This is a genomic window from Amycolatopsis sp. NPDC000009, assembly GCF_055563465.1.
Map to the genome: position 1 here is coordinate 613,467 of NZ_JBVHDI010000002.1, position 111,284 is coordinate 724,750.

General features: G+C 68.5%; 103 protein-coding genes and 2 pseudogenes (1 of these 105 only partly in view). 49 read left to right on the top strand and 56 right to left on the bottom strand.

Annotation, left to right across the window (positions count from 1 at the left end; genetic code table 11):
* Both ACZ3HL_RS09075 and ACZ3HL_RS09080 read left to right on the top strand, forming a co-directional pair.
* Window positions 1-23: the final stretch of a TIGR03084 family metal-binding protein gene (locus ACZ3HL_RS09075; RefSeq protein WP_465411064.1), read on the top strand. It extends 775 nt beyond the left edge of the window; only the last 23 of its 798 coding nucleotides appear in the window; its start codon lies off the left edge, out of view; the stop codon is at window positions 21-23.
* Window positions 24-120: 97 nt separating this feature from the next.
* On the top strand, window positions 121-762 hold the full coding sequence (locus ACZ3HL_RS09080; RefSeq protein ID WP_465411065.1) for a histidine phosphatase family protein: 642 nt from the start codon (window positions 121-123) through the stop codon (window positions 760-762).
* Here ACZ3HL_RS09080 and ACZ3HL_RS09085 read toward each other — a convergent pair.
* The 4 genes from ACZ3HL_RS09085 to ACZ3HL_RS09100 all read right to left on the bottom strand — a co-directional run bounded on the left by ACZ3HL_RS09085 (window position 759) and on the right by ACZ3HL_RS09100 (window position 5,112).
* Entirely contained in the window at window positions 759-1,964 is a 1,206-nt protein-coding gene (locus ACZ3HL_RS09085) for a cytochrome P450 (protein ID WP_465529830.1), read from the bottom strand. The genes ACZ3HL_RS09080 and ACZ3HL_RS09085 overlap by 4 nt on opposite strands.
* Before the next feature lie 35 nt (window positions 1,965-1,999).
* Window positions 2,000-2,704 (bottom strand): TetR/AcrR family transcriptional regulator, encoded by a 705-nt coding sequence (locus tag ACZ3HL_RS09090; protein WP_465529832.1) that lies wholly within the window; start codon window positions 2,702-2,704, stop codon window positions 2,000-2,002.
* A gap of 108 nt (window positions 2,705-2,812) precedes the next feature.
* Window positions 2,813-3,760 carry a CE1 family esterase gene (locus tag ACZ3HL_RS09095; RefSeq protein WP_465411068.1) on the bottom strand — a complete coding sequence of 316 codons (948 nt, stop codon included), beginning with the start codon at window positions 3,758-3,760 and terminating at the stop codon, window positions 2,813-2,815.
* 116 nt (window positions 3,761-3,876) lie between these two features.
* Window positions 3,877-5,112 (bottom strand): glycoside hydrolase family 3 N-terminal domain-containing protein, encoded by a 1,236-nt coding sequence (locus tag ACZ3HL_RS09100; protein WP_465529834.1) that lies wholly within the window; start codon window positions 5,110-5,112, stop codon window positions 3,877-3,879.
* A gap of 257 nt (window positions 5,113-5,369) precedes the next feature.
* Here ACZ3HL_RS09100 and ACZ3HL_RS09105 point away from each other — a divergent pair, with 257 nt between their 5' ends.
* Genes ACZ3HL_RS09105 through ACZ3HL_RS09115 form a run of 3 tightly spaced genes read left to right on the top strand, consistent with a single transcriptional unit; the run spans window position 5,370 to window position 6,816 of the window.
* The gene (locus ACZ3HL_RS09105) at window positions 5,370-5,720 is read left to right on the top strand and encodes an ArsR/SmtB family transcription factor (protein ID WP_465411070.1); all 351 of its coding nucleotides are present in this window, start codon (window positions 5,370-5,372) and stop codon (window positions 5,718-5,720) included.
* A 29-nt stretch (window positions 5,721-5,749) separates the two neighbouring features.
* The gene (locus ACZ3HL_RS09110; protein ID WP_465411071.1) at window positions 5,750-6,235 is read left to right on the top strand and encodes an SRPBCC family protein; all 486 of its coding nucleotides are present in this window, start codon (window positions 5,750-5,752) and stop codon (window positions 6,233-6,235) included.
* 5 nt (window positions 6,236-6,240) lie between these two features.
* A complete protein-coding gene (locus ACZ3HL_RS09115; RefSeq protein ID WP_465530028.1) occupies window positions 6,241-6,816 on the top strand; it encodes a TIGR03086 family metal-binding protein in 576 nt (191 codons plus the stop codon).
* A gap of 6 nt (window positions 6,817-6,822) precedes the next feature.
* On the opposite strand, the gene ACZ3HL_RS09120 is transcribed toward ACZ3HL_RS09115, so the two are convergent.
* Window positions 6,823-7,236 carry a MerR family transcriptional regulator gene (locus ACZ3HL_RS09120; RefSeq protein WP_465411072.1) on the bottom strand — a complete coding sequence of 138 codons (414 nt, stop codon included), beginning with the start codon at window positions 7,234-7,236 and terminating at the stop codon, window positions 6,823-6,825.
* Between the two features lie 67 nt (window positions 7,237-7,303).
* Between ACZ3HL_RS09120 and ACZ3HL_RS09125 the strand changes: the two genes are divergently transcribed.
* Complete coding sequence (locus ACZ3HL_RS09125) at window positions 7,304-8,398, top strand: alkene reductase (protein WP_465529836.1); 1,095 nt, start codon at window positions 7,304-7,306, stop codon at window positions 8,396-8,398.
* A 28-nt stretch (window positions 8,399-8,426) separates the two neighbouring features.
* Entirely contained in the window at window positions 8,427-9,752 is a 1,326-nt protein-coding gene (locus ACZ3HL_RS09130) for an amidase (protein WP_465411074.1), read from the top strand.
* Window positions 9,753-9,836: 84 nt separating this feature from the next.
* On the opposite strand, the gene ACZ3HL_RS09135 is transcribed toward ACZ3HL_RS09130, so the two are convergent.
* The 4 genes from ACZ3HL_RS09135 to ACZ3HL_RS09150 form a co-directional block, all read right to left on the bottom strand.
* On the bottom strand, window positions 9,837-10,958 hold the full coding sequence (locus tag ACZ3HL_RS09135; protein ID WP_465529838.1) for a cell division protein DivIVA: 1,122 nt from the start codon (window positions 10,956-10,958) through the stop codon (window positions 9,837-9,839).
* Window positions 10,959-11,076: 118 nt separating this feature from the next.
* On the bottom strand, window positions 11,077-13,068 hold the full coding sequence (locus ACZ3HL_RS09140) for an SDR family oxidoreductase (RefSeq protein WP_465411076.1): 1,992 nt from the start codon (window positions 13,066-13,068) through the stop codon (window positions 11,077-11,079).
* Window positions 13,069-13,167: 99 nt separating this feature from the next.
* Entirely contained in the window at window positions 13,168-13,857 is a 690-nt protein-coding gene (locus ACZ3HL_RS09145) for a class F sortase (protein WP_465411077.1), read from the bottom strand.
* An 11-nt stretch (window positions 13,858-13,868) separates the two neighbouring features.
* Window positions 13,869-15,338 (bottom strand): SpaA isopeptide-forming pilin-related protein, encoded by a 1,470-nt coding sequence (locus tag ACZ3HL_RS09150; protein ID WP_465529840.1) that lies wholly within the window; start codon window positions 15,336-15,338, stop codon window positions 13,869-13,871.
* Window positions 15,339-15,652: 314 nt separating this feature from the next.
* Between ACZ3HL_RS09150 and ACZ3HL_RS09155 the strand changes: the two genes are divergently transcribed.
* The 4 genes from ACZ3HL_RS09155 (at window position 15,653) to ACZ3HL_RS09170 (ending at window position 20,253) form a co-directional block, all read left to right on the top strand.
* Entirely contained in the window at window positions 15,653-16,489 is an 837-nt protein-coding gene (locus ACZ3HL_RS09155; protein ID WP_465529842.1) for a Bax inhibitor-1/YccA family protein, read from the top strand.
* Between the two features lie 72 nt (window positions 16,490-16,561).
* Window positions 16,562-17,095, top strand: a complete 534-nt coding sequence (locus tag ACZ3HL_RS09160) for an LppU/SCO3897 family protein (protein ID WP_465529844.1) — start codon at window positions 16,562-16,564, stop codon at window positions 17,093-17,095.
* A 138-nt stretch (window positions 17,096-17,233) separates the two neighbouring features.
* Window positions 17,234-18,502 carry a YeeE/YedE family protein gene (locus ACZ3HL_RS09165; RefSeq protein ID WP_465529846.1) on the top strand — a complete coding sequence of 423 codons (1,269 nt, stop codon included), beginning with the start codon at window positions 17,234-17,236 and terminating at the stop codon, window positions 18,500-18,502.
* A 218-nt stretch (window positions 18,503-18,720) separates the two neighbouring features.
* Window positions 18,721-20,253 (top strand): DHA2 family efflux MFS transporter permease subunit, encoded by a 1,533-nt coding sequence (locus tag ACZ3HL_RS09170; RefSeq protein WP_465411082.1) that lies wholly within the window; start codon window positions 18,721-18,723, stop codon window positions 20,251-20,253.
* A gap of 99 nt (window positions 20,254-20,352) precedes the next feature.
* Here the strand turns inward: ACZ3HL_RS09170 and ACZ3HL_RS09175 are convergent, their stop codons facing one another.
* Window positions 20,353-21,573 carry an acetyl-CoA C-acetyltransferase gene (locus ACZ3HL_RS09175; RefSeq protein WP_465411083.1) on the bottom strand — a complete coding sequence of 407 codons (1,221 nt, stop codon included), beginning with the start codon at window positions 21,571-21,573 and terminating at the stop codon, window positions 20,353-20,355.
* Between the two features lie 178 nt (window positions 21,574-21,751).
* Between ACZ3HL_RS09175 and ACZ3HL_RS09180 the strand changes: the two genes are divergently transcribed.
* The 5 genes from ACZ3HL_RS09180 (at window position 21,752) to ACZ3HL_RS09200 (ending at window position 27,325) form a co-directional block, all read left to right on the top strand.
* A complete protein-coding gene (locus ACZ3HL_RS09180; RefSeq protein WP_465411084.1) occupies window positions 21,752-23,122 on the top strand; it encodes a cystathionine beta-synthase in 1,371 nt (456 codons plus the stop codon).
* Between the two features lie 233 nt (window positions 23,123-23,355).
* On the top strand, window positions 23,356-24,759 hold the full coding sequence (locus tag ACZ3HL_RS09185) for a hypothetical protein (protein ID WP_465411085.1): 1,404 nt from the start codon (window positions 23,356-23,358) through the stop codon (window positions 24,757-24,759).
* A 153-nt stretch (window positions 24,760-24,912) separates the two neighbouring features.
* Entirely contained in the window at window positions 24,913-25,473 is a 561-nt protein-coding gene (locus ACZ3HL_RS09190) for a hypothetical protein (RefSeq protein ID WP_465411086.1), read from the top strand.
* Between the two features lie 43 nt (window positions 25,474-25,516).
* On the top strand, window positions 25,517-26,116 hold the full coding sequence (locus ACZ3HL_RS09195) for a hypothetical protein (protein ID WP_465411087.1): 600 nt from the start codon (window positions 25,517-25,519) through the stop codon (window positions 26,114-26,116).
* A gap of 51 nt (window positions 26,117-26,167) precedes the next feature.
* On the top strand, window positions 26,168-27,325 hold the full coding sequence (locus ACZ3HL_RS09200) for a cystathionine gamma-synthase (protein ID WP_465529848.1): 1,158 nt from the start codon (window positions 26,168-26,170) through the stop codon (window positions 27,323-27,325).
* A 130-nt stretch (window positions 27,326-27,455) separates the two neighbouring features.
* Here ACZ3HL_RS09200 and ACZ3HL_RS09205 read toward each other — a convergent pair whose 3' ends face one another.
* From ACZ3HL_RS09205 to hppD, 8 genes are all read right to left on the bottom strand, one after another.
* Window positions 27,456-27,734, bottom strand: coding sequence for a hypothetical protein (locus ACZ3HL_RS09205; protein ID WP_126736407.1), 279 nt, complete (start codon window positions 27,732-27,734; stop codon window positions 27,456-27,458).
* Window positions 27,735-27,853: 119 nt separating this feature from the next.
* Window positions 27,854-28,720: a ferredoxin gene (locus ACZ3HL_RS09210; protein WP_465529850.1), complete on the bottom strand. Its 867-nt coding sequence runs from the start codon at window positions 28,718-28,720 to the stop codon at window positions 27,854-27,856.
* Window positions 28,721-28,747: 27 nt separating this feature from the next.
* Window positions 28,748-29,203, bottom strand: a complete 456-nt coding sequence (locus ACZ3HL_RS09215; protein ID WP_350576659.1) for a hypothetical protein — start codon at window positions 29,201-29,203, stop codon at window positions 28,748-28,750.
* A 63-nt stretch (window positions 29,204-29,266) separates the two neighbouring features.
* Window positions 29,267-29,707, bottom strand: coding sequence for a hypothetical protein (locus ACZ3HL_RS09220; RefSeq protein WP_465411090.1), 441 nt, complete (start codon window positions 29,705-29,707; stop codon window positions 29,267-29,269).
* Window positions 29,707-33,780 (bottom strand): WXG100 family type VII secretion target, encoded by a 4,074-nt coding sequence (locus ACZ3HL_RS09225; RefSeq protein WP_465529852.1) that lies wholly within the window; start codon window positions 33,778-33,780, stop codon window positions 29,707-29,709. Before ACZ3HL_RS09225 ends, ACZ3HL_RS09220 begins: the two co-directional genes overlap by 1 nt.
* Window positions 33,780-34,094 carry a type VII secretion target gene (locus ACZ3HL_RS09230; protein ID WP_126737519.1) on the bottom strand — a complete coding sequence of 105 codons (315 nt, stop codon included), beginning with the start codon at window positions 34,092-34,094 and terminating at the stop codon, window positions 33,780-33,782. The genes ACZ3HL_RS09225 and ACZ3HL_RS09230 overlap by 1 nt, the downstream gene beginning before the upstream one ends.
* Window positions 34,095-34,126: 32 nt before the next feature.
* Complete coding sequence (locus tag ACZ3HL_RS09235) at window positions 34,127-34,684, bottom strand: YbaB/EbfC family nucleoid-associated protein (protein WP_465411093.1); 558 nt, start codon at window positions 34,682-34,684, stop codon at window positions 34,127-34,129.
* 254 nt (window positions 34,685-34,938) lie between these two features.
* A complete protein-coding gene (hppD, locus tag ACZ3HL_RS09240) occupies window positions 34,939-36,138 on the bottom strand; it encodes a 4-hydroxyphenylpyruvate dioxygenase (RefSeq protein ID WP_465529854.1) in 1,200 nt (399 codons plus the stop codon).
* Window positions 36,139-36,260: 122 nt separating this feature from the next.
* Here hppD and ACZ3HL_RS09245 point away from each other — a divergent pair, with 122 nt between their 5' ends.
* Window positions 36,261-36,734, top strand: coding sequence for an Lrp/AsnC family transcriptional regulator (locus tag ACZ3HL_RS09245; RefSeq protein WP_034305441.1), 474 nt, complete (start codon window positions 36,261-36,263; stop codon window positions 36,732-36,734).
* On the opposite strand, the gene ACZ3HL_RS09250 is transcribed toward ACZ3HL_RS09245, so the two are convergent.
* The 3 genes from ACZ3HL_RS09250 to ACZ3HL_RS09260 form a co-directional block, all read right to left on the bottom strand.
* Window positions 36,731-37,534 carry an MBL fold metallo-hydrolase gene (locus tag ACZ3HL_RS09250; protein ID WP_465529856.1) on the bottom strand — a complete coding sequence of 268 codons (804 nt, stop codon included), beginning with the start codon at window positions 37,532-37,534 and terminating at the stop codon, window positions 36,731-36,733. The genes ACZ3HL_RS09245 and ACZ3HL_RS09250 overlap by 4 nt on opposite strands.
* Before the next feature lie 80 nt (window positions 37,535-37,614).
* Window positions 37,615-38,115, bottom strand: coding sequence for a transcription elongation factor GreA (greA, locus tag ACZ3HL_RS09255; protein ID WP_016337198.1), 501 nt, complete (start codon window positions 38,113-38,115; stop codon window positions 37,615-37,617).
* Between the two features lie 199 nt (window positions 38,116-38,314).
* Complete coding sequence (locus ACZ3HL_RS09260; RefSeq protein WP_034305436.1) at window positions 38,315-38,770, bottom strand: DUF4307 domain-containing protein; 456 nt, start codon at window positions 38,768-38,770, stop codon at window positions 38,315-38,317.
* Between the two features lie 145 nt (window positions 38,771-38,915).
* Here ACZ3HL_RS09260 and mca point away from each other — a divergent pair, with 145 nt between their 5' ends.
* Window positions 38,916-39,809 carry a mycothiol conjugate amidase Mca gene (gene mca, locus ACZ3HL_RS09265; RefSeq protein ID WP_465529858.1) on the top strand — a complete coding sequence of 298 codons (894 nt, stop codon included), beginning with the start codon at window positions 38,916-38,918 and terminating at the stop codon, window positions 39,807-39,809.
* 34 nt (window positions 39,810-39,843) lie between these two features.
* Entirely contained in the window at window positions 39,844-40,170 is a 327-nt protein-coding gene (locus ACZ3HL_RS09270; RefSeq protein ID WP_465529860.1) for a hypothetical protein, read from the top strand.
* 58 nt (window positions 40,171-40,228) lie between these two features.
* On the opposite strand, the gene ACZ3HL_RS09275 is transcribed toward ACZ3HL_RS09270, so the two are convergent.
* Entirely contained in the window at window positions 40,229-42,721 is a 2,493-nt protein-coding gene (locus ACZ3HL_RS09275; RefSeq protein WP_465529862.1) for a polynucleotide kinase-phosphatase, read from the bottom strand.
* Window positions 42,718-44,085, bottom strand: a complete 1,368-nt coding sequence (locus ACZ3HL_RS09280; protein WP_465529864.1) for a 3' terminal RNA ribose 2'-O-methyltransferase Hen1 — start codon at window positions 44,083-44,085, stop codon at window positions 42,718-42,720. Before ACZ3HL_RS09280 ends, ACZ3HL_RS09275 begins: the two co-directional genes overlap by 4 nt.
* A gap of 63 nt (window positions 44,086-44,148) precedes the next feature.
* On the opposite strand from ACZ3HL_RS09280, the gene ACZ3HL_RS09285 reads away from it, so the two are divergent.
* Window positions 44,149-46,167, top strand: coding sequence for a thioredoxin domain-containing protein (locus tag ACZ3HL_RS09285; protein ID WP_465529866.1), 2,019 nt, complete (start codon window positions 44,149-44,151; stop codon window positions 46,165-46,167).
* On the opposite strand, the gene ACZ3HL_RS09290 is transcribed toward ACZ3HL_RS09285, so the two are convergent.
* On the bottom strand, window positions 46,148-46,654 hold the full coding sequence (locus ACZ3HL_RS09290; RefSeq protein ID WP_465529868.1) for a hypothetical protein: 507 nt from the start codon (window positions 46,652-46,654) through the stop codon (window positions 46,148-46,150). The genes ACZ3HL_RS09285 and ACZ3HL_RS09290 overlap by 20 nt on opposite strands.
* Window positions 46,655-46,785: 131 nt before the next feature.
* Here ACZ3HL_RS09290 and ACZ3HL_RS09295 point away from each other — a divergent pair, with 131 nt between their 5' ends.
* Window positions 46,786-47,346 (top strand): hypothetical protein, encoded by a 561-nt coding sequence (locus ACZ3HL_RS09295; protein WP_465530030.1) that lies wholly within the window; start codon window positions 46,786-46,788, stop codon window positions 47,344-47,346.
* Between the two features lie 78 nt (window positions 47,347-47,424).
* Complete coding sequence (locus ACZ3HL_RS09300; protein ID WP_465529869.1) at window positions 47,425-49,320, top strand: acyl-CoA dehydrogenase family protein; 1,896 nt, start codon at window positions 47,425-47,427, stop codon at window positions 49,318-49,320.
* 5 nt (window positions 49,321-49,325) lie between these two features.
* Here ACZ3HL_RS09300 and ACZ3HL_RS09305 read toward each other — a convergent pair whose 3' ends face one another.
* Together ACZ3HL_RS09305 and trhA are read right to left on the bottom strand one after the other, a co-directional pair.
* Window positions 49,326-49,775, bottom strand: coding sequence for a pyridoxamine 5'-phosphate oxidase family protein (locus tag ACZ3HL_RS09305; RefSeq protein WP_465529871.1), 450 nt, complete (start codon window positions 49,773-49,775; stop codon window positions 49,326-49,328).
* A gap of 167 nt (window positions 49,776-49,942) precedes the next feature.
* Window positions 49,943-50,584 (bottom strand): PAQR family membrane homeostasis protein TrhA, encoded by a 642-nt coding sequence (trhA, locus tag ACZ3HL_RS09310; RefSeq protein WP_037342457.1) that lies wholly within the window; start codon window positions 50,582-50,584, stop codon window positions 49,943-49,945.
* Between the two features lie 131 nt (window positions 50,585-50,715).
* On the opposite strand from trhA, the gene ACZ3HL_RS09315 reads away from it, so the two are divergent.
* Window positions 50,716-51,492 carry an isoprenyl transferase gene (locus tag ACZ3HL_RS09315; RefSeq protein WP_061986121.1) on the top strand — a complete coding sequence of 259 codons (777 nt, stop codon included), beginning with the start codon at window positions 50,716-50,718 and terminating at the stop codon, window positions 51,490-51,492.
* Between the two features lie 60 nt (window positions 51,493-51,552).
* Here the strand turns inward: ACZ3HL_RS09315 and ACZ3HL_RS09320 are convergent, their stop codons facing one another.
* On the bottom strand, window positions 51,553-51,801 hold the full coding sequence (locus ACZ3HL_RS09320; protein ID WP_465411104.1) for a hypothetical protein: 249 nt from the start codon (window positions 51,799-51,801) through the stop codon (window positions 51,553-51,555).
* A gap of 725 nt (window positions 51,802-52,526) precedes the next feature.
* Here ACZ3HL_RS09320 and ACZ3HL_RS09325 point away from each other — a divergent pair.
* Window positions 52,527-53,813: a PhoH family protein gene (locus tag ACZ3HL_RS09325; protein ID WP_465530032.1), complete on the top strand. Its 1,287-nt coding sequence runs from the start codon at window positions 52,527-52,529 to the stop codon at window positions 53,811-53,813.
* Window positions 53,814-53,866: 53 nt separating this feature from the next.
* Here the strand turns inward: ACZ3HL_RS09325 and guaB1 are convergent, their stop codons facing one another.
* Window positions 53,867-55,306: a GMP reductase gene (guaB1, locus tag ACZ3HL_RS09330; protein WP_465529873.1), complete on the bottom strand. Its 1,440-nt coding sequence runs from the start codon at window positions 55,304-55,306 to the stop codon at window positions 53,867-53,869.
* 35 nt (window positions 55,307-55,341) lie between these two features.
* On the opposite strand from guaB1, the gene ACZ3HL_RS09335 reads away from it, so the two are divergent.
* Together ACZ3HL_RS09335 and ACZ3HL_RS09340 are read left to right on the top strand one after the other, a co-directional pair.
* Window positions 55,342-55,812, top strand: a complete 471-nt coding sequence (locus ACZ3HL_RS09335; RefSeq protein ID WP_465411229.1) for a DUF309 domain-containing protein — start codon at window positions 55,342-55,344, stop codon at window positions 55,810-55,812.
* A gap of 435 nt (window positions 55,813-56,247) precedes the next feature.
* Window positions 56,248-57,477: an NADH:flavin oxidoreductase/NADH oxidase family protein gene (locus tag ACZ3HL_RS09340; protein ID WP_465411105.1), complete on the top strand. Its 1,230-nt coding sequence runs from the start codon at window positions 56,248-56,250 to the stop codon at window positions 57,475-57,477.
* On the opposite strand, the gene ACZ3HL_RS09345 is transcribed toward ACZ3HL_RS09340, so the two are convergent.
* Window positions 57,421-58,122 carry a Pr6Pr family membrane protein gene (locus ACZ3HL_RS09345; protein WP_465529875.1) on the bottom strand — a complete coding sequence of 234 codons (702 nt, stop codon included), beginning with the start codon at window positions 58,120-58,122 and terminating at the stop codon, window positions 57,421-57,423. The two genes, ACZ3HL_RS09340 and ACZ3HL_RS09345, sit on opposite strands and share 57 nt — an antisense overlap.
* 117 nt (window positions 58,123-58,239) lie before the next feature.
* Here ACZ3HL_RS09345 and ACZ3HL_RS09350 point away from each other — a divergent pair, with 117 nt between their 5' ends.
* The 3 genes from ACZ3HL_RS09350 (at window position 58,240) to ACZ3HL_RS09360 (ending at window position 59,945) form a co-directional block, all read left to right on the top strand.
* Complete coding sequence (locus tag ACZ3HL_RS09350) at window positions 58,240-59,049, top strand: NBR1-Ig-like domain-containing protein (RefSeq protein ID WP_465529877.1); 810 nt, start codon at window positions 58,240-58,242, stop codon at window positions 59,047-59,049.
* A 180-nt stretch (window positions 59,050-59,229) separates the two neighbouring features.
* A complete protein-coding gene (locus tag ACZ3HL_RS09355) occupies window positions 59,230-59,571 on the top strand; it encodes a hypothetical protein (protein WP_465411108.1) in 342 nt (113 codons plus the stop codon).
* Window positions 59,568-59,945: a hypothetical protein gene (locus ACZ3HL_RS09360; RefSeq protein WP_125791894.1), complete on the top strand. Its 378-nt coding sequence runs from the start codon at window positions 59,568-59,570 to the stop codon at window positions 59,943-59,945. The genes ACZ3HL_RS09355 and ACZ3HL_RS09360 overlap by 4 nt, the downstream gene beginning before the upstream one ends.
* A 71-nt stretch (window positions 59,946-60,016) precedes the next feature.
* Here the strand turns inward: ACZ3HL_RS09360 and ACZ3HL_RS09365 are convergent, their stop codons facing one another.
* The gene (locus tag ACZ3HL_RS09365; protein ID WP_465529879.1) at window positions 60,017-61,528 is read right to left on the bottom strand and encodes an ATP-dependent DNA ligase; all 1,512 of its coding nucleotides are present in this window, start codon (window positions 61,526-61,528) and stop codon (window positions 60,017-60,019) included.
* A 46-nt stretch (window positions 61,529-61,574) separates the two neighbouring features.
* Window positions 61,575-62,417: a helix-turn-helix transcriptional regulator gene (locus ACZ3HL_RS09370; RefSeq protein WP_465529881.1), complete on the bottom strand. Its 843-nt coding sequence runs from the start codon at window positions 62,415-62,417 to the stop codon at window positions 61,575-61,577.
* A 197-nt stretch (window positions 62,418-62,614) separates the two neighbouring features.
* On the opposite strand from ACZ3HL_RS09370, the pseudogene ACZ3HL_RS09375 reads away from it, so the two are divergent.
* Window positions 62,615-63,445: pseudogene (locus tag ACZ3HL_RS09375) on the top strand (DMT family transporter); the annotation flags it as partial.
* Here ACZ3HL_RS09375 and ACZ3HL_RS09380 read toward each other — a convergent pair.
* On the bottom strand, window positions 63,443-63,943 hold the full coding sequence (locus ACZ3HL_RS09380; protein WP_465529883.1) for an SRPBCC family protein: 501 nt from the start codon (window positions 63,941-63,943) through the stop codon (window positions 63,443-63,445). The pseudogene ACZ3HL_RS09375 and the gene ACZ3HL_RS09380 sit on opposite strands and share 3 nt — an antisense overlap.
* Between ACZ3HL_RS09380 and ACZ3HL_RS09385 the strand changes: the two genes are divergently transcribed.
* The gene (locus tag ACZ3HL_RS09385) at window positions 63,942-64,523 is read left to right on the top strand and encodes a TetR/AcrR family transcriptional regulator (RefSeq protein WP_465529885.1); all 582 of its coding nucleotides are present in this window, start codon (window positions 63,942-63,944) and stop codon (window positions 64,521-64,523) included. The genes ACZ3HL_RS09380 and ACZ3HL_RS09385 overlap by 2 nt on opposite strands.
* Here ACZ3HL_RS09385 and ACZ3HL_RS09390 read toward each other — a convergent pair.
* Window positions 64,520-65,917 (bottom strand): class II fumarate hydratase, encoded by a 1,398-nt coding sequence (locus tag ACZ3HL_RS09390; RefSeq protein WP_465529887.1) that lies wholly within the window; start codon window positions 65,915-65,917, stop codon window positions 64,520-64,522. The genes ACZ3HL_RS09385 and ACZ3HL_RS09390 overlap by 4 nt on opposite strands.
* Window positions 65,918-66,030: 113 nt before the next feature.
* Here ACZ3HL_RS09390 and ACZ3HL_RS09395 point away from each other — a divergent pair, with 113 nt between their 5' ends.
* The gene (locus tag ACZ3HL_RS09395; RefSeq protein ID WP_465529889.1) at window positions 66,031-67,020 is read left to right on the top strand and encodes an NAD(P)/FAD-dependent oxidoreductase; all 990 of its coding nucleotides are present in this window, start codon (window positions 66,031-66,033) and stop codon (window positions 67,018-67,020) included.
* Window positions 67,021-67,024: 4 nt separating this feature from the next.
* Here ACZ3HL_RS09395 and ACZ3HL_RS09400 read toward each other — a convergent pair whose 3' ends face one another.
* The 6 genes from ACZ3HL_RS09400 to ACZ3HL_RS09425 form a co-directional block, all read right to left on the bottom strand.
* Window positions 67,025-67,789 (bottom strand): S1 family peptidase, encoded by a 765-nt coding sequence (locus ACZ3HL_RS09400; RefSeq protein ID WP_465529891.1) that lies wholly within the window; start codon window positions 67,787-67,789, stop codon window positions 67,025-67,027.
* 9 nt (window positions 67,790-67,798) lie between these two features.
* Window positions 67,799-68,869: a class II fructose-bisphosphatase gene (gene glpX / locus ACZ3HL_RS09405; protein ID WP_034305363.1), complete on the bottom strand. Its 1,071-nt coding sequence runs from the start codon at window positions 68,867-68,869 to the stop codon at window positions 67,799-67,801.
* An 84-nt stretch (window positions 68,870-68,953) separates the two neighbouring features.
* Complete coding sequence (locus ACZ3HL_RS09410) at window positions 68,954-69,187, bottom strand: exodeoxyribonuclease VII small subunit (protein WP_192743439.1); 234 nt, start codon at window positions 69,185-69,187, stop codon at window positions 68,954-68,956.
* Complete coding sequence (locus ACZ3HL_RS09415; protein WP_465529893.1) at window positions 69,184-69,624, bottom strand: hypothetical protein; 441 nt, start codon at window positions 69,622-69,624, stop codon at window positions 69,184-69,186. Before ACZ3HL_RS09415 ends, ACZ3HL_RS09410 begins: the two co-directional genes overlap by 4 nt.
* The gene (gene xseA / locus ACZ3HL_RS09420; RefSeq protein WP_465411117.1) at window positions 69,621-70,886 is read right to left on the bottom strand and encodes an exodeoxyribonuclease VII large subunit; all 1,266 of its coding nucleotides are present in this window, start codon (window positions 70,884-70,886) and stop codon (window positions 69,621-69,623) included. Before xseA ends, ACZ3HL_RS09415 begins: the two co-directional genes overlap by 4 nt.
* Complete coding sequence (locus ACZ3HL_RS09425) at window positions 70,883-71,539, bottom strand: lipid droplet-associated protein (protein ID WP_465411118.1); 657 nt, start codon at window positions 71,537-71,539, stop codon at window positions 70,883-70,885. The genes xseA and ACZ3HL_RS09425 overlap by 4 nt, the downstream gene beginning before the upstream one ends.
* Window positions 71,540-71,690: 151 nt before the next feature.
* Here ACZ3HL_RS09425 and ACZ3HL_RS09430 point away from each other — a divergent pair, with 151 nt between their 5' ends.
* Entirely contained in the window at window positions 71,691-72,704 is a 1,014-nt protein-coding gene (locus tag ACZ3HL_RS09430; RefSeq protein ID WP_465411119.1) for a 4-hydroxy-3-methylbut-2-enyl diphosphate reductase, read from the top strand.
* A gap of 88 nt (window positions 72,705-72,792) precedes the next feature.
* Here ACZ3HL_RS09430 and ACZ3HL_RS09435 read toward each other — a convergent pair whose 3' ends face one another.
* Both ACZ3HL_RS09435 and rmuC read right to left on the bottom strand, forming a co-directional pair.
* Window positions 72,793-73,686 (bottom strand): DUF6542 domain-containing protein, encoded by an 894-nt coding sequence (locus ACZ3HL_RS09435; protein ID WP_465411120.1) that lies wholly within the window; start codon window positions 73,684-73,686, stop codon window positions 72,793-72,795.
* A gap of 452 nt (window positions 73,687-74,138) precedes the next feature.
* Entirely contained in the window at window positions 74,139-75,053 is a 915-nt protein-coding gene (rmuC, locus tag ACZ3HL_RS09440) for a DNA recombination protein RmuC (protein ID WP_016337155.1), read from the bottom strand.
* Window positions 75,054-75,232: 179 nt separating this feature from the next.
* On the opposite strand from rmuC, the gene ACZ3HL_RS09445 reads away from it, so the two are divergent.
* Both ACZ3HL_RS09445 and ACZ3HL_RS09450 read left to right on the top strand, forming a co-directional pair.
* Window positions 75,233-76,384: an exonuclease SbcCD subunit D gene (locus ACZ3HL_RS09445; protein WP_465411121.1), complete on the top strand. Its 1,152-nt coding sequence runs from the start codon at window positions 75,233-75,235 to the stop codon at window positions 76,382-76,384.
* Window positions 76,381-79,332 (top strand): AAA family ATPase, encoded by a 2,952-nt coding sequence (locus tag ACZ3HL_RS09450; protein WP_465529895.1) that lies wholly within the window; start codon window positions 76,381-76,383, stop codon window positions 79,330-79,332. Before ACZ3HL_RS09445 ends, ACZ3HL_RS09450 begins: the two co-directional genes overlap by 4 nt.
* 67 nt (window positions 79,333-79,399) lie before the next feature.
* Here the strand turns inward: ACZ3HL_RS09450 and ACZ3HL_RS09455 are convergent, their stop codons facing one another.
* Both ACZ3HL_RS09455 and ACZ3HL_RS09460 read right to left on the bottom strand, forming a co-directional pair.
* Window positions 79,400-79,900, bottom strand: a complete 501-nt coding sequence (locus ACZ3HL_RS09455; RefSeq protein ID WP_465529897.1) for a methylated-DNA--[protein]-cysteine S-methyltransferase — start codon at window positions 79,898-79,900, stop codon at window positions 79,400-79,402.
* Entirely contained in the window at window positions 79,900-81,357 is a 1,458-nt protein-coding gene (locus tag ACZ3HL_RS09460) for a DNA-3-methyladenine glycosylase 2 family protein (protein WP_465529899.1), read from the bottom strand. Before ACZ3HL_RS09460 ends, ACZ3HL_RS09455 begins: the two co-directional genes overlap by 1 nt.
* 105 nt (window positions 81,358-81,462) lie before the next feature.
* On the opposite strand from ACZ3HL_RS09460, the gene ychF reads away from it, so the two are divergent.
* The 3 genes from ychF (at window position 81,463) to ACZ3HL_RS09475 (ending at window position 83,850) form a co-directional block, all read left to right on the top strand.
* A complete protein-coding gene (gene ychF, locus ACZ3HL_RS09465; protein ID WP_465411125.1) occupies window positions 81,463-82,545 on the top strand; it encodes a redox-regulated ATPase YchF in 1,083 nt (360 codons plus the stop codon).
* 172 nt (window positions 82,546-82,717) lie between these two features.
* Window positions 82,718-83,191, top strand: a complete 474-nt coding sequence (locus tag ACZ3HL_RS09470) for a hypothetical protein (RefSeq protein WP_465529901.1) — start codon at window positions 82,718-82,720, stop codon at window positions 83,189-83,191.
* Window positions 83,188-83,850 (top strand): hypothetical protein, encoded by a 663-nt coding sequence (locus ACZ3HL_RS09475; protein WP_465529903.1) that lies wholly within the window; start codon window positions 83,188-83,190, stop codon window positions 83,848-83,850. Before ACZ3HL_RS09470 ends, ACZ3HL_RS09475 begins: the two co-directional genes overlap by 4 nt.
* Before the next feature lie 239 nt (window positions 83,851-84,089).
* Here the strand turns inward: ACZ3HL_RS09475 and ACZ3HL_RS09480 are convergent, their stop codons facing one another.
* The 9 genes from ACZ3HL_RS09480 to ACZ3HL_RS09520 form a co-directional block, all read right to left on the bottom strand.
* The gene (locus ACZ3HL_RS09480) at window positions 84,090-84,782 is read right to left on the bottom strand and encodes a M48 family metallopeptidase (RefSeq protein ID WP_465530034.1); all 693 of its coding nucleotides are present in this window, start codon (window positions 84,780-84,782) and stop codon (window positions 84,090-84,092) included.
* Window positions 84,783-84,877: 95 nt separating this feature from the next.
* A complete protein-coding gene (locus ACZ3HL_RS09485) occupies window positions 84,878-88,477 on the bottom strand; it encodes a type I restriction endonuclease subunit R (protein ID WP_465529905.1) in 3,600 nt (1,199 codons plus the stop codon).
* Window positions 88,478-88,702: 225 nt separating this feature from the next.
* Window positions 88,703-89,620 (bottom strand): restriction endonuclease subunit S domain-containing protein, encoded by a 918-nt coding sequence (locus ACZ3HL_RS09490; RefSeq protein ID WP_465529907.1) that lies wholly within the window; start codon window positions 89,618-89,620, stop codon window positions 88,703-88,705.
* A gap of 295 nt (window positions 89,621-89,915) precedes the next feature.
* Window positions 89,916-92,525, bottom strand: a complete 2,610-nt coding sequence (locus tag ACZ3HL_RS09495; RefSeq protein WP_465529909.1) for a type I restriction-modification system subunit M — start codon at window positions 92,523-92,525, stop codon at window positions 89,916-89,918.
* A gap of 104 nt (window positions 92,526-92,629) precedes the next feature.
* The gene (locus ACZ3HL_RS09500) at window positions 92,630-93,469 is read right to left on the bottom strand and encodes an RloB family protein (RefSeq protein WP_465529911.1); all 840 of its coding nucleotides are present in this window, start codon (window positions 93,467-93,469) and stop codon (window positions 92,630-92,632) included.
* Window positions 93,466-94,767, bottom strand: coding sequence for an AAA family ATPase (locus tag ACZ3HL_RS09505; RefSeq protein ID WP_465529913.1), 1,302 nt, complete (start codon window positions 94,765-94,767; stop codon window positions 93,466-93,468). The genes ACZ3HL_RS09500 and ACZ3HL_RS09505 overlap by 4 nt, the downstream gene beginning before the upstream one ends.
* A gap of 466 nt (window positions 94,768-95,233) precedes the next feature.
* Window positions 95,234-96,283: a 5-methylcytosine-specific restriction endonuclease system specificity protein McrC gene (mcrC, locus tag ACZ3HL_RS09510; protein ID WP_465529915.1), complete on the bottom strand. Its 1,050-nt coding sequence runs from the start codon at window positions 96,281-96,283 to the stop codon at window positions 95,234-95,236.
* Window positions 96,280-98,520: an AAA family ATPase gene (locus ACZ3HL_RS09515; protein ID WP_465529917.1), complete on the bottom strand. Its 2,241-nt coding sequence runs from the start codon at window positions 98,518-98,520 to the stop codon at window positions 96,280-96,282. Before ACZ3HL_RS09515 ends, mcrC begins: the two co-directional genes overlap by 4 nt.
* A 92-nt stretch (window positions 98,521-98,612) precedes the next feature.
* The gene (locus ACZ3HL_RS09520) at window positions 98,613-99,173 is read right to left on the bottom strand and encodes a DUF4303 domain-containing protein (protein WP_465529919.1); all 561 of its coding nucleotides are present in this window, start codon (window positions 99,171-99,173) and stop codon (window positions 98,613-98,615) included.
* A gap of 471 nt (window positions 99,174-99,644) precedes the next feature.
* Here ACZ3HL_RS09520 and ACZ3HL_RS09525 point away from each other — a divergent pair, with 471 nt between their 5' ends.
* Window positions 99,645-99,848 carry a CopG family transcriptional regulator gene (locus tag ACZ3HL_RS09525; protein WP_465529921.1) on the top strand — a complete coding sequence of 68 codons (204 nt, stop codon included), beginning with the start codon at window positions 99,645-99,647 and terminating at the stop codon, window positions 99,846-99,848.
* Entirely contained in the window at window positions 99,845-100,225 is a 381-nt protein-coding gene (locus ACZ3HL_RS09530) for a type II toxin-antitoxin system death-on-curing family toxin (protein ID WP_465529923.1), read from the top strand. The genes ACZ3HL_RS09525 and ACZ3HL_RS09530 overlap by 4 nt, the downstream gene beginning before the upstream one ends.
* 18 nt (window positions 100,226-100,243) lie before the next feature.
* Here the strand turns inward: ACZ3HL_RS09530 and ACZ3HL_RS09535 are convergent, their stop codons facing one another.
* Window positions 100,244-100,594: a hypothetical protein gene (locus tag ACZ3HL_RS09535; protein WP_465529925.1), complete on the bottom strand. Its 351-nt coding sequence runs from the start codon at window positions 100,592-100,594 to the stop codon at window positions 100,244-100,246.
* A gap of 42 nt (window positions 100,595-100,636) precedes the next feature.
* Between ACZ3HL_RS09535 and ACZ3HL_RS09540 the strand changes: the two genes are divergently transcribed.
* The 5 genes and pseudogenes from ACZ3HL_RS09540 (at window position 100,637) to ACZ3HL_RS09560 (ending at window position 104,497) form a co-directional block, all read left to right on the top strand.
* Complete coding sequence (locus tag ACZ3HL_RS09540; RefSeq protein WP_465529927.1) at window positions 100,637-101,167, top strand: hypothetical protein; 531 nt, start codon at window positions 100,637-100,639, stop codon at window positions 101,165-101,167.
* Window positions 101,164-101,727, top strand: coding sequence for a DUF6357 family protein (locus ACZ3HL_RS09545; RefSeq protein ID WP_465529929.1), 564 nt, complete (start codon window positions 101,164-101,166; stop codon window positions 101,725-101,727). Before ACZ3HL_RS09540 ends, ACZ3HL_RS09545 begins: the two co-directional genes overlap by 4 nt.
* Window positions 101,696-103,068, top strand: a pseudogene (locus ACZ3HL_RS09550) (DUF6357 family protein). The gene ACZ3HL_RS09545 and the pseudogene ACZ3HL_RS09550 overlap by 32 nt, the downstream one beginning before the upstream one ends.
* Window positions 103,065-103,424 (top strand): hypothetical protein, encoded by a 360-nt coding sequence (locus tag ACZ3HL_RS09555; RefSeq protein WP_465529931.1) that lies wholly within the window; start codon window positions 103,065-103,067, stop codon window positions 103,422-103,424. Before ACZ3HL_RS09550 ends, ACZ3HL_RS09555 begins: the two are co-directional and overlap by 4 nt.
* Window positions 103,425-103,435: 11 nt before the next feature.
* Window positions 103,436-104,497: an ankyrin repeat domain-containing protein gene (locus ACZ3HL_RS09560; protein WP_465529933.1), complete on the top strand. Its 1,062-nt coding sequence runs from the start codon at window positions 103,436-103,438 to the stop codon at window positions 104,495-104,497.
* A 46-nt stretch (window positions 104,498-104,543) separates the two neighbouring features.
* On the opposite strand, the gene ACZ3HL_RS09565 is transcribed toward ACZ3HL_RS09560, so the two are convergent.
* Both ACZ3HL_RS09565 and ACZ3HL_RS09570 read right to left on the bottom strand, forming a co-directional pair.
* Window positions 104,544-105,905, bottom strand: coding sequence for a M20/M25/M40 family metallo-hydrolase (locus tag ACZ3HL_RS09565; RefSeq protein ID WP_465411129.1), 1,362 nt, complete (start codon window positions 105,903-105,905; stop codon window positions 104,544-104,546).
* Between the two features lie 104 nt (window positions 105,906-106,009).
* Window positions 106,010-106,642 carry a TetR/AcrR family transcriptional regulator gene (locus ACZ3HL_RS09570; protein ID WP_192743415.1) on the bottom strand — a complete coding sequence of 211 codons (633 nt, stop codon included), beginning with the start codon at window positions 106,640-106,642 and terminating at the stop codon, window positions 106,010-106,012.
* A 121-nt stretch (window positions 106,643-106,763) separates the two neighbouring features.
* Between ACZ3HL_RS09570 and ACZ3HL_RS09575 the strand changes: the two genes are divergently transcribed.
* Genes ACZ3HL_RS09575 through ACZ3HL_RS09585 form a run of 3 tightly spaced genes read left to right on the top strand, consistent with a single transcriptional unit; the run spans window position 106,764 to window position 109,325 of the window.
* Complete coding sequence (locus ACZ3HL_RS09575) at window positions 106,764-108,140, top strand: DHA2 family efflux MFS transporter permease subunit (protein ID WP_465529935.1); 1,377 nt, start codon at window positions 106,764-106,766, stop codon at window positions 108,138-108,140.
* A complete protein-coding gene (locus ACZ3HL_RS09580; protein WP_465529937.1) occupies window positions 108,137-108,931 on the top strand; it encodes an SDR family NAD(P)-dependent oxidoreductase in 795 nt (264 codons plus the stop codon). The genes ACZ3HL_RS09575 and ACZ3HL_RS09580 overlap by 4 nt, the downstream gene beginning before the upstream one ends.
* Before the next feature lie 55 nt (window positions 108,932-108,986).
* On the top strand, window positions 108,987-109,325 hold the full coding sequence (locus ACZ3HL_RS09585; protein WP_063277672.1) for a winged helix-turn-helix transcriptional regulator: 339 nt from the start codon (window positions 108,987-108,989) through the stop codon (window positions 109,323-109,325).
* A 384-nt stretch (window positions 109,326-109,709) separates the two neighbouring features.
* On the opposite strand, the gene ACZ3HL_RS09590 is transcribed toward ACZ3HL_RS09585, so the two are convergent.
* Window positions 109,710-110,000: a 4a-hydroxytetrahydrobiopterin dehydratase gene (locus ACZ3HL_RS09590; protein ID WP_465529939.1), complete on the bottom strand. Its 291-nt coding sequence runs from the start codon at window positions 109,998-110,000 to the stop codon at window positions 109,710-109,712.
* Window positions 110,001-110,075: 75 nt separating this feature from the next.
* On the opposite strand from ACZ3HL_RS09590, the gene ACZ3HL_RS09595 reads away from it, so the two are divergent.
* Window positions 110,076-111,128: a thiamine ABC transporter substrate-binding protein gene (locus ACZ3HL_RS09595; protein ID WP_465529941.1), complete on the top strand. Its 1,053-nt coding sequence runs from the start codon at window positions 110,076-110,078 to the stop codon at window positions 111,126-111,128.
* Window positions 111,129-111,284: the final 156 nt, after the last annotated feature.

Sequence of the window (111,284 nt, forward strand, 5' to 3'; positions counted from 1 at the left end):
CGCCGGGGCAGTTCGGCCGTTGAGAGTCCCGTCATTTCCGCGGTGATGGGGCATCCTGGAAGTCGCGATCAACTCGCACTCGGTGCGATCGTCGACGCACGCGGGGTCTAGGAGGCGATCGTGACACGAGTGTGGCTGATCAGGCATGGGGAAAGCGAGTCCAACGCGGGACTTCCCGGCGGGGAGCCGGGGACTTCGGCGCTGACCGAACTCGGCAGACGGCAAGCCCTCGAAATCGCGGAATCGCTGGCCGAACCGCCTCGGTTGATCGTGACGTCGCCGTTCCTGCGGGCGCGGCAGACCGCCGAGCCGACGATCGAGCGGTTCCCCGGCGCGGAGCGTGAGGAGTGGCCTGTCCAGGAGTTCACCTTCCTCGGCGAACTCCATGGACAGGTCACCACCACCGCGACCCGTAAGCCGTACACGGAGGCCTACTGGTCCCGTGCCGATCCGCACCACGCGGTGAACGGTGCGGAATCCTTCGCGGCGCTCTTCACCCGGACCCAGGAATTCCTGGCGCGGCTGGGAGAACGCGAACCCGGGCCGATCGCGGTCTTCACGCACGGGCTCTTCATCCGCGCGGTCATGTGGTCATTGCTGACCGGGATCACCACGCCGGACAGCGAGGCCATGCGCGGATTCCGCACGTTCGCCGACACCTACCTCGTGCCGAACGGCAACGTCACCGAACTGCGGTACACACCCGGGAAGCGAGCTCCGCGAGTGGTTGTCCCGCTCGCCTCCCGGTACGCGGACCGCTAGGGCTTCAGCAGCAGCTGGAGCTTGTCCACCCCGGTCATGTGCGGGCTCGGGATGAACGATGGCGGAGCTGCCGGATCGGTGCGCAGATCCGGGAAGCGTTCCAGCAGGACGTTGAGCGCCGTCTTGCCTTCCAGCCTGGCGAGCGGTGCGCCGATGCAGAAATGGATCCCGCGTCCGAAGGCCAGGTGAGGGTTGTGCGCCCTCGCCGGGTCGAAGGTGCCGGGGTCCGCGAAGGCACGCGGATCCCGGTTCGCCGCCGCGACCCAGATACCGAGCATGCTGTCCGGCGGGATCGTCCGGCCGCCCAGTTCGACCTCGGTCGTCGTGGCGCGGGCGACGAGTGCGAACGGGCTGAGGAAACGCAGCGATTCCTCGATGGCGGCGGGCAGCAGTGCCCGGTCCTCGCGGACGCGCCGGTACTCGTCCGGGTGCGAATCCAGGCACAGCACCGTGTTCCCGAGCAGCATCGTGGTGGTGATGTGCCCGGCGAGCAGCAGCACGTTCGCGAAGTTGACGACCTCGTTCTGCGTGAGTTTCGCGCCGTCGACCTCGGCTTCGACGAGTTTGGTCAGCAGGTCCTCGCGCGGGTTCTTCCGCCGGTCGTCGACATGCTCGGCGAGGTAGTTCACCAGGTTCTTCACCTGTGCGGCCGTTTCCGCGGCGGCTTTCTTGTCCTCCTCGGTCTGCTTGATCAGCGACCGCTGCTGGCTGTTCCGCAGCAACGTGTCGACCCATTCCTTGAACACGTCGCGATCGCTCGCCGGGATGCCGAGCAGTTCGGCGATGACGATCACCGGCAGCGGGTAGGCCAGATGGGTCACCAGTTCCATCGAGTCCGCGCCGTCGACGGCGTCGAGGAGTTCGTTCGTCAGCGAGGCGATCCGCGGCTCGAGATCCGCGACGACCTTCGGGGTGAAGGCGTGGCTCACCAGCGTGCGCAGTTTCTTGTGGTCCGGCGGGTCCATCTGGAGCAGGTTGCCCTCGACGAACAGGTCTTTGTCCGGTGAGAGCTCCTCAGGGATCAGCCGGGCGGTGTCGGAGGAGAACACCTTGGGGTCGCTCAGGGTCTTCAGTGCCTCGGCGTGGCCGTAGACGTTCCACATGCCCGTCTCGGAGTCGAAACGGACCGGGTCGGCCGGGAATTCGCCCCTGAGCCAGAACTGTCCTTCGTGGACGTTCCAGTTTTCGGCGATAGTGGTCATGGCTTGCCCCCTTCTTCAGTGGTGGAGAGCCCGGATCAAGCGGGCTCCTCGGGGCCGTCCTTCCGGTAGATCCAGGCCCGATAGGACGCGATCAGATCCTGGAACGCCTGGATCACTTCGGCCGCGGTGGCGGCCACGTTCGCCGGGGACGGCGGCTCCGGCGGCTCGAACGCCGTCCGGATGACGTGCGCGAGAGCATCGGCCTTTTCTTCGGGTCCGAGGTCGGCGCCGTCGGTGGTGAAGCTGTCCATCAGGTAGAACCCCGCCGCCGAGGCGCGGAGGGAAAAGAGCAGGTTCGGGATGTCGTCACGCAGCAGGCCCCGGTCCGTCATCGTCTTCAGGTACCGCTCGGTCACGGCCGCGTCCTGATCCTGCAAAGGATGTTTCTTCAACCGGCCCAGCAGTTCGGTGTTGCCGGTGATGAGCGCTCCGAGCAACGGGTTCTGCTGGGTATGGAGGAAAGCCGCCCGCTGGAACCGATGCGGGACGACTTCCGCCGGATCTTCGTCCAGCCGGGCAAGGAGATTCTCGGCGGCCCGGAGGGACTCACGCAGGAGCAACGCGTGGAAGAGGGTTTCCTTGGTGGGCCAGTGCAGGTAGATCGTGCCTTTCCCGATGCCGGCCTGACTCGCGATGTCCTCGATGGTCACCTTGCGATAGCCCAGCCGCGTCAGCAGGACGCCGGCCGCGTCGAGGATGCGATCGGCGCGGCCGGCGGTGCGGTCCGGACGTTCTGCCACGTGCGCTCCCAGATCTCTGACTTTGTGACCAGATTTGCTTATCTGGTCATCCGGTCAGTTCGACGGTAGCGCCGGGCGTACCTGTCCGGCAAGGAAATCGACGAGTTCTTAACGCAGACGGTGGGCGAGCAGGAACTTCCAGATGACCGGAGTCGCGTCGATGACGGTCGGGGTGGCGGAGTCGTTGTTCGGTGCGGTGCTCGGCCAGACGTGCCCGGCGCCTTCGATCCGGTAGTGCTGCAGCGAGCAACCGAGCCAGCGCTGAACGGTGACGTCGGTTTGCGGCGAATACCGGATCGGGTGCGGGAAGCAGCCGTTCCGGTCCGCCCACGCGGCGAGCCAGTCCGGCAGCGCGGGGAGGCCCTTGGCGGGATTCCCGGTGTAGGGGATCGTCGCGTCGGCCGTGCCGTGGAAATCGAGAATCGGAGCGGGACGCGACGGGTGGCATTCGCCGCCTTGCGGGTAGAACGCGCCGGCGACGGGGGCGAACGCCGCGATCCGGCCCGGCATCCGGCAAGCGAGGACGCCGACGAACCCGCCACCGTTCGACTTGCCCGTCGCGTAGATCCGGCGGGAGTCGACGCACAGTTCACGCTGGAGCGTGTTCAGCAGATCGCTGGTGAAGAGCACATCGTCGGCGGCCGCCGAATACGGCGCGCCGGTCCATGCCGATTTGCCGTCCGTGCCCGGAAGTCCTTGTGGATAGACGGAAATCGCGTCATAGGCGGAAAAACCGGATAACTCCTCCTGATATTTCGACGTGCGTTTGTGGCCGTGGAACGACAACACCAGCGGGTACGCCCGCGACGGCCGGTACCGAGCCGGAACGTGCACCGTGTACTCGCGGACCAGGCCGCCGGACGTCAGCGTCCGCAGTGTCGTCGTCCCCGCGGGAACCGGGGACGGACGCTGGCAGCCGGTCGTCCGCACCGGATGATCGATCGCCGACGGCCCGGCCGGCACCGCCGACGCCGCAGGGGCGGCGAACAGGCTCAGCCCGGCAGCGGCGGTGGCCGTCAGCGCGAGACGACGTAGGTACTTCGTGGGACCAGGCACGCGATCCTCCTTGATCGAGCGACGGGGCGGTGATCAGGGTCACTCCTGCCGCGGGCCTGGTCAGCATTGTGTTCATTGAGTTTTCGGACCGCTTTTCACGTCACCTTGGCGGCCGGTCAGCCGCAGGCGCGTTTCGCCGCGAGTACCCGCGTCAAGGCCTCGTCGACCCGGGCGGCCGGGAGGTCGCCGGAAGCGAGCGCTTGCTCCAGCGTGGTCAGCACCGTCCCGACGTTGCCGCCGGAGGACCACAACGCTTGATCCGCTCCCGCTTGCAGGGCCTTGAGCACGGCCGTCTGGAGCGGGTACTGCGCCGTGATCGCCTTCATCGCCCCGAGATCGTCCGTGATCACCGGGCCGTCGAAGGCGTAGTCCTCCCGCAGCAGCCGGTACGCCGGTGCCGACAGGGTCGACGGGGTGCCACCGGTCAGATCGGGCACGTCCAGGTGCCCGACCATGACGCCGATCTCTCCGTACTCGCCGATGTCGCGGTACGGCACCAGGTCGACCTTGCGCAGCGAGGCCAGCGGCGGCGTTCGCACCAATCCCTTGTGGGAGTCCCCGTTGGCGTGCCCGTGCCCGGGGAAGTGCTTCAACACCGGTTGCACTCCGGCGTCCCGCAGGCCTTGCGCGAACGCCAGGACGTACTTACGCGCGACCTCCGGGTTCGCACCGAACGATCGGTCGCCGACGATGTCGCGATCCGGCTGGTCGGTGATGTCGGCGTCGGGCGCGTAGTCGACGGTGACGCCGCGGGCTCGCATCTGTCGTCCTCGCTCGGCCGCCTTCGCCCGCACCTGCGCCGGCGTCAGCGTCGAGGCCATCTTCCGGGCGCTCGGCATTTCGCCGTCGAGGGCGTCGATCCGCTGAACGCGGCCGCCTTCTTCGTCGATCGCGACCGACACCGGGACCTTCGCGGCGCGCTGCACCTCGTCCAGTGCGTGGTTCCGCAGCAGGGCCGTCTCGTTGCCGCCGAGGAAGATTCCGCCGACCTGCTGGTCGCGCACCAGTTTCACCGCCGCCTGCGGGTCACCGGCGTTCACGCCGACCACCACCAGCTGGGCCAGCCGCTGCCGGGGGCTCATCCCGGCGATGACGGATTCGCAGCCTGGAGTGGGCGCCTGCTCCGCCCTCGGTGACGGCGCGGGTGTGCTGGTGCTGGGCCGGCTTGAGGCGGCGCTGCTCTGAGGTGGAGGTACGGATCCCGCCGGTTGCGCGGATCCGGCCCCGTCGTTCGCCGTGCCGCACTGCACGCTGGTGGCCAGGACAGCGGCGGCTCCCAGGATGACGGCCGCCCATCGCTTCGTCGTCTTCGGTCGCCCGGAGTTCATCGGCTCGTTTCGTTCGTCGTCCATGCCGGTGTCGACGGTAACCCCAGTTGCCCTTTCGTACGCGTTCGCGTGCCCCTTTGGCGCGTGACCGCGGTGGGCCGGACCTCCGGCCAAGCCTCCTTCCGGATCGCGTTCTCTCTGGTCAAGCGGTGTTCGCGCTTGACAACTCGATCTGCTCCGCCGTAGATTACCACATGGTTATGGAACCGCAAGGTTATCGATCGTGAGAACTCGAACTCGTGAGAAACGGCTCGAACCCTGGAACGGAAAGGCGGGCGACCGTGGCACAGGATCTGCTCGATGTCACCTTCGCGGCGCTCGCCGATCCCACCCGCCGCGCGATCCTCGCGCGGCTCGCGCGCGGCGAGGCCACGGTGACGGAGCTGGCCGAACCCTTCGCGATGAGCCAGCCCGCCATCTCCAAGCACCTGAAGGTGCTGGAGCGGGCAGGGCTGGTGGCAAGGGGGCGTGATGCCCAGCGTCGCCCCTGCCGGCTGGTGGCCCAGCCCCTGAAGAACGCGAACGAATGGCTCGGCGGCTACCGCCGCTACTGGGACGAGGCCTTCACTGAGCTGGACCTCGTCCTGGACGAAGAGATGAAGCACCCCGAGCGCCGGGACGAGACCGATTGACCACCGCACGAGCGGAAAGGAACAACACGATGGGACGCACTCTCAGCGTGACGAAATCCGGCGATCTGGAGATCGTCATGACAAGGTCCTTCGACGCGCCGAGGGCGCTGGTGTTCGACGCGTGGACCAAACCGGAGCTGGTGCGCCGCTGGTTCGGCCCGCGCGACTGGGAGGTCGTCGAATGCGAGATCGACCTGCGGGTCGGCGGAATGTGGCACTACCGGCTGCGTCACGGCGACGGGAAGGAGATGCTGTTGCAAGGCGTCTACCAGGAGATCGACCGTCCGGAAAGGCTCGTCTCCCTCGAAACGAACGAGGACTGTGAGGCGTCGGAAGGCCAGGCCTTGGCGACTCTGACCTTGGTCGAACTCGAAGGAGTCACCGCTCTGACCCAGGTGGTGCGGTACGGCTCGAAGCGGATCCGGGACGCCGTGCTCGAATCCGGGATGGAGCGGGGTGTCGGCGAGGGCTTCGGCAAGCTGGCCGAGTTCCTGGCCGCTCCGGTGGGGGCGTGAGCAGGATGACCGCCATCGCGGACCGGTATCGCGTCCGGGCCGACGCCTTCGAGAGCAAGGTCGCCGCCGTCCGAGCCGGGCAGTGGGAGAGCGGATCTCCGTGTGCGGAGTGGAACGCCAGGGACGTCGTCGGGCACATCGTCGACATGCACGGCGCGATGCTGCGCCCCTTCGGGCGTGACCTCGGGCCGGCGCCCTCGCTCGTGGAAGACCCGCTGGGCGCCTTCCGTGCCGCGCGGGCCGATGTCGAAGCCATCCTCGCCGATCCCGTGCTAGCGGCCACGGAACACGAGACACCGATGGGGAAGATGACCGCGGAACAGCACATCGACGAGGTCGTCAGTGCCGACATGGTGATCCACGGCTGGGATCTGGCCAGGGCCACTGGGCAGGACGACACGATCGATCCGGAGGAGGTCGCCCGGATGTGGCCGGCGGCGCAGGCGATCCCCGATCAGATGAGGATTCCCGGAGCGTTCGGGCCCGGCATCGTCGTCTTCGGACCAGAAGTGAAAGTGCCCGAAGACGCACCTTTGCAGGACAGGCTGCTCGGACTGATGGGCCGAGACCCGAACGCCTGACACGGGTCAGACATGGATCCCGCGGTGTCGCCGGACAGGCCGGGGAGGAACCGGTACTTCGGCGGTATCGGTTCCCTTGGCCGCGGCCAGGACACGTTCCAGAACCGACAGAGAGGTGGTGAGCAAAGAGATCTGGTTCTGGATCCGAGTCTTGGCGATCTCCAGTTCGCCGGTCATCTCCGGCGAGGGCACCAAATGCGTGTGGTCCCCGGAAACACAGGGAAGGAGTTCCGCGATTTTGCCGCTGCACAACCCGGCCGAATAGAAGAGCTGGATCTGCAGGACCCTGGCGATGTCGTCTTCGGAGAAGGTCCGGTAGCCGTTGCCGCATCGAGCGGGACTCAGCAGGCCTTCCGTTTCGTAGTACCGCAACGAGCGGACGCTCACACCGGTTCGCTTCGCCAGTTCGCCGATCCGCATGACTCCACAGTAGCCGCGTGAACCGAGGTTGACCGTGACGTCGGTGTCAGGGTTTAGCTTCGCGTTCATGAGGTTGCTCGAAGCATTCCGCGGTACCGCGATCCAGCTGCCGAACCGGATGGCGATGGCCCCGATGACCAGGGGACGCGCGGACGATGTCACCGGCGTGCCGCATCCGCGGACGGCCGAGTACTACGCGCAACGCGCGAGTGCCGGTTTGATCGTGAGTGAAGGCGTCTGGGTGAACCGGACAGGCAAGAGCGGCCCGGGCATTCCGGGGCTCGCGACCGAGGAACAGGCCGAGGCATGGCGTGCGGTGACGGCGGCAGTGCACGAGGAAGGCGGCCGCATCTTCGCGCAGCTCTGGCACGCCGGCCGGGTCTCGCACCCCGGTGTGACGGGCCGGACGCCGGTGGCGCCGTCGGCGGTCCGGCAGGCCGGGCGGATCTTCTCGGCCGAAGGCTGGACGGACACCGTCGAACCTCGTGCGCTCGGTGAGGGGGAGATCGGCGAGGTGGTCCAGGACTTCGCCGCGGCGGCCCGGCGGGCCATCGAGGCGGGATTCGACGGTGTGGAGCTCCACGGTGCCAACGGCTATCTCATCCAGGAATTCCTCGCTGGCAACACCAACCGCCGAGAGGACCGGTACGGCGGTTCGGCCGCCGCCCGGCTTCGTTTCCCGCTCGAGGTGGTGACGGCCGTGGTCCGGCAGATCGGCGCGGCCAGGGTCGCCCTGCGGATCTCGCCCGGAAACCCGGAGAACGACATCTCGGAAGACGATTGGAAGGAGGTGTACGCACTACTGGTCGCGGAACTACGCCGGTACGAGCTCGCATACCTGCACGTCATCGACACTCCCGACGTCGAGGCGCTGTCGCACCTGCGGCCCTTGTGGCCGGGAACGCTCGTCGCGAATCTGCGGTCCGAGGAGCCGACCACCCAGGACGAGGGCGAGTCCTTGATCGAATCCGGGCTGGCCGACGTGGTCGCTTTCGGCAGGTTGTTCATCGCGAACCCGGATCTGCCCGCCCGTTTCGCTCTCCGTGCCCCACTGGCTCAGGCGGATCGTGACGTGTACTACGGCGCCAGGCTCGACGGCTATACCGACTTTCCGGCGCTCGAACCGGACTCGGCGAAGTTCGCCTGTTCGGCGCGCAGCTGATCTTCGCCGCCCGCTCTACAGTGCTGGGATGGTCAAGACGGCAGTGGAAATCGCGGCGGCTGTGCGTGCCAAGGAACTCGATCCGGTGCAGGTAACGCGTGAGGCGCTGGCCCGGATCGCGGCGGCGGACGGGGTGGTCGGCGCGTTCCGCCGGGTGAGGACCGAGGAGGCGCTCGCCGAGGCGGCCGCTGTCGCCGAACGCGCGGACCTGGCAGACCTGCCCTTGGCCGGGGTGCCGGTCGCGGTCAAGGACGTCGCGCCGGTCGAGGGTGAGTACGCCTCGTGGGGGTCGCGTGCGGGTTCGTCGACGTTGTCCACAGAGGACGGTGAGATAGCTCGGCGGCTACGCGCGGCCGGAGCGGTGATCGTCGGCTTGACCCGGGTGCCGGAGTTGTGCATCTGGCCGTCGAGTGACGATCCGGACGGGATGGCGCGCAATCCGCGCAATCCGTCCTATGCCGCCGGCGGTTCGTCGGGCGGGAGCGCCGCGGCCGTCGCGGCCGGGCTTGTGCCCATCGCGCACGGCACGGACGGGCTGGGGTCGATCCGGCTGCCGTCCGCGATGTGCGGGATCGTCGGTCTCAAACCGGGTAAGGGCGTGGTCCGGGTACCGGGGGAGAACGGCTGGTTCGGCCTGTCCACGCACGGTCCGATGACGACCACCGTGGCCGACGCGGCCGTGCTGATGTCGGTCCTCGCCGAAGAGCCCGCGCTGGCGGACCTAGCCGTCCCGAAGCCGTCTCGTATCGCCCTGTCGACTCAGGTCCCGTTGACGAGGGCGCCGCTGCCGCGCGCGTTCAGCCAGGCCGTCACGCGAGCCGGAGAGCTGTTCCGCGCGGCCGGGCACACCGTCGCGCCCGGCACGCCCCGGTACAGCGCGGGAGCGATCGGTGGTCTCCTGGCGCGCTGGGTCGCGGGCCCGGCCGAACAGGCGGCCGAGTTCGATCTCGCCGCGCTCCAGCCCCGGACACGTACCCACGTCCGGCTCGGGCGGCTGATGGCCGAACGCGTCCGGGAGAGCACCCGCGAGCGCTGGCTGGAGCGTGCCGAAGAGTTCTTCGCCGACCACGACGTTCTGGTCACACCCATGATCGCGACGCTCCCCCTGAAGGCCCGGACTTGGCATGACAGCCGGTGGGCCGCCAACGTGCTGCCGTCCGTGCGTGTGGCGGGTTTCGCGGGCCTGTGGAATCTCGCGGGCTATCCGGCGATGTCCGTTCCGGTCGGGGTGCATCGTTCGGGTATTCCGGCCTGCGTCCAGCTCGTCGCCGCGCCCGGCGGGGAAGCCCTCCTCCTGGGGCTGGCCGCCCAACTCGAAGCGGCCAATCCCTGGCCGCGCACGACTGCCTCCTGACACCTCCCGGAAGAGAGCAAGGGACCTTTGCTATCACTCTCCAAAAGAGAGTGATAGCAAAGGTCCCTTGCTACTTCGTGCTGGTCAGGAGCCGGTTTTGGCCGGTGAAGGCTTCTGCCCGTTCGCCTTCGGGCCGTTCTGCTCGCCCTGTCCGGTCTTCGGCGCAGCGGCGGCAGGCGCCGGAGAAGCGGGCTTGGCGGGAGAAGGTTTGGCGGCGGCCGGAGCGGCGGCCTTCGAGGCGGGCGGCTCGGCGGGCTTACCCGCCGGCTTCTTCTCGTCGGCCTTGCTGTCGCCACCGACGAGCTTCGAAGCGTGCGGAATCACCGATTCCTCGGGCAGCGCCGCGAGCATCGCCTCGCTGCCCTTCAGGACCTCGTCGGCCTGCATCAGGCTCTTGCGGGCCTGCTCACGGATCTCCGCCAGCCGCTCGACCTTACGCTGGGCGGCGGTCGTGCGCTGGGCGGCCGTCGTCGTGGCCTCGTCGAGCCGGCGCTTGGCCTCGGCCGTGGCCTCGTCGATGCGGCGCTTCGCCTCCGCGGTGGCCTCGGCGATCCGGCGCTCGGCCTGGTTCTTGCTGGCCGTCTGCTGGTCGGCGATGTGCTTCTCGTGCGACGCGCGCTGAGCCGCGATCGTCTGCTCGAACTCGCGCTCGATCTTCCGGCGCTTGCGCTCGGCCTCGTTGTCCAGCAGTTCCCGGCGCTGGGCGGCCTCGACGGTCAGCCGCTGGACCTCGGCCCGCGTCTCGGCGAGCGCGGACTCGTGCTCCGAGTGCAGCGCGTCCGCCTGCTTGTCCAGCTCGGCGACGAGCCGCGTGTAGCGCTCACGGAGCTTCTTCGAAGCCTCACTCGACGACGCCCAGTGCTTCTCGGCGGCGACCTCGGCACGCTTCGTGATCTCTTCCGCACGCGCCTGCGCGAGCGTGACGGTGCGCTGCATCCGCTCGTCGAGGTCTTCGAGCCGCTCCGGCGGTTTCTTCAGTTCCTCGATCCTGGCGTTCAGCTTCGCCACCTCGTGGCGGACGGTTTCGAGTTCGCGCGTGGCCGACGTCGCCTGCGCGATCGCGGCGTCGCGGTCGGTGATCACGCGATGCAGCTGGGCTTCGAGATGATCCAGATACTGGCGCACTTCGTTCCGGTCGAAGCCGTGCCAGGCCTGGGTGTACTCGCGCCGCAGGGGCAACAGGCCGTTGTCTCGCTCGGGAACCATGGCCACGACGGTACCTGCGTACCCGGTGTCGCCGTTGTCAGGCTTCGTGATTCACCGACGTGTGTCGGCTCTCAGCTGCGTTCCCTCACCTGAACGGCCGCCACCCGTGTGCGCAGTGTCACCAATGGAAGCCGCGGCTGAGCCGGGCGAGCGCCATCGCCGCCCGGGACAGATGCTGCTCGCCCTTCCCGATCTTGAGCCCGCCTTCGCCGCCCGCGGCCGCGGAATCCGGGAACACCCGGAATCCTTGGTAGGCCACGGCATCCGTGAGTCCCGGCGTGAGCGTGTACGCGAGCCCGATCGCCTGCCCGGCGGGCGTGCCGATGTGTTTCGGGCGCTCCCTCAGCGCCTTCAGCACCATATCCGCGGCCTGATCCGGGGATTTGGTCGGAAACGCGTCGTAGATCTTCGTCGGCCGGATCATCGGCGTGCGCACGAGTGGCATGTGGATGGTCGTGAAGGTGATTCCGTCGCCGTGGGTCTCGGTCGCGGCGATCCGGGAGAAATAGTCCAAAGCGGCCTTCGATGCCGCGTACGCCGAAAAGCGCGGCGCGATTCCCTGAACGCCGATCGACGAGACGTTGACGATATGCCCGAACTTCCGCTCGGACATATGCGGCAGCACCGCGAGGATCAGCCGCACCGCGCCGAAGTAGTTGATCGCCATCGCGCGTTCGTAGTCGTGGAACCGGTCGTACGACAGTTTGATCGACCGCCGGATCGACCGGCCGGCGTTGTTCACGAGCATGTCGATCCGGCCGTGCTCGGCGAGCATCGCGTCGACGGCCTTGTGCACCGATTCCTCGTCGGTCAGGTCTGCCGGGTACACCGACGCGGTGCCGCCCGCGGCGATGATCTCGTCCCGTACCTCTTCGAGCTCGTGCTGCCGCCGCGCCACGAGCAGCGGCACCCCGCCCGCGGCCGCGACCTTGATCGCGGTCGCGCGGCCGATACCCGAGGACGCGCCGGTGATGATCACGCGGCGGCCGTCCAGCTCGCCGCGAGGACCGTGCTTGCGGGCGCGGAACGGGTCCAGGTGTTCCCGCCAGTAGCGCCACAGGGTGGGCGCGTAGTCCTCGATCCGGGGCACCTCGACGCCCGAACCGATGAGTGCCTTGCGCGTCGACGCCGACGAGAACACCGACGGGAACGCCATGGTCTCCAGCAGCACCGGCGGAATCCCGAGCCGCTCCAGCACGGCGTCACGCGCGATCGTGAAACCGGGGATGTGCTCGCTCAGTTTCACCAGGTTGACGATGCCCTTGGACAGGCGGTCGTTGAGCTGCACGGAGATCGTCGGCGCGCCCGCCGCCTTCGCGAAGGCGTTGTAGACCGAAACGACCGGCTGCGGTTCCGGGTTGACCAGATGGAACGCGCGCCCGTCGAGCCCCTTCGTGGTGATCAGGGCGTTCAGCGACTCGGCGACGTAGTCGACCGGGACGACGTTGGTGTCGCCGAGGTCCGGGCCGACGATCGGCACGTCGGGCAGCCCGGCGAGCCTGCTGATCGCGGGGAACAGGTAGTAAGGGCCGTCGATCTTGTCCATTTCGCCGGTCTCGGAGTCCCCGACGACGACCGCGGGCCGGTACACCCGCCACGGCACGTCCTGCTGCTCGCGCACGAGGCGCTCCGCCTCGAACTTCGTGCGGTGGTACGGCGTGACGAGCCGCTGGCCGACGTCGAACATCTCCTCGGTGAACATGCCCTCGTGGTCACCGGCGACGGCGACCGAGGACACGTGGTGCAGGCAGCCCGCGTTCAGATCGGCGGCGAGCGCGATCACCTGCGCGGTGCCTTCGACGTTGGCCTTGATGCTGGCCTCGTCGTCGGCAGTGAGGTCGTACAGGGCGGCGAGGTGCACGACGTGATCGACGCCGCGAAGCAGCTCTCGGTCCTCCTGCGCGACGCCGAGCAGCGGCTCGCCGAGGTCGCCGGTGACGAGGGTGACGCGTTCCGGATGCGGCCAGGCGTTCACGAGTTTCGCGAGTTTGTCCCGCGAGGACGCCCGGACGACGAGCGCGACCTTGTCGACGTCGTCCCTGGTGAGCAGCAGCCGGGTGAATTGGCGCCCGATCAGTCCGGTCGCCCCGGTCACCAGAAAAGTCGCCATTCGCCTCACCCTTCACCGTGCTCGCCCGCGTCCCCCGGCATTCTGCTGCATCAGCACGGCGAGGACCACCACGGCACCGGTGAAGTTACTCACGGGTAACTAGACGGGGTCGGCGATGACGACCCGGTTCTCGGCGTATCCGGTCTCCCCGCCGACCCATCGGCCGCCGCAGGTGACCAGGACTATCCGATGGGGGCCGGACTGGCCGAACAGCTCGTCCGCGCGCTGTGGCAGTTCGTTCTTCTTCAGCGTGATCAGCTGGGAGACCTTGTACTGCCAGGACTTGCCCGCCTTGTCGACCACGGTGACGGTGCCGCCGATCCGCTCGGTCCACAGCTCCGCGAACGGACCCGTCGCGCCCTTCCAGTTCACGTGGCCCGCGAACACGCTCGCGCCGGTGGCCGCGCTCAGCTCGGCGCCCCACCAGGTCACCTCGCCGAGGTTCTCGGGCACCGGGAGCTCCGCACCCGGCCCGAGTTCCTTGCGCACGAGTTTCGCCGCGCCGCCCGCGGGCAGCCGGATCGTCCCCGGGCCCTGCGGTTGCGGTGCTTCGGGCGCCTTCGACGACGACGGAGGTGGGGCGGCCGTCGGAGTCGTGGGGACGATGTCCGGCGGAGGCGGGGCCTCCTGCTGCGCGGGAGCGGCAGGCGCGCCGCCCGCGACCGTGACGGAGACGGCCTGGGCCGTCCCCGTCACCACTGTCGTCGGCGGCCAGATGAGCAGGGCCGCGACGAGGTCCGCGCACAGGACCGTGACGGCTCCCAGCGCGAACCCGCGTCGTACTGACATTCCAGAACCTCTTAGCGTCGCGAAGACCGCCGCGCGGCCACGCCCACCATCAGCGAACCGAGGAGCGCGAGCGCGCCGACACCGAGGATGCCGGCGGTCGACGCCGAGTTCTCGACGGTGCCCTGCATCATCGCCACCGGCCGGTCGCCGGCGGGAATGGTGCGCGGTACCTCGTTGGGCGTGTTGGCGACCTTGAGCGCCAGCGTCTCACCCGGCTTGACCTCTCCGCAGGCGGACGGCGGATTCTTCGGATCGAAGGCGTTGGTATAGCCCGGCGGCGCGCTGACCTCGACCACGCAGATCTCCTGCGGGGTCCGCAGGTTCTCCACGGTGACGGTGCCGTTCTCGCCTTCGGTGGTGACGACGGCGGGTTTGCCGTCGGCGCCGTTGAGGGGTTTGCCGTCGTGCCCGACCGCGGCCGTCGTCTTGTCCTTCGCGGTGATCCGCAGCACGGCGCCCGCGACGCCCTTGTCGGTCTTCGCGTCGACCTTCGTCACCTGGACCTTGCCCGGTTTGGAAACGACCGCGACACCCTGGGCCTTCAGTTCCTTCTCGCCGCCTGTCGAGACGACGTTCTGCACCCCGGTCTTGACCGGGAACTGCACATACGGCCGGTCCGCCGGGGCGGACAGCGAGCTGGACAGCTTCGGCTGGTCACCGGTCGGCGTCACCTTGACCGTGACGGTGCCGTCCTCGCCGGTCTTCACCGTGGTGGCTTTCTGGGCCTTCGCGTTCGAGGTCGACGCGGGTTTGGTGCTCTCGCCGCTGTCGACGGTCGCGTTCGACGGCGTGAGCGCCACGGGTACGCCGGAGACGCCCTTGCCCTTGGCGTTCTTGACGCTGATCGTCCACTCGCCGGCGGTGCCGATGTGCTGGTCTTCCTTCGGAGGCGTGATCGCGGTGGTCCACGGGCCGCGGTTGGCTTCGGCGTCCTTGGTCAGCTTTTCGACGGCCGCGGCGCCTTCGGGGAACTGCGTCTTCAGCTTGTCGAGGTGACCTTGGATGTCGTAGCCGATCGCATCCGGGCCGAGCTCTGGGTCGAGGTCCGCTTCGGAGCGTGGCTTCGAAGTCCACGAGTGCAGCAGGTGCGCGAGCGCCGCCGCTTCGGCACTGTCCTGGGTGCCGCCGTAGCGCAGCAGCAGGTAGGAGATGTTGGCAGCGGTGTCTTCGGGGAGCTTCGCGCCCCACTTGTCGCGGAGTTCGTCGCCGGGCTCGTACTTCTCTTCCGTGCCCGGCGCCTTCTTCTGGAAGCTGACACAGAACACGTGTTTGCCGTTGACGATGTAGGAACCGAGCCAGTCCTTCTTCGGTTTCACGTCCTTGTAGGGCTGGCCGGGCGTGACCCCGAAGCCGATGCCCTCGTTATCGGCGGCCGAGGCCGGTGTCACCGCGACGGTGGCGGACAAGGCGCCGAGCAGGCACGTCGCGATCAGGCTGGTCAAGGCGCGCGAACGCACGCTCGGGCGTGTGATCCACCCCATGGTGTGTTGACTCCTTTGGCCGTGCTCTGCCCCGGCGCATTTACGTCGGCGCAGGTCACACGATCGATAGGTTCCCCGACACGCCTTCGGTGATTATCCGAACACGCAACGTGGAGGGTGGCGTGTGATCAGCGCTTTTGGCAATACGGCATCAGGTGGGGTATCGGTGAACGGTCGGTGATCTGCGCCGCATACGGTGTGGGGGATGGGCGTCGCGCCGTTTGTGAGTAAAGTCGTCTTTACTTCGACGGGAACCGGGCGGCCCCCGCGGTCGTTGAACCCGATGCAGGTGCCAGTAGATCCAGGAGGATCAGGTGCGATCCAGTAGCAACCCGGCGTTCCGGAACCTGCCGCGTGGCGCGGCGCAGTACGGACCCAACGTAGGCTTCAACCAACCCCAGGGCGGCGTGCCCGGCTACGGCCCTCCGCAGACCTCCGCCGGCGCCGGCGACCGTCCGATGACCGTCGACGACGTCGTCATCAAGACGGCCCTGAGCCTTGGCACCGCGCTGGTGACCGGTGTGCTCACCGCGATCTGGGCGATCAGCCAGCTGCCCGTGGACGCCGCGGGCCGGATCACCGGTATCAGCGGCGGCGTGATCGGCGCCCTCGTCGGCGGCATGATCGTCGGCCTCGTGATCTCGCTCGTGATCATCTTCAAGCAGAAGCCGAGCGGTCCGCTCACGCTGGCGTACTCGGCTGCCGAGGGTGTCTTTCTCGGTGCGATCAGCGGTCTTTTCGAGGCGTTGTACCCCGGTATCGCGCTGCAGGCGATCATCGGCACGGCGGGTGTCTTCGTCGCGATGCTGGTCGTCTACAAGACCGGCGCGGTCAAGGTCACCCCGAAGCTGACCAAGTGGATCATCGGTGCCGTCGTCGGTGTCGCGATCCTGATGCTGGTCAACCTCGTCACCAGCTTCTTCGGCTTCAACCCGCTGCGTGACGGCGGGCCGATCGCGATCATCTTCAGCCTCGTGGTGATCGGTGTCGCGGCGTTCAGCTTCCTGCTCGACTTCGACCAGGCCGACCGGATGATCCGCGAAGGCATGCCGTCGAAGTGGGCGTGGTTCGCCGCCTTCGGTCTCATGACCACCCTGGTCTGGCTGTACCTCGAGATCCTGCGGCTGCTGTCGTACTTCCAAAACGACTGACGCCGATTCTCCGGGAAGGGCGCTCCGAGCGATCGGGGCGCCCTTTTTCGTCGCCGCGAATACGCTGACCCCATGACCGAGCACAGTGGCGAACCCGCCAGGCCGAAGCGTTCCAAGTGGTTCTGGGTCGGCCTCCTGGTACCGGTCGCGATCGTGGTGCTGAGCGCTTCCTCGTGGATCGTCGGCTACCTCTCGAACACCGACGACGTCCGGGTGGGGGACTGCTACGCGGTCACCACTTTCGGCGACGTCGGCGAGGATCCGGTCAAGGCGGACTGCGGCTCGGCGGAGGCCAACGCGAAGGCCGGTGCGAAGACCGACGCGGGCGGGGCTTGCCCCGTGGGCGAGTACGACCAGCTCACCGTCGACAAGACGTTCGCCTCGTACAAGCTCTGCATGATGATCAACGCCAAGCAGGGCGACTGTCTCGAGAACTTCCTGGCCGACAGCGTGGCCTATCAGAAGGTGCCCTGTTCGGATCCGGCGCGGGACGCGGAGGTCGTGAAGGTGGTCGACAGCGTCGCGACCTGTGACGACACGGACGCGACCCACCTCAAGAGCTACTCGACGCCGCCTTCGACGGTTTGCGTGAAGAGCACCAGGTAGCAAGGGACCTTTGCTACCACCGCCATCCGGCCGTGCGCGCGCCGCCGTTCGTCGCACAGTGTGGGACGGGCTGCGACCGCGCGGTCACCGGTCTTAACGTTGCTCGTCCCCCACCCCGCCGATCGACCTGGAGTCCTGGTGGCGACGACCGAAACCCGAGCCGGCGAGACGAAACTCCTCGACTTCCCGACCTCCTGCGCCGCCCCGGTGCCGCAACCGGAGGAGCCGGTCAAGGTCGCGCCCCTGGCGGTCGCGGGTGCCCTCGCGGTCGGGCTGACCTGGTACGTCTGGGCCGCGCACGGGGCGAAGTTCGGTGTCCTGCTCATCCTCGGCCTGCTGCTCGGCCTCGCGCTCTTCCACTCCCGTTTCGGGTTCACTTCGGCCTGGCGTCAGCTGATCGCGGTCGGGAACGGCCAAGGCCTGCGGGCGCACACGCTGCTGCTCGGCACGGCGGCGACGTTGATCGCGCTGATCGTGGGCACCGGCTCCGGGCTGTTCGGCAGCACGCCGAATCCGACCGCGGGAGGGCTGGGGCTCGCGCTGTTCGTCGGCGCGACGATCTTCGCGATCGGCATGCAACTGGGTGGCGCGTGCGCTTCGGGAACGCTGTTCGCGGTCGGCTCCGGGCAGTCGACGATCGTGCTGACCCTCGGCGGTTTCATCACCGGGTCGGTCCTCTACACGTGGGCGTATCCGCTGCTGTCGGGCTGGCCCGAGTTCAAGGGCGTCCTGCTCGCCGACCATGTCGGCTGGTTCGGTTCGTGGGTGATCACCGTCGCCGTTCTCGCCGCGATCGTGCTGGGGACCCGGTTCGTGCAGAAGCGCCGCAACCCGCCACCCGTCGACGTCGTGCCGACCGCGCGCGGTTTCGCCCGGATCTACCGCGGCTCCTGGCCGATCCTCGTCGGCGCCGTCGTGCTCGGGGTGCTGGCGGGCGCGGTCTTCCTGGTCTCCGGCGGGATCTGGGGTGTCACGAGCGCGTTCAGCCTGTGGGGCGCCAAGATCCTGCAGGTGTTCGGCCTGCACCCGGAGACTTGGGAGTTCTGGCGCATCAAGGCGAACGCGGCGTCGCTGGCCGGGCCGATCTGGAAGGACAAGAACAGCCTCACCGACATCGGCATCATGATCGGCGCTGGGGTCGCGGCCGCGGCGGCGGGCGCGTGGAAGATCCACAGTTCGATCCCGTGGCGGACCGCCGTCGCCGCGGTGCTCGGCGGGATCCTGATGGGCGTCGGCGCGCGGATGGCGGGCGGCTGCAACATCGGCGCCTACCTCGGCGGCATCTCGGTCGGCAGCCTGCACGGCTGGCTGTGGGGCGTCTTCGCGCTCGGCGGCACCTGGATCGGGCTCAAGCTGCGCCCGCTGTTCGGGCTGGGTAACCCGGCGCCGACGGACAGCGTCTGCTGACGCTCCGTACGCGGTTCTGCCCATTAGGCCCGCATACGAGGAAAAAGCTGGCAGGTAAAACCTGTGTTCGGCTACCCTCGGCTACGTACTGAGCTTGCGCATTAATGCACAAGCTCGATTGGGGAAGGCTCGGCGCGAGGCCGGGCGTCGATTCCGAAGTCGCGACCACGGGGGTTGTCGCGTCCGGGGGACACCGAACATCAGGGGACGGATTTCTCATGTCAACGCAAAGCCCGACTGCCCCGGGCGGCGACAAACTCGACGCCGGCGTGCTCAAGATCGCCGGCGTCGTCATCCTCGGCGCGATCATGGCGATCCTCGACACGACGGTCGTCAACGTCGCGCTCCAGAAACTGACCATCGAGTTCCAGACCTCGTTCGACACCATCCAGTGGATCGCGACCGGCTACATGCTCGCCCTGGCGACGGTCATCCCGATCACCGGCTGGGCTTCGGACCGGTTCGGCACCAAACGGCTTTACATGACCGCGATCGGGCTGTTCCTGATCGGGTCGATGCTCGCCGGTATGGCCTGGGACGTCGAATCGCTGATCGTCTTCCGGGTCCTGCAGGGCTTCGGCGGCGGCATGCTGATGCCCGCCGGCATGACGATCCTGACCAGGGCCGCCGGACCGCACCGGATCGGGCGAGTGATGGGCGTGCTCGGGGTGCCGATGCTGCTCGGCCCGATCGGCGGCCCGATCCTCGGCGGCTGGCTGGTCGACGCGGTGAGCTGGCGCTGGATCTTCTACATCAACGTGCCGATCGGCCTGATCACCATGGTCATGGCGTGGCGTCTGCTGCCGAAGGACCGTCCGGAGCCCAGCGAGCGGTTCGATTTCCTCGGCATGCTGATGGTCTCGCCCGGTCTGGCGGCGCTGATCTTCGGTGTTTCGAACATCCCGGCGGCCGGCGGTGTCGGCGCGGTGGACGTCTGGCTGCCCGCGCTGGCCGGGGTCGCGTTGCTGGTGGCGTTCGTGATCCGGGCGAACCGGGTGGCGAACCCGCTGCTCGATCTGAAACTGTTCAAGAACCGGTCGTTCTCCGTCGCCATGGTGACGATGACCTTCTTCTGCGTCGCGTTCTTCGGCGCGATGCTGCTCCTGCCGACGTATTTCGTGCTGGCGCGCGGTGAATCGGCGATGAACGCCGGTCTGCTGCTCGCCCCGCAGGGTGTCGGCGCGATGCTGACCATGCCGATCGCGGGCCGGTTCGCGGACAAGATCGGCGCGCGGAAGATCGTGCTGCCCGGACTCGTGCTGATGCTCGCCGGCCTGATCGCCTTCACCCAGATCACCGCGGCGACGCCGTACTGGCTGCTGCTTTCGGCGCTGTTCGTGATGGGCCTCGGCATGGGCGCGACGATGATGCCGATCACCTCGGCCGCGTTGCAGACGCTCAAGTCGGAGGACATGGCGAAGGCGTCGACGGCGACGAACATCCTGCAGCAGACCGCCGGGGCGATCGGTTCGGCGGTGCTGTCGATCATCCTGGCGGCGCTGCTGGCCGGGAAGTTCGGCGTGCCGACCGCGCAGGGGCAGTTGGCCGCGACGGCCGCGGTGATGAACCCGGCGACGCGCGAAGCGGCTTCGGGGCTGACCGCGGACGCGTTCTCGACGACGTTCCTGTGGTCGATGATCCTGCTCGCGCTGTGCCTGATCCCGGCGGCGTTCCTGCCGAAGACCAAGCCCGCGCTGCCGGAGGGCGCGGACGGCGAGGTCGCCACGGCCCCGCCGATCATGACCCACTAGGCGCCGGAAAGGGAGCAAGGGACCTTTGCTGTCACTCGCTTAGCCTGGCTAAGTAAGCGGTAGCAAAGGTCCCTTGCTCTCTTTTCGCAGGTCAGCGGGTCAGGAGAGGCGCTCCAGCACCATCGCCATGCCCTGGCCGCCACCGACGCACATCGTCTCGAGGCCGAACTGCTTGTCGTGGTGACGCAGCGAGTTGATCAGGGTCGAGGTGATCCGTGCGCCGGTCATGCCGAACGGGTGGCCGACGGCGATCGCGCCGCCGTTGACGTTCAGCTTGTCGAGGTCGATCCCGAGGTCCTTGTACGACGGGATGACCTGCGCGGCGAACGCCTCGTTGATCTCGACGAGGTCGATGTCGCCGACCGACATCCCGGCGCGCGCGAGCGCCTGCTTCGACGCCTCGACCGGGCCGTAGCCCATGATCTCCGGCGACAGACCGGAAACGCCGGTGGAGACGACGCGGGCGAGCGGCGTCAGCCCCAGCTCGCGAGCCTTGGTGTCGGACATGATGATCACCGCGGCCGCGCCGTCGTTGAGCGGGCAGCAGTTGCCCGCGGTGATCCGGCCGTCGGGGCGGAAGACCGGCTTGAGACCGGAGACGCCTTCGAGGGTGACGCCGGCGCGCGGACCGTCGTCCTTCGAGACCACGGTGCCGTCCGGCAGGGTCACCGGCGTGATGTCCTTCGCCCAGAAGCCGTCCGCGATGGCCTTCTCGGCGAGGTTCTGCGAGCGGACGCCGAACTCGTCCATCTCCTCCCGCGAAACGTTCTTCAGCCGCGCCAGGTTCTCGGCGGTCTGACCCATCGCGATGTAGACGTCCGGCAGGGCGCCGTTTTCGCGCGGGTCGGTCCAGCTGTCGGCGCCTTCGGCCGCCACCTGCGCGGTGCGGGCCTCGGCGTCGGCGAACAGCGGGTTGTGCGTGTTCGGCCAGGAGTCCGAGCTTCCGTTGGCGAAGCGGGAAACCGTCTCGACACCGGCGGAGATGAACACGTCGCCTTCGCCCGCCTTGATCGCGTGCAGCGCCATGCGGGTGGTCTGGAGGCTGGAGGAGCAGTACCGCGTGATCGTGCAGCCGGGCAGGTGGTCGTAGCCGAGTTCGACGGCGACCGCGCGGCCCATGTTGAAGCCCTGCTCGCCGCCGGGGAGACCACAGCCCAGCATGAGGTCTTCGATCTGCGTCGGGTCGAGTTCGGGGACCTTGTCGAGCGCGGCGCGGACCATCTGCGCGGCGAGATCGTCCGGGCGGATGCTCACCAGCGATCCCTTGCCGGCGCGGCCGATCGGGGATCGGGCGGTGGAGACGATGACGGCTTCGGGCATGGAACGACACTCCCTTGTTTTCGATCCAGACGCGCTAAGCGGTTGCTCACCTCGCATCCTCCACCGGAGGGAGGTGCGGGTCAAAGGCGAACGCGATCCACGCCACTCTTTCGACGACGCGGATCCTCCTCCGGAGTTGAGTGGGCACATCGCGACCTGCGGCGTTTAGGCTGTGGGAGTGGAATACGTCGAGCACATCGTGGACCTCGTGGGCAACACCCCTCTGGTCAAGCTGAACGCACTGGCCGAGGGGCTCCAGCCGCTCATCCTGGCCAAGGTCGAGTACGTCAACCCCGGCGGCAGCGTCAAGGACCGCATCGCGCTGCGGATGATCGAAGCCGCGGAGCGTTCCGGCGAGCTGAAGCCCGGCGGCACCATCGTCGAACCGACCTCCGGCAACACCGGCGTCGGGCTGGCCATGGTGGCGCAGCGCAAGGGATACAAGTGCGTGTTCGTCTGCCCGGACAAGGTCAGCGAGGACAAGCGCAACGTGCTCAAGGCCTACGGTGCCCGCGTCGTGGTCTGCCCGACCGCGGTGGCCCCGGAGCACCCGGACTCCTACTACAACGTCTCCGACCGACTCGTGCGTGAGATCGAGGGCGCCTGGAAGCCGAACCAGTACGCGAACCCGGAGAACCCCGCCAGCCACTACCACTCGACCGGTCCGGAACTCTGGCGCCAGACCGAGGGCAAGATCACGCACTTCGTCGCGGGCGTCGGCACCGGCGGCACGATCTCGGGCACCGGCAAGTACCTCAAGGAGGTCAGCGACGGCCGTGTCCAGGTCATCGGCGCGGACCCCGAAGGCTCGGTGTACTCCGGCGGATCCGGGCGGCCGTACCTGGTCGAAGGCGTCGGCGAGGACTTCTGGCCGGACACCTACGACCGGAACATCGCCGACCGCATCATCGCGGTGTCGGACGCGGACTCCTTCGACATCACCCGCCGCCTCGCGCTCGAAGAGGGGCTGCTCGTCGGCGGTTCCTGCGGCATGGCCGTCGCCGCCGCGCTCAAGCTCGCCGAGGGCCTCGGCCCGGACGACGTCGTCGTCGTGCTCCTGCCCGACGGCGGCCGCGGCTACCTCACCAAGGTGTTCAACGACAGCTGGATGTCCTCCTACGGTTTCCTGCCGCCGGATTCCAGCGGCAGGACCGTCGGCGACGTCCTGACGAAGAAGAGCGGCTCGCTGCCCAGCCTGGTGCACAGCCACCCGAACGAGACCGTCGCCGAAGCGGTGGCGATCCTGTCCGAGTTCGGTGTCAGCCAGATGCCCGTGGTCAGCGCGGAACCGCCGGTCATGGCGGCCGAAGTCGTCGGCGCGGTCAACGAACGCGATCTCCTCGAGGCGCTCTTCACCGGAAAGGCCCAGCTGGCCGACCGGCTCGAGCAGCACATGTCGCCGCCGCTGCCGACCATCGGCGCCGGTGAACAGGTGAGTGTGGCGATGAGCGCGCTCTCGGGCGCGGACGGCGCGCTGGTCCTGGTCGACGGCAAGCCGGCGGGCGTCGTCACCCGGCACGACCTGCTCGCGTTTCTCGCGGGACGGTAAAGAGGCATTTCATCGGATGGCCGGGCCGGGGCGTTACGAGCGGCCCGACCGGCTATCCGATAGCGTGTCCGGTGAGTTGAACTTTTATGTCCTCGTCAAGGGGGTTCAAGACCCAAATGAGTGCTCCGCAGCCACCGAATCAGCCTTGGGGTGGCGCCCAGCCACCGCAGGGACCCCCGAGTGGCCCTCAGCCGCAGCAAGACAACCCGTTCGGTTCCCCGGAACCGACCCAGGTGGTGCAGCCCGGCCAGCCCGCTCAGCCCGACTACGGGCAACCGCAGTACGGGCAGCAGCCCTCCTATGAGCAGCAGTCCCAGGGAGGCGGGTTCGGCGACACGCCGGAGCCCACGCAGGTCGTGCAGCCGGTCCAGCCGGGTTCCGGTGACGCGAACGCGACCCAGGTCGTGCAGCCGGTGAGCGGCGGCGGGGAAAGCCCCACCGCCGAGTCCACCCAGCTCGTGCCGCCGGGTTCGCAACCGCCCGCCATCCCGTACGCCCCGCCGCCGAGCGCGGCCGACAACCCGGCCGCCGGTGCCTACGGCGCCCAGGGCGGCGGCTTCGGTCAGCAGCAGGGCTTCGGCCAACCCCAGCAGGGCGGCTTCGACCCCTCGCAGGGTCAGCAGCAGCCTGGTTTCGGCCAGCCGCAGCAGGGCTTCGGCGGACCGCCCCAGGGCGGCTACGGCCAGCAGCCCGGTTTCGGCGGACCGCCGCAGGGCTACAGCCCCGCAGTCTCGGGCGGTGGCGGCGGGAACCCGATGTTCGGGTTCATCGCCGGCGGCGTCGTGGCGTTGCTCGGCCTGATCGCCTTGATCGTGTCGTTCGTCTACTTCGGTGACGCCAGCGACTACTCGAAGGTCCTCGACACCGCTCCGAACCAGGCGCAGATCGACAAGTTCCTCGACGAGGCGGGACTGGTCGGCCCGGGCGCGATCTGGTTCTACGTGATCATGCTGCTGGTCGGCTCGCTCGCTTCGCTCGCCGGCGGTGTCGGACTCGCCCTCGCGGGCAAGCTCCCCGGCACGGTGAAGAAGATCGCGCCGATCGTCGTCGCCGCCGGTGGTGCGCTGCTGGTGCTGTTCGGCGTCCTCCTGCTCAGCGGTTCGTCCCCGTCGTCGGACTTCCTGGACAAGCTGCCGCCGTCCGCCAGGGACAGCGCCGGTATCGGCGGTGGCCTGCTGCACCTGCTCCTCGGCATCGTGATTCTGATCGTGGGTGTGCTCGGCCTGATCCCGGCGACCGCGCAGTTCGTGGGTCTCGGTGGCGGCGGTTCGGTGCTCGGTGCCCCGCAGAGCGGCCAGCCCGGTGGGTTCGGCGGTCCGCCGCAGGGTGGCTTCGGCCAGCCGGGTCAGCCCGGCCCGTACGGCGGGCAGCCGCAGGGCGGCTTCGGCCAGCCCGGCCAGCCGCCTTCGGGTGGTTTCCCGCAGCAGGGGCAGCAGCCCGGTGGTTTCGGGCAGCAGCCCGGTCAGCAGGGTCCGCCCAGCGGTGGTTTCGCCCAGCCGGGCCAGCAGCAGGGTGGCTTCGGTCAGGCTCCGCAGCAGCCCGGTGGTTTCGGGCAGCAGCCCGGTCAGCAGGGTCCGCCCAGCGGCGGTTTCGGCCAGCCGGGCCAGCAGCCCGGTCAGCCCCCGCAGCAGTGGTGATTCGCCACCACTGAACGGCTTCACTCGAAACACCCCCGGCCCGCGGCCGGGGGTGTTCCGTTTTCGCCGGGGTATCCCCGATTCGCCTGCCACGGCCAGGTTCCGCGGGCTAGGGTGAGCGCCGTCAACCCACCCCTGGCCGACGGGAGCGACGTGACCGGTCCGTACGGATATCCCGCCCAGCAGCCCGGACCGCCGGCCTTCGGGTATCCGGCTCCGCAGGCCAGGCCCTCCGGGGCGACGGCGATCATCGCCGCGGTGCTCGGTCTCGTCGGTGCCCTCGCGTCGGGCTTCATCCCGATCCGCTACTTCATCGAACTGCCGTCGGGGTTCAGCCTCTCGAACCTGCCGGGCTTCGCGCTCGTCGAGCTGGTGCTCTACCTGCTCGCCGCGTTGTTCCTGCTGATGGGCGCGTTGACGACGTTCTTCCGGTCGTTGATCGGAGCCATCCTGCTGATCCTCGGCTCACTGCTCGCCATCCTGGCCGTCGTGCTGGAACCGATCGCCTTCCGCGTGCCGTACCGGATCCACCTCGACATCCTGCTCCGGTTCGCGACCTTCGACGGCGTGCTCCGCCTGGCCATGGTCGTGTTCGGGCTGCTCGCGCTGCTGCTGGCGGTTCTTCCGCCGACTTTCCGGTATCTGCGCTGGCGGCCCGCGCCGGTGCAGCCGTACCGGCCGCAGAACCAGTTCCCCCAGCAGGGCGGATGGTGAGATCCGGCGTACTTCCCGGGCAAGGAATCCGACAGGGGGAGAAATGACCTTCCAGCACTACCCGCCGCAGGGATACCCGGCACCAGGTGCGTACCCGCCGCCGGGAACGATGCGGCAGCCGAGCGGCGCCACCGCGATCATCGCCGGGATCCTCGCGATCCTGGGCGGGCTCTGGTTCCTCGCCGGGCTGGCGTCCCACATCATCGAGCTGTCCCACTACGTCATTTCGTTCCTGGTGGTCGGAGCGGCGCTGGACCTCGTCAGCGCGGCTTTGCTCCTGGGCGGCGGGATCATGCTGCTCCTGCGCAAGCGGGCCGGACGGGTGCTCACCGTGATCGGAGCCGCGTCCGCGATCGGGTTCGTGGCGCTGACCTTCCTGCTCCGGGCGATCGGCTCGCATTTCTACTTCTCGTACGGCGGGGTGACCCTGCTGTTCGGCTTCGGCTGGCTCCTCTTCGTGGTCCTGATCCCGGCGATCGCGACCCTCGTCCTGGCGCTGGTCCCGCCGACGGCGCGCTGGCTGGCGGCCAAGCCACCGGCCGGTGCCGCGCAGCCGCCGAACTTCGGATATCCGCCGCCGCAGCCCGGATACCCGCCGGCCCCCGGTGCCCAGCAGCAGGGACAGCCGCCCGGGCAGTGGTGAGTTCGATCCCAGACGATGGGATCCGGCAGGGGTGGTCGTACCCTTGACGGTATGGCCGACGATTACTCTCTGCTGGGCTTCGAGACGCGCGCGATCCACGCCGGGCAGACCCCTGATCCCCGGACCGGCGCGGTCATCGTGCCGATCTACCAGACCTCGACTTACGCGCAGGACGGCGTCGGCGGCACGCGTGAAGGCGACTACGAGTACTCCCGCACCGCGAACCCCACGCGCACCGCGCTGGAGGTCGCGCTGGCGGCACTCGAAGGCGCGCGGCACGGTCTGGCGTACGCGTCGGGGATGGCGGCCAGTGACGTCCTGCTGCGGGCGACCCTGCGGCCCGGAGACCACCTCGTACTCGGCAACGACGCGTACGGCGGCACGTTCCGGCTGATCGACAAGGTGCTCAGCCTGTGGGGCGTCGAGCACACCGTCGCCGACCTCGGGAACATCGACGAGGTCCGCGCGGCGATCCGGCCGGAGACGAAGCTGATCTGGTGCGAGTCGCCGACGAACCCCATGCTGGGGATCGCCGACATCGCCGCGCTGGCCGAGGTCGCGCACGGCGCCGGCGCCCGCCTGGTCGTCGACAACACCTTCGCCACCCCGTATCTGCAGAACCCGCTGTCGTTGGGTGCCGACGTCGTCCTGCACTCGACGACCAAGTACCTCGGCGGGCACTCCGACGTCGTCGGCGGCGCGATCCTGACGAACGAGGACGAGCTGCGCGAGCAGCTGTTCTACCTGCGCAACGCGGCGGGCGCGGTTCCCGGCCCGTTCGACGCGTGGCTGACCCTGCGCGGGATCAAGACGCTCGCGCTGCGGATGGAGCGGCACAGCGACAACGCCGAACTGATCGCCCGGATGCTGCTGAAGCACCCGAAGGTCGAGCATGTCTACTACCCGGGCCTTCCGGAGCACCCCGGCCACGAGGTCGCCTCGAAGCAGATGCGGCGCTTCGGCGGGATGATCTCGTTCACCCACATCGACGGTGAGCAGGCCGCGCTCGACGTCGCGTCCAAGACGAAGCTCTTCATCCTCGCCGAGTCGCTGGGCGGGATCGAATCGCTCATCGAACACCCGGGCCGGATGACCCACGCGAGCACCGCCGGGTCCACCCTGGAGGTGCCGGACAACCTGCTGCGCCTGTCCGTCGGCATCGAGGACGGCAGCGACCTGGTCGACGATCTGGCCAAGGCCCTGGGCTGACCGCCGCCGAGCCCAGGCAGTGAGCAAGGGACCTTTGCTCCCACTCGCTTAGTCAAGCTAAGTAAGTGGGAGCAAAGGTCCCTTGCTCTTTCGCGCTGGTCAGCGCGGTGTGGTGGGAGGAATCGCCCGGTTATGGGCGGTAGTTGCTGGGCGTGACGCCGCTCTTCGCGTCCGCCTCGTGCGAAGTCCCCTTCGGCACGGCGGGCAGCTCGGAGCCGTCGACGCAGCCGCCGACGAGTTCGATGTGGTTGTCGTGCCGGATGTACTGGCCCGGATCGACGCAACCGGCGCGGTCGACCGTGTACACGGCGGCACCGGTCAGGAGCGCGGCCGAGGTGAGAGCCAGCACGACCGGGAGCATCCCGGCGGAACGGGTCGCCCGGACCCTGCCGATGTTCCCCCGTGCCATGTGCGCTCCCTGGTCGCCTTCGCCGCCGCCATCAAGAGTACCCGGACCGTGAACTTGTCACGTGACGTATCCGTCGGATGGCATCATCCGGCCGCGGATCACCCGCGGATCACCGCGTCCTAAGTGGACGGTTGACCGGTGATCGCGGCGACCGCGAGTTCGCGTTCGGGCTCTCCGACCTCGGGCAGCGTGAACCTCAGCGCCCGGATATGACCGAGCAGCTCGGGATCGGGCGCCACGTCGTGCTCACGCAGGTAGTAGGCGACCGCACCCGGCCAGTACCACCGGCCGTCGGTCCGGAAGTTCAACGGCACCAACGGTTCCCTGTCGGGATCGAAGGCATCGGCGTCGTAGCTCCGCGACGCCAGCACGACCGGGGCGCCGTCGAGGTACTCCAGCACGCGGTCCCGCTCAGCCGGGGTGAGCGGCTCACGGTTCACCAGCGGACGCCCGGACTCGTCGAGACCGTCGTAGACCCGCGGCGACTTCAGCGCGTCCGGGGTCTCGGCGAGAGGTGTCGCCACCGAAGGCTCGGCCGCCGGCGCGGTGTCGAGCCCGGCTCGCTGCCGCAGCCACGGCGGGATGTTCTGCTCGGCGCGCGGGAAGAAACGCAGTTCGTCCTGGAAGCCGATCGGTGGCGGCGCCTGCCGCCACGGCGGCTCGACGTCCACGAGGAAGTCGGTACTGAGCACGGCCGCCGATCCGTAGACCAGGATCGCGCTCAACCAGGTCCCGCGGCCTGGCTGGTACATCCCCGCCCGCAGGTTCCCGAGCAATTGCACGGCTTCCGGGCTCGGCTGTACCGGCCGCGGCAGACCGTCCTGACCGGTGACGAGCAGGTCGACCTCGACATGCCTGCCCGCCGCCCGGTATTCGACGCGCATCTGCTGCCAGCCGGGCGGCAACGGCGTCGCGAGGGCATGGCCGATCTGCCAGACGAGCTGCTGTTGCTGCTGCTGGTTCAACGGCACTTGTGGTCGGCTCATGTCCCCTCACTCACGCGACTGACGAACTCACTGGGTCTGGGCACCCGAGGCGGCCAGACCGCGTTTGAACCATTCCGGCATGAACGCCTCGCCGCGGGGGAACCGTTCCTGTTCCAGCGCGAACTCGTCCGGGGAGGGGTACGGCTGGAAGTCGGGCTCGTTCTGCCAGTTGTACTGCACCCGGAACCGGGACGGCGGTTCGATGACGAGCCTGGCCGAGAACCAGGTTCCTTCGCCTTCCTGGTACATCCCGCCGCGCAGGCGCTGGAACATGCGCCACGTCTCGACGGACGGTTCCCACACCTGGTAGGTGCCGTTCGGGTCGAGCACGCCGACCGCGACGTCGATGTTCTTGCCGACCACCCGGTAGTCCAGCACCACCTCACGCCAGCCCGGCGGCAGTGCGCCGACCACCGACAGGGTGATCTCACCCAGAAGCTCGTTCTGGGCGACGGGGTCGAGCTGAGGCCATTGAGCAGCCATCCGGTAAAACCTCCTCGTGGTCGCCGCCTCGGTAGCGGCGACCCATCATGGCACGGTGCGGGTTCAGGCCGGTGTGTCCCGCGCGTCTTCCAGTCGCGCGCCCTCGGTGAGCAGATTCCTCAGCCACGGCGGGATGTGCTCGTCGTCGCGCGGGAAGGCTTCCAGGTCACGCGTGAAGGTCGCCGGGTGCAACGGGGGCCACCATTTCGGGTCCTCGTCGAAGTTGAACGAGAACTCCGGAGCCGCGCCTTTTTCGAGCACCAGCGTCGCGGAGAACCAGGTACCGCGATCCGGTTCGTACATCCGGTCCCGCAGCTCGCGAAAGCCTCCACGCACTTCGGCGGGCAGGTCGACGTCCCCGCTCCGCCCGTCGGCCAACCGGATTTCGGTGGCGTAGTCGTAGGCCAGCACCGTCGCGGACACCTTGAGTCTGATCCGGGCCCAGCCTTCCGGCGCGGCCTTCGCCAGCGCCGACACGATGCCGCCGGTGAGTTCGTCCGTCATCACGATCCTCCGTGCCCCTTGTACCGGTCCCGCGGGCCGTAGTTCACCTTGGAGGGATCATTCGGGAAGTCCCGTTGTTTCGTCTCACGGGACAGCTCGATCGGTTTGCCGTCCGGGCCAAGGACGAGATCGCCGTGTTCGTCGACCTTGTACACGACTTCCTGCCAGCGCATCGTCACATTCTCCGGAACGCCGTTACTGTCGCCTTCCATCCGGACCTGGTAGTTCTCGATCTCCTGGCCGGGCCGCTCGGCGAACTTGCCGAGCTCGACCTCCTGCGCCCGCCACGATGCGTCGTAGATCCAACCGTCCTTGTAGTTACCACTGTTGGAGCCGGCCATCTGGGGATGCATGTTGATGTACTCGCCGGGGCCACCCATCTCGTTCGCCGCGAGGTGACCGCCCGCCCAGCGGACGGGTTTGTGCTCGTCTCCGTAGTCGGGATGGTTCTTGTAGGCCTTCTTGCCTTCGGCGTTGGACCTGTCCTGCGAAGCCTGGTCCCGGAAGTCCTCGTTCTGGCCGCGGAAGGCCGGGTCGCCGGTCATGGCCGTCGGCTTCCCGTTCGCGCCGACCTCGAAGGTCCATGCCTTGTCGGGGTCGTTGAAGTTGGGGACCCGGTACTGCGTGCCGGGCTGCAGCGGGTAGCGCAGGTCGGGGTTGTGGAACGGCTCCTTGGTGCCGGGAGTCGCTTCGACATGCGTCACCTTGCCATCGGTGTCGGTGAAGAACCGGGTGGTCGCACCGTTCTTGTACTCGACCTTGTACTCGGCGTCGCCCGCGAGCGGCTTCTCCCCGCGGAGGGCCTGCGGGACCCCTTCGGAGTCCAATTTGGAGTTCTTGGTGCGAGGTTCCACCTCGTCGATGACGCGAGGCGAATCGACCGGATCGTGCCCGTCCGGCCGGTTCCGCTGCCCGGTGAACTCCGCATCGTCCCGCCGGTTCCAGTCGGCGAACCGCTCGTTGAACTCCGGCGAATCCCGGCTGATCGTCCGGGGTTTGGGAACGTCGTCGTACGGCGGATGACCGGCGTCGTCGCCGTCACCGCGGCTGCGGGCGCTGTCGGCGTCCACGTCCTGCTTGTCCGTGTGCGACGTGTCGGGGGTGAAGCCGTCGTCGCTCGCCCGGCGGGCGGTGCCGTCGGGGCTGTGGACGTCCCATTCGCCGTTCGGCGGGATCTTGGGCCGGGGCCGGCCGTCGGGGCCGATCTCGTAGTCCGACGAGAAGACGCGCCCGTTCGAGTCGGTCCACGCAGGCTTGCTCGGCGCCATCACCTCGGTGTCGAGTTCCCGCGACAGACGGCGCGCGAAATCGTTCGAGCCTGCGTCGCAGCCGATCAGGCGGACCGGACGGCCGTCGTAATCCCCGTTGCGCCGCAGGATGTCCGCGAACTCTTCCGGGGTGTAGGTGCGGTTGCCGATCCGGGCGTGCCCGTCCGGCGTGACGTGCACGTCGACGGTGTAGCGGCCGTCCGGATCCGGCTGGACCCGGTGCGGCAGGTCGCCCATGTCCGAGTCGCCGCGGTGGTACGAGCTACCCGCGGGGGTGCTCTCCGAATGCCGTTGGTTGACCTCGTCGGACGTCAGCGGACGATCCGGCTCGCCGTCGGGGCCGCGGTCGTGCGGCGTGCTGTCGGGATTCCCGTTCGGGTCCTGGCGCGGTCCGTGCCCGTCGGGGCCGTGACCGTCCGGCGAATGCGGCGGCCCGGAGTGGCCACCGGGGCCGCGGCCGCCCGGACCGGTGTTGCCTGGACCCGTGCCGCCGGGCCGGTTGCCAGGGCCGTGCGTGCTCGGTGAGCCGGTGTGCGGCTGGGCGCCGGGACCGAACTCGTTGCCCCTGGCGACCGGCTGCGGCTGATGCGGCTGGTTCGGCCGTCCGCCGGGGCCCGTCTGGCCGGGACCGCGGCTGGGGCCGGTGTGGGTGTCCGGGGTGCGCGGGGCGTTCGTGTCCGGGGTGCGCGGTGAACCGGGTGTTCCCGTCCAGCCGCCACCCTGCGGCCTGCCGCCGGGCGAGCCCGGGGTGCCGCCGGGTGTGCCGCCCGGAGCGCCTTGCGGCGGCATGCCGCCGGCGACCGGCTGACCCTGCGGCGGGACACCGTGCGAAGCGTCGCCACCGGGACCGCCGCGCTGCGAAGGCACGTGTGACGGGCCGGCGTCGCCGAGACGCGGTGCGGTGGGTGCGGTGCCGCTGGTCGTCGTTCCGCTGTCGGTCGGCCGGGTGGGGCTGCCACCGTCGTTGCCGCCGTGGTGGCCAGGTGACGGGTCCGACCGCGGGGTGGGCGAACCGCCGCCGTCGCCGCCGTGCGTCCGGGGCGAGGCGCCGCTGTCGGGGGTGTGGCTCTGGGGCCCGCTGGTGTCGGCACGGGTGTGCGGTGCGGGGGACCCGTTGTCGGGGGTGTGGCTGGGCGTGCCGCTGGTGTCGGCGCGCGTGTGCAGTGCGGGGGAGCCGCTGTCGGGGGTGTGGCTGGGCGTGCCGCTGGTGTCGGCGCGCGTGTGCGGTGCGGGAGAGCCGCTGTCCGGGGTGTGGCTCGGGGAGCCGCTGGTGTCCGCGCGGGTGTGCGGGGTGGGGGAGCTGCTGTCGGGGGTGTGGCTCGGGGAGCCGCTGGTGTCGGCGCGCGTGTGCGGAGCGGGCGATCCGCCGGTGTCCGCGCGGTTCGGGCTGGGCGAGCCGCCATCGGACGTGCGGTTCGGGGTGGCGGAATCGCCGGGTGAACCACCGTCGGACCGGGTGTGCGGCGTCGACGTGTCGGAACGGGCGGTGCTGGGGGAACCATCGCCACCGGCGGAGTTTCCGTCCGAAGTGGACGGTCCGTCGCCGGTCCGGTTGGGGGAGCCGCCGTCGGAACGGGTGGACGAACCGCCGCCGTCACCACCGCGGGTGGTGGTGGACGGGGTATCCCCGCTGGACCCGCCGTTCGAGCCGGAATCGCTCGAACCGCCGGAGCCGTTGTTCGGGCCGCTGTTGGTGTCGCCGGAGTTGCCTCCGGAGCCGTCGTTGGGGCCGCTGCCGGTGTCGCCGGAGTTGCCTCCGGAGCCGTCGTTGGGGCCGCTGCCGGTGTCGCCCGAGTTGCCCCCGGAGTTGTCACCGTTGGAGCCGCTGCCGGAACCGTCGCCGCTACCGGACCCATCACCGGAACCGGAACCGTCGCCGTCCGGGCCGTCGCCGGAGCCCGAGCCGCCACCGCCCGTCCCACCGGATCCGCCGCCGCTGCCGCCGCGCTGGATGAACCCGCCCGGTTTGATGTTCTTGGTGTTGATCACGTCGAGGCCGGTGACCTTGCCCGCGATCTTGCCGAAGATCTTGATGATCTTCTCGAAGACGTCGACCAGCTTGCCCAGCAACGGCGAGACCCGACGCATCGCGTCGCAGAGTTCCTTGAGCTTGTCGGCGATCTTCGCGGCCCACTTGGCGATCGCGGTGACGGCCTGCGCGACCACCACGGGCGTGCCGAAGCCGAGGGAGAACACCGTCTCCATGACCCACGCGATGAGCTTGCCGACCGCGTCCGCGATCAGCTGGCGGATGAACTCGCGGACGAATGCGACGATCTCGCCGAAGATCATCACGACGGTGCTGATCCCGCCCGCGACCGTCGCCGCGCCGCTGATCGCCTCCGCCTGCTCCGCGGCCTGCTTGCGGTACTGGTCGGCCGCGTCGCCCGTCCAGCCGGACGTGCCGTTCTTGACCGCGTTCGAGAATTCGACCTGGGTGTCTTCCAGTTTCTTGGCGACGTTGCCCCAGGTTTCCGAGTACGACTGGATGACCGGCGGATCACCGGCGACCGCGTCCAGCATGTCCTTCAGCGGCTGCATGTGTTCCATCAGGAACGATGCCACCGACGACATCAGGTAGCCGAACGGGTCGATCGCGGCGCTGGCCATCTCGCCGGCGAGGCTCAGCACGCCGAGCCCGCCGCCGATCCAGTCGCCGTTCGAGATCCCGTTGAAGGCGTCCATGGCCGACTCGGCGACACCGATGCCCGCCGCGTAGCCGTACTCGCTGTTCCCGGCCGTCAGCGGTCCGGGGCCGTCGCCGTCGGTCGGTGCGTTCGCGACGAGCGGGTTTCCCTCGGGCATCAGTCGGGCACCTGCACGTTCTTGAACTCGGCGGCGAAGTTCTCGTCCTGCGTCTGGTAGGCGTTCGACGCGGACCGCACGTTGTTCGCCACCGTGGTCGCGGCCTCGACGGCCTTGTTCAGCGCGTTGATGCCGAACTCCTCCACCGGGTCGAGCATCATCCGGAACGGCTGGCAGATGATGCCGTACGCGTCGGTCGGCATGCTCACCTGCTGCGCGGCGTCGACCGCCGTGCGCAGGCCGTCGGCGATGCCGTCGATCTGCTTTGCGTGCGCGTCGAGGTCGGCGCCGAGCTCATAACCCTTGCCTGCCATGGTTTCTCCCCTCTACCAGGCCGGATGGACGTCTACGAAAGGATGCTGCCGCCGAAGTCGTCGTCATCGTCGTCCTGCGTGCGGCGGCGGCGCGGGATCGGCTTCGGCTGAGGTGGGTTCTGGGCCGGGTTCGCCTGCGTGGACGGCGGCGGGGGCTCTTCCTCCTCCGGGCCGAAGCGGTGGTGCCGCTCGGGTTCCGGCGGTGCGAGGTTCTCCTCCGGCGGGGCTTCGGGGAAGGTGCTCTGCGCCTCCGCGATCACCCGGTTCGCCGTCTCGTCGGTGGTCCCGACCGTCTCGGCCATCGCCGCCTGCAGCAGCTCCGGGATCCGGGACTGCGCGAGCTGGACGAGGCGCATGACCTGCGACGAGACCTCCGCCATCCGTTTGCCGCTCGCGGCTTCGGAGATGACCAGGTTCGTGAGCAGGCCCTTCGAGTCGATCGTGACCTCGATGGTGTTGTCCTTCGACCGCTCGGTGACGGTCTGGCCCTGCATGCGTGCGGCCATCGCCTGATAGCGCGCGGCGGTCTCCTGGATCTGCTTCGTCCAGTTGTCCACCATGCGTTCGCTGGCGTCGACGTTGTCCGGCATCGGGACCCTTCCAAAAGCTGCATGCTGACGTCTTCACACTGACGGCCCGAAGGAGCCTTCGGTTCCGGAGTGCTCGAAGTTTAGTTCCCGTCCGGTCTACCACCCCGCGCCGACAAAGTCGGCCCCGTCACGTAGCGAAAGGGCCCCTCACCGCACGAAGTGCGATGAAGAGCCCTTTCACGCCTTGCGAACTGCCGGGGTCAGAGGTTGCCGCGGCGCCGCGCCGATGGCGCCGCGCCGATGGCGCCTCGCCGTTAAAGATTGCCTCGGCGCTCCTGCTCACGCTCGATGGCCTCGAACAGGGCCTTGAAGTTGCCCTTGCCGAAGCCGAGCGAACCGTGCCGCTCGATGAGCTCGTAGAACACCGTCGGGCGGTCGCCGATCGGCTTGGTGAAGATCTGCAGCAGATAGCCGTCCTCGTCGCGGTCGACCAGGATGCGGTGCTCCTTGAGCTTCTCGATCGGCACCCGGACCTCGCCGATCCGCGCACGCAGCTCCGGGTCGTCGTAGTAGGAGTCCGGGGTGTCGAGGAACTCGACGCCCGCGGCGCGCATCGCCTTCACCGTCGCGACGATGTCGTTGGTGGCCAGCGCGATGTGCTGGCAGCCCGCGCCGCCGTAGAACTCGAGGTACTCGTCGATCTGCGACTTCTTCTTCGCGATCGCCGGCTCGTTGAGCGGGAACTTGACGCGGTGGTTGCCGTTGGAGACCACCTTGCTCATCAGCGCCGAGTACTCGGTCGCGATGTCGTCGCCGACGAACTCCGCCATGTTCACGAAGCCCATGACGCGGTGGTACCAGTCGACCCAGTAGTCCATCTTGCCGAGTTCGACGTTGCCGACGCAGTGGTCGACGGCCTGGAACAGCCGCTTCGGGGCGCCTTCGGGGCGGACGACGCTGCTCTCGCGCGGCTGGTAGCCGGGGAGGTAGACGCCGGTGTACTTCGACCGGTCGATCAGCGTGTGGCGGGTCTCGCCGTAGGTCGCGATCGCGGCGATGCGCACGGTGCCGTGTTCGTCGGAGACGTCGTGCGGCTCCTCGAGGACGGTGGCGCCCTGCGAGCGGGCGTGCTCGATGCACCGGTCGACGTCGGCGACCTCGAGCGCGAGGTCGATGACGCCGTCGCCGTGGCGGCGGTGGTGGTCGAGCAGCGGGGAGTCGGGCTTGACGCCGCCGGTGATCACGAAGCGGGCCGAGCCCGACTTCAGCACGAACGACTTGCGCTCGAAGTTCCCGGTCTCGGGGCCGGAGTACGCGACGAGCCGCATGCCGAAAGCGACCTGGTAGAACCACGCGGTCTGCGTGGCGTTGCCCGCGATGAACACCACCGCGTCCATCGACTTCACCGGGAAGGGGTCGGTCGAAGAGTCGTGGTCGACGAGGCCGACGAGCTGACGCAGCTGGTCGTAGCTCACGTCGTCAAGAGCACCCTGGGGTTCCACTGTGTGCGTCATGCCCTGAAGCATCCGAGCGCGTGACAAAATGCGCAACGGTCAAGAATTTCACTGCGCACTATGTCCAGTCGAGGGCCGGGTGGCGCAGTCAAAGTGGACAACCTGTGTAGGAGGTAGGCCCGATGTCGGAAGCGCTCGACGCGCTGGACGCGCGGCTGCTGCTGTTGCTCACCGACTCGCCCCGGCTCGGCGTGCTCGAATGCGCCCGCCGTCTCGGCGTCGCGCGGGGCACCGTGCAGGCCAGGCTGGACCGGCTGACCGAACGCGGGATCCTCGGCGGGTTCCCGCCCGAACTCGACCTCGCGGCGATGGGATACGGCCTCACCGCGTTCGCCGTCCTGGAGATCGCGCAGGGCCGCCGGGCCGAGGTGGCGGAGGCGCTGTCCGCGATCGACGAGGTGTGCGAGGTCTACGCGACGACCGGTCAGGGCGACCTCTTCGTGCGCATGGTGGCCCGCAACAACGACGACCTGCAGCGTGTGGTGGACGAGGTGGTCGGCGCGCCGTACGTGCGGCGGACGTCGACGTCGATCGCGTTGTCGACGCCGGTTCCGCCGCGCGTACGGCCGCTGCTGGAACGGCTGGCGCGGAGCTAGCCCACCTGGCTCAGATACCGCTTCGCGGACCGCTGGACCGCCTCGTGCCCGTCGGTGCGGATGATCGCGTCCCACCAGGCGCCGTAGATCGCCTCGAACTCGTACGGTTCGAGCATCTCGGCGGCGCGGCGGACGACCTCGGGACGTTCCGGGATCAGGTTCGGGTAGCTGTACATCATGCCGACGAAGCGCCGGTCGGGGATGACCTGCAGGATGTCGCCCGACAGCACCGCGCCGCGGCCGTTTTCCCCGTCCGGCCAGTGCAGCACGGTCCCGCCGGCGAAATGCACGCCGAGGTTGATCAGCCGCAGGTCGGGGGCGACGTCGAGGGTCGTGCCGCTCCACAGCTTGATCGCCGGATCCGGCCTGCCGATCCACTGCCGGTCGCCCTCGTGCAGGTAGACCGGCACGTCGAAGGCATCGGCCCACTCGACCATGGTGGTGTAGTAGTGCGGGTGGCTGATCGCGATGCCGGTGATCCCGCCGAGTTCGCGGACCTTCGCGACGAGGTCGTCGTCGATGAAGCCCGCGCAGTCCCACAGGAAGTTGCCGGATCCGGCCTTGACCAGCAGCGCCCGCTCGCCGATGGCGAAGTTGGGAGTGGATCCGACCCCGATGAGGCCGGGTCCCTGCTCCTCGATACGAGCCGTGTACGTGCCGCTCGCGCGGACGGTGTTCAGATCGGTCCACCGCTGTCCGGCCTGCGGGACGTACTGACGTTCGTCCTCGCAGATCGGGCAGTCGGACCTCGGTTCCGCGTACTGCATGCCGCAGGCGACGCAGATCGGTAGCTCGCTCATCGTTCCCTCCAGAATTCTCCGGAGGTCACGCTAACGGCTCATATGCGCACCCGGCCATATCGGGCCGGGCGCGCGGAGGCTCACTTGCCGGTGTACGGCACGGCCTTGACGAGCGTCACCTTCTGGATGCTGCCGTTGGGCAGCTCGTACTCGCGGGTCTCGCCCTCTTTGGCGCCGAGCAGCGCCTTGCCGAGCGGGGACTCCGGCGAGTAGACGTCGAGGTCGCCCTCGGTGCCTTCTTCGCGGGTCGCCAAGAGGAAGTTCTCGTCCTCGTCGTCACCGTCGTAACGCACGGTGAGGACCTTGCCCGGTCCGGCGCTGCCGTCGTTGGCGGGCGGCTCGCCCACCTTGGCCGAGCGGAGGAGCTCCTGGAGGTGGCGGATGCGGGCCTCGTGCTGGCCCTGCTCCTCACGGGCGGCGTGGTAGCCGCCGTTCTCCTTGAGGTCGCCCTCTTCCCGGCTGTCGTTGATCTTCGCAGCGATGACCGGGCGGAGCTCGATGTAGTGGTCGAGTTCCTGCTTGAGCCTGTCGTAGGCATCCTGGGTCAGCCAGGTCACCTTTGTGTCGCTCACGGTCACCATCTCCTAGTAGGGCCTGCCAGGCTTGGGTGTACAAGCCGGCCACCGGGCCGGCATGGCGCGCCGGCCTGGCTGAGATAAAGGAAAAACACGGCCCGTCTTGGGCCGTGCCGGTAGATCAGAGTAACACGGCGCGAGGCATCGCCGCCGGTGGAATTCGGTCGCGCCTCGGCGTTGGGCGCCCGTTTCACCCCGTTGGCCGCTATGGCCTTGACAGGTAGCGTGGTACGTCGTATGAGCACCCGAAGATATCAGCCGTGACCGGCCTTCCGATGCTCTTGATGGTGGTCGTCACCCTGCTGTTCTTCGAACCAGGCTGAATCAGGACCTCTTTACGGCCGCTTTCGGCCCCCGCCTTGTCGCGGACGCGGACGACGCATACGCCCGGACGGTTCACATCGTCCCTGGTCACGTTGATGGTGATCTCCATCGCGTCGCCCGGCTTCTCGTCGAACGAGACGCGTTCGCCCTCGATGGGCGCGCTGCCGAAGTTCGTGTACGCGACATAGGCGATTCCGCCGCTGACCAGCAGCGCCACCACGCCGAACACCAGGCGCCGCCAGCGTGCGGGCTTCGCGGCGCGGGTCTTGCCGTAGCGGTCCTCGGGCACGTCCGTCCGGGTGCTTTCCGCGCTGGGAGCGTCCTGTCCCGTGCTCAACCCGGGCCTCCCGGTAGGTCTCGTCGTGCTCGCAGGGACAATGGGGTCGTATGCGAGTGGTTCCCCTCGAGTATCCGCGCCCGGCCGGGCGGGCCGTCAGGCAGGGTCGCAGGGGAATAGGGAACGAGAAGGGGACGTTCGGAGCATGGTGCCAGCCAACGAACCGCCGAAGTCACGCCTCCGCCTGATGGCGGTGCACGCGCACCCCGACGACGAGTCGAGCAAGGGTGCCGCCACCATGGCCAGGTACGCCGCCGAAGGGCACGAGGTCATGGTCGTGACCTGCACCGGCGGCGAAGCGGGCAGTGTGCTGAACCCGGCCATGGACCGTCCCGAAGTACTGGCCAACATGACCGAGATCCGCCGGGAGGAGATGGCCCGCGCGGCCAAGATCCTCGGCGTGAGCCACGTCTGGCTCGGGTTCGTCGACTCGGGCCTGCCCGAGGGCGACCCGCTTCCCCCGGTCCCCGAGGGCTCGTTCGCGGTCATCCCGCTCGAAGAGTCCACCGGCGCCCTGGTGAAGGTCATCCGCGAGTTCCGCCCGCACGTGATCGTCACCTACGACGAGAACGGCGGCTACCCGCACCCCGACCACATCCGTACGCACGAGATCTCGGTCGCGGCCTTCGACGCCGCCGGCGAGGCGGAGCGCTATCCGGAGGCGGGCGAGCCGTGGCAGCCGATGAAGCTGTACTACGTGCACGGGTTCTCGCGCGCCAGGATGACGGTGTTCCACGAGGCCCTGCTCGCGCGCGGCCTGGAGTCGCCGTACGAGGAGTGGCTCAAGTCGTGGGACCCGGAGAAGGCCGACGTCATGGAGCGGGTGACCACCCGCGTCGCATGCGGCCACTACTTCGAGCAGCGTGACGACGCCTTGAAGGCGCACGCCACCCAGATCGACCCGAACAGCCGCTGGTTCGCCGTCCCGCGCGACCTGCAGCGCGAGGTCTGGCCGACCGAGGAGTACGAGCTGGTCCGCTCACTGGTGGACAGCACCCTGCCGGAGGACGATTTGTTCGCCGGCTTGAAGGAGGGCTAATGCACGCCGACGTAATTTTTCCCGCGGAGGCGCCATGAGCACGGTCGTGGTGCCGGCGTTCGCCGTCGTCCCGGTGACGGTGTCGTCGCAGTTCCTGGCGCAGCAGCCCGGCAACGGCGACAACGGCGGCCAAGGTGAGGACTTCGGCAAGTCGTCGCCGGTGGGTTTCCTGATCCTGATCCTCTTCCTGATCGCCGTCGCGCTGCTGGTGCGGTCGATGACCAAGCACCTGAAGCGGGTGCCGGAGAGCTTCGACGAGCCTGCGGCCGCTTCCGCGGAGGCCCCCGAGGCCGCTGACGAAACGGCGGACGCCGAGGAGCCGCTCGCGAAGACGGAGAAACCGAGCGCCAAGTCCGACTGACGCTCGTGAGTGGTAAGGACGGTTCTAACCGTCCTTACCACTCACGAGCCGAAGCGCGTCAGAGGCGCGGGTCGACCGGATCCGACTCCAGGGCCAGCACGGCGAACACGCACTCGTGCACCCGCCACAGCGGCTCCCCACGCGCCAGCCGCTCCAGCGCCTCCAGCCCCAGCGCGTACTCGCGCAGCGCCAGCGCCCGCTTCCGGTTGAGACCCCGCTTGCGCAGCCGCTCCAGGTTCTCCGGCAGCGTGTAGTCGGGCCCGTAGATGATCCGCAGGTATTCGCGTCCGCGCACCTTGACGCCGGGCTGCACCAGCCCGCGCGCGCCCCGTGTCAGGTTCGCCGCCGGTTTGACGACCATGCCCTCGCCGCCCGCACCGGTCAGGTCCAGCCACCAGTCCACGCCGCGCGCCACCGACGCCGGATCGGTGGTGTCGACGGCCAGTGTCCGCGTGCGCGTGAACAGGTCGCCGGTGAGCCGGTCCAGCAGCGAAAGATGCCACTCGTGCGGCCGGTCGTGGTACGCGTGCCCCTCCGACGCAAGGATCTGGAACGGCGCCAGCCGGACGCCGTCGAGGCCGTCGGTCGGCCGGCAGTAACGCCGGTACGCCCGCCGGTACGCGTCCACAGTGGACTCACGAGTCCGGGTGCGAGACAAGAGCTCCGACACGTCGACCCCGCGAGCGGCCGCCGCGTCCAGTGAGGCGACGGCGGCGGGCAGCACGGCTTGGGCCGCCGCGCCCACGGCCGCGTACTGCCCGGAGATCAGCGACCCCGCTTTCGCGCTCCACGGCAGCAGCTCCGTGTCCAGCAGCAGCCAGCCGGTGTCCAGTTCGTCGAACAGCTCCGATGCCGCTTCTCGCACACCGGCGAGCAGCTGTGCGTTCTGCTCCGGAGTGAAGAACGGCCGCCCGGTGCGGGTGTAGACCGCGCCGGGACCCTGGATCCCGAACCGGGCGGGAGCCACGTCGTCGTCACGGCAGACGAGCACGACTGCACGCGAGCCCATGTGCTTCTCTTCGCACAGGACGTGGTCGACACCCGCCGCGCGGAACTCGGCGAAAGCCTCCTCGGGATGTTCGAGGTAGCCGTCCGTGGCGGACGTCGAACACGGCGCCATGGTCGGCGGCAGGTACGGCAGCCAGCGCGGGTCGACGGCGAAGCGGCTCATCACCTCGAGCGCCGCCGCCGACTGTTCGGCGGAGACGCCGACCCGGCCGTGCTGCCGCGTCTCGACGATCCGCTTCCCGGTGACGTCGCCCAGCTCCAGCACCGCCGGCTCGCGCCCACCCAGCGGCCGCGCCGGTTCGAGCGGACGGGACGGCTCGTACCAGACCTTCTTCGCCTTCACCGAGACGACTTCCCGCTCCGGGTAACGCAAAGCGGTCAGCTTGCCACCGAAGACACAGCCCGTGTCGAGACACATGGTCCCGTTGATCCATTCCGGTTCCAGCGTCGGCGTGTGTCCATAGAGGACCATCGCCTTGCCGCGGTAGTCGCGCGCCCACGGCAGCCGCACCGGCAGGCCGTATTCGTCGGTCTCGCCGGTGGTGTCGCCGTACAGTGCGGTGCTACGCACCCGGCCGGACGCGCGCCCGTGGAACTTCTCGGGCAGGCCGGCGTGCGCCACGACGAGCTTGCCGCCGTCGAGGACGTAGTGCGCGATGAGCCCTTCGCAGAAGGCGTGCGCCTTCGCGCGGAAGTCCTCGTCCTGCGCGGAAAGCTGTTCCAGCGACTCCGCGAGGCCGTGCGTCGTCTTGACGTTGCGCCCGTTCAGCGCGCGGACCAGTTTCTGCTCGTGGTTCCCGCAGACGACCAGCGCGCTGCCCGCCTCGGCCATCGTCATCACCCGGCGCAGCACACCCGGTGTGTCGGGGCCGCGGTCGACGAGGTCGCCGACGAACACCGCGGTCCGGCCCTCCGGGTGCACATCGTCGACGTAACCCAGCTCGGTGAGCAGTTCGTCCAGTTCCTCGCGGCAGCCGTGGACGTCGCCGATGACGTCGAACGGCCCGGTCAGCTCGCGGCGATCGTTGCGCAGTGGCTCGACGACGATCTCGGCTTCGGCGACCTCGGCTTCACTCCGCAGCACGTGCACACGGCGGAAACCCTCGCGCTCCAACGACTTCAGCGAGCGGTGCAGCTCGCCGCGCTGACGCCGGACGACGTGTTCGCCGAAGTCGCGGTCGGGCCGGGCCTCGTTGCGCTCGTGGCAGACCTTCACGGGCAGATCGAGCACGATCGCCGTCGGAAGGACGTCGTACTCCTTCGCCAGCTTCAACAGGCTCGCCCGCGACGCGCGCTGGACGTTCGTCGCGTCGATCACCGTGATCCGGCCCGCTTCGAGCCGCTTCGCCGCGACGTAGTGGAGCACGTCGAAAGCGGCGGCCGACGCGCTCTGGTCGTTTTCGTCGTCGGCCACCAGACCGCGGAAGTAGTCGCTGGACAGTACTTGGGTGGGCGCGAAATGCGTCCGCGCGAAGGTCGACTTGCCGGAGCCGGAGGCCCCGACGAGCACGACGAGGGACATGTCGGGAATGGTCAGTTTCATGCCACGGCCTCCTTTCGAGACGTGAAGACCGCCATTTGGGTCGGCGGTCCTGATTCCTGGGACTCCGGTCCCACCGGCAGGTGGCGGACGTCGTAGCCCTGTCGTGCCGCGACGCCGTCGGCCCACGAGCGGAACTGCTCGCGGGTCCACTCGAAACGGTGGTCCGCGTGCCGGAACCGGCCTTCTTCGAGGAATTCGAAGTGCCGGTTGTACTCGGCGTTCGGCGTCGTGACGAGCACGGTCCGCGGCGCGGCGACACCGAACACGGCGTGCTCCAGCGCGGGCAGGCGCTCCTCGTCGACGTGCTCGATCACCTCCATCAACACGGCCGCGTCGTAGCCGGCCAGCGACGGATCCGCGTAGGTCAGCGCGGACTGCTTCAGGGTGATCCGTGTCTTGTCCTTGAGCCGCTTGTCGGCGATGTCGAGCGCGCTCGCGGACACGTCGACACCGACGATTTCCGTGAAGGACGGCTCCTTCTGCAGCACGCGCAGCAGCGCGCCGCCGCCGCAGCCGAGGTCGAGCACGCGCCGCGCGCCCGCCGCCCGGAGTGCCGCGAGCACGCTGCCCTGACGCTGGACCGACAGTGGTTCGGGCCGGTCCGGCAGCTCGGTGACCCGGGCTTCGGCCTCGGCGGGCACGTCGTCCGCCTCCGCGAGCCGGGCGAGCGCGTACGAGACGATCGGGCGGCGTCGTTCGAGATACCGGTTGGTGATCAGGTCCCGTTCCGGATGCTCCGCGAGCCAGCCCTCGCCGGCGCGCAGCAATTTGTCGGCCTCGTCCTGCCCGATCCAGTAGTGCTTGTCGCCGTCGAGAGCGGGCAGCAGGACGTACAAGTGCCGCAACGCGTCGACGACACGCTGGGTCCCGGTCAGCCGGAGATCGACGTAACGGGAATCGCCCCACTGCGGGAACTCGGGGTCGAGCGGGATGGCCTTCGTTTCGACCTTCCAGCCGAGGGGCTCGAACAGCTTGTGGACGACCTCCGCACCGCCGCGCGCGGTCAGCGACGGGACGTGGATCTCCAGCGGGAACCGCTCGCCGGCCAGCTCCGGCCGGTTCGCGCACCGGCCGGACAAGGCCGTGGTGAAGGCCGCCCGCAGCGCCACCGCGAGATACGAGCCGCCCGCGTACGGCCGGTCGTTGACGTACTGGGTCAGCGACGTGCCGCCACCGCGCACGAGCTCGACCGGGTCGAGCTCGACCAGCAGCGCGACGGTGCAGCGCTCTTCGGACGCCTCGGGGTAGAAGACATGCGCCGTCCCGGCCGAGAGCGTGAAGGATTGCGCCTTCTCCGGATGTTTGTGCAGGAGAAAGCCGAGGTCGGTGGCCGGGTTCCGGGTGGTCGTCATGGTCAGGAGCACCGGAGGAGTGTCGCGCAGACGGCCGTTCTGCGCTCCCGCTTTTCCGCGTGCGACCCTGGAGACATGTCGAACCGCCTGAAGGCCGCGACCAGTCCGTACCTGCTGCAGCACGCCGGCAACCCGGTGGACTGGTGGCCGTGGGGTGAGGAGGCGCTGGCCGAGGCGAAACGGCGGAACGTGCCGATCCTGCTTTCGGTCGGCTACGCGGCTTGCCACTGGTGTCACGTCATGGCGCACGAGTCCTTCGAGGACGAGGCCACCGCCACGCTGATGAACGCGAACTTCGTCAACATCAAGGTGGACCGCGAGGAGCGCCCGGACATCGACTCGGTGTACATGGCGGCCACCCAGGCGATGACCGGTCAGGGTGGCTGGCCGATGACGTGTTTCCTGACGCCGGACGGCGAACCGTTCCATTGCGGTACTTACTATCCGCCGTCGCCGCGGCCGGGGATGCCGTCGTTCTCGCAGTTGCTCGTCGCCGTCGCCGAAGCCTGGGGTGAGCGTCCGGACGAGTTGCGGTCCGGCGCGCGGCAGATCATCGCCCATCTCACGGAGAAGAGCGGTCCGCTGCCGGAGTCCGTTGTGGACGGTGCCGCGCTGGATTCCGCGGTCGCCACGCTGCGCAAGGAGTACGACACCGGGAACGGCGGTTTCGGGAGCGCGCCGAAGTTCCCGCCCACGATGGCGTTGAACTTCCTGCTGCGTCACCACGAGCGCACCGGCTCCGGCCTCGACATGGTCGAGCACACGGCCGAGGCCATGGCACTCGGCGGGCTGAACGATCAGCTCGCGGGTGGCTTCGCGCGCTACTCGGTCGACGCGCGCTGGGAAGTGCCGCACTTCGAGAAGATGTTGTACGACAACGGGTTGCTGCTGCGGTTCTACGCGCAGTTCCACGGCGTGACCGGACATGAGTACGCGCGGCGGACCGTCGAGGAGACCGCGGAGTTCCTGCTGCGCGACCTCGGGACGGCCGAAGGCGGTTTCGCCGCGTCACTCGACGCGGACACCGATGGCGTCGAGGGGCTGACCTACGTCTGGACTCCCGCGCAACTGGCCGAAGTGCTCGGCGAGGAGGACGGTGCCTGGGCGGCCGGGCTGTTCCAGGTGACCGAACGGGGGAATTTCGAGCACGGCGCGTCGACCCTGCGGCTGCGCGAACCGCATCCAGAGGACGAAATGCGTTACGAGCGCGTCCGTCGTGCGCTGCTGACGGCGCGGAACGAACGTCCGCAGCCCGCCCGTGACGACAAGGTCATCGCCGCGTGGAACGGGCTCGCGATCGGCGCGCTCGCCAAGGCGGGTGCACGGTTAAACCGTCCACAGTGGATAGACGCGGCGGCCCGTGCGGCGGATTTCCTGATGGAGACCCATTTCGTGGACGGACGGCTGCGCCGGACTTCACGCGACGGCGTCGTCGGCACGACGGCCGGGGTGCTGGAGGACTACGCGTGCCTCGCCGAAGGCTTGCTCGAACTCCACCAGGCGACCGGCGAGCCGCGCCGGCTCGCCGACGCGCTCACCTTGCTGGACCTCGCCTTGGGCCACTTCGGCATCCCGGACGCGACGGGGGCTTACTACGACACGGCCGACGACGCGGAAGTCCTGGTGCAGCGGCCTTCCGACCCGACCGACAACGCGAGCCCTTCGGGTGCTTCGGCGCTGGCGAACGCGTTGCTGACCGCCTCCGTGCTGGCGGGACACGACCGGGTGGGCCGCTACCGCGAGGCGGCCGAGCAGGCCTTGGCGCGTGCGGGACGGCTCGCCGCCCACGCGCCGCGGTTCGCCGGACACTGGCTCACGGTCGCCGAAGCCGCCACCGCCGGTCCGGTCCAGGTGGCGGTCGTCGGTCCGGATGCCGCTTCTCGCGCGGAGCTGCTGGCCGCCGCCGTCGCGTCGTCGCCGGACGGCGCCGTCGTCGTGAGCGGCACGCCGGACGCGGACGGAGTGCCGCTGCTGGCCGATCGGCCGCTGGTGGAGGGCGCCGCCGCCGCGTACGTGTGCCGCGGCTATGTATGCGAACGCCCGGTCACCACCGCCGAGGACCTGCGCGCTCAGCTCACCAGTCCCACGCCATAGGGGCGTGACCGCCGCCGGTCTGTGGTGCTCCGGCCGGCTTCACCGCGACCTGAGGCGCCTTCGGCTTGGTCGTGGTCGGCTTCGGTGGCGTTCCGATGATGGTGAAAGCGCGGGAGGTCTTCGTGCCGTCGGAGCAGGTGAACGTCGCCGTGTACTTGCCCGGCGTCCTGCCTGCCTTGCCGTAGCCGGCGGACTTCCCCCAGTTGCCGCCGATCGTCCACTGGAGCGGCGCCGCGAACCCCGGCGACGTCACCGGGGTCGCCGGTCCGCAGCCACCCATCGCGGCCTTCGTCTCGGCGTAGATCTGGCCTCCGGGTTCGACCTCGGTCGGTTGCAGGAACCAGGACACGTCCCTGGTCTCCGCCGTCGCCGGCACGACCACCGCCAGTTGGGCCGCTCCGAGCATGACCGCGCCGATCATCGCCTTTTTCCGCATGAGGTCCCCTTCCTCGTCGATCGCTGGTGGGAACACGTCGGCGCAGGTCATCAGGTTGCCTTGGGTTTTCGCCGGGGGAGAACAGGCGTGAAAACCGGTTCTTGCAGGCGTAGCGTCGATAGCGTTGTAATCATGTAATCGCGGAGGCGAGCATGCACACCTACTTCAGGACGGCGAGGCGGATGGGACGTGGTGGCTGGAAGGGCCGGGGCGGCTGGCAGCAGGCGGACATCCCGTCGGCGGACGACGCGGCCGCGTGGTTCGGCGGACGGCTCCCGGAGGGCTGGTTCACGGGAGATCCCCAGGTCACGGTGGATCGCGAGGAGATCGTCGTCGTCGGCGAGCTCCAGCCGCTCACCGGTGACCACGCCGACGACGCCGCCCGTGCGGCGGCCGAAGACGGCCGGATCAGCCGGTTCCGTGAGGAGACCCGCGACGAGCGGATCGAGATCGCGCGCCAGGCCGAGCACCGGTATCAGCGCAAGGTCGCCTGGGGCGCGAGCCTCGGCGGCACGAGGCATCTGTTCACCACGCATTCGGCACCGGTCATGACCAGGCTGCGGCAACCGGAACGCCTGGTCCTCGACACCCTCGTCGACGCCGGCGTCGCGCGGTCGCGGTCGGAGGCGCTCGCCTGGGCGGTCCGGCTGGTCGGGGAACACGCGGACGCCTGGCTCGCCGAACTCCGGGAGGCGATGACCAAGGTCGACGATCTCCGCGCACAGGGACCGGACCTTTCCTGAGCGCCCGGCCCGACTCGGGCTGCGCCCTCCGATGCGGTGCGGCAGGCTGAACGCAGACCGCACCGCATCGGAGGAATCGTGGACACACCAGGACTTCCCGCGAAGATCGACCCGGACGCGCTGACCACCGTCCTCGATGGACGGTGGGCCGGGCTCCGCCGCGCGGTGCGCGCGCAGATGGCGGCGGAGGACTTCAAGGACCCCGCCGGCGACGCCGACCTCGACGTCGAAGCGCATCGTGCCCTGGTGCTCGAATGGCTGCGCAAACTCGCCGGAACCGATCGTCCGGGGCTCGGCTTCGACCCGGCGCACGGCGGAGGCGGCGACGTCGGCGGCTCGGTGATGTCGTTCGAGATGCTGGGCTTCGGCGACCTTTCGCTGATGGTCAAGGCCGGCGTCCAATGGGGCCTGTTCGGCGGCGCGGTGCAGTTGCTCGGCACCGAACGCCACCACGAGCGCTATCTGCGCGAGATCAAGGATCTGGAACTGCTGGGTTGTTTCGCGATGACCGAGCACGGCCACGGCTCGGACGTCCAGCATCTCCGCACCACCGCGACCTACGACCCGGCGACGCGCGAATTCGTCGTGCACACGCCGGACCGGGGCGCGATGAAGGAGTACATCGGCAACGCCGCCCGCGACGGCGAACTCGCGGTGGTGTTCGCGCAGCTGATCACCGGTGGCGAGTCGCGCGGCGTGCACGCGTTCCTGGTGCCGATCCGCGGCGAGGGCGCGAGCGGCGTCGAGATCGAGGACTGCGGCCGCAAGGCGGGTCTCAACGGCGTCGACAACGGGCGGCTCACGTTCAACCAGGTGAGGGTTCCGCGCGAGGCACTGCTCAACCGGTTCGGTGACGTCGCCGAGGACGGCACGTACACGAGCCCGATCGAGAGCGACGGCCGCCGGTTCTTCACGATGCTCGGCACGCTCATCCGCGGCCGGGTCAGTGTCGCGGGAAGCGCCGGCAGCGCGACGAAGCGCGCGCTCGCCCTGGCCATCCGGTACGGCGAGCAGCGGCGGCAGTTCGCGCGGCCCGACGGCGAGGAGGTCGTGATCCTCGACTACCGGGCCCACCAGCGGAAACTGCTGCCCGCGCTGGCGACGTCGTATGCACTGCACTTCGCGCAGGAAGCACTCGTCTCGAAGCTGAACGACATCGCCGAGGACGCGCCGGAAGAAGAGCAGCGAGAGCTGGAGTCGCGCGCCGCGGGCATCAAGGCCGTCTCGACCTGGCACGCGACCGCGACCATCCAGGCCGCCCGTGAGGCGTGCGGCGGCTCCGGCTATCTCTCGGAGAACCTGCTCCCCGGGCTGAAAGCGGACACGGACGTCTTCACCACCTTCGAGGGTGACAACACCGTGCTGCTGCAGCTGGTCGCGAAGGGCCTGCTGACCAGCTACAAGGATCAATTCGAGGACCTCAGCCCGCTCGCGACCGCGCGGTTCGTGGCGGAGCAGTTCGTCGAGGCCGTGATCGAACGGACGGCCGCGCGCAAGGTCGTCGAGCGGCTCACCGAAGCCGACGACGGCGATGTCCTCTACTCGCGCGAATGGCATCTGAAGCTGTTCGAAGACCGTGAAGAGCACGTACTCGGCGGAGTCGCGCAGCGTCTGCGGAAGGCGGGCTCGGATCCCTTCGGCGTCTTTAACGACGCGCAGGACCACGTGTTGCGCGCCGGACGCGTACACGTCGACCGGGTCGTGCTCGAAGCGTTCATCGACGCCATCGAACGTTGCGCCGACGGCGAAGCCCGCGAACTGCTGGAGCGGGTCTGCGACCTCTACGCGCTCGCGAACATCGAGGCGGACCGGGGCTGGTTCCTCGAACACGGGCGCCTGACCTCGGGGCGTTCGAAGGCCGTCACCGCCGCGGTGAACGCGTTGTGCGCCGACCTGCGCCCGCACGCGCGGACCCTCGTGGACGCCTTCGCCATCCCCGAGCAGTACCTGGCGGCCCCGATGTTGAAGGACTGACCGCGTCAAGCGATGTCGAGGGCCGTTCCATAGAGTCTGTCGGCTTTGAGGGTGATGTAGAGCCTTCGCTCCGCGGCGATGGTCTCCAGGAACTCCGCCTCGTCTTCGGGCCTCTGCCGCTGTGCGGCGAGATATTCGAGACCCGCCGCGTCGCCCGGTGTCCGAGTGACTTCGGAGAGTTCGGCTTTTCCTTCCACGACAGCGAATTTCCAGTGGTCGGCGCTGGAGACGTAGAGCGAGGCGGTGGGGTCGTGGCGGATCTGCTTGACCTTGAGGCGGTCTTCGGTCGTGCTGATCCGGACCTCGCGGCTCTCGGGATCCCACGTGTAGACGACGGTGGAGAGATGCGGGCGGCCGTCGCGCTTGAGGGTCGCGAGGGCGCCGAAGGTGTGCTGTGCGAGGAAGTCGCTGAGGGCCGCGTCGTCGAGGCGGCGGGGCGGTGCGTTCTTGGCCATGGGGCGATCATGGCTCGCAGGCGGGGGCGCCGGAAGAAGGCACTTTCCTGTGCCAGAGGGAACACGCGTGTGCCCGACCTGGTCACGCCGGTGCCGCACTCGTGATCAGAGACGTAACTCGCGTGATCAGGCGCGGCACACGCGAGTTACGTCTCCAAGCACGCGAGTTACGCGTACATCGCCAGCCAGATCGCGATGTAGTGGGACACCGCGGCAAGAACCGTGCAGGCGTGGAAGTACTCGTGGTACCCGAAGGTGTCCGGGAAGTGGTTCGGCCACTTCACCGCGTAGAACACCGCGCCCAGCGTGTAGAACAGCCCGCCCACGCAGAGCAGGACGAGCGCCGCGACGCCGGCGTGCGTGGCCAGCTCCGGCAGGACGAAGACGGCGACCCAGCCCAGCGCGATGTAGATCGGCACGCCGAGCCAGCGTGGCGCGTTCGGCCACAGCATCTTCAGGGTGACGCCGCCGATCGCGCCGCCCCAGACGATCGCGAGCACGATGTACCCGGTCGGCTGGGACATGGCCAGAAGGGTGAACGGCGTGTAGGTGCCGGCGATGAACAGGAAGATCATCGAATGGTCGGCGCGCTTCATCCATTCGTATGCTCGTGGGCTCCACAAGCGACGGTGGTAAAGGGCGCTGACGCCGAAGACGCCGAGAACGGTCAGGCCATAGACCGAAGTGGACAAAGCGGCGATACCGGACACAGTGGACGCCGCGAGGCTGATGAGGGTGGCGGCTCCGGCGACAGCGCCGAAGAAGGACCAGAAGTGGATGTGCCCACGCAACCGAGGACGCGTGTCCACTACGGGCGCGGGGCCGGACGGCTGGGGTTCGGTCACTACGCTCACTCACCCAGGTTACGGCACCGTAGGTTTTTCGCCAGTGTCCGTGGCGCGTCCCACTGAGGCTCGCGAGGTGACTACTCTCCAGTGGCGTGAGTCTTCGGTCCTTCTTGTCAGACGTCGTGTACAGCGCCTACGGCAGGCGCCTGATCCAGCAGGCCAAGGGGCGCCATCCACGCCATATCGCCATCATGCTGGACGGCAACCGCCGCTGGGCGCGCGAAGCGGGCTTCACCGACGTCGCCGACGGGCACCGCGCGGGCGCCAAGAAGATCGCCGACTTCCTGAGCTGGTGCAACGAGGCCGACGTCGAAGTCGTCACCATGTGGCTGCTTTCGACGGACAACCTGGGCCGTGCGGCCGAGGAACTGAGCCCGCTGCTGAAGATCATCACCGACGTCACCGACGAACTCGCCGCGCCGCACACACCGTGGCGGCTGCGCATCGTGGGAGCGCTCGACCTGCTGCCCCCCGAGGTCGCGAAGGCCCTCAGCGCGGCCGCGGAGCGCACTGAAGGACGCACCGGGATGGAGGTCAACGTCGCGGTCGGTTACGGAGGGCGTCAGGAGATCGCCGACGCGGTCCGCAAACTCCTGCTCCAGCACGCCGACGAAGGCACCTCGATCCGCGAGCTCGCGAAGATTCTGGACGTCGACCATATTTCCGAACACATGTACACCTCGGGCCAGCCCGATCCGGATCTGATTATCCGCACCTCGGGTGAGCAGCGGCTTTCCGGATTTCTGCTCTGGCAATCGGCGCATTCGGAATTCTGGTTCACCGAAGCTTATTGGCCCGCATTCCGGCGCGTCGATTTTCTCCGCGCCATGCGCGACTACGCGTGGCGGCACCGGCGCTTCGGTTCCTGACCGGTGACATGACGAAGGCCCCGGCGTGCACTCCGGGGCCTTCGACGTCGTCACCGAAGATCAGTGGTGGTGGTGCTCCAGCGAGTGGAGGATCAGGGCCGGGGTGGTGGCGATGCCCGTGTAAGCACCGGCGACCAGGGAAGCGGCACCGTAGCCCAGTGCCCCGCCGCCCTCGATGAACGTGTTGTAGGCGTCGCCGAACGTGGGGTCCGGGGTGCCCGTGGTGTCACCGGTGGCGGCGAACGCGGTCCCGCCGGCCATCATGATGCCCGCGGCGACGGCGGAAACGAAAGCGGCCTTCTTCAGCACTTCGCACTCCTTGATAGAGATGTTCAGGATCGGGGGCACCGAATCCGGTGGGGGTGTCCCGCAGTGAGAAAATTACTCGCTATTCAGGATCTGTGACCGTCTCGTAAGCCCATTGTGTGAGCCGAAAAAGGCGCGTTTCACTCGGTCCGGTTCTCTGTCGCGGGCACAAAATGCGTCCCGCGACCATGCGTGGTAGAACCTTCCGTCTCTTCAGGTGAACGCCCTGCGTCGCGTTAATCCATCCGGGTCACGTCGACGGGCGTCCCTGAATGGAGATCATCACTACGCACCGTGACGGTGACCAGGCGTTGATGTCATGCGACCGACAGTGAGATGACGGTTTGGCGAATCACCGTGGTGGCTGCCTGCGCGATCGGCCGGACGCAGGTACCTTCCGGAAGTGAGGGTTCGCGTCCCATGCGGACTCTCACGGGAGGCCCTGGTCGTGGCGGTTGTCGACAGGGCGGCACAGCCGCCCAGTGGATGCACGAGGGGGCCGGCACCCGGCCCTCGTGGCCGTGCCGACTGACGTGGAAGACGTCGGAAGGAACGGTTAGCCAGGGAAGTGCCCGGCCCAGCGAGTGCGGGCGTGGTGCCACGCCCACGAGGGAGATGCCGTCGTGACTGCGCAGCGTTCACCCCGCAAGGCCTCTGGCCGTTCTTCGACCGGTGCCCCTGGCCCGGAGAAAGCCTCGATCTCGCCCGAATCCCAGCGGTCCACTTACGTGCTCGACACGTCGGTCCTGCTCTCCGACCCCTGGTCGGTGACTCGGTTCGCCGAACACGCGGTCGTGCTCCCGCTGGTCGTCATCAGTGAACTGGAGGCGAAACGTCACCATCCCGAACTGGGGTGGTTCGCGCGCGAAGCGCTTCGCATGCTCGACGACCTGCGTCGTCAGCACGGCAGGCTCGACGCGCCGATCCCGGTCGGTGAGCACGGCGGCACCTTGCAGGTGGAGTTGAACCACTCCGACCCCACGGTGCTCCCGGTCGGCTTCCGCACCGACTCCAACGACCACCGCATCCTCGCCTGTGCGCTCAACCTGGCGGCGGAACGCGCGTCGGTCACGCTGGTGACCAAGGACATCCCCTTGCGCGTCAAGGCGGGCGCCGTCGGTCTCGAAGCCGACGAGTACCGCGCGCAGGAGGTGACGCCTTCGGGCTGGACGGGCATGGCGGACGTGGACGTCCCGCAGACCTTGGTCGACGCGCTGTTCAGCGGGTCTTCCGTGGATCCGGCGGAATTCGGGATGCCCGAGGTGGGGGAGCTGCCCTGTCACACCGGGCTCAGGCTGCTCGCGGGCAGTTCGAGCGCGCTCGGGCGGGTCACCGCGGACAAGCGGATCAGGCTCGTACGGGGTGACAAGGAGGCGTTCGGCCTGCACGGGCGGTCTGCCGAGCAGCGGATCGCGCTGGATCTCCTGCTGGACTCCGACGTCGGCATCGTCTCGCTGGGCGGACGGGCGGGCACGGGCAAGTCGGCGCTCGCGCTCTGCGCGGGGCTGGAGTCGGTGATGGAACGCCGCCAGCACCGCAAGGTGGTCGTGTTCCGGCCGGTGTACGCGGTCGGCGGCCAGGATCTGGGCTACCTGCCCGGTTCCGAGAGCGAGAAGATGCAGCCGTGGGCGCAGGCGGTGTTCGACACCCTCGGCGGGCTGGTCAGCCAGGACGTCCTCGACGAGGTCTTCGACCGCGGCATGCTCGAGGTGCTCCCGCTGACCCATATCCGCGGGCGGTCGCTGCACGACACGTTCGTCATCGTCGACGAGGCGCAGTCCTTGGAGCGCAACGTGCTCCTGACCGTGCTTTCGCGACTCGGCACCGCTTCGCGGGTGGTGCTCACGCATGACGTCGCGCAGCGCGACAACCTGCGGGTGGGGCGGCACGACGGCGTTTCGGCGGTGATCGAGAAGCTCAAGGGTCACCCGCTGTTCGCGCATGTCACGCTGACCCGGTCCGAGCGTTCACCGATCGCGGCGCTCGTCACCGAGATGTTGGAGGACCACGGATAGTCGGAACCCGGGGAGTCCACTTGGGACAGTCCCAAGTGGACTCCCTGCGGGATTCACCAGCCCGAGGGCAGGGGGCGTCCTTCCGCGAATCCGGCGGCGGACTGGATCCCGAGCAACGCGCGCTCGTGGAACTCCTCCAGCGTGCGCGCGCCCGCGTACGTGCAGGCGGAGCGGACACCGGAGCCGATGGAGTCGAGCAGGTCTTCGACTCCGGGGCGAGCGGGGTCCAGAGCCATCCGCGACGCCGAGATGCCCTCTTCGAACAGGCCCTTCTTGGCGCGTTCGAAGACGTTGTCCGTGCGCGTGCGGGCGCCGACGGCGCGCTTCGACGCCATGCCGAACGACTCCTTGTACGGCTTGCCCTGCTCGTCGTAGCGAAGGTCGCCGGGCGATTCGTGGGTGCCGGCGAACCACGAGCCGACCATCGCCGCCGACGCGCCCGCGGCGAGCGCCAGCGCGACGTCGCGCGGATGCCGCACGCCGCCGTCCGCCCAGACGTGTTTGCCCAGTTCGCGCGCCGCCGCGGCGCATTCGGCGACGGCGGAGAACTGCGGGCGTCCGACGCCGGTCATCATCCGGGTCGTGCACATGGCGCCGGGGCCGACGCCGACCTTGACGACGTCCGCACCCGCGTGGATCAGGTCGCGCGTGCCCTCGGCGGTGACCACGTTCCCGGCGACGACCGGGACTCGCGGGTTCACCGACCGGACCGCCTTCAGCGCGGAGATCATCTTCTCCTGGTGGCCGTGCGCGGTGTCGACGACCAGCACGTCGACGCCCGCCGCGAGGACGGCCTCGGCCTTCGCCGCGACGTCGCCGTTCACGCCGATCGCCGCGGCGACGCGCAGGCTGCCGCCGTCATCGACAGCCGGGGTGTAGATCTCCGCACGCAGTGCCGCGATCTCGGTCAGGACTCCCGCGAGCCTGCCGTTTTCGTCGATGCCGAGGGCGAGACGGCCGCCGTGGTCGTGCAGGCGCTCGAACACCTCGCGCGGGGGCGTGTCCAGCGGGACCGTGACGACCGCAGGCTCCGCGACGTCGGCGAGGCGCGCGAAGCGGTCTACGCCGGCGCAGGCCGCTTCGTCGACGACGCCGACGGGCTTGCCGTCCTCGTCCACCACGACGACGGCGCCGTGGGCGCGTTTGCCGACCAGGTTCAGCGCGTCGGCCACCGCGTCTCCGCCGGTCAGCACGAGCGGGGTGTCCCACACGGTGTGACGGCTCTTGACCCAGGTGACGATGTCGGCGACCGCCGCGACGTCGACATCCTGTGGCAGGACGACGAGCCCGCCGCGCCGGGCGACCGTTTCGGCCATCCGGCGGCCCGCGACGGCGGTCATGTTGGCGACCACGATCGGGATCGTCGCACCGGTGCCGTCCACAGTGGACAGATCGACGTCGAAACGGGACTCCACGTCCGACCGGTTCGGCAGGAGGAACACGTCGTCGTAGGTCAGGTCGTGAGCGGGCCGATGCCCGTCGAGAAAGCGCACGAGGCCCCAGGATACCCGCGTGGGACAATGTCGGCATGACCGACCGGGACCGTGACGAAGCCGGACGAGCCCGTAACGCGCGCCCGCGGGACGGTCTCGGCAGGCCGCTCCCGTATGGCGCCGACGGTGTCGAACGCCAGCCCGAGGGCATCGAACGGAGCCCAGAGGACACCGTTTCCGAGGCGCAGCGCCTGCTCGACGCGGGCCGCCCGTTTCACGCGCACGAGGTGTTCGAGGACGCGTGGAAGTCCACCGACGGGCCGGACCGGGAGCTGTGGCGCGGCCTTGCGCAGCTCGCCGTGGGCCTGACCCACGTGGCCAGGGGAAACGGGAACGGTGCGGCCTCGCTGCTGGAGCGCGGCGCCGAGAACATCGAGCCTTTCCGCGAGGCCCGGCCCCACGGGATCGACATCCCGGGCTTGCAGGCTTGGGCGCGGAACATGGCCGAAGAGGTGAAGGCGCGTGCACGGGTGGAGCCGGTCGCGCCGCGCCTGCTCGGCCAGTAACACCGAACCCGAGCGGTACAGCTCGATCAGCAGCGGCCGCGTCGGTGAGCCGGTAGCTGGTCCGGCTCGGGAAGCCCGGCAGTTCCTCGCGGACGGCGAGGCGTCGCGCGATCAGGTCGCCGAGCGTTCTGTCAGCACCTTCGCGGACAAGCCGGGCGTAGGTCGCTGAAGGTCGTCGTCCAGCGGCCCGAGATCGTGGCGACCTCGACAGGCCGGCTCCGGCCGCCGCGTGCGGCCGCGGGCGTCCACGAGCTGGCCGGTGACCTGGCCCTGCTGATCGTCGACTGGGTCATCGAAGGCCGCCGACGTCGCGAGGCGAGGTCAGGACGGGCTCTGGCGCTACGTGATCGGCACACCTTGAGTCCTCGACATACCGCGAGTATGTTACTTCGAGTAGGGATACTGCCCAGTAGGTAACGGTGGGAGGAAGCGCGGATGAGCGAGCCCAAGGAACTGCTGGCCGAACCGCTGAAACTGCGGTGTGGCGCGATCCTGCCGAACCGGCTGGCCAAAGCCGCGCTCAGCGAGCAGCTCGGCGATCGCCGCAACCGGCCGACCGCCGAACTGGCCGAGCTGTACCGGACGTGGTCGCGAGGCGGTGCGGGGACGCTGATCACCGGCAACGTCATGGTCGATCCGACCGCGCTGGGTGAACCGCGCAACGTCGCGGTGCCCCGGGTGCCGGACGCGACCGGGTTCAAGCCGTGGGCACGGTCGGCGGACGGGACCGAGAGCCGGTTGTGGGTCCAGCTCAACCATCCCGGCAGGCAGAGCCCTCGCTTCCTGTCCCGTCAGCCGGTCGCGCCGTCGGCGGTGCCCTTCGGCGACCGCGGCATCCGTTCGGTGTTCGCGACGCCGCGGGCGCTCACCGGCGACGAGATCGAAGCGATCATCGACCGGTTCGGCGTGGCCGCCCGGACCGTCGTCGACGCCGGGTTCGCCGGTATCCAGATCCACGGGGCGCACGGCTATCTCGTCTCGCAGTTCTTGTCGCCGCTGACCAACCGGCGCACCGACGGCTGGGGCGGTGACGCGCTCCGGCGGCGCCGGTTCCTGCTGGAGGTGGTCGCCCGCGTGCGCGCCGAGGTCGGCGATACGGTGCCGATCGCGGTCAAGCTCAACAGCGCGGACTTCCAGCGCGGGGGCTTCAGCGAGGAGGACTCGCTCGAAGTCGTCCGCGAACTGGGCGAAGCGGGTATCGACCTGCTGGAAGTCTCCGGCGGCACCTACGAGAAGGCCGCCATGATGGGTTCGGCCAAGGCGAGCACGCTCAGCCGTGAGGCTTACTTCCTCGACTACGCCGCGAAGGCCCGGCAGGTCTCCGACGTCGCGCTGATGGTCACCGGTGGCTTCACCAGCGCGCAAGGCATGGCGGAGGCGCTGCGCTCCGGCGCGCTGGACGTCATCGGCCTCGGCAGGCCGCTGATCGTCGATCCGGCGTTGCCCGGACGGCTGCTGAACGGTGAGGACACCCGCGCCCAGCGCACGGCTCCGAAGACCGGTATCCGGCTGGCCGACAGCCTGCTCGAGATCCAATGGCACACCCAGCAGATGCACCGGGTGGCCGCCGGGAAACCGGTGGACCGGCGGCTCGGCGCGGTGCGGACGCTAGTACGTGCCGGCGTCGCGGATCCGCTCAACGCTTTCCGGCGGGTCCGGGGCTAAGTAGTCGTCCACTTCGTCCTTGCGGCTGAAGGTGCGGTCGAAACCGACCGCGGCCGCCGCGAGACCGATGAACAGCACACCGATCAGCACACAGTTGAACGCGACACCGCCGTAGCTGTTGATGCCCGGGTCGACGAACGGGTACGGGTAGAACCCGATGATCGCGCCGCGCACCAGCGTGACCGCGAGCCAGGCCAGCGGGTACAGCAGCGACCACCACAGGACCCGCCACGACAGCTGGCCGCGCGGCCCGAACAGCAGCCAGCCCGCGACGCACATCAACGGCGACACCTTGTGGAGCATCGTGTCGGCGAACACCGCCCAGCCGTGCAGTTCGTAGAGATCGGCGAGCGCGACCTGGAAGACGACACCCGTCACGGTGATGCCGACGAGCCCGGTGAGCCGCAGCACGCCGAACCAGGTCGACCGGCCCGCGACGCCGAGCGCGAGCAGCAGGCTGCCGACGCCGACCAGGATGTTCGAGTCGATGGTGAAGAACGCGAGCAGGTTGGCCACCCGGCCTGCCGGGGTGTGGAAGACGCCGCCGGTGGTGCCCGCGGAGACCGGGATCTGCGCGGCGAGCCCGGCGATCACCACCACCGCGGTCAGACCGAACCAGGCGCGCGCGATCTTGGAAGCCTGCATTCGCCCACTTTATGGGTGATCGGGCGGCGACGTCCCGTCACCACCGCACGTCGCCACTCGATCGGGGGCGGGCCGCCGCCGCGGCTTCCCGGCCATCGGGTCATATCGTGGGAAACGATGGACGTCGAGCGAACGCCCGGACGCCGCGGACGGGTCGCGCGGGGTCCGGCGGAGGACAGCGGACCCGTCGCCGTGTTCGCGCGGCGGCTGTGGGAGCTGAAGCGGGCCGCCGGTGACCCTTCCTACGACCGGATGCGCGACGAGTACGGCGCGCTCGCGTCGAAATCCGCGCTTTCGGCCGCCGCCCGCGGAGAACGGCTGCCCAGCTGGGAGACGACCTGGGAGTTCGTCCGCGTGCTGGCCGCCGGGGTACTCGGCGGTGACGAGGACGAGGTCCGCCATGAATGGCGCGGCGAATGGGAACGCGCGCGAGACGCGCTGACCGCCGGAACTGGACCGGTCGCCGTGAAGCCGCGCCGGACGGCGTTCCTCCTCGCCGGAGCCGTGGCTGTCGTCCTCGTCGCGGCACTGGTGTTCGTCTTCGCCGCGCCGTTCGGCTCCGAGCCCGCCGCTCCGGTGGGAGACGCGTCGGAATTCGTCGCCGACGTGACCGTGCCCGACGGCAGCGAGGTCGCGGCAGGCTCGACCTTCGTGAAGACGTGGGAATTCCGCAACGCGGGAACGGTCGGATGGATCGGCCGCTATCTGGTCCGCGCCGGTTCGTTCGGGAACCCCGGCGAATGCGGCACGCCCGAGCGCGTCCCCGTCCCGCAGACCGCGCCCGGCGAGCGGGTGCGCGTCTCCGTCGAGGTACGTGCGCCCGATGCGCCCGGGCATTGCCAGGTGTACTGGAAGATGGCCGACGAACAAGGGCACATCCTGCTGCCGAACACCCGCGCGGTGTTCTTCTCGGTCCGCGTCATTTGACTTCCTGAGCCGATGGCCAAAGCGCTGACCTGCGTGGACAGTGCTTTCTCGGCCATGGCCATTTCGCGGCCGTGAATCGCTTCCGGGATGGCTCCGGCGGTCTTTAACGTCATCGGCGTCCGGGAATTCCGGACGGGGATTTTCCGAAACACTCTCACATTATTTGCGGAAAGGGAATCCATGCGTCCGTACGTCAAGGTCGTCGCCCTGGCCGGGGCCGCGCTCACCGTGGCGCTCCTGCCGGCCACCGCCGCACAGGCGGCTCCGGCGCCCGCTTCGGGCAGTGATCCGATCATTACCTGCGAATCCGGCTACCACGGCTGGATGCGCCGGGCCGGGAAGGACGCGATCTGCCTCAAACCGGGCACGCGCACCTGGGACGTCAAGGTGTTCGAATGCGCCGGGGATCTGACGGTGCATTTCAAGAACGGCCAGAAGGCCTATTGCGGGGGAAGCATGAAGATCGGCCTCGATCTGGCCGTCCAGTCCAATGTCGTCAAGACCGTTGTGGGGAACCGATGAAGAAGAAGCTGTTCGCCGTCGTCCCGGTCGCGCTGGCAGGCACCCTGCTGATGGCGCCGTCGGCTTCGGCGGCGTCGAAGGTCTGTGAGGGCGGGCCGTTGATGGGCGGGAAGACGAAGGTCGTCGAGGTGAGCGCGGGCCAGAGCATCGACATCACCGTGCACAACCACGACTACCGGGGAATGCTCGTCCAGATCATCGACGACGTCTTCGACAAGGGCCTCTGGAGCGGGGCGATCGCGCCGGGCAAGGAGCGCACGGTCAAGCACGGCGTGCTCGGGGAGCCGCCGGTTTATCACAAGATCCGGTTCGAGGTGACGTCCAACCTGTCGAACAACTACACCTACCGGATCTCTTCGGACCGCTGCTACTGATGCGTTTCGTCCTCTGGATGCGGTAGTTGCACGCGCAAGGACCGCATCCAGAGGACGAAATGCGGGAGGGGTCAGGGCTTGAGGAGGCCGCGGACGGTGTCGATGGTGTCGGCGTCCGCGGCCTCCTTGTCCGGCCGGTAGCGCACGACGCGCGCGAAGCGGAGCGCCAGCCCGCCCGGATACCGCGTGCTCACCTGTGCCCCGTCGAGTTCGATCTCGACGACGAGCTCCGGCCGCACGTGGACCACCCAGTCCGTGCGGTGGGTCTCTATCTCCTGGAACGTCTTCGTCTGCCAGGCCAGCAGCTCGTCGGTCATCCCCTTGAACGTCTTGCCGACCATGATCGGCGGCCCGCCGTCGGGGTCGCGGGCGCCGAGATGCAGGTTCGACAGCGTGCCGGTGCGCCTGCCGTGACCCCATTCCGCGGCGAGGACGACCAGGTCGATCGTGTGCACCGGTTTCACCTTGAGCCAAGCGCGCCCGCGGCGGCCCGCCGCGTACGGCGACGCGAGGTCCTTGACCATCACGCCTTCGTGCCCGGCGGCCATCGCCGCTTCCAGTACCGCCTCGGCCGAGGCGGGGGCGACCTCACCAGGGATGACGTGCTCGCCGGCGACCCGCCGCAGGGCGGCGTTCCGTTCGGACAGCGGCGCGTCCAGCAGGTCGACGCCGTCGAGGTGCAGGCAGTCGAAGAAGTACGGCCGCAGCAACAACGCCTTGACCTGCTCCTCGCGGGTGCTGCCGAACCGGCTCATCGTCTCCTGGAACGGCCTCGGCCTTCCCTCGTCGGTCAGTGCCAGCGTCTCGCCGTCGAGCACCACCGACGTGCAGGGCAGGGAACGCACCAGAGCCACCAGCTCGCCGACGCTGCCGGTGATCTCCCGCAGCGTGCGCGTGTAGACGTGCACCTCGTCGCCGTCGCGGTGGACCTGGATCCGCGCACCGTCCATCTTGTACTCGACGAGGGCCTCGGCGTGCTCGGTGATCGCCTCGTCCAGCGACTCCGCCGGGGAGGCCAGCATCGGCCGGATCGGCCTGCCCAAGGCGAGTTTGAACTCCGCCAGCCGCTCCTGGCCGCCCGTCATCGCGGCCAGGCCCGTCACCGGGAGCTGCCCGGACAGCATGAACGCCCGCCGGACGTCCTCGGCCGGGATCTCGGACGCCGCCGAGATCGCGTCCACCATGATCCCTTCGAGCGCGCCCTGCCGCAGCTCGCCGGTGAGCAGCCGGATCAGGAAGTCCTGCTCCTCCTTGGTCATCTTGCCGAACAACGTCCGCAACGTCTCCGCGCGCAGCTTCACCGAACCCGAACCCGACGCCGCCCCCACCGTGCCGAGGGCCGTGTCGACCTCGGCCACGCTCAACGACGGCTCTCCGGCCGGGGCCGTCTTCAGCTCGGCCAGCGTCCGCCAGCCGGCGCCGATGCGGCCCTGCGTCGGCTGGCCGGTGAGGAACGCGATGACCGCGGGCAGCTCCAGCTCGCCCGCGGCGCGCAGGACCGCGGCCAGGGTGGCGATCTTCGCCTTCCTGGACCTCGTGGCGGCCAGTTCGGCCGACGCGGTCACCACCTCGGTGAGCAACATGGATCCATCATGGACCCGGGCACCGACAGTTTCGCGCCGAGCGGGTTCAGGCGTCCGCGGGATCGGCGACCCAGCTGGCGAGCAGCCGGAGCGCGCGTTCGCTGTCGGAGCCCGGCTCGGCGGTGTAGATCACCAGGGCCTGGCCAGGATCGTCGGGCAGCCGGAGTGTCTCGTAGCGCAGCCGGAGTTCACCCACGATCGGATTGGTCACGACCTTCCACGCGTGCGCCTTCTCGCGCACGGTGTGCTTCGCCCACAGCTTCCGGAACGCCTCGCTGCCGAGAGAGAGCTCGCCGACCAGCTGGGCGAAGCGCGGATCGTCCGGATACTTCCCGCTCTCGGAGCGCAGGTTCGCCACGATCTCCTTCGCCACGGTTTCCCACTCCGGGTGCAGCTCGCGGGCGCGTTCGTCGAGGAAGAACATCTTCGGGATGTTGCGCTCACTCGCCGGACGCGCGGCGAAGTCGAGGGAAAGCGCGGAGCCGAGCGAATTCCAGGCCAGTACGTCGCCGTAGCGGTCGAAGATGAGCGCCGGGGTCTGGATCGCGTTCAGCATCACCTGGAGTTCCGGCCGGATCCGCCGCACCCGCGGCCGCGCGACGCGTTTGCGTTTCGGGGCGGCCAGATTGCGCAGGTAGGTCTCCTCGTCGCGATGCAGGCGCAACGTCCGGCTCAGCGATTCGAGGACGGAATCGGACACGTTGCGGGCCCGGCCCTGCTCCAGGCGCGTGTAGTAGTCGACGCTGATCCCGGCCAGCTGCGCCAGCTCCTCGCGCCGCAGCCCGGCGACTCGCCGTTGGTTGTATCCCGTCGGCAGGCCGAGGTCCGCCGGGTCCAGCGCGGCCCTGCGTGCCTTGAGGAAGTCGCCCAGTTCGGCCGTCTCGGTCATGGTGCCGAGTATCCCGGAACGCGCGGGGTGCGTGCCTGGTCCTGACAGACCCAGGCTGGTCGTGGCCGCAGTTCCGTGAAGGCCTCCTTGAGGGACCCAGAGTCCCTCAAGGAGGCCTTCACGGACTTTTTATGGTCCTGTACATCGAGTGTTATTTGGCTCTTCGGCATGGACCAAAAAACCGTCATCGTGAGGGCATGGACAACGAACGAAGAGGCGTGAAGATCGGCGTACTGGGGGTGCTGATCGTCGGCGCGTCCGTGCCGGTGACGGGAATGCTCGACGCCTACCCGGTGCTCACCGGGCAGGCGCTGCGGTACGCGCTGGCGGGCGTGCTCCTGCTGGCGTGGGCGCGGCTGAGCGGGCGCCCGTTGCCGTTGCCGGGCCCGCGCGACCTTCCCTCGCTGATCGCCCTCGCGGCGACCGGCATGATCGGGTTCCAGGCCTGCCTGCTGTTCGCGCAGCGCTACGCCGAACCAGGTCTGGTCGCCGCGTTCCTCGGCGGGACTCCGCTCGTGCTCGCGCTGGCGGGCCCCTTGGCCAAGGGGAAGCGGCCTTCGATGGCGCCGGTGACGGGAGCGGTGCTCGCCGGGCTCGGGATCGCCGTGCTGTCGGGCGGCGGCGCGGCGCGCTGGCAAGGGCTGGTCCTCGCGGCGCTGGCCATGGTGTGCGAAGCGCTCTTCACCCTGCTCGCCGTGGGTGTGATCGAGCGGCTCGGGCCGTTGGCGACCGCGACCTGGGGTTGTTTCGCCGCGGGCGCGGGCGGCGCGGTCGCCGGGACGATCGCCGACCCGTCCGGAGCCTGGGCGTTACCGGACGGGCGTGAGCTGATCGCGCTCGGCTACCTGACGGTCGTCGTCACCGCGATCGCGTTTCTTCTTTGGTACTCGGCGGTTTCGGCGCTGGGCGCGGACCGGGCCGGGGTGCTGGTCGGGCTGATGCCGGTCTCTGGCCTCGCCGTCTCGCTCCTGCTGGGCATGCAGGACTTCCGCTTCTCCCAAGTGGTCGGAGTCGCGCTGGTGTCGTCAGGCGTCGCGATCGGCCTGCGTCGCCGCAAGCTCGGCCAGCCGGGCGCACTTGACGTCGAAGTGCTTCACGACGTCCCCGGCGATGACCGCGACCATGACCGCGCGCATCGGCCCGCTGAGGGTGATCTCCTGGACGAACTCCGTCCCGCCGTCGACCGCGGTCAGCCGCAGCGCGAGATCCATGGCGCCCAGGGGAATCGGCTGGCGAAGGGCGATCTCGCGGTCCTGGATCAGGGACGTGATCGTGAACGGCTCGGCGACCCGTGAGTGCACGCGGCCACGGAATCCGTTCGGTACGAGGAAACCGGTCGAGCCCGCCTCGGCGGGGCCGTGCAGTTCGACGCCGACGAGGTCGGGATCCCAGTCGGGCCACCGGGTGAAGTCGGCCAGCGGCGCCCAGAGCGCGGACGGCGGGCAGGGGAGGATCTCGCGGGAGGTTCTGGTCCAGGTCATACCCGGACGATATACGGAACTGTCAGTCTCGTAAACTGTGGGCATGGCGAGAGGCAGGCCGAGGGAAGAAGGAATCGACGACGCGGTCCGCGAGGCCGTGCGGGCGTTGCTGACCGAAACCGGTTACCAGCGCTGCACGATCGACGCGGTCGCGGCGCGGGCGGGCGTCGGCAAGGCCGCGGTGTACCGGCGGTGGCGGTCCAAGGCGGAACTCGTGTTCGCCGCGGTGATCCATCCCGTCGAGCTCGAACCACCGTCGGACACCGGCTCGCTGCGGGGCGACGTGGCCGCGGTCCTCGAAGTGATCCAGTCCTCTTTGGACAGTGTGGAGCTCCGGCAGGCACTGCCGTCCCTGCTCGCCGACGTCCGGGCGGATCCGGCGCTGGAAACGCGGTTCGGCGAGGTGTTCCTCGGCCGTGAACGCGGCTATCTGGTCCAGATGCTGGATCGGGCCGTTGCGAGAGGGGAACTCTCGCGACGGCCCGATCCGGCTCTCGTGCACGCGATCCTGCTCGGCCCGGTGCTGACGTGGCTGCACCTGTTCACCGAGACACCGCCTTCGGGTGGGCTGGCGGCTTCACTCGCCTCACCACTCCACGCGGCTGTGGTCGCCCTCGGCGCTTAGCGGCCTCCGCGCGCCATGCGGAGGACGTCGAGAGCCTCGTCCAGCTGGGCTTCGGTGAGTTTGCCGTTCGAGACGTGGCCGCGTTCGATCACGACCTCGCGGATCGTCTTCAGCTCCTTGAGCGCCTGCTTCGCGATGGCGGCGGCTTCTTCGTAGCCGATGTACTTGTTCAGCGGCGTCACGATCGACGGCGAACCCTCGGCGTACTCGCGCGCGCGGTCGGCGTTCACCGTCACGCCCGCGAACACCTTGTCCGCCAGGAGCCGCGAGACGGCCGCGAGCAGCCGCGCTGATTCGAGCACGTTGCGCGCGATCACCGGCAGGTTCACGTTGAGCTGGAAGTTGCCGGCAGCGCCCGCGAAGGCCACCGCCGCGTCGTTGCCGATCACCTGGGCGACGACCTGCAGCGTCGCCTCCGGGATCACCGGGTTCACCTTGCCCGGCATGATCGACGACCCCGGCTGGAGATCCGGCAGCGCCAGTTCGGCGAGCCCGGTGCGCGGCCCGGAACCCAGCCAGCGCAGGTCGTTCGCGATCTTGTTCAGCGACACCGCGACCGTGCGCAGATGCCCGGACGTCTCGACGACGCTGTCCTGCGTCGCCTGCGCTTCGAAGTGGTCCCGCGCCTCGGTCAGCGGGAGGCCGGTCACCGAAGCCAGCTCCTGCGAGACCGCCGCGCCGAAACCCTCGGGCGCGTTCAGCCCGGAACCGACCGCGGTCCCGCCGATCGGCAGTTCACCGAGCCGCGGCAGGCCCGATTTCAGCCGCTCGACCCCGAACCGGACCTGCGACGCCCACGCGCCCGCCTCCTGTCCGAAGGTGATCGGCACCGCGTCCATCAGATGCGTGCGGCCGGACTTCACGATGTCCGCCCATTCGCCCGCGCGCGTCTCGATCGCGGCGGCCAGGTACTCCAGCGCCGGGATCACGTCGGACAGGACGGCCTCCGTCGCGGCGACGTGGATCGTCGTCGGGAAGGTGTCGTTCGAGGACTGCGAGGCGTTGACGTGGTCGTTCGGGTGCACGTCGCGGCCCAGCGCCTTCGACGCGAGCGTGGCGATGACCTCGTTGGCGTTCATGTTCGACGAGGTCCCGGAACCCGTCTGGAACAGGTCGATCGGGAAATGCGCGTCGTGCAAGCCCTCGGCGACCTCGTCCGCGGCCTTCGCGATGGCCTCGGCGACCTCGGCGTCCAGCACGCCGAGCCGCGCGTTGACCCGCGCCGCCGCGGCCTTCAGCAGGCCGAGCGCGCGGATCTGGGCGCGCTCCAGGCCCCGGCCGGAGATCGGGAAGTTCTCGACGGCGCGCTGCGTCTGCGCGCGGTAGAGGGCATCGACGGGGACGCGCACCTCGCCCATGGTGTCGTGTTCGATCCGGTATTCCTGTTCAGCCATGCCTCAAGTTTCGCGCAGGGACCTCTGGCGCGCTCCGTGTCTTTCGGCACGCGAGGGCTAGGATCGAATGTGTTCTCGATCACGCCGCCCACCACCGGCCGGGAGAGTGCCGAATGAGCGAGTCCGCTGGGGAAACGTCGTACGACCTCGTCATCATCGGGGCGGGTCCGACGGGTCTGTTCGCCGCCTACTACGCGGGATTCCGCGGCCTTTCGATGGCCGTCGTGGATTCACTGCCGGAGGCGGGCGGTCAGGTCACCGCGATGTACCCCGAAAAGATGATCTACGACGTCGGCGGGTTCGCCGAGGTCCGTGGCCGCGATCTGGTGCGGGGCCTGCTCGATCAGGCGGCGCCGTTCGAACCCGCGTACCTGCTCGGGCGCAAGGCCGAGAAACTCGAGAGTGTCGAAGACGGTGTCGCCATCACCCTCGACGGCGGGCAGGTCCTGCGCGCCGGCGCGGTGCTGATCACCGCCGGGATCGGCGAGTTCACCCCGCGGCCGCTGCCCGCCGGTGACGGCTGGCTGGGCCGCGGCATGGTCCATTTCGTGCCCTCGCTGAAGGTGCACGAAGGGCAGCACGTGGTCGTCGTCGGCGGCGGGGACTCGGCGTTCGACTGGGTGCTCGCGCTGCACCCGGTCGCCGCGAATGTCACCCTCGTGCACCGGCGCGCGAAGTTCCGCGCGGCCGAGTCGATCGTGCGGCAGGCGCGGGAGCTCGGTGTCCGGATCGTCACCGACGCCGAAGTCACCCGGTTCCTCGACAGCGACGGCACGCTGGCGGAGGTGGAGATCCAGGTCAAGGGTGCCGAGCCCGAAATCCTGCGCGCCGACACGGTCGTCGCCGCGCTCGGATTCACCGCGGATCTCGGGCCGATCGAAAGCTGGGGTCTCCAGATCGACCACCGCGCGATCGCCGTCGACTCGACCATGGCGACGCCGCGGGAGCGGGTCTACGCGGCGGGCGACGTCGCGGCGTACCCGGGGAAGGTGAAGCTGATCGCGACCGGATTCGGGGAAGCGGCGACGGCGGTGAACAACATCGCGGTCATGCTGGACCCGGAAGCGCATCTGTTCCCAGGGCATTCGAGCAACGCCGAGTAGGGCGTCAGGCCGGGGGCGCGATCTTCTCCGCGATCCACTGCGCGTACGCCACCACCGAAGTCGCGATCGACGGCGAGGTCGCGCACACCGGATCCGCGTTACCCGGACGGCTGATCGTGCCCAGCAGCACCCACTTCTCGTCGACCTTGGCGATCTCCGGCCCACCGGAATCGCCGTAGCACGAACCCGTGTTCCCGCCGGGGTTGTCGGTGCACAACTCGACGGCGCCGTCGAACTTCGCGGTGCATCGCACGCCTTCGACGATCTTCGTGTCCAGCTGCTGCAACTTCGCCGGACCCTTGCCACAGCCCGAAGTCGGGCACGTCTGGCCCCAGCCGAGCAGCCGGGTGGGCGTCCCGGGCGCCACGACGGCCCCGATCGGGATCGGCGGCGCCTTCACCGGCGCGGCCAGCCGCACCAGGGCGAGATCACCGCCCGCGTGCTCGGGCTCGGGGTTGTAGGACGGGTTCACGACGATCTCGGCGAGCTTCGCTATTTCGCCGCCCTGGGTGTTGTCGCTGCTGCCGACCCGCGCGCTCAGGTTCGCCGGGTTCTTGCCCTCGACACAGTGCCCGGCCGTCACCAGCCAGTCCGCCGCGATCAGCGTCGCGGCGCAGAAAGCCTTGCCGGAAGCCGAATGCAGGGACGCGATGAACGGATACGGCTCGTCGGCCTCTCTGCCGCCGACGAGGTCGCCCGCGCCCGTGGCCTGCCCGGCCGGCGTGAGGAGCATCGCCGCGAGCAGGACCACGAGCACGCGCTTGAGCACGGTTTCTCCTTAGGGCAGCGGGGGAACTACGTCGTCTTCCAGCGAATCGTCGAGGTGGCCGTCGAAGTTGACGGACGAGTAGGAGCGGAGCTTGGTCAGCCGGTGGTAGCCGTCGATCATCCGGACCGTGCCGGACTTCGAGCGCATCACGATCGACTGGGTCGTCGCGCCGCCCGCGCGGTAGTGCACGCCGCGCAGCAGGTCGCCGTCGGTGACGCCGGTGGCGCAGAAGAACACGTTGTCGCCGCGGACGAGGTCGTCGTTGCCGAGCACGCGGTCGAGGTCGTGGCCCGCGGCCAGCGCCTTCTCGCGTTCCGCGTCGTCCTTCGGCCACAGGCGGCCCTGCAGTTCGCCGCCGAGGCACTTCATCGCGCAGGCCGCGATGATGCCTTCGGGGGTGCCGCCGATGCCGAGCAGCATGTCGACGCCGGTGCTCGGCCGGGCCGCGGCGATCGCGCCGGCGACGTCGCCGTCGGAGATGAAGCGGATCCGGGCGCCCGCCTCGCGGACCTCCTTGATCAGCTTCTCGTGCCGGGGCCGGTCGAGGATGCAGACGGTGACGTCGGAGACGCTGGAGTTCTTGGCCTTCGCCACCCGGCGGATGTTCTCCGCGATCGGGGCGGCCAGGTCGACCTTGCCCGCGGCGTCCGGGCCGACGGCGAGCTTCTCCATGTAGAACACCGCGGACGGGTCGAACATCGCGCCGCGTTCGGCGACCGCGAGCACGGCGAGCGCGTTCGGCATGCCCTTGGCCATCAGGGTCGTCCCGTCGACCGGGTCGACCGCGACGTCGCAGTCCGGCCCGTCGCCGTTGCCGACCTCTTCCCCGTTGAACAGCATCGGGGCTTCGTCCTTCTCGCCCTCTCCGATGACGACGACACCGCGCATCGAGACGGTCGAGACCAGCTGGCGCATCGCGTCCACCGCGGCACCGTCCCCGCCGATCTTGTCCCCGCGGCCGACCCAGCGGCCCGCGGCCATCGCGGCGGCTTCGGTCACGCGGACCAATTCCATCGCGAGGTTGCGATCCGGGGCTTCAGGGCGTCGAGAAGAGCTGGCGGACGAGGTGGGGGTGGGCATGCGGCCTCCCGGGTCAGGAACTCGGCGGGGTCCCAGTCTCTCAGATACCCACGGTGGTTCGGTGGCGCAGGAGCATGGTGAACGTCACTGACCGTCGCCGGTCTCGTCCTCGACGGACGAAAGCGCCGCTTCGATCCGCTCGCGCGCGCCCTCGAGGTGGTGCTCGCAGACCTTCGCCAGCTGCTCGCCCTTCTCCCACAGGGCGAGCGACTGTTCCAGGGACAGCCCGCCCGCTTCGAGCTCGCGGACGACCTCCACCAGCCTGTCGCGGGCCTGCTCGTAGCCGAGTTCGGCGGTCTCGCCACCGGGTTTGCTCACGCTGTGCTTCCTTCTACCGGACGTCGGTGCTTGCCGATACCCGCGCACACTACCGCGCCGGCCATGGCGTTGTCGTAACCCACGAAGGCGAGAGCGAACTCCTGGCCGTCACCCTCCGCGATCGCCATGACCAGGTTCTCCTGGGCCCGCGCCACCCGTTTGCGGTGCACGGAACCCTCCGCGAACCACCATCGGGTGCCGACGTGGTCGGCCGTCGCTTCGGAGAGTTTGCGCAGCTGGGCGTCGAGACCGCGTTTGGTGGAGAACGGTGCCGATGAGCCCTCGGCGGAAAAGAGTGCCTCGGCCTGGCATCCGGCCAGCAGCACGGTCCAGCACTCGCCGGCCGCGCGGTCGGTCAGCAGCGCGTTTCGCAGTACCTCGGGCGCGTCCGCGCGTCTGGCGGCGTCGATGGTCAAAGGCAGGAAACTCGCCGTCAACGCTCCTCCTCCGGCGTTCCCGAAACGACGGCGCCGAGCGCGCCGTCGACCACGCGGACGCGCAGTTTCGCGCCGTCCGCGACTTCGGAGACGGACCGGAGTACCTGGAGGTTGCCTTCCGCGTCGGTGTACTGCACCACGGCGTAACCGCGTTCGAGGGTCGCCGCCGGGCCGAGCGCGGTCAGCCGCGCGCGGGCGCTGGCGATCTCGGCCTGGTCCTTCGCGAGCAGGGTGAGCATCGCGCGCCGCCCGCGTTCGCGGTGGATCCCGACGTCGTCGGAGCGCCGCTGGATCGGGCCGAGCGGGTCGGCGAGCACGGGACGGCTGCGCATCTGGTTCAGCAGCCTGACCTGGGTGTCCACCCAGCCGTGCAGGGCGCGGCGCCCGCGATCGCGCATCTGGCGGACGCGCTGGGTCTCCTCGCGCACGTCGGGCACGATCCGTTTGCTGGCGTCGGTCGGCGTCGAGCAGCGGAGATCGGCGACGTGATCGAGCAGCGGGGTGTCGGGCTCGTGCCCGATGGCGCTGACCACCGGCGTCCCGGCCGCGGACACGGCACGGCACAGCGCTTCGTCGGAGAACGGCAGCAGGTCTTCCACGCTGCCGCCGCCACGTGCGATCACGATGACATCGACGTCCGGGTCCCGGTCCAGTTTGGACAGTGCCTGGAGGATCTGCGGGACGGCGAGCGAACCCTGCACGGCGGTGTTGATCACCTTGAACGCGACATGCGGCCAGCGGGCCTGCGCGTTCACCAGCACGTCGCGTTCGGCGGCGGACGCGCGGCCGGTGATCAGCCCGATTCCCTTGGGCAGGAACGGGATCTTGCGTTTGCGTTCCGGTGCGAACAGGCCCTCGGCGGCCAGCAGCCGCCGCAGCCGCTCGATCCTGGCCAGCAGTTCGCCGATGCCGACCGCGCGGATCTCGTTGGCGCGCAAGCTCAGCGAACCGCGGTTCATGAAGAACGTCGGCTTCGCGTGCACCACGACGCTCGCGCCCTCGCGCAGCGGCGGTTCGATCGTGCGCAGCAGCCCCATCGGGCAGGTCACCGACATCGAGACGTCCGCGGACGGGTCGCGCAGGGTCAGGAACGCGGTGTTGGTGCCTTGGCGGGCCGAGATCTGCGTGACCTGGCCTTCGACCCAGACCGCGCCCAGCCGGTTGATCCACTCGCCGACCTTGCGGGCGACCGTGCGGACCGGCCACGGGTTTTCGGCGGTGGTGGACGGACCCGCCGTCGCGGAGGTGGGTTCGGCGCTCACTGGCCTTCCGCGCTGTCGCCGTCGGCCTTCTTCACGTTGCCGATGCGCCGCGCGAGCATGCCGACGAACGAAGCCCGGTCGGCGTTCGCTTTTTCGTAGGTCAGCAGCTCTTCCAGCTGCGCGAGGTCGAACCGGCGCAGGCGGGCGCGCAGCTGCGGCAGGGTGAGCGTGTCGTAGTCGTCCAGCCCGGCCGGACCGGAGGTGACGGGCGCGCTTCCGCTGTCGAACTCGCCGTCGGCGTGGTCCTCGGCGAGCGCGCGCTCCTCCTCGGCCCACGGGTCCTCGGTGAGGGCTTCGAGATCGTGCAGGTGCCCGTTGGTCTCGGCGCGCGGTTCGGGCACCTCGGCGTCTTCCCGCAGCGGGATGACGCACGAGTCACGTTCGTACCGGCGTTCGCCCAGGTCCGGCGGGAGGTCTTCGTCGAAGGTCGCCCAGCTGGGCGTGTCCTCGACCGGGCGGAGACCCGACAGCGCGTCGTCGCCCTTGATCGCGAGCTCGGTGACGTGCTGCTGAACGCGCATGGAGAACTGGAGCACCTGGCTGACCACCGTGACGGGGAGCCCGGTGAGCTGCTTGGGAAGTTCGCGAACCCGCTCGGCGGTGGTGACGGCGAGGCCCGCGGCGACCCGGAGGGGGAGCGGGAGAGGCTTCATGCGTCTAGCCTGCCGTATCCAGGCCATCCTGCCCAACCGAACGGGTGTGTCGGCTCACCGGACGTGACTCCCCGCACATCCTATGGAGGGGTTCCCTGGTCACCTGAACGTGAGTGCGAGGAGCCCCCGGGGCAGCCCGTACCCTGGGGGCATGACTTCTGCGAGTCCCGGAATCACGCCCGCCGGCAGTCCGACGATCACCGAGTCCGGTGTGCCGGCAGGTGGCAAACGTGTCCTGCTCGCCAAGCCACGCGGCTACTGCGCCGGTGTCGACCGTGCGGTCATCGCCGTCGAAAAGGCACTCGAGCTCTACGGCGCACCCGTGTACGTGCGCAAGGAGATCGTGCACAACCGGCATGTGGTCGACACCCTGCGCGAGCGCGGCGTGATCTTCGTCGACGAGACCTCCGAGGTGCCGGAAGGCGCGCTGGTGGTGTTCTCCGCGCACGGCGTCTCGCCCGCGGTGCACGCCGAGGCCGCCGAGCGCAACCTGCGGACCATCGACGCGACCTGCCCGCTGGTGACGAAGGTGCACAAGGAAGTCAACCGGTTCGCGAAGGACGACTACGACATCCTGCTGATCGGTCACGAGGGCCACGAAGAGGTCGAAGGCACGGCCGGCGAGGCTCCCGACAAGGTGCAGCTCGTCGACACCGCCGAGGACGTCGACAAGGTCGAGATCCGCGACCCGTCGAAGGTCATCTGGCTGTCGCAGACCACCCTTTCGGTCGACGAGACCATGGAGCGCGTCGATCAGCTGCGGGACAAGTTCCCCGGCTTGGCCGACCCGCCCAGTGACGACATCTGCTACGCCACCACGAACCGCCAGGTCGCGGTCAAGGCCATGGCCGCCGAGTGCGACCTGGTGCTGGTGGTCGGTTCGCAGAACTCGTCCAACTCGAAGCGGCTGGTCGAGGTCGCGCTGAAGGCGGGGGCGCGCGCGTCGCACCTGGTCGACTTCGCGCACGAGGTCGACGAAGCCTGGCTCGAAGGCGTCGAGACCGTCGGTGTCACCAGTGGTGCTTCGGTGCCGGAGGTGCTGGTCATGGACCTGCTGGCGTGGCTGGCCGAGCGCGGCTGGGACAGCGTCGACGAGGTCACCACCGCCAACGAGAAGATCGCGTTCGCGCTGCCGCACGAGCTGCGCAAGGCCGCGAAGGCCTGACGTTCCTTACGAGAAAGGGCCGTCCGAGGAGTTCCTCGGGCGGCCCTTTCTGCTGGTCAGCGGCTCAGGTGGGAGCAAAGGTCCCTTGCTACCGCTCGTCGTCCCACGGCCGGCGGCGAGGCGGCTGCCCTCCGCGGCGCGGATCGTCCGCACGCGGCGGGCGGCGGCGCGGGGCACCGGGGGCGCCTTCGCCGCGGGGGTCGCGACGCCGCGGTTCGCCGGCTTCCGGCGGACGCGGACGCCGGGGCTGACGTCCCGGCGGCGGCGGTTTGCGGGCGCCGGGTTCGGCGTCACGGCGGGGACGCCGCTCGTCGTCGACCGGCGGCCGGCGGCGGGGCGGCGCACCGTCACGCGGCGCGCTGTCTCGCGGAGCTCCGCGACGGGAAGGCGGGGGCGGGGTCTGGCCGGTCCGGGACGCGGGGCGGCCACGGCCCGGCGCGGCGGCCGCGGCGGGCCGGGCGGCGGGCTTGCCCTCGTCGCGACGTTCCGGTTTGGTACCCGGCTTCACCTTGACCGGAGCGTCGGGATCGCGCTCGCGGTAGATCCGGAAGACGCCGATCGCCAAGGTGACACCGGTGGTGATGGCCATCGTCGGGAAGCCGTTGATCAGCGGCGTGCCGACGTCGAAGGCTCTCGACAGCAGATCCGTGCCCTTGCTGCCGTCCGAGGTCAGGAGGATGACCCCCGGGACGGTCACGGCGAGGACCAGGGGCGGCTGCACCATCGGGCCGAACAGCCCGCGGCGCTGGACGGCCACCACGGCGGCCACCGCGCCGAGTGCGTAGCAGGCCTTGAACAGCAGGCCCAGGTCCTTCTGCATCATCATGTCGACGAAGGCGCCAAGGATGGCGAGCCCGAAGCCCACCAGGACGGCCGCCCACCAGGGCAGCCCGCGCCTGGCGCCGACGAGCGGACGCTCGTCCCAGGCAACGGGGACGTCGTCGGCATCAGGATCGCTCTGGCGATCGCGAATCGCGGTCACAGGTCCCACCGTATATCCAAGCTGCGGGCATACCGCCAACAGGCGGTGTGTCTATCGCCTGGTAGTGGTCATTCCGGACCACCCGGACGGACTGCCCGGGTGCTTTCCTGACGTACTACGAGTGAGTGACCGAGAAGGTTGCCGTCCGGGCCGAAAGGGAGCTGGCGATTCCGGAAGTCGCAGTAGAGAGGTGCGGCTCGTGAGTGGTCAGGACGGTTCTAACCGTCCTCACCACTCACGAGGCCGGGCCACTGCGGGATCGCGCGTTTGCCGGGTCTGGCTACAGGACGTGCTTGGTGGGCGCTCGAGGGTCACCGCGGGACTGTGTGGGTTTCTAGTCGTCCAACGCACCAAAATCCACACAGTGGGGCGTCGCATGGCCGCTGACCTGCCCCCTGGCGCTTGCCGGCTCCTTGCGTGCCGCGACACGTCAGTTACCCCCCTCAAACCACTCACGAGGCCGGGAGTTCGTCCGCCTTCCTGATCAGCGGGACCGGCGCCGGGCTGCCCGCGGCATCGGTCAGCGGCGAGACCGTGCTCCGGAAGCTCTCGAGCGCCTCCAGTTCCCGCCGCCGGGCCGAGATGAAGCGCTGCAGGTGGGTGCTCGACAGGTTCAGCGCGTCGACCGCGTTGCCCGCGGCCCGGTGCGCGGCCGCGGCACCCGCCCGGACCTGCTCGACGTCCTCGACCAGCGCCCGTTCGGTCGCGGCGAACAGCGCGGCGGACGCCAGCACGGCGAACCCCGTCGGCCCGCAGAGGAAGACCCGCCGGTCCAGCATCCAGCGCAGCAGCTCCGGGTCGGTGTCCAGCGCGGCGACCACGGCCGCGTCGGACGGGACGAACATGATCGTCCCGTAGATCGCGTCGGCCCAGCGCTGGTAGCCCTTGCCCGCCAGCTCGGCCGCCCGCGACCGGAGCTGCCGGACGTGGACCCGCAGCGCGTCCAGCCGTTCTTCGGGGTCGTCGGTCTCGACGGCCTCGGCCCAGCAGGCCATGCTCGCCTTGGCGTCCACCGGCACGGTCCGGCCGCCGCCGACCCGCAGCACCATGTCCGGTTTCGCGGCGCCGCCGCCCGCCAGGTCCGTTTGCAGCGTGAAGTGCAGCTCCTCGCGGAGCCCCAGCGCGCGAGCGGTCTCCAGGAGCACCTGCTCGCCCAGCTCCCCCCGGCCGCTGATCGAGGCGAACGCGACCTCGTACCGGCGCAACGCGAGCTGCTGCTGATCGGCCTTCGCCCGCTCGGCCGCGACCTGTTTCGCCGCCGCGTCCGCCCTCCGCATGCCGTCGTTGTACAGCCGCCACAGCAGTGCCACGGCCGCGAGCAGCAGCAACGCGAGCACGACGGCCGCGGTGGTGATCACCGTCGCCACCGGTACCTCCCCTCCGGATCCGAGTCGGAGGACATCATGGCGGAACCCACCGACAAAAACGGAACCACGCGGTCGCGCTCCGTATCTGACCTGCGCCGTCCCCGGCGTGTCGGAAAGCGCAGTGCCGCCAAGGGCGCGCCTCCCCTCTCCGGCCGGTGCGCGGCCCTACCTTGGGCTGCGTGAAGCTCCTGCACACGTCCGACTGGCATATCGGCCGTACCTTCCACGGCGCCGATCTGCTCGCCGAGCAGGAAACCGTGCTCGGCCATCTCGCCGATCTCGTGGCCGCCGAGTCGGTCGACGTCGTGCTCGTTTCCGGGGACATCTACGACCGCGCGGTGCCTTCGGCGGAGGCCGTTCGCGTGGCCACCACGGCGCTGGGCCGGATCCGCCAGGCCGGGGCGGAACTGGTGATGACGCCGGGCAACCACGATTCCGCGCCGCGGCTGGGCGCCTTCGCCGAATTCGCCGCGGCCGGCGGGCTGCACCTGCGCGCCACGATCGACGGGCTCGCCGAGCCGGTGCTGCTGTCCGACGAGCACGGCGAAGTCGCCCTCTACGGGATCCCGTACCTCGAACCGGAGCCCGCGCGTCACGCCCTCGGCGTGCCCGAGGCCCGCGGCCACACGGGCGTCCTCACCGAAGCGATGCGGCGGATTCGCGAGGATCTCGCCGGGCGGCCGGCCGGAACGCGGTCGGTGGTGCTCGCGCACGCCTTCGTGACCGGCGGCGAGCCGACCGAATCCGAGCGGACCATCGCGGTCGGCGGCGTCGAGCAGGTGCCGGGTTCGGTGTTCGACGGCGTCGATTACGTCGCGCTCGGCCACCTGCACGGACCGCAGACGCTCGCCGAGCACCTGCGCTATTCCGGAAGCCCGCTGGCGTATTCGTTTTCCGAGACGCGCCAGCGGAAATCGGTTTGGCTGGTGGAGCTCGGCGCCGACGGGCTCGCCGAGGTCCGGCGCCACGAGCTTCCGGTGCCGCGCCAGCTCGCGATGCTGCGCGGCGAGCTGGCGGATCTCCTGTCGGATCCGGAGCACGACGGCCTCACCGAACACTTCCTCTCCTTCACGGTCACCGACCGGGTCCGTCCGATCGACGCCATGCGCAAGCTGCGTGAGCGGTTCCCGTACGCGGTGCACATGGACTGGCAGCCGGAAGGCGGGCACGACGGGGCCACGCTGAAGTACGCCGAAGCCGTCCGCGGGCGATCCGACGTCGAGATCACCCGGAGTTTCCTGGAGGACTGCCGGGGTTCCGCGCCATCAGAGCGCGAGGAGCGGCTGGTGCTGGCGGCGCTGGGCGCGGCGGGCAGGGAGCGCGAAGTATGAGGTTGCACCGGTTGGAGGTCGCCGCTTTCGGTCCGTATGCGGGCCGCGAGGTGGTGGACTTCGACGCGCTCGGCGCCGACGGGCTGTTCCTGCTCCACGGTGACACCGGCGCGGGGAAGACGACGCTGCTCGACGCGATCGCGTTCGCGTTGTTCGGCACCGTCCCCGGCGCGCGCGGCGAGGTCAAACGGCTGCGCTGCGACCTCGCCGAGCCCGACCAGGTCACCGAGGTCGTCCTCGAGCTGACCGTGCAGGGCCAGCGGATGCGGATCGCGCGCAACCCCGAGTACCAGCGGCCGAAGCGCCGTGGCGAGGGAATGACCCTCCAGCAGGCGAAGGCGGTGCTGAGCTGGGTCGGCACGGTCCCCGCCGGGCACGTGGCCGAGGGCATCACGCGGATCGACGAGGTCGCGCGCACGGTCGAGCGGCTCATCGGGATGACGCACGAGCAGTTCTTCCAGGTGGTCCTCCTGCCGCAGGGCGAATTCGCGCGGTTCCTGCGCGCGAACACGGCCGAACGCGAGGAGCTGCTGGAGCGGCTGTTCGGCACCGAGCGCTTCTCCGATGTCGAGAACTGGTTCGCGAATCTGCGTGCCGAGCGTGGCCGCGAGTTGCACGCGCGGCAGCAGACGTTGCGGGAGTGGATCGCGCGGTTCGCGCAGGTGGCGGGGCAGGAAGCGCCCGAGGAGGGGCAGGCGGACTGGGCCGGGGAGGTGCTTGCCGAGTCGGCACGGCGCGTCGCCGAAGCACAGGAGCGCGACACTAAGGCTCGCACGGCGGCCAAGAAGGCTGAAGCGGTCTGGCAGGAGAACCGGTCCATCGCCGAACGGATCCGCCGGGTGCGCACCGCCTACACGCGGCTGTCGGTGATCGCCGAGCAGGCGGGCCAGCGTGCGGAGTGGGCGGAAGAGGTCGAGGCGGCACATCGCGCGGCGGGTGTCGTCGCGGAGGCGGATCTCCTTGAGCGCAGGCTCGATCAGCTCGCGGAAGCCGAAGCCGCCGAGGCGCTCCGGGCTCAGGAAGTGCCGGACGCGGCGGAAAGCCCGGCCGCTGAGCTTCGCGCTCGCGCCGGCGGGTTACGGGAAGAAGCGGGTGCGCTCGCCGAGCTCGTGGCCGAAAGCGAGCAGCAGCAACGGGATCTGATCCGCCGCGATCAGCTGAATGCGGCCGCCGAGAAGGCGAAGAAACAGGCTGAGGACTTCGCCGCCGAGCTGGGCGCGGCGCCGGAGCAGGTCGCGGCTTTGCGTGTCGAAGCGGCCGCTGCCGCCGAAGCCGAAGCGAAGCTCGACGGTGCCCGCGCTCGCGTCGACGAGCTGACCGCGCTGGCTCGCGACGCCGAAGAGCTGCCCAAGGTACGGCAGGCCGTCGAGCGGGCACGCGCGGCGGTCAGCGAGGCCGTGGACGGCCATCAGCAGGCCCGTCAGCACCGGCTGGATCTGCGGGAACGGCGTCTCGAAGGAATGGCGGCGGAGCTCGCCGCCGGTCTCCGGCCGGGCGAGGACTGCCCGGTCTGCGGGTCGGCGGAGCATCCGTCGCCGGCGATGCACACTGGCGGCTTGGTCGATCCGGCGGACGAACGCCGCGCCGAAGCCGCGGAGCAGCAGGCGCACGTGCGGCGCGAGAAGACGACGGCCGCGTTGCAGGAAGCCGAAAACCGCCTGACCGTCCTGATCGGGCGGTTGGGCGAGCACACCGCCGAGACCCTGCGGGCCGGGCTCGCCGAAGCGCGCGACCTGGTCGCCACGCTCTCGGAGTCGGCTCGTCGAAAGCCCGTCCTCGAGACGCGGCTCCTCGAACTGGAACGGAAGATCGAGCGGCTGACCGAACAGAGTGGGGCGGCCGAACGCCGCGCGGTCGAGGTCGCGACCGAGGTGCGCGGGCTGACCGAGCGGCTGGCCGAGCGCGAGCGCCGGTTGGAGACCGCGCGCGGCGAGTTCGCCGACGTCGCCGCACGACGGCGTCATCTGCTCGGCTTCGCGACCCGCCTCGACGCGCTCGCCGAAGCGCGGCTGAACGTCGCGGGTGCCCGAGAACGGCGTGACGAGCAGGCGAAACTGGTCAAGGAGGCGTTGCGGGCCAAGGGGTTCGCCGATCTCGACGAGATGCGCGCGGCGGCGCGGCCGGACGAGCAGATCACGAAACTGGAAGCCAGTCTCGCCGACGCGAAAGTGATGGAGCGGGCCGCCCGCGAGGAGCTCGCGCAGCCCGAGTTGTTCGGTATCTCGCCGGAGGACGAGATCGACGTCGGAGCTTCGGCGGACGCGGCGCAGGAGACACGAGCCGAGGCCGAGCAGGCTTTCGCGGCACTGAAGACGGCGAAGACGCGGCACACGGACCTGACCGGGCTGGCCGAGCGGATGACGTCCCTGATGGCGGAGCTGGCGCCGGTCGAAGAGGGGTACCTCGAACTGAAGGCGCTGGCCGAGGTGGTCAACGGTCGCGGGCAGAACGCGCGGAAGATGTCGCTGCGCTCTTATGTGCTGGCCGCGAGGCTGGAGGAGGTCGCGGTCGCGGCGACCGCACGGTTGCGGACGATGAGCCAGGGCCGCTACTCCTTCGTGCATTCCGACGCGGCCGGGGCGCGGGGTACCCGTGGTGGGCTCGGCCTCGACGTGCTCGACGACTACTCCGGCACCATCAGGCCGGCGAAGACCCTTTCGGGTGGCGAGTCCTTCCTCGCGTCGCTCTCGCTTGCCCTGGGACTCGCGGACGTCGTCGCGGCCGAGACCGGCGGAGCACTGCTGGACACGCTGTTCATCGACGAGGGCTTCGGCACGCTGGACGCCGAGACGCTCGACATCGTCATGAACATCCTCGACGAGCTTCGCGCCGGTGGGCGCGTGGTGGGGCTGGTGTCGCACGTGGAGGAACTGCGGCAGCGGATCCCGACGCGGCTGCGGATCCGGAAATCGCGTACGGGGTCTTCGGTGGAGATCCACGCCGTCTGACAAGACCGCGATGGGCCTCGTGAGTGGTAAGGACGGTTAGAACCGTCCTTACCACTCACGAGGCGGTTCAGGCGGCTTCGTGCGTCAGCAGCCACTGCTTCGCCGGGACACCCCACCGGAAGTTCCCCACGCCGCCGCCCGTCCGCACCACCCGGTGGCACGGCACGAACAACGCCGCCGCGTTCTTGGCGCATGCCGACGCGGCTGCCCGCACCGCCGCCGGATTCCCAGCGAGCGCCGCGTACTCCGCGTAGCTGACCGGTTCGCCCGCGGGGACCTTCCGCAGGATTTCCCAAGCGTGCTCCCGGAAAGCACCGGACCGCTGCCGCACCTCGATGTCGGCGACCGCGTCCAGGTCGCCGTCGTGATAGCGGCGGATCGCGGTGCTCACCGGGCCGAGGTCCCGTCGCTGCTTGACTTCGCCGGGCGCCAGCGACGGCGAGATCAGCGGTGTCAGCTCGCCGACGTCGCCGGTCCAGCCCGAGGCGAGTACGGCCCCGTCGCCCGCCACCACGGCGGTGAACGGACCGATCCTGGTGGCCATTGTGGACCAATACGCGATGCTCATCATTCTCCCTTTTCGGCGCGCCACAGGTACATGCCGGCGTACGAGGACCAGGGCTGCCAGGCCCGTCCGCGTTCGGCCAGCGTCGTTTCGTCGTCCGCGATGCCCAGCGCGGCCGCTCCCCGGCGCAGCGCCGGATCACCGGTCAGCAGGACGTCCGGCGTGCCCAGCACGCGCATCAGGACGTAGTCCGCGGTCCCGGGGCCGATCCCCGGGACGTCCAGCAGTTCCGCCCGCAGCTCCCCGGGATCGCGGCCGACGTGGACCGCCAGCCCGTCCGCCAGCGCGCGGGCCACCCCGGCCACGTGGTCCGGTCCGTGTTCGGCGACCTGGGCCGCCGTCGGGAACAGCGTGGTCAGCCCGTCCAGCGACTCGTCGCAGCTGGGCAGGCGTTCGCCGAGTTCGTCGGCGATGGCGGCCGTCTCGGCCGGCGACAAGAGTGCGCGCAGCACGAGCTCGTCACCGTCGACGGTGCCGGGCACCCGGATCCCGGGGATCGCCTCGACCAGCGGTGCGAGGGCGGGATCGGCCCCGAGGACCCGCGCGACCGCCTCCGGGTCGGCGTCGAGGTCGAGCAGCCGCCGTACCCTGGCCACCGCGCTGCTCAGGTCGCGCAGGTCGGCGAGCCGCAGGTCGCACAGGACGTGGTCGTCCTTCGCGGTCAGCCACACGACGCCGGTGCCGTGCGCGAGCCGTAGCGTGCGCCCGTATCCGGTCACTCCGGAATCGTCGCGTGTCACGTGCTCGACACCGGGTGCGGCTTGTCCGGCCAGGAAGTTCAGCACGCCGGCCGCGTCGAACGGCTTGCGGAACGGCAGCCGCAGGCTCAACCGGGTCCCGGTCGGCAACTCCTCGTTCTTACGACGGCGCAGGCTCGCGGCGCGAAGCTGCGAAGGCGTCGTCGCGAAGACCTCCCGGATCGTCTCGTTGAACTGGCGGACGCTGGAGAAGCCCGCCGCGAACGCGACGTCGGTCAGCGGGAGCCCGGACATCTCGATCAGCAGCCGCGCCGAATGCGCCCGGTGGGCCCTCGCCAGCGCCAGCGGTCCGGCACCGAGCTCCGCGGTGAGGACGCGGCCGAGCTGCCGTTCGGAATAGCCGAGCCGCCGCGCGAGCCCCGGGACGCCGTCGCGTTCGACGGTCCCGTCCGAGATGAGCCGCATCGCCCGTGCGGCGAGGTCGGCCCGGATGTCCCAGTCGGGCGAGCCGGGGACGGCGTCGGGCAGGCAGCGACGGCAGGCGCGGAAGCCGTTGGACTGCGCGGCCGCCGACGTCGGGTAGAAGCGGACGTTCTGCTGCTTCGGCGTCGATGCGGGACAGGACGGTCGGCAGTAGATCCCGGTGGTGGCGACGGCCATGATGAACTGGCCGTCGAACCGGGAATCACGGGCGGCGACGGCGCGGTAACACCGTTCGGTGTCGCGCCACACGGCTCGTTCGGCCAGGGTCTGCTCGGTCATGACATCGATCGTGCCACCAGGTCGGAGGCGCGGCTGGCGGAAATCCGACACGGCGATCAAGGCCTCGGCGGATGGGGCGGCGGGCGGCACGTAGACTTCTGGCCCGTGAGTCTCACCCTCGGCATCGTCGGCCTGCCCAACGTCGGCAAGTCCACCCTGTTCAACGCGCTGACCCGCAACGACGTGCTCGCGGCGAACTACCCGTTCGCGACGATCGAGCCCAACGTCGGTGTCGTCCCGCTGCCGGATCCGCGGCTGGACCAGCTCGCCGAGGTCTTCGGCTCCGAGCGGACCGTGCCCGCCGTCGTATCCTTTGTGGACATCGCGGGCATCGTGAAGGGGGCCTCCGAGGGGGCAGGCCTCGGCAACAAGTTCCTCGCGAACATCCGCGAGGCCAACGCGATCTGCCAGGTCGTCCGGGTCTTCGACGACCCGGACGTGATCCACGTCGACGACCGGGTCGATCCGGGCAGCGACATCGAGACGATCAACACCGAGCTGATCCTCGCCGACCTGCAGACCCTGGAGAAGGCGCTGCCGCGGCTGGAGAAGGAAGCGCGGACCAAGAAGGAGAACAAGCCCGCGCTCGACAACGCGGTCAAGGCCAAGGAGATCCTCGACGCCGGCCGGACGCTGTTCCAGGCACAGAAGGAGGTCGACTTCGAGGCGCTGCGCGAGCTGAGCCTGCTCACCACGAAGCCGTTCCTCTACGTCTTCAACGCCGACGAAGGCATCCTCACCGACGACTCGCGCCGCGAAGAGCTGGCCAAGCTGGTCGCCCCGGCCGACGCGGTGTTCCTCGACGCCAAGGTCGAAGCCGAACTGCTCGAATTGGACGACGAGGAGTCCGTGCGCGAGCTGCTGGAGTCCGTCGGCCAGCACGAGCCGGGTCTCTACTCGCTGGCGCGCGCCGGTTTCCACACCCTCGGCCTCCAGACGTACCTGACCGCCGGCCCCAAGGAATCGCGCGCCTGGACGATCCCGCAGGGCGCGACCGCCCCGCAGGCCGCGGGCGTCATCCACACCGACTTCGAGCGCGGCTTCATCAAGGCCGAGGTCGTGTCCTTCGCCGATTTGATGGAGCACGGCTCCATGGCCGCCGCCCGCTCCGCGGGCAAGGTGCGCATGGAGGGCAAGGACTACGTCATGTCCGACGGGGACGTGGTGGAGTTCCGCTTCAACGTCTAGCGAAGCTAGGGGTTCGATCAGCGCACCACCTGAGTAGGTAGTCGGGCATCCCCGACGTTTGGTCAGGTTGTGCCGGGGTTGGCCTTGATGGGGGTGCTTCCCCGAGTTTCGGGCTGTGGTTCGATCGGTGTATGTGATCGTGGCTACAGCTCTGACTTCGGGGAGGATAGGCATGGCTGCTGAGGACGACGAGTACGTGCGCCTAATGGCGTTGCTAGTTCGCGAGTTTCCTGAATTGGCTGCCCAGTTGAACGACGAATATCGTCAGGGGCGGGCCGTTTCCGGGAAAGGGCTCCAGCGGGAGAGAGGGTATGAGGAAAGAGTCAGCCGGCTGAAAGCAAGCGAGTTTTCGCCCTTGGGTAAGACCGATGTTGCGCCAATCCCCTATAGTGCGGGCGAGGGTCTCGACCTGATTCGGCGGGCTCTCCTGACACTTGCGGCAACCATGTATACATCTCGAGAAGCGATCTCGAACCTGATTGACTCGTTTGAGATGGCCTCTGAAATTGAATTCATTGACCCAATTTCGGAAACCGTATCCCGACTCGACGTGCGCATTGAAACAGAGCGGGTAAAGCAGGCTTACGACAGGGTGGTCGAGTTGCTTGGCGGTGCGGAGCGTGCTCATTCGGAGAAGCGCTTATGAATCGCAATGATCTTATCAATCATATTGAGGCTGCAATAGGGATTCTTCGCAGCAACTATCGAACTGACGCTGACGAATCTGATCTATATGAAGCGTCGTTGTGGGGATTGTGCGTGGAAGCTGCAGAGGCTGCAGGAGGCGACGTGATTCTGACCGACAATGGTTGGGATCCTGCGGTTGGCCTTAGATTTCGGAGAAGTCCGGGCAACCTTTGGGTTGGTGGATTTACTCATGGAATCGTGGCGTTCGATAACACGCAAAAGCAGCTTGAGATTCATTTGGGTGTATACGTGACGTCGGGTCGATCCCATGTTCCGCACGAGTGCGACGTTGCCATTCTTGATCGTCAGGAATGTGAAAGAAGTCGACGGGCGGGTGTGCATCCGCGAAGCAATTCACTTGTGGCGGCAATTGAGGCAAAAAACTACAGTGCTTCTCCTTCGCTGGGGATTGGGCGCGGTTTTTTGGGTTTGGCTCAGGAGCTTGGGCAAATAAAATGCTCACTGGCGTTCCCGTCGTCAAGCTCGGTAAATCTTTCTGCGCTTATGGCGAAGCCGCCTAGTGAAAGTTATGAGGAGCTTTTACCGGGAGGAGACGTCGCCGCGCGCCTAGGCTCGCGTCTCAATCAAGCAATGCGGAACTGGAGGGCGGGTATCTAACTTGGATTTGTCGCCACTCTTCTAGAGAAGCTCCACTTCGGCGTCTGATTGAAGCTTCAATACTTGTTTCAATAGAACAGAATCCTGAGAAGGGCTCGCCCTCGCAGGCGAGCCCATTCTGCGTGGCTGGTAGGAGCATTTCGGAATCCAGGAAGACTTGGCGGAGACCGTAGATCGCAGGCCTCGGACCGCTATCACCCGTGTCTCGCACGCTGCATCTGTTGGGGTAAAGAGCCAGGTCAGACGGCTCCTCGCCACAGGTATGCCTCAGCCTCTGCGAAGCGGCGCTCCAACGACTCGAGGTCTCCAAGCACCATGCGCATCCGGCGCCGGAACGCCGCACCGTGAGCCGAGACCCTCAGATGTGTCAGCTCATGGACGAGGACCAAGTCCACCAAGCTTGCCGGCAACTGCATCAGCGCCCAATGCAGAGCGATGGAACCGTCTGGCCCGCAGGCCCCCCAGTTTTCTCCGAGATCCCGAACAGTCACTTTGCCTGGGGGGACGCCTGTGCGCTCGGCCAAGGGTGCCGCGCGGGAGGCCACCCATCGCTTGCCGCGAGCGGCGTACCACTCGGCGATCAGGCGAGCGCCCTGCTGCGGTGATCCAGTGGCCGGTAGCTCCAGCCAGCCTTGGTGCAATCGCACCCGTCCACCGGGCTCGGCGGGCACTACCTTCAACCGATGGTGACGACCGAGATAGGCGAAGCTCGCCCCGCTCACCAATTCCTTGACTGGCTCTCCTCCGCCGCGTCTACGTCGCTCGACCTCGTCGGTGAGGCGGGGCAATCGGGAACGCACAGCCTCGACGACGGCCTGAGGATCAGCGTCCGGCGGTACCGCGAAGAGCAGGCCGCCGTTTTCCTGGATCTCGATCCCCAGCGTCCGGCGCCGCGGCCGTACGACGACTTGCCACGTCCACTCCCTTGGCATGGGAAGTGACTCGAGGGCGGACTGGACGGTGAGGCTCACCCGGCATTCGTACCATCTGACACTGCCAGGAGCCGTCACCGAGGTCCACGCCGCGCCTACTGATGTGGTCGCGCCTCATAACGCAGGAAGTCGTCGCATCGCTCCACGGCGAGTTCCAGAAGGTCAGCCGCCATGTCCGCTGTATTGTCCCAATCCAGGTGAAGGTGGTTGGCCACCTTGAAGCGGAGTTCCCTGCGTACGTCGTTGCGTGCATCGGACTGTGCGGGAAAATGCGGCTGCCTGACAAGGTTCGCTAACTCCCCGGTGATTCGGCACGCTGCCGTCGGCAGATCGATCTCCGCCGGCACCAGAACCGCATCAGGTCGCTTCAGTTCCCTTAGTAGCGCCCGGTACACGGGTGCCTCGGTCATCGGGTGAAGGCTCGGTCCCGAGTCCTCGACGTCCTCGGTGACATCGCTGACGAGTTGCGCGAGGTCGGTCGCGGCTTGTTCGAAGTCGCGGCGCATCCGCTGGACGATCTCCTCCAGGCGGCTGCTGAACAGTTCGTAGCGAGCCCGATCCGCGCCGATATTCGCTGTGATGTGCGTACGCAGCCGACTCACCATGTAGCGGGTCTTGGCGCGCGCGTCGTGGTTGGCGTCGACGCGTTCCAAGAAGTCGGGTGCGGTCAGCTCGATGGGAGGGATTCGCAGCGTGACACCGGTGACCCGGATATGGTCGGCAATGAGCCGACGTACCTTCGCTGCGTACCGGCGGGGGCTGAACTCGTCGCGCCCGTCCAAGTACCTCTGTCGTGCCAGGTACTGGACTTCTCCGAGGTGACCCGCGAGCTGCTCGTAGGTAAGTGCGTACGGCCGGGGTAGGACGGCGCCGAGGGCTTCGAGGAAATCACGCGCCAATTCGTCGAACTCACCGCGCGTCAGCGGGTCGGCTAGCAAATCGAGAAGGTCCTCGCGGCGCTGATCGTCGGCAAGAGAGATGGTGCCGTAAGCATCGTAAGAGGCGAGTTGCCGCCCATCGAGGAAACGGGCGACGGAGCCGTGTAGATCTTTGAGGAGCCGGTCGGCGGCGGCATCTGCCTGGAGGAGCAGACCGTCGCCGGTGGGCTGCGTTCCTTTGAAGTCCGGGTCGAGATGGTCGACGGTCACGTTCTGGAAGCCGTACACCTCACGCAGGTGGTGCTGCTCGTACGCGTGCAGGGAGCTCGCCAGTTCGGGACCGATGCCGACGAAGTCGACGACCAACCCCCACCTCTTGCGCGGATATGGCCGGTTGGTGCGGGCCACGGCTTGCAGAAGGCCCACTCCGGAGAGGGAACAGTCCAGGTAGAGCACCTGTTCGACGGGTGCGTCGAAGCCAGTGAGCAGCATCGACTGGACGACGAGGAAGGCGAGTGGCTCAGTGTCTTCTTGGTCGCCGACGTCGGCGGCTCGGCCACCGTCGTCCTCTTCCATACCAGTGACATCACCTGCCCGCCACACGTCAGTCATGGGCGCACCGGATGAGGGCGGTCCCTGACCTGGCCCGGCATGTGGGTCTACATCCCAGGAGGGGTCGGCGGCGGTGCCGTGCGGGTCGCCTAGACCCGCCTTGAAACGTTTGATATACGCGTCCTGCCGGGACTTCAATGTCCAGTCCCGCCACTCCGCGGGGTCTTTCTGTCTGTCTCCGTGGATCACCACCGCGACATCGATCGAGGCGAGGACGTCACGGTGCGGCAGCATGGCGAGGAGCTGGCGTGTCTCGTCATCGGTGTTTAGCACTGCCACTGGGTCCTCGCGCAGGGCCGGGTCGAGCGCGTCGAGCCGCCTGACCAACCGGTCACGGGAGGCAAGAAGGGCAGCTCGGTAACTGACGGCCGCGCGCCGGGACACTGCCACGAGCTGGGCGCCGAACCGGTCAGGCAGAGCGTTGACCGCCCAGTGCCGCAGCATGTAGTCGGCCTTGTCCGCGATCACGGAGGAGGCTTCGAGGATCTCTCTCTGACGCGCGAACTTCCGCAGCACGCGGATACGCCGGTCTGGTTCGGGAGGCACCTGCTCGTCGAAGTTGGCGTCCAGGGCGGCCTTCTCGACGACTTCCAGCGGCACTTCGTACGCCTCGTATCGCACCGGAACGACAGACCGGTCCTGTTCCGCGTCACGTAGCGTGTACGTGTCGACGAGCGGCCCGAAGATCTCCTCGGTATTTTTGCGCGCGTCACCGATAATCGGGGTGCCGGTGAAACCCACGAGGACGGCGTTCGGCAGGAGGGCGCGCAGTCGGGCGTGCAACCAGCTGTCCTGACCTCGATGCGCCTCGTCGATGAGAACTACGATGTGCGGGCTGGTGTTCGCGGGCCGGATCTGGACGCGGGCGTCTTCGCCGCTGTCTGCTGACCCCAAGCTCTCCTCGTGCCCGTCATAGGCAGCGTCATCACGCTGTGCTTTCTGGAGCATCACCAGGACGACGTCTGGCACTCGCACCGCGAGCTGCGCGCGAGCGTCCACGACTCCGTCTGCCCGATGGACGGTCTCCTCGGCCGCGGCCATGGATTCCAGGATCTGTTTCTCCAGGTCGATGCGGTCGGTGACGACGACGACCTTGTGCCCCTTCAGTTCATGGCTACTTCTGAGGTGACGTACGAGGAAGGCCATGGTGAGGCTCTTGCCGGAGCCCTGGGTATGCCAGACGACTCCGCCTCGCTGCCCGGCGGGGTGCCCCGCCGCGATCACCGTCGTACGTTCCCGCAGCGCACGGGCGAGCCTCCGTACAGCCCGGAATTGTTGGTAGCGGCCGACGACCTTGAGCGTGCGGCCGCCCTGCCCGCGCTCGGTGGTGAAGTCCCTCACCAGGGTGAGGAGATGGGCAGGGGTGAGTACTCCTGCGACGAGGACGGCCATGTCCGTATCGCAACCGTCGGCGGGCGCGGGCTCGGTCGTACGCCACGGTGTGAAGTACTCGGGGGTCGAGGTGACGGTGCCGAGCTCGGCGTAAGTGCGGTCAGTGCCGATCAGCACCTGCGCGAAGCGGATGAACTCGGGGACGGGTGTGGGGGATTCGAGGCTCGCGTAGCGGCAGACCTGGCCGACGGCTTCGTCCAGGGCGGCCCTGCTGTCGCTCCCGGAGGTGAGCGGAGCTTTGCACTCGATGACCACCCAGGGGAGCCCGTTGACGAACAGCACAAGATCCGGGGTGATGTGGGACAGCCCTTTGCGGTCGACGCGAAACTGGCTGACGGCCAGCAGATCGTTACGCCCGCCGTTCTCCCCCTCCCAGTCGACGAGCCGGACATGCTCGGGGTTGCCCCTCCTCCATCCTGGCAAGGTGCGGGCGTTGACGCCGTCACGCAGCAGTTTGGTCACCGCGAGGTTGGCGGCCACGCCACGCTCGGCCGGGCCCTGGCCCGGGGCAGTGCCGAGTACGAGTGCGAGGAGACGGTCGAGCTGGGCGGGGGTCAGCCAGGTGCTGCCGCCTCTGGGAGCCGGGTTGATCCGAGCCACGGCCTCCCGGAAGCGGTCCCCGTAGACGACCTGCTCATACGTCGCCCGCCGTGATGGCGCCGCACCGCTGGCGGGCTTTCCAGGCGGGGCGCCTTCCAGATGCTCCCACCCAAGTTCGATCAGCTGCTCGATCAGCGGTTTCTCGGTCCTGACGTACTCCGGCCCGGCGTACTCCGACCCTGTTTGGTCTTCTGGCTCCTGCCGTCCACTCAACGCTAAACTCCCGCCCTCACTGTCCGCTCCAGTGTCATCCTGCAGCGTAGGGGCAAACTTGCGCCAGGGCAGAGAGTTGGCAAGATGCGTTTCGATCTTTGGTCAAGCCACAAGAATGGGCACCGGCTCCTGGGACCTCGGTCGACGGCTGAACTACAATTTGGCCGACCTGGTGACGGCTGGGCTGTGTTGGGGCGCTGTTGCGGGCATAAAAGTCGGGTCCACTCAGGCGGCGCATATCTTCGAGTGGCCTGTGAGCAGGTCTTCGACAACGCCCCGCTGTACCGTACGCAGCTTGGCGATGCGCTGATTCAGTAAGCCTGCAGCGTGACTCTCTGCCTTCCAAACGCCCACAATGCGCTCCTGTTCATCACGCCTCACCCAAGGAAACGGAACTCCTTCCAGCAACCTTGAGTTAATCGTGTACAGGCCCGAACTCGTAGCGCACTGGGATTTCCAGTAACTGCGCACTGTACGCGAATTGAGCCACAGCATGGCGAACTCAGGGAGCGCATCTTCGAAGCGAAGCCGGAAAAGGTGATTCTGGTAGAGAAGGCCGACTTGGTCGGCTCCTACGATTGCGCAACGCCCGATCTGCTCAGGGTCCGCATGCCCCTCGACCACGAGGAGATCGCCGGAAGCCAACGAGTAGCGGTGATGGTCTCGTTCCATCGCCTCCAATAGAGCGATGTCCCCTTCGATCCAGCCTTTACGAACGTTGGCCACGCGCAAGTACCCCGTTGGCCTGAGGCTCGGTACACGATGGGACCCCAGAGTGATGCCCGCGTCGATGGAAACGCCCGCTTCCTTGAGCGGGCCAACCTTCCCGCCACTCGCTCCTAGAAGCTGCTCAATCAGGGCGTCAAGTAGCTGGGCCCGCTTGGCCGCCACCCTCCCCAACGCCCCGATCTGCCGCTCGAACGCGGCATGCGCGGCAACGATCCGGCGCTGCTCGTCAAGCGGCATTCTGGGCACACGCAGAATACGTATGTCCGCCTGAGAGATCTTGTACTGACCGCTCGACCCTCGCATGACTCCATCGATCTGTCTACGAGCGGCGGCCGACGCAAGTGCGATGGCCAAGAAGTTCGGATCGAGCACCTCAGTGTCTGCTACTAGCCGGAATACCAGGTCTGGCACCATTAGCCTACGATGCACTTGGCCCACCGAACAGACGGCGCCAACAAGGGCCTTTACGCCGTTGGCTCGTGACACCAGTACGTCGCCCGGGGCTACCTGCAGCGCAGGGCGGGGGGCAACGCCCCTTGGCAACGTCTTGGCCTCTTCCTCCAAGAAGGAACCGGAGGTCACTGCGCTCAGCTTCAGGACCCCCCACTCGTCACCTGCCGGAAGTCGGGGCTCACAGACCGGACTCCATCCCGTCTCGACCCGTCGGAGTACGTCCTTCAGAGGTACCGTACGGCTATCGGCCATGTACTCAGCGCCCATAACCCAGCTCCTTAAGCCAAATTCCCAGCTCCCCCTGAGCCGTCTCGCTGGCGCCCTCCAGTTCGCTCAACGACACCGCATACTTCTCCGCCCACCGTCGGAACACCGCCACCAGCTCGCGCCGCCCCACCGCGACCGCCGCGTCAAGTCGTTCCGTCAAGTCCTCGTCCAGCACAGCCAGGACGATCTCCTGGGTCCGCTGTTGATCCAGGAGGACCAGCTCCGCCGACGCCATCAGATCCCTCAGGAAACTGTCGTCCAGCGCCTTGCGCTTCTTCGTCGCTGCTGCCCTCGCCTTCCTGCAGGCCGCCAACTCGGCCTCAAGGCGAGCCAGCTCCTCGGGCGAAACCGGCTCGGCGGTCTCCTCCGCCCCGGAGTCGTCCTCGCCGTCCTCCGACGACTGCGTCGCCGCGGCTACCGCGTCCGCAGCCTCCTTGTACGCCGCATCGGCCGTCGCCACCTCAACCTCTGCGACCGCGTACTGCTTGAGGAAGTCTGGGATGAGATGACGTACGACCGGCTGGTCCATCGCGCGTCGACGGTCAGCAGCCGAAACAGTCGCCTTCGGCTTCTGGGCGGACCCAGTATTGCTCACCGATCCCTCTGCGGGCCTCACGATCGCCTCCGTCGAGTCGACCCAGCCTTCGAGGACACGCCCGAAGCCGCCCGCTGCCAGAGCCTTCATGTCGTAGCGCGCGTGCGTCCACCAGTCGGCGATGATGCCCGCCGTGCGGTACTCGTCGAGGACGCCCACCTGTCCGATCGACTCGGTGAAGCCCGCGAGCACCCCGGTCCGCAAGTCCATAAGCTTCTTGTTCTCGACCAGCTTGCCGAATAACGTCGCGCCCTTTGCCCACCATTCCGCGTACGCGGCTCGGAGCGAGGCTTCCTGCGTAGAGGCCTGTTCCGCGATGCGGCGGACTGTGGCTTCAGGCTCCTCCGGCAGGAAGTCGTAGTAGTCGGGATCACCGTCGCGTGCGGCGAACAGCGTGGACGCATCGACCCCGTGCGCTCCGAATAGGTCTGCCTGCGCCGCGACCTCCGACACGGGGACGCCGCCGTACAGATGCGCCCGTACGTCTTGCGGCTCTGCGGGCGGCGAATTGTCCACCCAACGGCGAATATTGAGGTTGGCGCCCTCGGAGAGGAGATCATCCCTCGTGACCCATCGCGAGTAGCCCGGTATCTGTCGTCCTTGCTGGAACACCGTGACGATCTTCTCGACGTGCTCCGGGCCCAACTCGTTCTGGTTGCGGCCGACCGTGAACTCACGGTCGGCGTTGATGAAGAGCACCCTCTTGCTGCGGTCAGGATGCTTACGGCGCGGGCGGCGCAGGATGAGGACGCAGGCCGGGATACCGACACCGTAGAAGAGGTTCGGGCCGAGACCGATCACCGCCTCCAAACAGTCATCGCGGAGGAGTTCCTCCCGGATCTCCTTTTCCTTGCCGCCCCGGAAGAGCACGCCGTGTGGCATGACGACGGCGACCACGCCGCGTTCGTCCAGCACCGAGACCATGTGCTGAACGAACATCAGGTCGGCCCTCTTGCCTTTCTCGGGCGCCCAGCCCCAGTTCATGCGTGTGCCGTGCTGCTTGTCAGCTGCTGCCACTTGTGACTTGTCGTACGGCTGGGAGAAAGGAGGGTTGGAGAGGACCTTGGTGAAGGTCATCAGGCGGTCGTTCTCGTCGAGGTGAAGCGGCTCGGTGAGAGTGTCCCCGTGCTTGAGGTCGAACTTGCGGATGCCGTGCAGCACCATGTTCATGCTGGCCATCGACCAGGATGCGGGGTTGCGGTCCTGGCCGTAGATGCCGAGTTCGTCGGGGTTGCCGCCATGCTCCTCGACGTACTCGCGGGCGGCGATGAGCATGCCGCCGGAGCCCATGCACGGGTCGTAGACGCTTTCCAGCGGCTGCGGGTCGAGGAGACGCACCAGCATCCGCACCACCGAGCGCGGTGTGTAGAATTCTCCGCCGCTCTGGCCGGCGGAGTCCGCGAACCGGCCAAGGAGGTACTCGTACGCCGCACCCAGCATGTCGGGGAATTCGAAGTCCTCGTTGCGGAGCCGGTAGAGGCTGAAGTGCCTGATCAGAGCGAGCAGTTCATTGGGAGCGAAGCGGGACTTGCTACCGGCGATCGCATTGAACTCGATGTGCGAGGCGACGCCGGACAGCCTTGAATTGCCCTCTTGGAGGGCGACGAGCGCTATATCCAGGTATTCGCCCACCTTCATGGGGTTGCCGTCAGGGCCCTTTGTCTCCGCAGTGAGACCCTCGATGCCCGGGACAGTCATCTCGGGATGCTCGGCGTCGAGCACGTGCGGCCCCGTCCACCAGCGTGCGCGTGGCGGGACGTAGAAGACGTGGGTGTAGTAGTCGGGGTTGTTCGCCCGCAGCAACGCCTCCTTCTGGCTGCCCGTCGCTTTCAACCGCTCCTGGTAGACACGACTCCATTCGGGCTCGAACTCGTCTGATGCCCGCTTGAGGAACAGCATCCCGAAGATGTAGTCGCGGTAGTCGGAGGGCTCCATGCGTCCGCGCAGGATGTCGGCGGCGGCGAACAGGTGCCGCTCCAGCTGGGGAAGGGTGATTCGGGCCACGCGCCGGTCCTTCTTCGGAAAGTGAGTGGGAGTGCCAGAGCAGAGTAGACGCCCCGCGACTTCGAGCGGAAAATGCCCGAAGCACCTGACTTAGAGGGCCCGCGTCAGTCGTCCTCGATGCCGAGGCTGGTGAGGAGACGCCACACATCGGTGGACGGGTCCCGGCCCAGGACCTCGCAGTCCAGAGAATGGCCGGAACGGGCGGCCCACTTGCGCGGCGACTGGGGCAGGTGGTCGGGGTTGTGAGGGCTGATGCGGTCGACGGGGACGGCCTCGTGCTGACTGGCTTTGCACGCCCCGTGCTCACACTGGGTGACAAGGCTCTTAGCGTTTGCGATGGCGGCCTTGGCCTTGCCCTCCAACGCTTGGCGACGCGGCCCCTGGATGCTCTTGTCGTTCTTCTTGTCGAAGCGGCTGAAGGCGGGATCGGCCTTGCGGAGCTTGTTCACCACATTCGTGCTCTTGCCGCTCTGCCGTCCGCTGAACGACTGGAAGTGCAGGAGCAGCCACAGATCGAAGGACGGATGAGAAAAGCAGATCTCGGTGCTGTCGGCTGCTGCATCCTCTACGGCCTGCGGAATCCGCGTGTGTTCGTCGCGGTCGAACAAGGCCCAGGTCTCGTCTTTCTCGGCGTGCTCGCGTACGACTTCCACTACCTGCTCGGGCAGCAGACCGTTCGCCTTGTAGACAGGGACAATCCGGAATGGCTGCCCCGTGCGCTCTCCGGATCCGAATCGCTTGACCAGATAGTCCAGGTAGTCCGGCTCGGTTGACTCGCCCTCGCAGCCCACGTAGAGAACCCGCTCCTGCTTGTGCTCGGCCCATTGGACGGGGGCCAGCGGGCGTCCCTCGTCGCTGCTCCCTCTACGCCTCTTCCGCTTCTTCGGTGCCCCATCGGACTCGTTGTCGCTCGTGGCCTGTTCCTGCCCGCCCCACCCACTCACGCTGGCGCCTTCGCCTCCCGCTCACGTTCCCGTTCCTTCCAGATCAGGGCGCGAGCGATCTCGCCCACACTGACCCGTGGCGAACCGCCATATCGGCCGCGTAGGTATCCACGTTCCAAGTCCTCGTCGTCGCCGGGCCCTGCCGCCGCGAGCGGATACAGTTCGGTCTCGCCTGATGCCTTTTTCGAGGTGAGCCACACTTGCGAGCGGGCGAGCGGGCGGTCCAGGACCGCGCTGCCGAGCAGCGTCGCGTCGTGTGTGGTGAAGAGCAGTTGCGCACCCCGGGGATTGGACTTGGGGTTCTGGAAGAGCCGTACGACTTCGGCGGCCAGCGTGGGGTGGAGGCTGGAGTCGAGCTCGTCCACCAAGAGCACCGTGCCGGCGTCGAGGACAGAGAGCATCGGGCCGAGGAAAGCGAACCATGAGTGAGTGCCGAGTGACTCCTCACCGACGAAGTCGAGAGCGATGTCGCTGCCGTCTGAGCTGCGGTGGCGCAGGGCGATCTCGCCCGTCTTACGGTCGATGTCAATGCCACTGATGCCCAGGTCAGCGATGGAGAGCAGTTCGACGAGCCACTCCCGGTAGCCCTTACCGCGCTTCGGGTCGGCCAGCATACGCTGCGTCCAGTCACTTCTGGCCTTGACATCTTGACCGGGGGTCATCAGCCACAGGTTGTTGATAAACCACCTGTGCAGGGCGGCCAGTTGAGGATCATTCAGAGTTGCGCCTGTGGACAGGAATAGGGCGTTGGGGCGGGTGACGGGCACAAGTACGTCCGGTTGTCCCTGGAAGCCGGTACCTACGCCGGGGTCGGAGTCCTGGCTGGAGCTGGGAAAGAGGAATTCGCCGCCCTCGGCCTCAGGGCGATCGGCCTCGCGGTCGAACCAGACGACGCGCGTGCCCTCGGGGTAGGCGTGCAGCCATTCTGCCTCCACCCGTTCGTCCGAGAGTTCGAAGCCGTAGGTGTAGCGCACTGGGCTCGTCCCCAGCATCAGGTCGACCTCGTAGAGCGTCGTCTCGTCCGCGGCGGCCGGGTCCAGCTTGAACGGCTGACGTGGCACCCCCGCCGTGGTCGCCCAGTCCGCGAACGACGTGCGTACGGCGTCCCGCATGTCGAACAGAGCCCGAAGGAGGTTCGTCTTGCCGGACGCGTTCGCACCGAAGATGCCGATTACTGGAAGGACTGACACCTCTTTGTTCTGGTCGCGCAGTTGGGTCGAGCGCGCCACGCCTTCATCGGCTGAGGTGCTGACGAACGACAGCTCACACTCATCACGTATCGAGCGGTGATTGGCCACTCGAAAACGGAGGAGCACTATCGACCTCCAGTAGGGCGGGAGACCGCCCCGTCTCGTACTTGAACCTTCTGCGGACGATCCGCACATGAAGCCTATGACGGCAGTTGGTCGGTGGCCAGTCCGGCCTACTGCCGGGAGATGGTCTCACCGCCCTGACCAGGCCGTCGCGTCGGTCCGTCCAGGATTTGGGAGGATTGTCGACGCGATCACACGACTCACGTTCTGTAATATGATCGGCTGTCAGTGAGTGAACTGGAAGCGTCGGCGTCAGGCCCGAAATCGACAAACTTTGGCCTCGATCCGATGGGCAGCGAGTCCGGCGCTTGGAGTTGATCTGTGCCGCGACGTGGTGGAGTTCCACTTCTACGTCTGAAGCCGGCGTGCGGGTGTTCCACACCGAGCGCTGGCCGTCCATCACTCCATGGGACGCTGGGCCGTGCCGGAGCGGGCGAAGCAGAGGGGTGCGTCAGTTCTCAAGCAAGCGGAGTACATCTTCGAGTTGAGCGCTGAGGTGCTGCCACGGCCGGTTGAGGTCGAGGGTTTTCGCGACGATTCGGTTGCCTTGAACTACGACGTCCAGATCAGGTTGCTCTGCGGCGTCGGTCCGCGCGTAGAGAAGCAGCCCGCTGACGGATCCGTCGCGCTGGGTGTCCTCGTTCTTCACGTATGCCAGGACTTGGTACAAGTGCGCGGAATGGACGGTCGCCTTGCCCCATGCTCCGGTCTGCATCGAATGGCTGTAGTACTTCGCGTCGATGATGAGAGTGCGCTCCCCGTGGCGGAGCGTGACGTCGGTGCGCATCAAGGGCAGCTGCGAGCTGTGGTCGCGCGGCTCGTCGAGGTCCCAAGCAATGGTGGGCGCGCCTGGGGACAGCTCGGGATGGTGGACGGCGTAATACTCGCGCAGAAACTGCTCGTACAGCCTGCTCATGGCCTCGTCGGAGACCCATGATGTGAGTTTGGCACTTCCGGAGTCCTGCGTGGGGAGGAGCCCGCGGACGATCAGCTCGCAGACGCCGAGCAGCAGCCGGTAGGTGGCGTTGGCGCGGTGGTAGGTGAGCTCACTCCAGCGGATCGATGTCGGCGCGATGAGGGTGACAGCTTCGAGGTACGGCAGAAGCCTGCGCAGCTTGTCTTTGCGCGATGTGGTGACCTCGCCGTGGCGGAGCAGCAGCACCATGACCGATTTCAGCGCCTGGTTATGCGGCGTATCGGATTCGTACTCGTCGAACTCGCACACGAGCCGCCCCCGCTTGGTCGAGCGCTGCGCCACCGTTCGGGTGAGGTCAATCCGCCCGCGAACGGTGGCGAGCTCATCGCCGCGGTGCAGGTAATCGCGGTGAATACCTCGTTTGACCTGCGAGCCGATGCCGCGCACGAGAATCTCGGCGAGCAGGTCGTGGAGGTGGTCGAACCGCTTGGTCGCCACGTGCTCGATCCCGCTGCTACGGATCGCCCGGAACGCGTACGCGATCATCACGTATACGTTGCGGATGGCGATCGACCGATCGGTCATGCGACGGCTGCCCGGAGCTTGCCTGCCCACTCCTCGGCCTTGGCCGGTTCGTCGAACCAGTACTCGTCGATGAGCGGGATCAGCTCGTCCTCGACGACGGAGTACAGCCACGCGTCGTCGGCGTCGCTGTCCGTGGGCCGGGACAGGAAGCTGTGGCCGATGGCGAATCCCTGGCCGAGCGCCGGGTCATCGGCGATGGCCCGGTTGAGATCGACGACAACGGCGACGATGCGGTCGAGGGTTGGGCTGCCGGCGTCCTGCTGCCAGCGTGTGAACCCGGCCGAGTCGAAGCCGGGGAGCATCTCGAAGAACCCGAAGCGACGGCGCAGCGCGTAGTCGAGGACAGCGAGGCTGCGGTCGGCGGTGTTCATCATGCCGATGATGTGGAGGTTCGCTGGAACGGAGAACGTCTCGTTCTTGTACAGCAGCCGCAGGTCCTGACCTCGTTTGTCGGCCTCGATGAGCATCAGCAGCTCGCCGAAGATCTTGGAGATATTGCCGCGGTTGATCTCATCGACGATGAAGAAGTACGGCCGGTCATCGTCGTCGGCGCGCGCTTCCTCGCAAAATCGGTAGAACGGCCCCTCTGCGAGGGTGAAACCGCCGCTCTCGGTGGGCCGGTAACCCATCATGAAGTCCTCGTACGAGTAACTCTGATGGAACTGGACCATCTGGACCCGGCTGGGATCCTTCGCGCCCATGATCGAGTAGGCCAGGCGTTTGGCAGTAAATGTCTTCCCGACGCCTGGAGGGCCGGCGAGGATGACGTTCTTCTTGCGCGCCAGTAGCGCGCGCAGCCGGTCATACCGCTTTTCGGATAGGTAGACCTCGCTGAGGAACGCCACCTTGTCGTACGCCGGGAGCGGCGTCGGTGGGACGGGCGGTTCCGGCTCGACTTCTCCGGTGACGACAGCCTCGAGTTTCTGGACATAGTCGTGATACGGGGTGATGTCGGTCAACGTCTTGGTCGCTGCGTCCCCGGGGTGCTCCCAGGACCCCGTATGGGTCCACTTCACTGACCGGAGGTGGCGGAACGACGCGCGTTCTAGCTCGAAGCGCGCGTCGGACGTGACCTCACCGCGGCCGACGATCTCCCGTCGGCCGCGCTTCGCATAGACGATGTCGCCAACTGCGATCTCGTTCTGGAACTGCCACAACGCCAGAACCGCATTCTTCCTCGACCCGCCGGTTCCCTCGACGTCGAGGGCCTGCCGGATCGCCTCTCGGCTTGGATATGTCGCGAGGTCATCGAGCTCATCCCAACCGATCGCCATGATGCCGTCGGCCGAGAACGCCTCCCACTGCGAGGCCTGCGCGCCAGGGGAGTACAGCCAAAAGTGGCGGGGACGAGGCTCGGCCAGTCCCGCCGACTCGGCAGCCGGGGTAAGGGGCTCATGGGATGAGTCCCAGAGCTCCTTCAAGCCTGGGGCCCAGAAGTGGAACGGCCCCTCGACCTCCCGAGCCAGTGCGGTGCGGATCTCCAGCAGGTCACGGTCGATCGATGCGGCGTCGTTTCCCGTCGCCCCACCGATCCGATCGGTGAGGCCGTCACGGATCTTCTGCTTCATTCCCGCAGAAGAGATCGGTTCGAAGACGTCGGGGCGAGCGAGGAACTGCAACGCGTTGCGGATGTCGGAACGGTCGTCGCCGGAGGCGAGCATCACTCGCTGCAATTCCCACGGGTCGGTCTGCGCGCGCTCCCTCTCGGCGTCGGATAGATCGTTCCAGTAGCGCACGAAGATCGATGCCCAGATGAGGTGCCGCCACAGCGCGCCGTTGTACCAGGACCCCGGCTCGAACCCTGCGATCCCGGCTGGGCGGGCCAACCACGTTGCCATTGACTCAGGGAGCACCGTGGGGGAGTCGAGGTGTTCCAGGACTCGTTCGACATGAGCTTTGCGAGTCTCGGGCAGGGCTGACCGCAGCGGATGCTCACGGAGGAATACGAGTTCCGCCGCCAGTAGCACGATCTCCCTGGGCGCACCGTGGAGCTGCTCATCGAGCTTCTCCCATTGACTCTGCCCGGTGCCGATGAGCGGGTTGTCCCCAATCCTGGCCCGAAGCTCCTCGGCCACGGAAGCCGTCCAGATCATCGCCGCCGGGTCGATGATCGATCGGCCATCGCCGAGCATGTGGGTGATGATCTCACCGACCTCCTGCGCGATCGCCATGTCAGGGGCCGGTCGTGACGACGCTGCGACAGCAACCTGGGTGTGGTCGGACAGCTCGTTGGTCATGTCTGCATCCTCCCCCACTCGTCGCCTGCGCCGTGGGGCACGGACGATCGTCCGCGAGGTTGTTCGGTTACGGAACATAGTGGAGTTCCGCTTCAACGTCCGATGTCGACCTGCAGGAACTCCCGGAACTCCGCGGTTTCGGCCTGACCGTTCAGCGCGGCGTTCCACCGCGCGATGTCGGCTTCCGAGACGTCGGCGTCGAGTGGCAGGAAGACCCGCGCCGCGTTCGGCCACTGCTCGAAGAACCCGGCGGCGACCGAGGCCGTCAACGCCTGTGAGATCGAGTCCCACACCGTCCTCCGGAACTCGCGAAGGCCCGGACCGGTGCAGCGTTGCATCGCCCGTTCCGCCTCGGCGCGGATCGGCTCCAGCGGGTCGTCGATCCCCTCGGCGCCGCGGATGTCCATGTCCCACTCGCCGAGGTGCCATCTCGCGTCGATGGCGAACTCCGGGTCCTCGGCGATCATCTCGTCGAGATGCCGCCGCGAGTGGGCGAAGGCGACGATCGACGTGGCGTCGGCGTCGGTCGCGATGCCGACGCCGGCCACGTCGTCCGGCGGCAACTGTCCTGCGACCGCCGCGATGGCCTGCTCGAGCGCCGATCTGAGCCGATCGGACCAATCGCGTGCCCACGCGCGGAGTTCGAGATCCATGGCGCCATTGTCGCCGCTCGCTCCTCGGTGGTGTGGGGGCCGACACATAGGATCGGCCTCACCGCTGGAGGGTCGCGGCGGAGCTGGATTCTCCACGGAGGTAAGGGCATGGGTGCTGATCGCGACGTCTGGTTCATCGATCGTTGAGGTGTCCAGATCGAAGACGGCATCTCCGTCGAGGTCTTCGCCGCCCTGCTGGACGCGCTCAACGACGACGATGCCGAGCACGTCGTCGTCGACATCAACGACAGCGGCGACTGGTTCGTCGAGTTCACCCGCCGCTCCGTCTGTTTCCAGCAGGCGGAACGCGACGGAGAAGTCGTTGGCACTCTTGACTATGCCGGCCGCGCCGAGGCGCTCGTGATCGCCAAGGAGTTCATCGACGGCGACTTCGAGGCTCTTCGCGCGCCCTCCTGGAAGCCTGACGCCTGAGCAGACTTGATCATGATACCGAAGTGGTATCATGAGCTCATGGCGATGACGTTGAGGCTGAACGAAGAGCAGGAGCGCGCTTTGGCCTTGCTCGCCGAGGCCAACGGGGTGAGCAAGCACGAAGCGATCGTGCGCGCGATCACCGACGCCGCGACCCGGTCCGTCCGTGACGATCGAGTGCGTGCCCTGTCGCGCGACGGGCGGGCGCGCTACGCGTCGTTGCTCGATCGCCTGGCGCAGTGAAGATCGAGTACCTGTCCCTGGACGACCTGCTCACACTCGCGGCCGACCTGAGCGTTTCCCGAATTCGGGATCTGGGCTTGCTCGACGCGGCGGCGCATCGGCCGCAGTCGTCGCTGATGGGGCAGGACGCTTATCTGAGCCTGCATGAAAAGGCGGCGGTTCTGCTGGAGTCGATCGTCCGTAACCACCCGCTCATCGACGGCAACAAGCGGCTGGGTTGGATGGCGGTCTTCGTTTTTTACGGCCTCAACGGTGTCGACCTGGAAGCGCCGGAGGACGACGCGTACGAGCTCGTGATCGCGACGGCGACCGGGGCTGTCGCCTACGAGGAAGGGGCCCAGCGCCTCGCGGCGTGGGCTCGCCCCGAAGCCGGCTGATCACACACCGTAGCGTTCCTAGGACATCGTCGCGGGCGCCTCCCCGTGCCGCGCCCTGTAGGCCGCCACGATCTCGTCCGCCACGTCCTCCCCGGCCTGGAGACGGACGAGGTACGGAACCGCCCAGTGCAGCTCGGCGGCGTCGAAATCTTTCTCCCAGAGTGGATCGAGCCCGGTCCGGGACTCGTCGAGCACCGCGGAGAGCGCGACCTGCCCACCCGCGTTCACCGAATGCGGCCCCACCGAGATCGAGACGCGGGAAGCGGCGCCGGCCGGATGCACGGCCACCTCCATCGGGTGCGGGTGACGCCCGGGGGCCGTGCGGGCGATCACGAGGAACCGCAGTGGCCCGCGTTTCGTCTTCTTCATGCGGCCATTCGAGCGCGCCGCCACGGACCGAGGATGAACCGCATGACGAGCCCCGCCCTCTCACCGCTCGCCCGTGTCCTGGCGAGCACGGACTTCGCGGAGGACTGGTACCGCTGGTGCGACGCCGAGCGCGACTGGGCGACGGGTACCTACGAGGAAGACTCCCTGCCCACCGCGAGCGGTGGGTTCGCCGCGCTCCCCGCGAGGGAGTTCATGCGGGCGTATCGCGCGGCCGGGGCTGAGGTTTCGCCGGGATCGACGTTCCCCGGCCCGCGCCACCGGTCGTTCACCGTGGAAGTCGCCGAGGGGCCGACAGTGTGCAGCCTGGCGGTGCTGCTCGGGCGGGGGATCAACTCCCAGGAGTGCCGCCTGGCGGTGCTCGCGGACGGCGAGCGGCAGGGTGAGCCCGAGATGCTGCACGCGCTGGCGCTGGCCATCCGCCGTTCCCAGGGCGAGCCCGATCCGGATCCGCCGTACCCCCGGCCGATCATCGGCAGCCGCGGCCAGCTGGAGGCAGTGTCCCGCGGCATCGTCGACGTCCTTGGCCAGGTCGCCCGAGGCTGGGCGTCATGAGCGAAGTCCTCTTCAACCGCGAGAACCCCTGGATGCCGCGAGTGATCCGCGCGGACAGCGGGCTCAGGATCGAACTCGGCGCCGGAGCCGACGCCAACCACGACCCTCGCACGTTCGGCTTCCCCGTCTCGGAGGCCCACCTGGCGGTGATCCGCGACGACCTGACCCGGCCTCTGCTGCTGTGGAGCGCGATCCTGCCACTGTGCGAGGCGGCCGGGATCCGGGGTCCGCTCGACGAGCGTGCGGCGGTCGCGTTGCTGGACCCGATCCTTTTCGCCGCGCCGGACGGCGTCGAATCGTTGTTCCGGGACATCCGCTGGGACAAACGACGGCTTGTCGCTCAAGGCGCGGACGTCGGGCTGCTCGAACGCGGGCAGCTCTTCGACGCGTTGCGCTCCGTGAGCGTGCTGTCCGATTGGTCGCTCGTCCGCGAGTACGACGCGAACCACCTTCGCCCCCGGTCGGCCCCCGCTCGACGAGGCACTCCTCGAGCACACGGGCGGGAAGGTCCGGGCCCCGGGCACCGGGATGCGGATCGCCCGCGACCGGCGACGAGGTGAGCACGCCGTGAAGCACCGTGACTGGCGGCGAAGGGAGGAGAAGGTCCAGCGTGCGGTTCGCCGCGCCTTCCCGGACCTCGCCGGCGACGCGGTGCGCACGGTGAGCTTCTTGGTCTGCTCCGAAGCCGCCGACAGGGCCATAAAGCAAGGATGACAATGAGACCACTGACCTTCAGCGACGACAAGGACAACGAGGAGAAGTGGGCGCCGGGCGATGCGCGATCCGCGCCCGACGCGTTCCGGGAGTTCGTCGGCCGTCACCGCGCCGAAGACAACGCGACGTTCTGTATCGAGGACGAGCAGAACGAAGAAGCGCTGCTGCTCATGTTCGACGCCGGCACCATCTGCCGGGTCAAGGGAGCGGAGAACTCGCGGGTCGAGTACCGCCTCGTCACCAACGGCGGCGATTACCGGAGCCAGGTGGCCAACTTCGTCCGGGGCGGTTCGGCCGCGCTCGACCGCAGCGGGCCGTGGTGGCCGGACGTCGCCGCCCTCGACCGGGCACGGCTCCGCGCCGTGGTCGACGAGTCGCTGCTCCGGCGGACACACCCCCGCGAGCTGCGCCATCGGCTGGAGGTCCTGACCCGCATCGACGGGCGCGAGCCGGCGACGGCCGACGGGGTCACGCACTTCGGTTTCGGCAACGGCGGGGGTGACACCGTCAACGCCTGGTTCGCCGCTGACGGCCGCGGTCTCGTGGTGACGTTCGACCACACCAGCCCGTTGAACTTCTACGAAGACCCGCAGGCGCAGGCAGCGCTCTACGACGGCGTGCCGGCAGACCTTCTCGCGCTGGTGATCGAAGCGGACACGACGCTCGAAGTCTCGCGGCCCGGCGGCGGCACCCTCGTGGCCGCGACAGGCGTCTTCACCTTTTCCGGTCCTTGCGCCATGGCGGACGGGCTGGTGTCGCATTTGCAGGAGACGCGGCTGGGCATCGAGGACACCGGAGCGGGCTGGCTTCTGGATGGCTTCCTCGCGCCGGAGACGTTCACCTCGGCCGCGGTCGCCGAAGCCGTCGCGTGGTGGAGCGCCGAGGACATCGCGAGAGGTTTCGCCGCCGCGGGGGAACAGGAGCAGGCCGCGCCGTTCGACCAGGAGACGGTGGATCGCTTCTGCAAGATCTGGGCCGATTCCGGGTACAACGATCGCTGGGACGTGCACTATGTCCTGTTCGACAGCTACTCCGCCGAGGACGCGGGTGAGGACCGGGACGAGCTTCTGAGCTTGGTCCGGACGCTCGGGCTCGAGCGCGTGGACACCCCGCCGGGAGCCGCCGACGGTGAGGTGTGGGTCCGCACGGATCCGCGTATCGACGCCGAACTCGGGCGCTGGTCATGACCGCCGAGCTCGTCACGTCGCTGGCCGACGCCATGGGGCCGGTGGACGGCTGGGAATCGCTGGCGATGATCCTGGAGTTCGGCGAAGGGTTTCGCAGTGCGCACGGGTACGCGTACTCGCCCGAAGGTGTCACGCCCGTGGCCTGCAAGTGGTCGAGCATCGAAGCCGCGGTGGACGCGTACCTGGGCGGCCACTACCGGCCCGGTGAGAGGTTGCCGGTGAAGATCCTCGTGCAGTTCGACCGGACGGCCGGGAAGTACGAGGTGACCTTCGAGGACACCGACGAGGAACGCTGGGCCGTGAAGCCGAAGAACTTCCGGCAGATGCGTGAACAGCTGCACCCGAAGTTCGACTGAGGAGAAGCACGATGGCACGGAAGCGGAAGACCCTTCCCAAGGACTTCGAAGAGATGTTGACCTCAGCCTCGGTGGAGGAACTCAAAGCCGTCTTCGGCAAATGCGAGATCGACGCGCGGGGCGGCTATTCCAAGGGCACCGCCATCGGCTTCCCGGCGTGCCCGGACGAGCTCATCGTCTGGCTGACCGGGCAGGGGCTCGCCGTCGACACCCCGGACAGCTACGGCAGGACACCGCTCCACGCGCGGGCTTCCCGCGGTGCTGCGAAGCAGATTCCCTTGCTGCTCTCGCTCGGCGCGGACATCGATGCGGCTGACACCAACGGGCAAACACCGCTTGGGGCCGCCGTGGGCAGGCTGAGGGTCGAGGCGGCGCGAGTCCTGATCGAGCACGGGGCCTCGACCGAGGTCGTCGACAGGCGCGGCAACACCTTGCTGATGTGCTGCCTGATCAGTACGGAGAACGCCTATCTCCGGGAGTCCGCCGAGATCGCGAAGCTGCTGCTCGAACGCGGGGCGAGCATCACGCCCGAGATGCGCCGGAAGGTCGAGCGGATCGGTAGTGGGTTCGAGTTCCACCGCGAGACCTTCAACCGCGACCTTCTCGAAGAGACCGACACCGCGCTCAGCGAGCTGTACCGGATCTTCGAGGTCGAGCCGGTCGCGCGGCGGTCGAAGCACGACGGGGTTTCGCCGATCGTCGTTCCCGACGGATCCTGGCAGGAGCGGCACAAAGCGCTCTGGGAATTCCTCGTGCCGTCGAGCGGCGCGGGCGAGACAGTGCAGTGCGAGGCCATCCGCGTCACCGGCCGGATCTCCGACGAGATGTTCCGGAACGGCGGGGCGAACTGGGACCGCGATTATCGCGCGATGGCCGACGCGTTCCCGGGTTTCCTGGCGCAGGGCGAGCCTCTCGGCGAGGAAGAACTCCAAGAGGCCAAGGCGATCGCCAAGCACGTCAGGTCCGGTCGCGGCGGGGACGAACAGCTCGATCGCTTGAGCGAACTCGCCGTCGCCTGGGTCGCGAGGAATCCGGCCCCGATCGCCCTGGAAGCGGTGGACTACTCACGCTGAGGGGCGCCGGGTGTCCCCGATGAGCATCGAGGACACCCGGCGAGGCTCACTTCCGCAGCAGGCTGTACGCCGCGGAACCGATCAGCTCCAGCGAAACCTGAAGCCGCTCAAGGGAAACGTTGTCCTTGATGGTGTCTTCCGGCGTGTGGTACGTCGGCTCCAGCAGCGCCGGGCCGGTTTCGCCGCGCCAGCTGAAGTTGCCCGACGCGATGCCGCGCTCGAAGAACGGCACGTGGTCGCTCGAACCGCGCGCCACCGGGCCCTTGACCCGCGGGTCGTAGCCGAGCCGCTTGGCGGCGGCGTTGACGGCCGCGGTCGTGGCGTTGTCGGCGCCGTCGACCGAAAGCAGCCAGTAGGTGACCGCCGGGTCCCAGCTGGTGGCGACCATGTCGTTCTGGAAGCAGCCCGCGATCCGCTTCGCTTCCGGGTCGGACAGGTTCTTGACGTAGTGCCGCGAACCGATCAGCCCGTATTCCTCCGAGCCCCACAGCGCGAACCGCAGCGTCTTGTTCGTCGGCAGGTGCCGCAGGACACGCGCCAGTTCCAGGCACAGCACGGTGCCGCTGCCGTCGTCGTTGGCGCCGGGGGAGCCGGGGACGCTGTCGTAGTGCGCGGTCACCATGACCACACCGTTGTCCTTGCCGGGGAACGTGGCGGGCCGCTCGGCGATGACGTTGTACGACGTCAGGTTCTTGTGGTGGGTGGCCGTCGCCTTCACCGTGACCGAGCCCTTTGCGAGCCGTTCGCGCAGCCGCTCCACCTGCACCTGGGCCAGTCCGAGCACCGGGATGGTGACCGGGGTGGCCAGCGTCGGGGAGAACGCCGACAGCTTGCGTGCCGGGTCGGCGCCGATCCGGCCGAGCAGCACGGCGTCCGCTCCGCGCTGCGCGGCCGTCAGGTACGCGTCGGCCTTGTTGGTCACGGCGGCGATCAGCACGATCTTGCCGGTCAGGTCGTCGGGCAGCGTGCTGCCGTCACCGGCGTCGACGACGACGGCCTCGCGCGTGACGTCCTGCAAGCCCTGCGGTGACGAGCCGGTCTGCCAGCTGTCACGCCCGATCGACAGGCCGCCAAGGAACTTGTCGGCGATCGGGAACGGCTGCAACGTGACCTGGTAGCGCAGGTCCCGGAGCACCTTCGCGATGTAGTCCCGCGCTCGCAGTTCGCCTTCGGTACCGGCGATCCGGGGGCCGATCTTGTCGCTGAGCACCCGCAGGTGCTCCAGTGCCCGCCGTGAGCGGACCCGCGCGACCACGGGGTAGTCGCCGAACTCCAGCGACGGCGGGAACTGCGCGCCCGGACGTTGCTGCGTCGCCGCGGCGGCCGTGCCGGGGTTCAGCCCGATCGTCGCCGCGCCCGCCAGTGCCACCGCGCCCGCGAGCACCTCACGTCTGCGCAGACCTGCCATGGAACACCCCTCACTTCTCGAAGAAACTCGTTCGAGTAGCTAAGAGTCACGAGGCCCGGAGAGCAACCTCCGATCGTCCCCTTTTTCCTTTCCGTGACGTTTCCTCAGCCCTGTGCGCCGAAGGCCTTCAGGAAGGTGTCGACGGCGGCCTCGGCGATGGCGCGAAGTTCGGCGTCGGGAGTGCGGCGGGTGCCGAGCCTCGCCCGCTTGTCGGCGGGACCGGACAGCAGCGCGAAGAACTGATCCGCGGCCAAGAGCGGGTCCGCGGTTCGAAGGTGCCCGGAGACGGTCAGGCGGGCGAGCCGGTCGGCCAGTGCTTCGGCCACGCGGTCCGCCGCGCGCGTGTGGATGACGTCGAGCAGGTCGGGGAACTGGCCCGTCTCGGCCGCGAGCAGCCGTCGCAGCGCCCATGAGCGGTCGGCGCAGTAGCACTCGAGCAGTTTCGAGCCGACCGTTTCCAGCGTGGCCCGGAGATCCTCGCCCGCGCCGGTGAGCCGCTCGACCACGGCGAGGTTCTCGGCGAGCGCCCGATCCGCCGACGCGGAGACCGTCTCGCGAAACAGGCTCTCCTTGTCGCCGTAATGGCTGTACACGGTGGCTTTGGCGACGCCCGCTTCGGCCGCGATCACGTCCACGCCCGCCTGCGCGTATCCCTCTCGCGCGAAAACGGTGAAAGCCGCGTCGAGGATCGCTTGCCGCTTGTCGATCCGGCCTCGGGCCGTACCAGTTCCACTCATGTCCTCAGCGTACCGGGACGGCCGGATAACCAGACTAGCCAGTCTGGTCAAGTAGACCTGCTAGTCTCAGACTCATCGGTCTGAAAAAACAGACTGGAGAGTCTGATTCGAGAGGAAGAGCATGACAATCACCCGGGACGATCGGCTGGGCTCCGCGCTGCGGCCGCTGATCGGCGTGATCCTGCTCGGCGGGGCGCTGGGCATCCTGAACAGCACGATGGTCGCCGTCGGGATCCGTGACCTCGCCGAGGACTTCGAAGCCTCGCTGGGCACCGTGGGCTGGGTTTCGACCGGGTTCCTGCTCGCGGTCACCGTCACCATCCCGGTGACCGGCTGGGCGGGTGAGGCCTTCGGCGGCAAGCGGATGTGGCTCGCCGGGCTCGGCGTCTTCCTCGCCGGTTCGCTCGGGTGCGGGCTGGCGTGGGACATCGAAAGCCTGATCGCCTTCCGCGTGCTGCAGGGGATCGGCGCGGGCATCCTCGATCCGCTCGTGCTCACTCTGCTCGCCCGCGCCGCCGGGCCGCGGCGCGCGGGCCGCGTGATGGGGCTGATGGCCGCCGTGCTCTCGCTCGGTCCCGTGCTCGGCCCGGTGCTCGGCGGCGTGGTGCTGCAGGGCCTCGGCTGGCGATGGATGTTCCTGCTCTGCGTGCCGCTCGGCGCGCTGGCGGTGCTGCTCGCGGTGCGCGTCATGCCCGCGGATCCTCCTGTCGAGCGGCGGGCGCGGCTCGACATCCTCGGTGTCGCCCTGCTCGGGCCGGGTTTCGCGGGCCTGCTCCTGGTGCTGTCCCAGGCCGCGAACGGAGCGAACCTGCTCTCTTCGCCGGTGCTCGTCCCGCTGGTGGCCGGCGTTCTCTTGCTGGCCGGTTACGTGGTTCACGCGCTGCGCGGTGAGGCGCCCCTGGTCGACGTCCGGCTGTTCGCCCGTCGCGGGTTCGCCGCGAGTGTGACCGTCATGGCGCTGACCGGGCTGGCGATGTTCGCGAGCCTGATCGTGCTCCCGCTGTACTTCCAGCAGGCCGGGGGACACGGGGCGCTCGCGGCCGGGCTGCTCGTCGCGCCGCTGGGCCTCGGGGCCGCGGTCGCCGCCCCGCTGGCGGGACGAGTCAGTGACCGGGTCGGTTCACGCAACCTGGCGCTGGCAGGCGGTCTCGTGGCCGCCCTGAGCGCGGTCCTCTTCACCACGTTCGACGCGCGGACCGGTGACGCGGCGGTGGTGCTCGCCGGGCTGGCCCTCGGCACGGGGCTCGGTTTCGTCGGCCCGCCCGCGATGGGGGCGGTGTATCGCACGTTGCCGGGACCTCTGGTGCCACAGGGAAGCTCGGTGCTCTACATGCTCAACCAGCTTGGCGGTTCGATAGGTGTCGCCGTGGTCGCGTTGATCCTCGCCACCACGACCGGGCCGGTCGCGGGTCTGCACGCCGTGTACTGGTTCGTCGCGGGCACCATGGCGGTCCTGCTCGCCGCCGCCGCGCGCCTGCCGGGAAGGGGTGACCGGTGAAGACGATCGTGATCTCCGGCGGTACCGACGGGATGGGCAAGGCCCTCGCGATGGAGTACCTCGGCCGGGGCGACACCGTCGTCGTGCTCGGCCGGGACCCGGCGAAAGGCGCGGTGTTCGGCGAGGCCGGCCGCGCGACTTTCATCCAGGCGGACCTCGGCCTCATCGCGCGCAACCGTGAGGTCGTCGAGCGGATCACCACGACGTTCCCGGTCGTGGACGCGCTGGTGTTGTGCGCCCGCCACTTCCGTTCGACCAGGGCCGAGACGGGCGAAGGCATCGAAAGCACCTTCGCGTTGGAGTACCTCAGTCGTTATCTGCTCAGCCACGGACTCGCCGCAGCCTTGGGCCGGGCCGGACGGCCCGTCGTGGTCAACGTGTCCGGTCCGGGGGTGACCAAGCCCGAGATCCGCTGGCAGGACCTTTCGCTGACGCGGGGCTATGACGGTGTCGCCGCGCAAATGCAGGCGGGGCGGGCCAACGACCTGCTCGGCGTCGCGTTCGCCGCCGAACACGCCGCGAGCGGGATCTCGACCGTGCTGCTCAACCCCGGCGGTGTCTCGACGAGCTTCTCCGGGGAGTACGACGCGGCGACCGCTGCCCACGTCGAAGCGCTGAAGAGATACGGGAAACCCGTCGAGGAAGGCATCGTGCCGAAGACCCCGCGGGCGACGACCCGCCCGCAGCGCCGCTCAGCGCGTTCGTGGAAGGGCGGCGGATCGCGGCGACCGGCCCGGGATTCGAACCCGCGGCGGCGAATCGGCTGGCCGAGGTCACTCGGAAGTTGCTGACCGGCGTACGACCGCGGAGGGTAACTTCGGACGGGTGAAGCCGCTGAGCCCCGACATGTTCGCGCCCGGCTGCCCGTCGAATCTGACCCCGTTCCGGATCGGCGACAAATGGGCGGGCCTGGTCGTGCTGTGCCTGGAAGAAGGACCGCGCCGGTTCTCCGAACTGCGGGTGCCCTTGCGGGGAGTCACGCCGAAGGTCCTCACGGAGACCCTGCGGGCTCTGGAGCGCGACGGCATGATCACGCGGACGGCGTACGACGAGACGCCGCCCAGGGTGGAGTACGAGCTCACCTCGCTCGGCCGGACGTTGTTCGAGCCGATGGAGGCATGCCGTGAATGGGCGGCGAAGCACCTTCCGGAGCTGGTCGCCGCCCGCGAGGCCTACTCGGGCTGAAGGACTAGCCGAGCAGGCCGAGCACGACGATCGTCAGCAGCGTGATGGCCGCGGCGAAGGTGGTCACCCAGGCGCGCTGGGCGGCGGTGATGGAGGCGTTGTTCACGGCGGTTCCCCGGGGGAGAGAAGCGACAGGTCCGCCGGGAACAGCGCGTTGATCAGGCTCCGCGTTACCTGCCGGACGCCGGTGTGATCAACGTCACTGATCGTGCTGGTGATGCCGTTCGCGCGCCGTGTACCAGAGCACTCCGGCAGCGGCAGCCACCATCGCGCCGAAAGCCGAGAACCCCACCACGATCGCTTGCGTCATCACTCGTCCCCTTCTCGTTGGTCGTACTGGCTAGACGTCCGAGAAGCGGAGTCGTGGCGCGATCGTCGCGGACGTCACATACCGTCGAGTACCTCGTCGATCTGCGACGCAAGCGCGAAGTCCTTCTTCGTCAGCCCACCGGCGGAGTGCGTGCTGAGCCGGAACGTCACCGTCCGCCACCGGATGTCGATGTCGGGATGGTGGTCGGCCGCCTCCGCCAGTTCGGCCACCTTGTCCACCGCTTCGATGGCTTTCGGGAAACTCGGCAGCTTCGCCGTCCGCTCGATCGTCACGCCGTCACGGGTCCACCCGGAGAGCTTGGTCACGGCTTCGCCGGCCTGCTGGTCGTTCAAGATTTCCGCCATGACTCCATGGTGGTACGCCGTCGGCTACGCTGCACGTTTGCCACGGGTCCCCCCTTGAAGAACGCAGGAGGCTAGATGAAACGCGCCCTCCGCACGGTCGTTGCGGCTGGCACGGTGGCCGCCCTCGTCGCGGGCTGCTCGCTCTCCGGGAACACGGGGAACGACCCGCAGGCGCCGGCGACGGTCACGCTCGTGACACACGACTCGTGGCTCGCCCCCCAGGAGGTCCTCGACGCGTTCCAGCGGCAGTCCGGGATCAAGATCTCCGTGCTCAAGCAGGGGGACGCGGGCGCGCTGACCAACAAACTGGTGCTGACCAAGGCGAACCCGATCGGGGACGTCGCGTACGGCATCGACTCGACGTTCGCTTCGCGCGCGCTCACCGAGGGCGTTTTCGAGCAGTACACCAGCCCGGAGGCCGATCGCGGCCCGCAGCGCTACTCCATCGACCCCGAGCACCGGCTCTCCGCGGTCGACCTCGGCGACGTCTGCGTCAACATCGACACCCGGTACTTCGCGGACAAGGGGATCCCGGAGCCGAAGTCGTTCGCGGACCTGGCCGACGCCAAGTACAAGGACCTGATGGTTGCCGAGAGCCCCGCGACGTCGTCGCCCGGGCTGGCGTTCCTGCTCGGCACCGTGGCCCAGTTCGGCGAGCAGGGCTGGCAGGGGTACTGGACCCAGCTGAAGGCCAACGGTCTCAAGGTGGTCAGCGGCTGGGAAGAGGCCTACTCCAAGGAATTCTCCGGTTCCTCGGGCAAGGGGCCGCGCCCGATCGTCGTCTCCTACGCCTCTTCGCCCGCCGCCGAGATCGGCGACGACGGCAAGCCGCGCACGAAGGCGCTGCTGGACACCTGCTACCGCCAGGTCGAGTACGCGGGGGTGCTGAAGGGCGGCAAGCAGGTCGAGAAGGCCCGTAAGGTCGTGGACTTCCTCCTGTCCCAGCAGTTCCAGGTGACGGTGGCGAGCAACATGTACGTGTACCCGGCCCGTCAGGGCGTCGAGCTTCCGCAGGGCTGGGCGCAGGCCGCGCCGCAGCCGCAGCAGCCGAAGACGCTCGAACCGGCCAAGATCCAGGCCGGGCGCGAGCAGTGGATCGCGCAGTGGCGCACGCTGGTGGAAGGTTAGGGCGTGCTTCGTGAACTGAAGCCGGCAGACCTGGTGACGGTACGCGCGCGCGTCGTTCTTCGGCCGGAGGCCTCGGATTTGCGGAGACGGGCCGCTGACCCGGCCAGGTGAGTGACCAGCCGATGCCGCGGCCCGGCTGCGGAAATCCGAAAGCGC

What these genes read in the sequence shown, in the direction of transcription:
- ACZ3HL_RS09085 (WP_465529830.1), bottom strand. Translation starts at nt 1,964, where the DNA reads ATGACCACTATCGCCGAAAACTGGAACGTCCACGAAGGACAGTTCTGG.
- ACZ3HL_RS09100 (WP_465529834.1), bottom strand. Translation starts at nt 5,112, where the DNA reads ATGGACGACGAACGAAACGAGCCGATGAACTCCGGGCGACCGAAGACG.
- ACZ3HL_RS09110 (WP_465411071.1), top strand. Translation starts at nt 5,750, where the DNA reads ATGGGACGCACTCTCAGCGTGACGAAATCCGGCGATCTGGAGATCGTC.
- ACZ3HL_RS09115 (WP_465530028.1), top strand. Translation starts at nt 6,241, where the DNA reads ATGACCGCCATCGCGGACCGGTATCGCGTCCGGGCCGACGCCTTCGAG.
- ACZ3HL_RS09120 (WP_465411072.1), bottom strand. Translation starts at nt 7,236, where the DNA reads ATGCGGATCGGCGAACTGGCGAAGCGAACCGGTGTGAGCGTCCGCTCG.
- ACZ3HL_RS09125 (WP_465529836.1), top strand. Translation starts at nt 7,304, where the DNA reads ATGAGGTTGCTCGAAGCATTCCGCGGTACCGCGATCCAGCTGCCGAAC.
- ACZ3HL_RS09130 (WP_465411074.1), top strand. Translation starts at nt 8,427, where the DNA reads ATGGTCAAGACGGCAGTGGAAATCGCGGCGGCTGTGCGTGCCAAGGAA.
- ACZ3HL_RS09135 (WP_465529838.1), bottom strand. Translation starts at nt 10,958, where the DNA reads ATGGTTCCCGAGCGAGACAACGGCCTGTTGCCCCTGCGGCGCGAGTAC.
- ACZ3HL_RS09140 (WP_465411076.1), bottom strand. Translation starts at nt 13,068, where the DNA reads ATGGCGACTTTTCTGGTGACCGGGGCGACCGGACTGATCGGGCGCCAA.
- ACZ3HL_RS09145 (WP_465411077.1), bottom strand. Translation starts at nt 13,857, where the DNA reads ATGTCAGTACGACGCGGGTTCGCGCTGGGAGCCGTCACGGTCCTGTGC.
- ACZ3HL_RS09150 (WP_465529840.1), bottom strand. Translation starts at nt 15,338, where the DNA reads ATGGGGTGGATCACACGCCCGAGCGTGCGTTCGCGCGCCTTGACCAGC.
- ACZ3HL_RS09160 (WP_465529844.1), top strand. Translation starts at nt 16,562, where the DNA reads ATGACCGAGCACAGTGGCGAACCCGCCAGGCCGAAGCGTTCCAAGTGG.
- ACZ3HL_RS09170 (WP_465411082.1), top strand. Translation starts at nt 18,721, where the DNA reads ATGTCAACGCAAAGCCCGACTGCCCCGGGCGGCGACAAACTCGACGCC.
- ACZ3HL_RS09175 (WP_465411083.1), bottom strand. Translation starts at nt 21,573, where the DNA reads ATGCCCGAAGCCGTCATCGTCTCCACCGCCCGATCCCCGATCGGCCGC.
- ACZ3HL_RS09195 (WP_465411087.1), top strand. Translation starts at nt 25,517, where the DNA reads ATGACCTTCCAGCACTACCCGCCGCAGGGATACCCGGCACCAGGTGCG.
- ACZ3HL_RS09200 (WP_465529848.1), top strand. Translation starts at nt 26,168, where the DNA reads ATGGCCGACGATTACTCTCTGCTGGGCTTCGAGACGCGCGCGATCCAC.
- ACZ3HL_RS09205 (WP_126736407.1), bottom strand. Translation starts at nt 27,734, where the DNA reads ATGGCACGGGGGAACATCGGCAGGGTCCGGGCGACCCGTTCCGCCGGG.
- ACZ3HL_RS09210 (WP_465529850.1), bottom strand. Translation starts at nt 28,720, where the DNA reads ATGAGCCGACCACAAGTGCCGTTGAACCAGCAGCAGCAACAGCAGCTC.
- ACZ3HL_RS09215 (WP_350576659.1), bottom strand. Translation starts at nt 29,203, where the DNA reads ATGGCTGCTCAATGGCCTCAGCTCGACCCCGTCGCCCAGAACGAGCTT.
- ACZ3HL_RS09220 (WP_465411090.1), bottom strand. Translation starts at nt 29,707, where the DNA reads ATGACGGACGAACTCACCGGCGGCATCGTGTCGGCGCTGGCGAAGGCC.
- ACZ3HL_RS09225 (WP_465529852.1), bottom strand. Translation starts at nt 33,780, where the DNA reads ATGCCCGAGGGAAACCCGCTCGTCGCGAACGCACCGACCGACGGCGAC.
- ACZ3HL_RS09230 (WP_126737519.1), bottom strand. Translation starts at nt 34,094, where the DNA reads ATGGCAGGCAAGGGTTATGAGCTCGGCGCCGACCTCGACGCGCACGCA.
- ACZ3HL_RS09235 (WP_465411093.1), bottom strand. Translation starts at nt 34,684, where the DNA reads ATGCCGGACAACGTCGACGCCAGCGAACGCATGGTGGACAACTGGACG.
- hppD (WP_465529854.1), bottom strand. Translation starts at nt 36,138, where the DNA reads ATGACGCACACAGTGGAACCCCAGGGTGCTCTTGACGACGTGAGCTAC.
- ACZ3HL_RS09245 (WP_034305441.1), top strand. Translation starts at nt 36,261, where the DNA reads ATGTCGGAAGCGCTCGACGCGCTGGACGCGCGGCTGCTGCTGTTGCTC.
- ACZ3HL_RS09250 (WP_465529856.1), bottom strand. Translation starts at nt 37,534, where the DNA reads ATGAGCGAGCTACCGATCTGCGTCGCCTGCGGCATGCAGTACGCGGAA.
- greA (WP_016337198.1), bottom strand. Translation starts at nt 38,115, where the DNA reads ATGGTGACCGTGAGCGACACAAAGGTGACCTGGCTGACCCAGGATGCC.
- mca (WP_465529858.1), top strand. Translation starts at nt 38,916, where the DNA reads ATGGTGCCAGCCAACGAACCGCCGAAGTCACGCCTCCGCCTGATGGCG.
- ACZ3HL_RS09270 (WP_465529860.1), top strand. Translation starts at nt 39,844, where the DNA reads ATGAGCACGGTCGTGGTGCCGGCGTTCGCCGTCGTCCCGGTGACGGTG.
- ACZ3HL_RS09275 (WP_465529862.1), bottom strand. Translation starts at nt 42,721, where the DNA reads ATGAAACTGACCATTCCCGACATGTCCCTCGTCGTGCTCGTCGGGGCC.
- ACZ3HL_RS09285 (WP_465529866.1), top strand. Translation starts at nt 44,149, where the DNA reads ATGTCGAACCGCCTGAAGGCCGCGACCAGTCCGTACCTGCTGCAGCAC.
- ACZ3HL_RS09290 (WP_465529868.1), bottom strand. Translation starts at nt 46,654, where the DNA reads ATGACCTGCGCCGACGTGTTCCCACCAGCGATCGACGAGGAAGGGGAC.
- ACZ3HL_RS09295 (WP_465530030.1), top strand. Translation starts at nt 46,786, where the DNA reads ATGGGACGTGGTGGCTGGAAGGGCCGGGGCGGCTGGCAGCAGGCGGAC.
- ACZ3HL_RS09305 (WP_465529871.1), bottom strand. Translation starts at nt 49,775, where the DNA reads ATGGCCAAGAACGCACCGCCCCGCCGCCTCGACGACGCGGCCCTCAGC.
- ACZ3HL_RS09335 (WP_465411229.1), top strand. Translation starts at nt 55,342, where the DNA reads ATGACCGACCGGGACCGTGACGAAGCCGGACGAGCCCGTAACGCGCGC.
- ACZ3HL_RS09340 (WP_465411105.1), top strand. Translation starts at nt 56,248, where the DNA reads ATGAGCGAGCCCAAGGAACTGCTGGCCGAACCGCTGAAACTGCGGTGT.
- ACZ3HL_RS09345 (WP_465529875.1), bottom strand. Translation starts at nt 58,122, where the DNA reads ATGCAGGCTTCCAAGATCGCGCGCGCCTGGTTCGGTCTGACCGCGGTG.
- ACZ3HL_RS09350 (WP_465529877.1), top strand. Translation starts at nt 58,240, where the DNA reads ATGGACGTCGAGCGAACGCCCGGACGCCGCGGACGGGTCGCGCGGGGT.
- ACZ3HL_RS09355 (WP_465411108.1), top strand. Translation starts at nt 59,230, where the DNA reads ATGCGTCCGTACGTCAAGGTCGTCGCCCTGGCCGGGGCCGCGCTCACC.
- ACZ3HL_RS09360 (WP_125791894.1), top strand. Translation starts at nt 59,568, where the DNA reads ATGAAGAAGAAGCTGTTCGCCGTCGTCCCGGTCGCGCTGGCAGGCACC.
- ACZ3HL_RS09365 (WP_465529879.1), bottom strand. Translation starts at nt 61,528, where the DNA reads ATGTTGCTCACCGAGGTGGTGACCGCGTCGGCCGAACTGGCCGCCACG.
- ACZ3HL_RS09370 (WP_465529881.1), bottom strand. Translation starts at nt 62,417, where the DNA reads ATGACCGAGACGGCCGAACTGGGCGACTTCCTCAAGGCACGCAGGGCC.
- ACZ3HL_RS09385 (WP_465529885.1), top strand. Translation starts at nt 63,942, where the DNA reads ATGGCGAGAGGCAGGCCGAGGGAAGAAGGAATCGACGACGCGGTCCGC.
- ACZ3HL_RS09380 (WP_465529883.1), bottom strand. Translation starts at nt 63,943, where the DNA reads ATGCCCACAGTTTACGAGACTGACAGTTCCGTATATCGTCCGGGTATG.
- ACZ3HL_RS09390 (WP_465529887.1), bottom strand. Translation starts at nt 65,917, where the DNA reads ATGGCTGAACAGGAATACCGGATCGAACACGACACCATGGGCGAGGTG.
- ACZ3HL_RS09395 (WP_465529889.1), top strand. Translation starts at nt 66,031, where the DNA reads ATGAGCGAGTCCGCTGGGGAAACGTCGTACGACCTCGTCATCATCGGG.
- glpX (WP_034305363.1), bottom strand. Translation starts at nt 68,869, where the DNA reads ATGCCCACCCCCACCTCGTCCGCCAGCTCTTCTCGACGCCCTGAAGCC.
- ACZ3HL_RS09425 (WP_465411118.1), bottom strand. Translation starts at nt 71,539, where the DNA reads ATGAAGCCTCTCCCGCTCCCCCTCCGGGTCGCCGCGGGCCTCGCCGTC.
- ACZ3HL_RS09430 (WP_465411119.1), top strand. Translation starts at nt 71,691, where the DNA reads ATGACTTCTGCGAGTCCCGGAATCACGCCCGCCGGCAGTCCGACGATC.
- ACZ3HL_RS09450 (WP_465529895.1), top strand. Translation starts at nt 76,381, where the DNA reads ATGAGGTTGCACCGGTTGGAGGTCGCCGCTTTCGGTCCGTATGCGGGC.
- ACZ3HL_RS09455 (WP_465529897.1), bottom strand. Translation starts at nt 79,900, where the DNA reads ATGAGCATCGCGTATTGGTCCACAATGGCCACCAGGATCGGTCCGTTC.
- ACZ3HL_RS09460 (WP_465529899.1), bottom strand. Translation starts at nt 81,357, where the DNA reads ATGACCGAGCAGACCCTGGCCGAACGAGCCGTGTGGCGCGACACCGAA.
- ACZ3HL_RS09470 (WP_465529901.1), top strand. Translation starts at nt 82,718, where the DNA reads ATGGCTGCTGAGGACGACGAGTACGTGCGCCTAATGGCGTTGCTAGTT.
- ACZ3HL_RS09475 (WP_465529903.1), top strand. Translation starts at nt 83,188, where the DNA reads ATGAATCGCAATGATCTTATCAATCATATTGAGGCTGCAATAGGGATT.
- ACZ3HL_RS09480 (WP_465530034.1), bottom strand. Translation starts at nt 84,782, where the DNA reads ATGCCAAGGGAGTGGACGTGGCAAGTCGTCGTACGGCCGCGGCGCCGG.
- ACZ3HL_RS09490 (WP_465529907.1), bottom strand. Translation starts at nt 89,620, where the DNA reads ATGGTGCCAGACCTGGTATTCCGGCTAGTAGCAGACACTGAGGTGCTC.
- mcrC (WP_465529915.1), bottom strand. Translation starts at nt 96,283, where the DNA reads ATGACCGATCGGTCGATCGCCATCCGCAACGTATACGTGATGATCGCG.
- ACZ3HL_RS09515 (WP_465529917.1), bottom strand. Translation starts at nt 98,520, where the DNA reads ATGACCAACGAGCTGTCCGACCACACCCAGGTTGCTGTCGCAGCGTCG.
- ACZ3HL_RS09520 (WP_465529919.1), bottom strand. Translation starts at nt 99,173, where the DNA reads ATGGATCTCGAACTCCGCGCGTGGGCACGCGATTGGTCCGATCGGCTC.
- ACZ3HL_RS09525 (WP_465529921.1), top strand. Translation starts at nt 99,645, where the DNA reads ATGGCGATGACGTTGAGGCTGAACGAAGAGCAGGAGCGCGCTTTGGCC.
- ACZ3HL_RS09535 (WP_465529925.1), bottom strand. Translation starts at nt 100,594, where the DNA reads ATGAAGAAGACGAAACGCGGGCCACTGCGGTTCCTCGTGATCGCCCGC.
- ACZ3HL_RS09540 (WP_465529927.1), top strand. Translation starts at nt 100,637, where the DNA reads ATGACGAGCCCCGCCCTCTCACCGCTCGCCCGTGTCCTGGCGAGCACG.
- ACZ3HL_RS09545 (WP_465529929.1), top strand. Translation starts at nt 101,164, where the DNA reads ATGAGCGAAGTCCTCTTCAACCGCGAGAACCCCTGGATGCCGCGAGTG.
- ACZ3HL_RS09555 (WP_465529931.1), top strand. Translation starts at nt 103,065, where the DNA reads ATGACCGCCGAGCTCGTCACGTCGCTGGCCGACGCCATGGGGCCGGTG.
- ACZ3HL_RS09560 (WP_465529933.1), top strand. Translation starts at nt 103,436, where the DNA reads ATGGCACGGAAGCGGAAGACCCTTCCCAAGGACTTCGAAGAGATGTTG.
- ACZ3HL_RS09565 (WP_465411129.1), bottom strand. Translation starts at nt 105,905, where the DNA reads ATGGCAGGTCTGCGCAGACGTGAGGTGCTCGCGGGCGCGGTGGCACTG.
- ACZ3HL_RS09570 (WP_192743415.1), bottom strand. Translation starts at nt 106,642, where the DNA reads ATGAGTGGAACTGGTACGGCCCGAGGCCGGATCGACAAGCGGCAAGCG.
- ACZ3HL_RS09575 (WP_465529935.1), top strand. Translation starts at nt 106,764, where the DNA reads ATGACAATCACCCGGGACGATCGGCTGGGCTCCGCGCTGCGGCCGCTG.
- ACZ3HL_RS09585 (WP_063277672.1), top strand. Translation starts at nt 108,987, where the DNA reads ATGTTCGCGCCCGGCTGCCCGTCGAATCTGACCCCGTTCCGGATCGGC.
- ACZ3HL_RS09590 (WP_465529939.1), bottom strand. Translation starts at nt 110,000, where the DNA reads ATGGCGGAAATCTTGAACGACCAGCAGGCCGGCGAAGCCGTGACCAAG.
- ACZ3HL_RS09595 (WP_465529941.1), top strand. Translation starts at nt 110,076, where the DNA reads ATGAAACGCGCCCTCCGCACGGTCGTTGCGGCTGGCACGGTGGCCGCC.